General features: G+C 47.6%; 107 protein-coding genes, 1 tRNA gene and 1 pseudogene (2 of these 109 only partly in view). 59 read left to right on the top strand and 50 right to left on the bottom strand.

What is annotated here, in order from left to right; genetic code table 11:
- On the bottom strand, positions 1-2,231 hold the 5' portion of the coding sequence (locus tag H5715_RS16945) for a hybrid non-ribosomal peptide synthetase/type I polyketide synthase (RefSeq protein ID WP_075186283.1). It extends 4,891 nt beyond the left edge of the window; the window shows 2,231 of its 7,122 coding nt (coding positions 1-2,231); the start codon lies at positions 2,229-2,231; its stop codon lies beyond the left edge, outside the window.
- A gap of 237 nt (positions 2,232-2,468) precedes the next feature.
- Between H5715_RS16945 and H5715_RS16950 the strand changes: the two genes are divergently transcribed.
- Entirely contained in the window at positions 2,469-3,470 is a 1,002-nt protein-coding gene (locus H5715_RS16950; RefSeq protein WP_075186282.1) for an SMP-30/gluconolactonase/LRE family protein, read from the top strand.
- Positions 3,471-3,477: 7 nt separating this feature from the next.
- Here the strand turns inward: H5715_RS16950 and H5715_RS16955 are convergent, their stop codons facing one another.
- From H5715_RS16955 to H5715_RS16965, 3 genes are all read right to left on the bottom strand, one after another.
- Positions 3,478-4,416, bottom strand: a complete 939-nt coding sequence (locus tag H5715_RS16955; protein ID WP_075186281.1) for a type 2 periplasmic-binding domain-containing protein — start codon at positions 4,414-4,416, stop codon at positions 3,478-3,480.
- A 128-nt stretch (positions 4,417-4,544) separates the two neighbouring features.
- Positions 4,545-6,044 (bottom strand): YifB family Mg chelatase-like AAA ATPase, encoded by a 1,500-nt coding sequence (locus H5715_RS16960; RefSeq protein ID WP_075186280.1) that lies wholly within the window; start codon positions 6,042-6,044, stop codon positions 4,545-4,547.
- 78 nt (positions 6,045-6,122) lie between these two features.
- Positions 6,123-6,371, bottom strand: a complete 249-nt coding sequence (locus H5715_RS16965) for an accessory factor UbiK family protein (protein ID WP_075186279.1) — start codon at positions 6,369-6,371, stop codon at positions 6,123-6,125.
- A gap of 334 nt (positions 6,372-6,705) precedes the next feature.
- On the opposite strand from H5715_RS16965, the gene H5715_RS16970 reads away from it, so the two are divergent.
- From H5715_RS16970 to urtE, 13 genes are all read left to right on the top strand, one after another.
- Positions 6,706-7,587 (top strand): urease accessory protein UreD, encoded by an 882-nt coding sequence (locus tag H5715_RS16970; protein WP_075186278.1) that lies wholly within the window; start codon positions 6,706-6,708, stop codon positions 7,585-7,587.
- A 54-nt stretch (positions 7,588-7,641) separates the two neighbouring features.
- Positions 7,642-7,944 (top strand): urease subunit gamma, encoded by a 303-nt coding sequence (ureA, locus tag H5715_RS16975; RefSeq protein ID WP_075186277.1) that lies wholly within the window; start codon positions 7,642-7,644, stop codon positions 7,942-7,944.
- An 11-nt stretch (positions 7,945-7,955) separates the two neighbouring features.
- A complete protein-coding gene (locus tag H5715_RS16980) occupies positions 7,956-8,261 on the top strand; it encodes an urease subunit beta (RefSeq protein WP_075186276.1) in 306 nt (101 codons plus the stop codon).
- Positions 8,262-8,281: 20 nt separating this feature from the next.
- Positions 8,282-9,985: an urease subunit alpha gene (gene ureC / locus H5715_RS16985; RefSeq protein ID WP_075186275.1), complete on the top strand. Its 1,704-nt coding sequence runs from the start codon at positions 8,282-8,284 to the stop codon at positions 9,983-9,985.
- A gap of 54 nt (positions 9,986-10,039) precedes the next feature.
- Entirely contained in the window at positions 10,040-10,486 is a 447-nt protein-coding gene (ureE, locus tag H5715_RS16990) for an urease accessory protein UreE (protein ID WP_075186274.1), read from the top strand.
- Between the two features lie 2 nt (positions 10,487-10,488).
- Positions 10,489-11,154, top strand: a complete 666-nt coding sequence (locus H5715_RS16995; RefSeq protein WP_075186273.1) for an urease accessory protein UreF — start codon at positions 10,489-10,491, stop codon at positions 11,152-11,154.
- Between the two features lie 115 nt (positions 11,155-11,269).
- A complete protein-coding gene (ureG, locus tag H5715_RS17000) occupies positions 11,270-11,884 on the top strand; it encodes an urease accessory protein UreG (RefSeq protein WP_075186272.1) in 615 nt (204 codons plus the stop codon).
- Positions 11,885-11,889: 5 nt separating this feature from the next.
- Complete coding sequence (locus H5715_RS17005) at positions 11,890-12,519, top strand: urease accessory protein UreH (RefSeq protein ID WP_075186271.1); 630 nt, start codon at positions 11,890-11,892, stop codon at positions 12,517-12,519.
- A 249-nt stretch (positions 12,520-12,768) separates the two neighbouring features.
- A complete protein-coding gene (urtA, locus tag H5715_RS17010; protein WP_075186270.1) occupies positions 12,769-14,067 on the top strand; it encodes an urea ABC transporter substrate-binding protein in 1,299 nt (432 codons plus the stop codon).
- Between the two features lie 158 nt (positions 14,068-14,225).
- Entirely contained in the window at positions 14,226-15,884 is a 1,659-nt protein-coding gene (urtB, locus tag H5715_RS17015; protein WP_075186269.1) for an urea ABC transporter permease subunit UrtB, read from the top strand.
- Between the two features lie 2 nt (positions 15,885-15,886).
- Positions 15,887-17,056, top strand: coding sequence for an urea ABC transporter permease subunit UrtC (gene urtC / locus H5715_RS17020; RefSeq protein WP_075186268.1), 1,170 nt, complete (start codon positions 15,887-15,889; stop codon positions 17,054-17,056).
- The gene (urtD, locus tag H5715_RS17025) at positions 17,053-17,829 is read left to right on the top strand and encodes an urea ABC transporter ATP-binding protein UrtD (RefSeq protein ID WP_075186267.1); all 777 of its coding nucleotides are present in this window, start codon (positions 17,053-17,055) and stop codon (positions 17,827-17,829) included. Before urtC ends, urtD begins: the two co-directional genes overlap by 4 nt.
- Before the next feature lie 64 nt (positions 17,830-17,893).
- Positions 17,894-18,589, top strand: coding sequence for an urea ABC transporter ATP-binding subunit UrtE (gene urtE, locus H5715_RS17030; RefSeq protein WP_075186266.1), 696 nt, complete (start codon positions 17,894-17,896; stop codon positions 18,587-18,589).
- Between the two features lie 20 nt (positions 18,590-18,609).
- On the opposite strand, the gene rdgB is transcribed toward urtE, so the two are convergent.
- The 8 genes from rdgB to H5715_RS17070 all read right to left on the bottom strand — a co-directional run bounded on the left by rdgB (position 18,610) and on the right by H5715_RS17070 (position 24,317).
- On the bottom strand, positions 18,610-19,260 hold the full coding sequence (rdgB, locus tag H5715_RS17035) for an RdgB/HAM1 family non-canonical purine NTP pyrophosphatase (protein WP_075186265.1): 651 nt from the start codon (positions 19,258-19,260) through the stop codon (positions 18,610-18,612).
- Complete coding sequence (locus tag H5715_RS17040; RefSeq protein ID WP_075186264.1) at positions 19,257-19,694, bottom strand: DUF4426 domain-containing protein; 438 nt, start codon at positions 19,692-19,694, stop codon at positions 19,257-19,259. Before H5715_RS17040 ends, rdgB begins: the two co-directional genes overlap by 4 nt.
- Before the next feature lie 4 nt (positions 19,695-19,698).
- Entirely contained in the window at positions 19,699-20,289 is a 591-nt protein-coding gene (gene metW, locus H5715_RS17045; RefSeq protein WP_075186263.1) for a methionine biosynthesis protein MetW, read from the bottom strand.
- On the bottom strand, positions 20,289-21,440 hold the full coding sequence (metX, locus tag H5715_RS17050) for a homoserine O-succinyltransferase MetX (RefSeq protein ID WP_075186262.1): 1,152 nt from the start codon (positions 21,438-21,440) through the stop codon (positions 20,289-20,291). Before metX ends, metW begins: the two co-directional genes overlap by 1 nt.
- Positions 21,441-21,586: 146 nt before the next feature.
- On the bottom strand, positions 21,587-22,174 hold the full coding sequence (locus H5715_RS17055) for a YggT family protein (protein ID WP_075186261.1): 588 nt from the start codon (positions 22,172-22,174) through the stop codon (positions 21,587-21,589).
- Positions 22,175-22,182: 8 nt separating this feature from the next.
- On the bottom strand, positions 22,183-23,007 hold the full coding sequence (gene proC / locus H5715_RS17060; RefSeq protein ID WP_221892405.1) for a pyrroline-5-carboxylate reductase: 825 nt from the start codon (positions 23,005-23,007) through the stop codon (positions 22,183-22,185).
- 25 nt (positions 23,008-23,032) lie between these two features.
- Positions 23,033-23,602, bottom strand: coding sequence for a lipid-binding SYLF domain-containing protein (locus H5715_RS17065; protein ID WP_075186259.1), 570 nt, complete (start codon positions 23,600-23,602; stop codon positions 23,033-23,035).
- Between the two features lie 22 nt (positions 23,603-23,624).
- Positions 23,625-24,317 (bottom strand): YggS family pyridoxal phosphate-dependent enzyme, encoded by a 693-nt coding sequence (locus tag H5715_RS17070; RefSeq protein WP_075186258.1) that lies wholly within the window; start codon positions 24,315-24,317, stop codon positions 23,625-23,627.
- Positions 24,318-24,439: 122 nt separating this feature from the next.
- Here H5715_RS17070 and H5715_RS17075 point away from each other — a divergent pair, with 122 nt between their 5' ends.
- Complete coding sequence (locus H5715_RS17075; protein ID WP_075186257.1) at positions 24,440-25,474, top strand: type IV pilus twitching motility protein PilT; 1,035 nt, start codon at positions 24,440-24,442, stop codon at positions 25,472-25,474.
- Between the two features lie 161 nt (positions 25,475-25,635).
- Positions 25,636-26,778, top strand: coding sequence for a PilT/PilU family type 4a pilus ATPase (locus H5715_RS17080; RefSeq protein WP_075186256.1), 1,143 nt, complete (start codon positions 25,636-25,638; stop codon positions 26,776-26,778).
- 112 nt (positions 26,779-26,890) lie between these two features.
- On the opposite strand, the gene ruvX is transcribed toward H5715_RS17080, so the two are convergent.
- The 4 genes from ruvX to gshB form a co-directional block, all read right to left on the bottom strand.
- Positions 26,891-27,316, bottom strand: coding sequence for a Holliday junction resolvase RuvX (gene ruvX / locus H5715_RS17085; protein WP_075186255.1), 426 nt, complete (start codon positions 27,314-27,316; stop codon positions 26,891-26,893).
- The gene (locus H5715_RS17090) at positions 27,309-27,893 is read right to left on the bottom strand and encodes a YqgE/AlgH family protein (protein ID WP_075186254.1); all 585 of its coding nucleotides are present in this window, start codon (positions 27,891-27,893) and stop codon (positions 27,309-27,311) included. Before H5715_RS17090 ends, ruvX begins: the two co-directional genes overlap by 8 nt.
- Before the next feature lie 65 nt (positions 27,894-27,958).
- A complete protein-coding gene (locus tag H5715_RS17095; protein ID WP_075186253.1) occupies positions 27,959-28,837 on the bottom strand; it encodes a TonB family protein in 879 nt (292 codons plus the stop codon).
- 8 nt (positions 28,838-28,845) lie between these two features.
- Positions 28,846-29,802 carry a glutathione synthase gene (gene gshB, locus H5715_RS17100; protein ID WP_075186252.1) on the bottom strand — a complete coding sequence of 319 codons (957 nt, stop codon included), beginning with the start codon at positions 29,800-29,802 and terminating at the stop codon, positions 28,846-28,848.
- 236 nt (positions 29,803-30,038) lie between these two features.
- On the opposite strand from gshB, the gene pilG reads away from it, so the two are divergent.
- From pilG to H5715_RS17145, 9 genes are all read left to right on the top strand, one after another.
- On the top strand, positions 30,039-30,434 hold the full coding sequence (gene pilG / locus H5715_RS17105) for a twitching motility response regulator PilG (RefSeq protein ID WP_075186251.1): 396 nt from the start codon (positions 30,039-30,041) through the stop codon (positions 30,432-30,434).
- A 54-nt stretch (positions 30,435-30,488) separates the two neighbouring features.
- Positions 30,489-30,851, top strand: coding sequence for a twitching motility response regulator PilH (gene pilH / locus H5715_RS17110; protein ID WP_075186250.1), 363 nt, complete (start codon positions 30,489-30,491; stop codon positions 30,849-30,851).
- Positions 30,852-30,925: 74 nt separating this feature from the next.
- Positions 30,926-31,465, top strand: a complete 540-nt coding sequence (locus H5715_RS17115) for a chemotaxis protein CheW (RefSeq protein WP_075186249.1) — start codon at positions 30,926-30,928, stop codon at positions 31,463-31,465.
- A 167-nt stretch (positions 31,466-31,632) separates the two neighbouring features.
- Entirely contained in the window at positions 31,633-33,891 is a 2,259-nt protein-coding gene (locus tag H5715_RS17120) for a methyl-accepting chemotaxis protein (RefSeq protein ID WP_075186248.1), read from the top strand.
- Between the two features lie 21 nt (positions 33,892-33,912).
- The gene (locus tag H5715_RS17125) at positions 33,913-34,773 is read left to right on the top strand and encodes a CheR family methyltransferase (protein ID WP_075186247.1); all 861 of its coding nucleotides are present in this window, start codon (positions 33,913-33,915) and stop codon (positions 34,771-34,773) included.
- Between the two features lie 42 nt (positions 34,774-34,815).
- Positions 34,816-41,502, top strand: a complete 6,687-nt coding sequence (locus tag H5715_RS17130; RefSeq protein ID WP_075186246.1) for a hybrid sensor histidine kinase/response regulator — start codon at positions 34,816-34,818, stop codon at positions 41,500-41,502.
- A gap of 11 nt (positions 41,503-41,513) precedes the next feature.
- Entirely contained in the window at positions 41,514-42,434 is a 921-nt protein-coding gene (locus H5715_RS17135; RefSeq protein ID WP_246434802.1) for a chemotaxis protein CheB, read from the top strand.
- A gap of 50 nt (positions 42,435-42,484) precedes the next feature.
- Positions 42,485-42,976, top strand: a complete 492-nt coding sequence (locus tag H5715_RS17140; protein WP_075186244.1) for a chemotaxis protein CheW — start codon at positions 42,485-42,487, stop codon at positions 42,974-42,976.
- A 33-nt stretch (positions 42,977-43,009) separates the two neighbouring features.
- Complete coding sequence (locus H5715_RS17145; RefSeq protein ID WP_075186243.1) at positions 43,010-44,068, top strand: LacI family DNA-binding transcriptional regulator; 1,059 nt, start codon at positions 43,010-43,012, stop codon at positions 44,066-44,068.
- Between the two features lie 156 nt (positions 44,069-44,224).
- Here H5715_RS17145 and H5715_RS17150 read toward each other — a convergent pair whose 3' ends face one another.
- The 3 genes from H5715_RS17150 to H5715_RS17160 all read right to left on the bottom strand — a co-directional run bounded on the left by H5715_RS17150 (position 44,225) and on the right by H5715_RS17160 (position 50,978).
- Positions 44,225-46,621 (bottom strand): glucan 1,4-alpha-glucosidase, encoded by a 2,397-nt coding sequence (locus H5715_RS17150; RefSeq protein ID WP_075186242.1) that lies wholly within the window; start codon positions 46,619-46,621, stop codon positions 44,225-44,227.
- A 12-nt stretch (positions 46,622-46,633) separates the two neighbouring features.
- A complete protein-coding gene (locus H5715_RS17155; protein ID WP_075186241.1) occupies positions 46,634-48,106 on the bottom strand; it encodes an MFS transporter in 1,473 nt (490 codons plus the stop codon).
- A gap of 115 nt (positions 48,107-48,221) precedes the next feature.
- Complete coding sequence (locus tag H5715_RS17160; RefSeq protein ID WP_075186240.1) at positions 48,222-50,978, bottom strand: TonB-dependent receptor; 2,757 nt, start codon at positions 50,976-50,978, stop codon at positions 48,222-48,224.
- Between the two features lie 456 nt (positions 50,979-51,434).
- On the opposite strand from H5715_RS17160, the gene malQ reads away from it, so the two are divergent.
- Entirely contained in the window at positions 51,435-52,991 is a 1,557-nt protein-coding gene (gene malQ / locus H5715_RS17165) for a 4-alpha-glucanotransferase (RefSeq protein ID WP_083608073.1), read from the top strand.
- Positions 52,992-53,094: 103 nt separating this feature from the next.
- On the opposite strand, the gene hslO is transcribed toward malQ, so the two are convergent.
- The 3 genes from hslO to yrfG are packed head-to-tail and all read right to left on the bottom strand — an operon-like array spanning position 53,095 to position 55,078.
- A complete protein-coding gene (hslO, locus tag H5715_RS17170) occupies positions 53,095-54,009 on the bottom strand; it encodes an Hsp33 family molecular chaperone HslO (protein ID WP_075186239.1) in 915 nt (304 codons plus the stop codon).
- The gene (locus H5715_RS17175) at positions 54,010-54,396 is read right to left on the bottom strand and encodes an RNA-binding S4 domain-containing protein (RefSeq protein ID WP_075186238.1); all 387 of its coding nucleotides are present in this window, start codon (positions 54,394-54,396) and stop codon (positions 54,010-54,012) included.
- A gap of 13 nt (positions 54,397-54,409) precedes the next feature.
- The gene (gene yrfG / locus H5715_RS17180; protein ID WP_075186237.1) at positions 54,410-55,078 is read right to left on the bottom strand and encodes a GMP/IMP nucleotidase; all 669 of its coding nucleotides are present in this window, start codon (positions 55,076-55,078) and stop codon (positions 54,410-54,412) included.
- Between the two features lie 38 nt (positions 55,079-55,116).
- Here yrfG and nudE point away from each other — a divergent pair, with 38 nt between their 5' ends.
- From nudE to H5715_RS17200, 4 genes are all read left to right on the top strand, one after another.
- Positions 55,117-55,671 (top strand): ADP compounds hydrolase NudE, encoded by a 555-nt coding sequence (gene nudE / locus H5715_RS17185; RefSeq protein ID WP_075186236.1) that lies wholly within the window; start codon positions 55,117-55,119, stop codon positions 55,669-55,671.
- Between the two features lie 9 nt (positions 55,672-55,680).
- Positions 55,681-56,511, top strand: coding sequence for a 3'(2'),5'-bisphosphate nucleotidase CysQ (gene cysQ, locus H5715_RS17190; protein ID WP_075186235.1), 831 nt, complete (start codon positions 55,681-55,683; stop codon positions 56,509-56,511).
- A gap of 253 nt (positions 56,512-56,764) precedes the next feature.
- Positions 56,765-56,980, top strand: a complete 216-nt coding sequence (locus H5715_RS17195; protein WP_075186234.1) for a hypothetical protein — start codon at positions 56,765-56,767, stop codon at positions 56,978-56,980.
- 139 nt (positions 56,981-57,119) lie between these two features.
- Entirely contained in the window at positions 57,120-58,412 is a 1,293-nt protein-coding gene (locus H5715_RS17200) for a diguanylate cyclase (RefSeq protein WP_075186233.1), read from the top strand.
- On the opposite strand, the gene H5715_RS17205 is transcribed toward H5715_RS17200, so the two are convergent.
- From H5715_RS17205 to H5715_RS17240, 8 genes are all read right to left on the bottom strand, one after another.
- On the bottom strand, positions 58,407-58,760 hold the full coding sequence (locus H5715_RS17205; protein ID WP_075186232.1) for an MGMT family protein: 354 nt from the start codon (positions 58,758-58,760) through the stop codon (positions 58,407-58,409). The genes H5715_RS17200 and H5715_RS17205 overlap by 6 nt on opposite strands.
- Positions 58,761-58,765: 5 nt before the next feature.
- Positions 58,766-59,446 (bottom strand): Fe2+-dependent dioxygenase, encoded by a 681-nt coding sequence (locus tag H5715_RS17210; protein WP_075186231.1) that lies wholly within the window; start codon positions 59,444-59,446, stop codon positions 58,766-58,768.
- On the bottom strand, positions 59,440-60,558 hold the full coding sequence (locus H5715_RS17215) for an alpha-hydroxy acid oxidase (protein WP_075186230.1): 1,119 nt from the start codon (positions 60,556-60,558) through the stop codon (positions 59,440-59,442). Before H5715_RS17215 ends, H5715_RS17210 begins: the two co-directional genes overlap by 7 nt.
- Positions 60,559-60,634: 76 nt before the next feature.
- The gene (locus H5715_RS17220; protein ID WP_075186229.1) at positions 60,635-62,998 is read right to left on the bottom strand and encodes a TonB-dependent receptor; all 2,364 of its coding nucleotides are present in this window, start codon (positions 62,996-62,998) and stop codon (positions 60,635-60,637) included.
- 3 nt (positions 62,999-63,001) lie between these two features.
- A complete protein-coding gene (locus H5715_RS17225; RefSeq protein WP_075186228.1) occupies positions 63,002-63,826 on the bottom strand; it encodes an energy transducer TonB in 825 nt (274 codons plus the stop codon).
- Positions 63,826-64,233, bottom strand: coding sequence for an ExbD/TolR family protein (locus H5715_RS17230; RefSeq protein ID WP_075186227.1), 408 nt, complete (start codon positions 64,231-64,233; stop codon positions 63,826-63,828). Before H5715_RS17230 ends, H5715_RS17225 begins: the two co-directional genes overlap by 1 nt.
- 5 nt (positions 64,234-64,238) lie before the next feature.
- A complete protein-coding gene (locus tag H5715_RS17235) occupies positions 64,239-64,667 on the bottom strand; it encodes an ExbD/TolR family protein (RefSeq protein ID WP_075186226.1) in 429 nt (142 codons plus the stop codon).
- Complete coding sequence (locus tag H5715_RS17240; protein ID WP_075186225.1) at positions 64,664-65,323, bottom strand: MotA/TolQ/ExbB proton channel family protein; 660 nt, start codon at positions 65,321-65,323, stop codon at positions 64,664-64,666. Before H5715_RS17240 ends, H5715_RS17235 begins: the two co-directional genes overlap by 4 nt.
- Before the next feature lie 233 nt (positions 65,324-65,556).
- Here H5715_RS17240 and H5715_RS17245 point away from each other — a divergent pair, with 233 nt between their 5' ends.
- From H5715_RS17245 to H5715_RS17255, 3 genes are all read left to right on the top strand, one after another.
- Positions 65,557-66,468 (top strand): hypothetical protein, encoded by a 912-nt coding sequence (locus H5715_RS17245; protein ID WP_139309811.1) that lies wholly within the window; start codon positions 65,557-65,559, stop codon positions 66,466-66,468.
- A 199-nt stretch (positions 66,469-66,667) separates the two neighbouring features.
- The gene (gene traF, locus H5715_RS17250; protein WP_075186223.1) at positions 66,668-67,981 is read left to right on the top strand and encodes a conjugal transfer protein TraF; all 1,314 of its coding nucleotides are present in this window, start codon (positions 66,668-66,670) and stop codon (positions 67,979-67,981) included.
- A gap of 25 nt (positions 67,982-68,006) precedes the next feature.
- Positions 68,007-69,704: a hypothetical protein gene (locus H5715_RS17255; protein WP_246434601.1), complete on the top strand. Its 1,698-nt coding sequence runs from the start codon at positions 68,007-68,009 to the stop codon at positions 69,702-69,704.
- Between the two features lie 70 nt (positions 69,705-69,774).
- On the opposite strand, the gene H5715_RS17260 is transcribed toward H5715_RS17255, so the two are convergent.
- Entirely contained in the window at positions 69,775-71,487 is a 1,713-nt protein-coding gene (locus H5715_RS17260) for an NHL repeat-containing protein (RefSeq protein ID WP_075186222.1), read from the bottom strand.
- 48 nt (positions 71,488-71,535) lie between these two features.
- On the bottom strand, positions 71,536-72,807 hold the full coding sequence (locus tag H5715_RS17265; protein ID WP_075186221.1) for an O-acetylhomoserine aminocarboxypropyltransferase/cysteine synthase family protein: 1,272 nt from the start codon (positions 72,805-72,807) through the stop codon (positions 71,536-71,538).
- A 264-nt stretch (positions 72,808-73,071) separates the two neighbouring features.
- Between H5715_RS17265 and H5715_RS17270 the strand changes: the two genes are divergently transcribed.
- From H5715_RS17270 to dbpA, 3 genes are all read left to right on the top strand, one after another.
- Entirely contained in the window at positions 73,072-73,887 is an 816-nt protein-coding gene (locus tag H5715_RS17270) for a hypothetical protein (RefSeq protein ID WP_075186220.1), read from the top strand.
- 787 nt (positions 73,888-74,674) lie between these two features.
- Positions 74,675-75,217 (top strand): PEP-CTERM sorting domain-containing protein, encoded by a 543-nt coding sequence (locus tag H5715_RS17275; RefSeq protein WP_075186219.1) that lies wholly within the window; start codon positions 74,675-74,677, stop codon positions 75,215-75,217.
- 438 nt (positions 75,218-75,655) lie between these two features.
- Positions 75,656-77,053, top strand: a complete 1,398-nt coding sequence (gene dbpA / locus H5715_RS17280) for an ATP-dependent RNA helicase DbpA (protein ID WP_075186407.1) — start codon at positions 75,656-75,658, stop codon at positions 77,051-77,053.
- Positions 77,054-77,194: 141 nt separating this feature from the next.
- Here dbpA and H5715_RS17285 read toward each other — a convergent pair whose 3' ends face one another.
- A complete protein-coding gene (locus H5715_RS17285) occupies positions 77,195-77,683 on the bottom strand; it encodes a VOC family protein (RefSeq protein WP_221892312.1) in 489 nt (162 codons plus the stop codon).
- Positions 77,684-78,243: 560 nt separating this feature from the next.
- Between H5715_RS17285 and H5715_RS17290 the strand changes: the two genes are divergently transcribed.
- The 4 genes from H5715_RS17290 (at position 78,244) to cynS (ending at position 82,522) form a co-directional block, all read left to right on the top strand.
- Positions 78,244-79,113 carry an SGNH/GDSL hydrolase family protein gene (locus H5715_RS17290; protein WP_083608071.1) on the top strand — a complete coding sequence of 290 codons (870 nt, stop codon included), beginning with the start codon at positions 78,244-78,246 and terminating at the stop codon, positions 79,111-79,113.
- Positions 79,114-79,440: 327 nt separating this feature from the next.
- Complete coding sequence (locus H5715_RS17295; protein ID WP_075186217.1) at positions 79,441-80,253, top strand: formate/nitrite transporter family protein; 813 nt, start codon at positions 79,441-79,443, stop codon at positions 80,251-80,253.
- 36 nt (positions 80,254-80,289) lie between these two features.
- Positions 80,290-82,014: a bifunctional protein-serine/threonine kinase/phosphatase gene (locus H5715_RS17300; RefSeq protein WP_246434603.1), complete on the top strand. Its 1,725-nt coding sequence runs from the start codon at positions 80,290-80,292 to the stop codon at positions 82,012-82,014.
- 67 nt (positions 82,015-82,081) lie between these two features.
- Positions 82,082-82,522, top strand: a complete 441-nt coding sequence (cynS, locus tag H5715_RS17305; protein ID WP_075186216.1) for a cyanase — start codon at positions 82,082-82,084, stop codon at positions 82,520-82,522.
- Positions 82,523-82,632: 110 nt separating this feature from the next.
- Here the strand turns inward: cynS and H5715_RS17310 are convergent, their stop codons facing one another.
- Positions 82,633-83,433, bottom strand: a complete 801-nt coding sequence (locus tag H5715_RS17310; RefSeq protein WP_075186215.1) for a hypothetical protein — start codon at positions 83,431-83,433, stop codon at positions 82,633-82,635.
- Positions 83,434-84,104: 671 nt separating this feature from the next.
- Between H5715_RS17310 and H5715_RS17315 the strand changes: the two genes are divergently transcribed.
- From H5715_RS17315 to H5715_RS17325, 3 genes are read left to right on the top strand one after another with little or no spacing between them, the layout of a single operon-like run.
- Positions 84,105-85,193: a beta-ketoacyl synthase N-terminal-like domain-containing protein gene (locus tag H5715_RS17315; RefSeq protein ID WP_185906562.1), complete on the top strand. Its 1,089-nt coding sequence runs from the start codon at positions 84,105-84,107 to the stop codon at positions 85,191-85,193.
- 47 nt (positions 85,194-85,240) lie between these two features.
- Entirely contained in the window at positions 85,241-86,101 is an 861-nt protein-coding gene (locus tag H5715_RS17320; protein ID WP_075186213.1) for an AHH domain-containing protein, read from the top strand.
- A gap of 14 nt (positions 86,102-86,115) precedes the next feature.
- The gene (locus H5715_RS17325; RefSeq protein ID WP_075186212.1) at positions 86,116-86,691 is read left to right on the top strand and encodes a hypothetical protein; all 576 of its coding nucleotides are present in this window, start codon (positions 86,116-86,118) and stop codon (positions 86,689-86,691) included.
- Positions 86,692-87,017: 326 nt separating this feature from the next.
- Here the strand turns inward: H5715_RS17325 and H5715_RS17330 are convergent, their stop codons facing one another.
- The 5 genes from H5715_RS17330 to H5715_RS17350 form a co-directional block, all read right to left on the bottom strand.
- The gene (locus tag H5715_RS17330) at positions 87,018-87,305 is read right to left on the bottom strand and encodes a hypothetical protein (RefSeq protein ID WP_075186211.1); all 288 of its coding nucleotides are present in this window, start codon (positions 87,303-87,305) and stop codon (positions 87,018-87,020) included.
- 348 nt (positions 87,306-87,653) lie between these two features.
- Entirely contained in the window at positions 87,654-88,202 is a 549-nt protein-coding gene (locus H5715_RS17335; protein WP_075186210.1) for a hypothetical protein, read from the bottom strand.
- A gap of 370 nt (positions 88,203-88,572) precedes the next feature.
- On the bottom strand, positions 88,573-90,921 hold the full coding sequence (locus H5715_RS17340) for a S8 family serine peptidase (RefSeq protein ID WP_075186209.1): 2,349 nt from the start codon (positions 90,919-90,921) through the stop codon (positions 88,573-88,575).
- Between the two features lie 384 nt (positions 90,922-91,305).
- The gene (locus tag H5715_RS17345) at positions 91,306-91,713 is read right to left on the bottom strand and encodes a response regulator (protein WP_075186208.1); all 408 of its coding nucleotides are present in this window, start codon (positions 91,711-91,713) and stop codon (positions 91,306-91,308) included.
- A 520-nt stretch (positions 91,714-92,233) separates the two neighbouring features.
- Positions 92,234-93,112 (bottom strand): metallophosphoesterase, encoded by an 879-nt coding sequence (locus H5715_RS17350; RefSeq protein WP_083608070.1) that lies wholly within the window; start codon positions 93,110-93,112, stop codon positions 92,234-92,236.
- A gap of 69 nt (positions 93,113-93,181) precedes the next feature.
- Here H5715_RS17350 and H5715_RS17355 point away from each other — a divergent pair, with 69 nt between their 5' ends.
- The 6 genes from H5715_RS17355 (at position 93,182) to H5715_RS17380 (ending at position 98,298) form a co-directional block, all read left to right on the top strand.
- A complete protein-coding gene (locus H5715_RS17355; RefSeq protein ID WP_075186207.1) occupies positions 93,182-93,880 on the top strand; it encodes a 4'-phosphopantetheinyl transferase family protein in 699 nt (232 codons plus the stop codon).
- Positions 93,881-94,020: 140 nt separating this feature from the next.
- Positions 94,021-94,197, top strand: coding sequence for a hypothetical protein (locus H5715_RS17360; protein ID WP_175574279.1), 177 nt, complete (start codon positions 94,021-94,023; stop codon positions 94,195-94,197).
- A 444-nt stretch (positions 94,198-94,641) separates the two neighbouring features.
- A complete protein-coding gene (locus H5715_RS17365; protein ID WP_221892313.1) occupies positions 94,642-95,133 on the top strand; it encodes a LysE family translocator in 492 nt (163 codons plus the stop codon).
- A 116-nt stretch (positions 95,134-95,249) separates the two neighbouring features.
- On the top strand, positions 95,250-95,675 hold the full coding sequence (locus H5715_RS17370; RefSeq protein ID WP_075186206.1) for a GFA family protein: 426 nt from the start codon (positions 95,250-95,252) through the stop codon (positions 95,673-95,675).
- 672 nt (positions 95,676-96,347) lie between these two features.
- Positions 96,348-96,731, top strand: a complete 384-nt coding sequence (locus H5715_RS17375) for a hypothetical protein (protein ID WP_075186205.1) — start codon at positions 96,348-96,350, stop codon at positions 96,729-96,731.
- A 613-nt stretch (positions 96,732-97,344) separates the two neighbouring features.
- Positions 97,345-98,298, top strand: a complete 954-nt coding sequence (locus H5715_RS17380; protein ID WP_075186204.1) for an endonuclease/exonuclease/phosphatase family protein — start codon at positions 97,345-97,347, stop codon at positions 98,296-98,298.
- A 238-nt stretch (positions 98,299-98,536) separates the two neighbouring features.
- On the opposite strand, the gene H5715_RS17385 is transcribed toward H5715_RS17380, so the two are convergent.
- Complete coding sequence (locus tag H5715_RS17385; RefSeq protein WP_075186203.1) at positions 98,537-98,938, bottom strand: YkgJ family cysteine cluster protein; 402 nt, start codon at positions 98,936-98,938, stop codon at positions 98,537-98,539.
- A 251-nt stretch (positions 98,939-99,189) separates the two neighbouring features.
- Here H5715_RS17385 and H5715_RS20650 point away from each other — a divergent pair, with 251 nt between their 5' ends.
- From H5715_RS20650 to H5715_RS17415, 6 genes and pseudogenes are all read left to right on the top strand, one after another.
- Positions 99,190-99,342 carry a transposase gene (locus H5715_RS20650; protein WP_175574278.1) on the top strand — a complete coding sequence of 51 codons (153 nt, stop codon included), beginning with the start codon at positions 99,190-99,192 and terminating at the stop codon, positions 99,340-99,342.
- Between the two features lie 320 nt (positions 99,343-99,662).
- Positions 99,663-100,172: a DDE-type integrase/transposase/recombinase gene (locus H5715_RS17395; protein ID WP_139309810.1), complete on the top strand. Its 510-nt coding sequence runs from the start codon at positions 99,663-99,665 to the stop codon at positions 100,170-100,172.
- Positions 100,173-100,187: 15 nt separating this feature from the next.
- A pseudogene (locus H5715_RS20655) lies at positions 100,188-100,373 on the top strand (IS3 family transposase); the annotation flags it as partial.
- Positions 100,374-100,497: 124 nt separating this feature from the next.
- Positions 100,498-101,100 carry a class I SAM-dependent DNA methyltransferase gene (locus H5715_RS17405; protein WP_075186202.1) on the top strand — a complete coding sequence of 201 codons (603 nt, stop codon included), beginning with the start codon at positions 100,498-100,500 and terminating at the stop codon, positions 101,098-101,100.
- Positions 101,101-102,294: 1,194 nt separating this feature from the next.
- Positions 102,295-102,897 (top strand): CC0125/CC1285 family lipoprotein, encoded by a 603-nt coding sequence (locus H5715_RS17410; RefSeq protein ID WP_075186199.1) that lies wholly within the window; start codon positions 102,295-102,297, stop codon positions 102,895-102,897.
- A gap of 121 nt (positions 102,898-103,018) precedes the next feature.
- Entirely contained in the window at positions 103,019-103,564 is a 546-nt protein-coding gene (locus H5715_RS17415; protein ID WP_139309809.1) for a hypothetical protein, read from the top strand.
- Between the two features lie 285 nt (positions 103,565-103,849).
- Here H5715_RS17415 and H5715_RS17420 read toward each other — a convergent pair whose 3' ends face one another.
- Genes H5715_RS17420 through H5715_RS17430 form a run of 3 tightly spaced genes read right to left on the bottom strand, consistent with a single transcriptional unit; the run spans position 103,850 to position 104,864 of the window.
- Positions 103,850-104,482, bottom strand: coding sequence for an IS630 family transposase (locus H5715_RS17420; RefSeq protein WP_185906563.1), 633 nt, complete (start codon positions 104,480-104,482; stop codon positions 103,850-103,852).
- Positions 104,479-104,577 (bottom strand): helix-turn-helix domain-containing protein, encoded by a 99-nt coding sequence (locus H5715_RS20660; protein ID WP_185906564.1) that lies wholly within the window; start codon positions 104,575-104,577, stop codon positions 104,479-104,481. Before H5715_RS20660 ends, H5715_RS17420 begins: the two co-directional genes overlap by 4 nt.
- A 38-nt stretch (positions 104,578-104,615) precedes the next feature.
- On the bottom strand, positions 104,616-104,864 hold the full coding sequence (locus H5715_RS17430) for a helix-turn-helix domain-containing protein (RefSeq protein WP_185906565.1): 249 nt from the start codon (positions 104,862-104,864) through the stop codon (positions 104,616-104,618).
- Positions 104,865-105,294: 430 nt separating this feature from the next.
- Here H5715_RS17430 and H5715_RS17435 point away from each other — a divergent pair, with 430 nt between their 5' ends.
- From H5715_RS17435 to H5715_RS17440, 3 genes are all read left to right on the top strand, one after another.
- Positions 105,295-105,582 (top strand): M23 family metallopeptidase, encoded by a 288-nt coding sequence (locus H5715_RS17435; RefSeq protein WP_083607947.1) that lies wholly within the window; start codon positions 105,295-105,297, stop codon positions 105,580-105,582.
- Positions 105,583-106,323: 741 nt separating this feature from the next.
- The gene (locus H5715_RS20665; RefSeq protein ID WP_425507048.1) at positions 106,324-106,482 is read left to right on the top strand and encodes a hypothetical protein; all 159 of its coding nucleotides are present in this window, start codon (positions 106,324-106,326) and stop codon (positions 106,480-106,482) included.
- Between the two features lie 80 nt (positions 106,483-106,562).
- A complete protein-coding gene (locus H5715_RS17440) occupies positions 106,563-107,033 on the top strand; it encodes an OsmC family protein (protein WP_075184809.1) in 471 nt (156 codons plus the stop codon).
- A 363-nt stretch (positions 107,034-107,396) separates the two neighbouring features.
- Here H5715_RS17440 and H5715_RS17445 read toward each other — a convergent pair.
- The 7 genes from H5715_RS17445 to H5715_RS17475 form a co-directional block, all read right to left on the bottom strand.
- A tRNA-Phe gene (locus H5715_RS17445) sits at positions 107,397-107,472 on the bottom strand.
- 97 nt (positions 107,473-107,569) lie between these two features.
- Positions 107,570-107,863: an oxidative damage protection protein gene (locus H5715_RS17450; protein ID WP_075184810.1), complete on the bottom strand. Its 294-nt coding sequence runs from the start codon at positions 107,861-107,863 to the stop codon at positions 107,570-107,572.
- Between the two features lie 13 nt (positions 107,864-107,876).
- The gene (mutY, locus tag H5715_RS17455; RefSeq protein WP_075184811.1) at positions 107,877-108,923 is read right to left on the bottom strand and encodes an A/G-specific adenine glycosylase; all 1,047 of its coding nucleotides are present in this window, start codon (positions 108,921-108,923) and stop codon (positions 107,877-107,879) included.
- A 105-nt stretch (positions 108,924-109,028) separates the two neighbouring features.
- On the bottom strand, positions 109,029-110,522 hold the full coding sequence (locus H5715_RS17460; RefSeq protein ID WP_075184812.1) for a DUF4013 domain-containing protein: 1,494 nt from the start codon (positions 110,520-110,522) through the stop codon (positions 109,029-109,031).
- Positions 110,509-111,954, bottom strand: a complete 1,446-nt coding sequence (locus H5715_RS17465; protein WP_075184813.1) for a rhomboid family intramembrane serine protease — start codon at positions 111,952-111,954, stop codon at positions 110,509-110,511. The genes H5715_RS17460 and H5715_RS17465 overlap by 14 nt, the downstream gene beginning before the upstream one ends.
- Before the next feature lie 558 nt (positions 111,955-112,512).
- On the bottom strand, positions 112,513-112,938 hold the full coding sequence (locus H5715_RS17470; protein WP_075184814.1) for a type 2 periplasmic-binding domain-containing protein: 426 nt from the start codon (positions 112,936-112,938) through the stop codon (positions 112,513-112,515).
- 17 nt (positions 112,939-112,955) lie between these two features.
- Positions 112,956-114,131, bottom strand: a complete 1,176-nt coding sequence (locus H5715_RS17475) for a porin (RefSeq protein WP_075184815.1) — start codon at positions 114,129-114,131, stop codon at positions 112,956-112,958.
- 1,168 nt (positions 114,132-115,299) lie between these two features.
- Between H5715_RS17475 and gcvT the strand changes: the two genes are divergently transcribed.
- A protein-coding gene (gene gcvT, locus H5715_RS17480; protein ID WP_075184816.1) for a glycine cleavage system aminomethyltransferase GcvT crosses the window boundary here: on the top strand, positions 115,300-115,343 show its beginning. Its footprint extends 1,048 nt past the window's final position; only the first 44 of its 1,092 coding nucleotides appear in the window; its start codon is at positions 115,300-115,302; its stop codon lies off the right edge, out of view.

Below are 115,343 nucleotides of genomic sequence, written 5' to 3' on the forward strand. Positions count from 1 at the left end.
TCGGAGGTATAACCGCTGTTTTCCAGAGCGGCCCACGCGAGTTCGAGAAACACTCTTTGTTGCGGGTCAATGGTTTTTGCTTCGGTGGGATTAATACCGAAGAAAGCGGCGTCGAATTTGTCCCCATCGGGAATAATACCGCGAGCAAAAACGTAGTTTTTGTCGTCAGTTAGGCTGGGATCGAGTCCTGGACCAAGTTGCTCTTTTGTGAAAAAAGTGACGGTCTCTTTTCCTGCGCAAAGGTTTTCCCAGAGCTCATCGGTATTGTAAGCGCCGGGAAAGCGCCCGCTCATACCGATAATGGCTATCTCGTTCTCGCCTCTTTTTTTGGCAGAAAGAGTCTGCTTCAGGCTAGCCGATCGTTCGAAAATTTTATCGATTTCAATATTGTTATCTGCGCTGCCTTCAAGGCGCAATGCTAATGACCGAACCGTTGGATGTTGAAAAAGTTTTACTAAGGGGAGCGTGATATTTTCCTGATCGTTTAACTCGGTCACCACCATCATAGAAAGCAGAGAGTTTCCGCCGATATCAAAAAAATTATCGTCGACGCCTACTTTGTCCATATTCAGCAGGTTTTTCCATATGGAACACAATATTTTCTCAAGTTTGGTGCCCGGCGCTATGTACGGCTGGTTGAGATCGGGGCGGGAAATGGTTCCCTGTGGCAGAGCCTTTCGGTCGGTTTTTCCATTCGGCATTAGCGGCATGTTCTCGATCAAGATGAAGGCCGCGGGTATCATATAGTCCGGTAATCTAGAGGCCAAAAATTGTCTCAGTTCGGGGATAGAAAACTTTTTTTGTTTGTCGACTACGAGATAGGAAAGAAGGCGTTTTTCACCCAAGGAGTCATTACTGGGAATGACGGTCGCGGTTCGTATGGCCTCATGCTTTAACAGTTCTGCTTCAATCTCACCCAGCTCAATGCGTAGGCCGCGAATTTTAACCTGGAAATCGATTCGACCCAGGTACTCTATATTGCCATCCGGCAAAAAGCGGCCGAGATCACCAGTTTTGTAAAGCTTGGCGTTTGCTTCGGTTGAAAATGGGTTGTCGATAAATTTTTCTTCCGTGAGTGTTGGTCGTTTCCAATAACCATCGGATAAACCAATACCGCCAATGTGTAGCTCTCCTTCCTCTCCTCCGGCAACGGGGTTGAGGTTTTCATCCAAGCAGTACATTTGAATATTGCTGATAGGCTTACCAATTGGCACAAGTGTCGAAATATCGCCCGGCTTACACTCCCAGTAGGTTACATCTACAGCCGCTTCGGTAGGTCCATATAAGTTATGTAAGCGTGCATGCATGGCGTTAAAAAAACGCTTTGTTAATTCGTGCGGAAGCGCTTCGCCACTGCAGAAGACTTCTTTCAATGAAGTTATACGATTGAGTCCTGGCGTACTGAGAAATAGGCTCAGCATTGAGGGTACGAAATGCAGGACAGTAATATTTTGTTTTTCAATAATATCGATAAGGTACTGCGGGTCTTTATGCCCGCCAGCATTGGCCATTACCAATTTGGCACCGACGATAAGCGGCCAAAAAAACTCCCAGACAGAAACATCAAAACTCATGGGTGTTTTTTGCAGGATCCTGTCGCTTTCGGAAATATTGTATTCAACCTGCATCCATATCAAACGATTAATAATTGCGCGATGAGAAATCATGGCCCCTTTGGGTTTTCCGGTGGAACCGGAGGTGTAAATCATATAGGCGAGATCGGTGGGCCGGCTGTTTATTGTTGGATTTGTGCCTGGTTGTCGTGAGAATGTTTCAGTTGAGTTACCCAAAAGGAGGGCATGAATTGTTAAATCTGGAATTAAGCTCTCGTACTTGCTTTCGGTAACCATGATTGAAATGCAAGAATCGGTTGCCATAAAGACTAGGCGGCTAATTGGGTAGTCTGGATCGAAGGGAACGTAGGCCCCGCCAGATTTTAAAATTCCGAGTAAACCAACCACCATTTCGATCGATCGATCGATACAAATACCGACCAGTGAGTTTTTTGTTACACCGAGTTGTATGAGTTCGTGTGCTAATTTATTAGCTTTGGTGTTTAGTTCACCATAGGTTAATGTTGCATTGTTGTGAATAACGGCAGTGGCGTTTGGCGCCCGCGCGGCTTGGCGTTCAATCAGATGGTGTAAGGAAAAGTCATACCGGGCCTGAGCCAAAGTGGTATGCCATTGGTTTGAAGTTTCGGCGGACAGTGTTTCTCTTAGCGTTTTCACGATCAGCAATTCCTTCCTAGAGATGCTTCCCTACGTTAAATATAGAATATTTTTGGTGTGGGAGCGTGAGGGTATCGAAGGATATTGTTTGAACACCCATCTGATTATTTTTTTGTTTCTCCATAGTTTCGCGCCGATTATGAATAAATGCGTTATACAAGCAGTATTACCCAATGCGTTGGTGCTGGCGTGTGTTTAATCAAATAGTTTCCAGTAATCTGAATAACATAGATCTATATGAAACCATTACAATATTTTTTAAATAAATATAAATACAAAAGTATGCATGTTGCTTTGATGCTTTTGTTTGTGTTTGGCGGATTACTGTTGTGGGCGTCGATGCGTTCATTTTGCTATCGTGTTGCATTTTGTGAATTTCACAGTCTTAAAAATGAATGGCTGGAGCCCGGTTCAAAACTTACTCGCTTGGATACCGGTGAGATATTTGAAGCGGATGGACCGGTTTGGAATAACGATAACAGTGTTTATTTTCGTGCGGGTTCAGATGCATCTTTGTATCAATACCGTATTCGGGAAAATCTTGTCGAGCGAATGGATGGTGGTGGAAGCGGATTAAGGGGCCTTTTGATGCGGGGAGAAGATATCTTGGCCTGTAATTCAAAAGTGGGGCAGATTGTGCGGATAGATCAGTTGGGTAAAAGTGTGGGCGAGGTCAGCACGGGTTTTCTATCGCAGCGATTTAATCAGCCCAATGATATGGTCGCAGACCAGCATGGAGGCATATATTTTACCGACCCCTCCTGGAGTGCAGTTGATGTGCGCGCACAGCGTGCTAAAGGGGTTTACTACATCAATGGGGCTGGCCAAACAAGCTTGCTTATTCACGATATGGACAAGCCAAATGGTATTGCTCTTTCACCGGAGGGTAAAACGCTTTACGTGGGGGATATGGGGAGTGACGAACTTAGACAATACGCTGTGTTGGCGCCGGGAAAGCTAGGTGAGTTTCGTCGCTTTGCCGAGTTTTCCGGCTTAGATCGCTCGAGTGTGCAGCCCGATGGTATGCGCACGGACAGCGCGGGAAACCTATACGTCGCAACCCGGCGTGCTGTCGAGGTTTTTAATTCTGCGGGGGATTTTCTGGGCATGATCGATATTCCAGCCAGACCCTACCATATAGCTTTTTATGGATCGGAGAATAATACCCTGTTTATTGCCGCTGATCGCGGTATCTACTCCATCCCGCTGAAGGTGAACGGCGCCATTGCTCATGATTAATCGGGCCTTATTCGCTATCAGGTCGGAGGGAGGGTTTTATCAGCTTGGGCGTTTTACTGGAGCCTTCCGCAGAGACTTTGGTATTTTCCAATGTGATAAGTTGCAAGCCCGGCTGATTAATCTGCTCCAGGATATGGGAAAAGTGCAGCTGAAAGAGCGATTCATAGCTGCCATCGGACTTGGCTTTTCTCAGCCCGCTTTCCAGGCGCTCTGCCAGCTGGGGATTATTCCCGGTTACAAAAATGAAGATCGATAAAGGGTAATAGAGAATGATGTTGGGAGCTATGGTGAGATCTGGAATAACGTGGGTTACGGTATCCAGAGTCCCCGCCGCTTCATTCGCGCCCATGGGGATATAGTCGAATCGCTTTTTATTCAGCATGGCGAAAAGGCTGTTAATCTCGAGTGATTCAATCACCTTTAATTGATTATTTCGCATTATCTCAACATCTGGCCAGCGTATACCCTGGCCAGCGGTTAGTGCTGCAAGTTGTTCTTTGCTTTGAATTTGTGCGAATTTATCTAAGTCCTGTTTGCGAATGACCAGCTGGCGATAACCTAAAAAGCCCTCAATAATCGGTTCTTTGACTCGAATAAAGGTATTAGTATTTTCCAGCGTTACGGAGTAGTAGGGTGCGATATGTATATTGTAGGTATCAGCCCTTGCTGATTCGATTCTTTCCCGCTCAAAATTTAGGGCTTTTTGGTAGGTGCGTAATTGGAAGGGGCCATAGCCTTCGCGGCTCTTCTCCAGCGCCAGCCAGACGACGGCTTGGTCGAAAGCATGTCGTCCTTTGGTGCCCCCCATCCACATAGTATAGAGGGGCACAGCTTCTGGGGGACTGGTCTTGTCTGCACCGTAGGTATTGAAGGTAACGGTAAAAGGTAGCAGAAAAAATAAAAGCCGTTTCAATATATCCACACGAATAGATGATTGTTGCGCCAAACTGCTATGGTTCTAGCCTGCCTGCATTTTGGAGCGCGATACTATCAAAGATAGCACCCTATTTTAGAAATGTTAGGCATTTGGTTCGTTCTGGCAACGACTCAATAATGCACGCTCGAACTCTGCGACTAGGTTTTGGCCCTGTCCAGATTCCGATATCCCAAAGCTTCGGAGATGCTGGCTACGCCCAGGGCTTCCGCCCCGGCCATATCTGCCAGAGTTCGAGCTACTCGCAGGATGCGATCGTAGGCGCGGGCCGAGAGGTGGAGCTGAGAAAGGGCGGTTGCGAGCAGTTGCTGCTCCTGCTTGCCCAAAGCACAGTATTTTGCCAGCTCCTTACCCTTCAAATTTGCGTTCAACTTGTCTTGTCTTTGCATTTGCCGCTGTCTGGTTTGCTTTACGCGCGCGCGGATAGACTCGCTGTTTTCGCCCTCTGGCTTTTGTTGCAGCTGATCGATAGGGATAGCGCCGACCGGGATATGGAGGTCGATTCGATCGAGCAAGGGGCCGGAAATCTTATCGGAGTAGCGGGAAATCTGCTGGGGAGTGCAGCGGCATCGGTCGGTGCCGTCGTTGTGGAATCCGCAGGGGCAGGGGTTCATGGCCGCAATCAACTGAAAGCTGGCTGGGTATTCCACTTGAGCGCTGGCACGGGAAATACAGATATGGCCACTTTCGAGGGGTTCTCTGAGCACTTCCAGCACCTGCCGGGGAAATTCCGGCAATTCATCCAGAAATAGTACGCCCTTATGGGCGAGCGAGATCTCACCGGGCCGGGGATTACTGCCACCGCCAACCAAGGCAACGGCAGAGGACGTATGGTGGGGCGAACGGAACGGGCGTATGCGCCAATCGCCGTTAAGTTTTTGATTGGCTACCGATTTTACCGCCGCGATTTCCAGCGCTTCCCGTTCCTCTAGCGCCGGCATGATACTGGGTAGGCGTGACGCCAGCATGGATTTTCCGGTCCCCGGAGGGCCGTAAAACAATAAATTGTGGCCACCGCTGGCGGCGACCTCTAGTGCTCTACGAGCCTGAGGTTGCCCCTTAACTTCGGACATATCCATCGGGTAATGTATGTCCAGTTGCTCTGGCGCGATCGGAGGCGCGAGCTTTTCACGCCCATGTAAATGCGCGCATACCCGAAGCAGGTTGGTTGCGGTGAGAATGGGCGTATCTTGACAGATAGCGAGTTCGGCAGCGTTCGCTTCAGGGCCTATCAGGGTGCGGTTGGCATGGCCACACGCTATGGCCGTGGGTAAGCTGCCGCGCACGCGGCGCAGGTTGCCTGAAAGCGCCAGCTCGCCAATAAATTCGTACTGGTTTAGTTGGTCTTGCGGTATTTGCTCGGATGCGGCAAGAATACCCAGGGCGATGGCTAAATCGTAGCGGCCGCCCTCTTTCGGCAGATCGGCAGGGGCCAAATTGACGGTAATCCGCCGCTGGGGGAATTCAAAGTGGCTGTTCATCAGGGCGCTACGAACCCGGTCTTTACTTTCTTTAACCGCGGCTTCGGGCAAGCCGACAATGGTGAAGCCAGGTAAGCCGTTGGAAAGGTGGGTTTCTACGGTTACCAGTGGGGAATCGATACCCAGTTGGGCACGGGTGTAGATGACAGCGAGAGACATAGACGTCCTTGTTATAGTTGTGGCGCAAAATCCTTCTCGCCATTTTATGTGTTGTTAGGTGATCACGTCGGTAGATGGTCAGAGCTGAGGCTTTTGTTCGTTTTCCAACTCAGCCAATTTGAGTTCCAAAGCGTCCAGCTTTTCTCTGGTGCGCAGTAAAACAGCCTGCTGAGCGTCGAACTCGTCGCGGGTCACTAGGTTTAATTTACGTAAAGCTGATTCAATGATGGCGCGCAATTGAGAGGATGCTTCCATCGAGCCGGAGGAAAAACCACTCACTTTTTCATTGAACTCGGAGAAAAGCTGTTTAGCGAGTTGATCAATCATAACTCTGTTGTACCTTGAACGTGGAGGTACACATAATAAACCAAATCCGGAAGTAAAGCAGTTGTACAGGTTTTGTCCTACGTTGGTGCTTAAGCTTGCTCCATCTTGGTTAGTCTTATCGTGGGGAGGCATAAAAATCACTTTTGGACTGCTAGGGGAAAATCGTAATGGCTTGCCAGGCAAGGATATTGCACTTAGATCACTCTATTGGCGTAAAGCCAGTTAAGCGACCAATTAAGTTGAGATTATCGCACTATAGTGGGGCGATAATTTTTTTCGTGTACTCTATTGGGGCTTGTCCGTATAAAACCATAACTCGAAATCGAATAATTTTATGCCTCAGACTTTGCCCTTCCATCAAAATGTACCGTCTACAGTATCGCGGGAATGGCGGGCGAAGATAGAGCTTGGTTTGTCTCCCCGGGCTGGCCGAACCCGGTTGGTCCGTTCCGTTCATAAAGGGCCTCTTCGGGTTCAGCGGCCGTTTTATCCCGAGCCAACGGATTGTTGTCACGTTTATCTATTACACCCACCCGGTGGCCTGGTGATTGGTGATCAGCTGAATATTGCTATCGACCTGGAAGAAAACGCTAACGCGTTAATTACCACACCATCGGCGGGGAAAATTTATGGTGCTAAGGGCTCAGCAGTTGAGCAGTGCCAGAGTGTGGTACTGCGCATTGCCAGTGGCGCTACACTAGAATGGTTGCCGCAGGAAACTATCGTATTCGATTCGTCCAATGGTCGATTGAGTACGCGGGTGGAGTTGGAAGGCAGTGCACAATACGCGGGCTGGGATATTGTTCGCCTTGGGCGCGCGGCCAGTGGGGAAACATTTAAAACTGGTGAGTGTCGGCAAAATCTGGAAATTTGGCAAGACGAAAAGCCGCTGTTTATAGAGCGCAATCGGATTGTCGCAGGCGGCGATATACAGCAATCTATTTTTGGCCTGCAAAACAAAAATACCTTCGGTACTTTTCTGGTAACGGCTTCGCTTACACGAGACACTATTGACGGCTTAATCGAACAGCTGCTGGTGCTCGATAGCAAGGCTGCGGAATCCTGGGGCCTAACACAAAAGCAGCAGGTGTTTATTGCACGTTATCTTGGCGATGATGTCGCTCTGTGTAGAAAAGGTTTTGAGTTGATATGGAAGAGCATCAGGCCAATCTTTAATGGTCGGGAGGCGACGGCCCCCAGAATTTGGAATACATAGCGCTATGCGCCCCGACATGAAATAGTGAAAACAATAACGTGAGAGGAATCCACAATGGAACTCAGTCCACGCGAAAAAGATAAATTACTCATATTCACCGCATCACTTTTAGCCGAAAGGAGGAAAGCGAAAGGCATAAAATTAAATTATCCTGAATCCATCGCTTTAATCTCTGCCGAAATTATGGAAGGCGCTCGTGAAGGGAGGACAGTTGCAGAGCTGATGAGTTACGGACGAACAATTTTAACGCGCGATGACGTAATGGATGGTATTCCGGAAATGATTCACGATGTTCAAGTGGAAGCCACTTTTCCTGATGGAACCAAACTCGTTACTGTGCACGAGCCCATCGTATAAGGAGTAGCAATATGATACCCGGCGAATACGATATTAAAGCAGGTGAAATTGAACTGAATGCAGGGCGTAATACCGTCATCCTAAAAGTGGCGAATAGCGGCGACCGTCCTATACAGGTGGGTTCGCACTACCATTTTTATGAAACGAATCCCGCACTTGATTTCGATAGGGGTAAAGCGAAGGGTTTTCGTTTAAATATTGCTGCGGGCACAGCGGTGCGTTTTGAACCGGGCCAGGATCGCGAAGTGGAACTGGTGGAAATTGCCGGGGACAAAAAGGTGTACGGTTTTCGTGGCGATATTATGGGTAGCCTGTAAAACAATTTGGGGATATAGCAATGAGCAAAATAGATCGCAAGGCCTATGCCGATATGTTCGGTCCCACCGTGGGTGACCGCGTTCGCCTGGGGGATACTGAACTTTGGATTGAGGTAGAAAAAGATTTCACCACCCATGGGGAAGAAGTGAAATTCGGCGGGGGCAAGGTTATTCGCGATGGCATGGGGCAGAGTCAGGCTTCCTGCGTGGATACACCCGACACGGTGATTACCAACGCCCTGATTCTCGATCACTGGGGCATTGTTAAGGCTGACGTAGCGATAAAAAGTGGTCGTATTGCGACTATTGGTAAAGCGGGCAACCCAGATATTCAGCCTGATGTCACAATCGAAATTGGGCCGGGCACGGAGATTATAGCGGGCGAAGGCCAGATCCTTACCGCCGGTGCGATTGATGCACACATTCATTTTATCTGTCCCCAGCAAATTGAAGAGGCGCTAATGAGTGGTACCACCACCATGATAGGTGGTGGTACAGGCCCTGCGACCGGTACCAATGCGACTACCTGTACACCCGGCCCCTGGCATATTCAAAAAATGCTGGAGGCCGCTGAAAGTTTTGCCATGAACCTGGGGTTCCTGGGGAAAGGTAACGCCAGTTTGCCAACGGCTTTAAACGAACAGTTGGAAGCGGGCGCACTGGGTCTAAAGCTGCATGAAGACTGGGGGACGACACCAGCCTCGATCGATAATTGTTTGTCTGTAGCGGAAAATTATGATGTGCAGGTTGCCATTCATACCGATACCCTGAACGAATCCGGCTTTGTTGAGGATACGCTCGCCGCGTTTAAAGGGCGCACCATTCACACCTACCATACCGAAGGTGCTGGGGGTGGGCACGCGCCGGACATTATTAAAGCGTGTGGTTCCGATAATGTTTTGCCTTCATCGACCAACCCAACTCGTCCATACACGGTCAATACCGTGGATGAGCATTTGGATATGCTCATGGTTTGCCACCACCTCGACCCGAATATTCCCGAGGATGTGGCCTTCGCCGATTCACGTATTCGCAAGGAAACTATTGCTGCAGAAGATATTCTTCATGATCTGGGCGCGTTTTCCATGATCGCTTCCGATTCACAAGCTATGGGCCGTGTAGGCGAAGTGATTTGTCGCACCTGGCAGACTGCCCATAAAATGAAAGTGCAGCGCGGAGCTTTACCCGAGGACAACGGTACCAGCGATAACTTTCGCGCAAAACGTTATATCGCCAAGTACACGATTAACCCCGCACTCGCGCACGGCATCTCGCACGAAGTCGGTTCTATTGAGGTAGGTAAACTGGCTGACCTTGTTCTGTGGAAGCCCGCTTTCTTTGGTGTAAAACCCTCGATGATTATAAAGGGGGGTGCGATTGCGGCAGCACCAATGGGAGACCCGAATGCTTCTATTCCAACACCACAGCCGGTTCACTACCGCAAAATGTTTGGCGCCTACGGCAAGGCTGCAACGGGCACGTCTGTCAGTTTTGTTTCCCAGGGAGCTATCGATGCCGGTATTGCTGCCAGCTATAAACTGGAACGTCGACTGGTCGCGGTAAAAGCCTGCCGCAGCGTACAGAAAAAAGATATGGTGCATAATGCTTATCAACCCGTTATGGAGGTTGATCCTGAAACCTACGAAGTTCGCGCCGATGGTCAGTTGTTAACCTGTGAACCAGCCGAAGTGTTACCGCTGGCGCAACGATATTTTTTGTTTTAGATCCGGGCCAGCCTCCCGTAGAAATGGCGATTGAAGAAGAGTTGTATAAAACCAATGTTAGAAGCATTCGAAATTAAAAAAAACATCGCAAATAGCCAATACGAAGTTGTTGCGACCTATGAAGAGCGGAAAAAAAGTCGCCACAAGATTAAAACCACCTGTGGTGAAAATTTGGGCTGGTTTCTTGAGCGGGGTCATGTACTGGAGTATGGAGAATTTCTACAGTGCTCCAATGGTCAATATGTTCGCGTTGTGGCGGCGGAAGAATCTGTTAGCGAAGTCGTTAGCGACAACGCCTTGTTGTTAACGCGTGCGGCTTACCATTTAGGCAATCGTCATGTGCCTTTGCAAGTGGGGGCGGGCTTTTTACGCTATCAGCACGATCATGTTCTGGATAATATGGTCAACGGCTTGGGGTTGTTGGTGGAGCATGCCAGCAAGCCATTTCATCCGGAAAATGGTGCTTACCACAGTAGTGGTGGCCATCATCACGATCATTAGCTATGAATAAAAAATTGCTCCACTTGCTGCACCTAGCCAGCCCGGCGCTACCTATAGGTGCCTATGCTTATTCTCAAGGGCAGGAATACGCAGTGGAAAGTGGTTGGCTAAAAGAAGAGGGCGGGCTCTCAGAGTGGATTGCCGGGGTTTTGCAGTACAGTGTAGGCTGTTTGGATTTGCCAATATTACAGCGTCTTTACTGCGCGTGGCAGAGCGGCAATATTGAGCAGGTTAATGCGTGGAATAGCTTTATACGCGCAAACCGTGAGACAAGTGAGCTTTTACTGGAAGATGAACAGTTGGGGCAAGCGCTACAACGCTTGCTGATCTCGTTAGAAATGGAATCTGCCGATATCACATTAGAGTCTCCCGTTAGTTTCGTAAGTTTATTTTCACTTGCTGGCGTACGCTGGCAAATTGACATTGAAGATCTAATGCAGGGCTTCGTTTGGAGCTGGCTAGAAAATCAGGTTGCTGCCGCCACAAAAATTGTACCGTTAGGCCAGACGCACGCACAGAAATTGTTAATGGAGTTAATGGGCTTAATACCAGATGTTTGTGAAACGGCAAAAGGGCTGGCGGATCGAGATATCGGCGTTGGCTTGCCTGCGTTGGCAATTGCTTCATCGAGACATGAACGACAGTATTCGCGATTGTTTCGTTCATAGAGTATTAGATTGTGCTCGACCTGGCATTGGATAATCTGCCCTTAACGAATACTCAACATCTGGCCCCACAAGGGCGGAATAAAACTTTGACGTAAATGAGATACGAATACGATTTATGACGAATAAAAAACCAGCACTAAGATTAGGTATCGGCGGCCCAGTAGGCTCCGGAAAAACCGCATTGGTAAAAACCCTCTGTGCCGTATTAAAAGATAAATACAATCTTGCTGTTATTACCAACGATATTTACACAAGAGAAGATGCGGAATTTCTATTGAGCCACAACGTGTTGGATGCAGACCGAATTATGGGCGTTGAAACTGGTGGCTGCCCTCACACAGCTATCCGCGAAGACGCATCCATGAACTTGTCTGCGGTCGCAGAATTACAAACCCGTTTCCCGGACCTAGATGCCATTTTAATTGAAAGTGGTGGCGATAATCTGGCCGCAACGTTTAGCCCGGAGCTGTCCGATTTAACCCTCTATGTTATAGATGTATCGGCTGGCGATAAAATCCCCCGTAAAGGTGGGCCGGGAATTACCAAATCGGATCTGCTGGTTATTAATAAAATTGATCTCGCACCTTTGGTGGGTGCCAGCCTGGATATTATGGATCGCGACGCCAAAAAAATGCGAGGAGATAAACCCTTCGTGTTTTCGAATTTAAAAGATAATACCGGTGTCGATGCAATCGTCAACTTTATCGAAAAACAAGGCATGCTGGAGTAAACATTATGGAAACTGCCGCGCTTACCAGTTTTTTATTTATGGGATTGGCTTTGGGCTTGGTGCACGCTTTCGACCCGGATCATATAGCTGCGGTGGGTGGTCTAAGTGCGGGGAAGGGGGCGGGCAGTTCTCCGGTAAGTAGTTTCCGGTTTGGTTTGCAATGGTCCATGGGGCACGGTTCGGCATTGTTAATGGTTTCTATTGTGGTATTTGTCGCCGGTAGCGCCATACCTGTTCATCTCAGTGAATACGCAGAGCGCAGTGTCGCTTTTGTCCTAATTGTTATTGGTCTTATGGCCTTCTGGCGTTTACTTAAAAGCAACAGCAGTAAAGAAGAAAAAGGTCATTCGCATATGGGCGCTCCGTTGGTTGGGCTGCTCCACGGCACGGCGGGCTCTGCACCTTTGCTGGCCCTAATTCCCATTTCACAAATTTCCCAGCCTATTGTTGGTGTTGTTTATGTGCTCTTTTTTAGTGTGGGCGTTATTTTAGCTATGACGATGCTTGGTGGCATTTTTGCTCATTCATTGCGCATGCTAGACCGCTTTGAGCTGCCCTTTTGTGCACTAATTCAGGGTGTTATGGCAGCATTTTCGTTGTTTTTGGGCATCTATCTCGCAGTTTCCGCTTTTTAGTCTTAGCCGCGCACCAAATTATCAATTCATTGGTCTTTATGGCACCACATAGGTGCGTTCGATTTGTAAAGCTGCACGCTTTAATGTCCAGTCTTCTTCCTATTGTATAAAAAATCTTTATTTATCAAGCGATTACTCAAACAAATCAGTTTTCATCCGGCCGCAGACTTAGTTGGCACTAATTCTGCGTTGTGTCTTTTGTATTACCTGTTCTAAATAAACAACAAAAACTCTACGGAGGAGACACGCATGAATAATATTTTTAAGAAAACAGGCATGGTGTTAGGGCTTGCGGCGCTTACCTTGAGCGCATACGCTGCGCAGGCAGCGGACACCATTAAGGTTGGTGTATTGCACTCTTTGTCTGGCACTATGGCGATTAGTGAAACAACTTTGAAAGATACCGTGTTAATGATGGTTGAAGAGCAAAACGCCAAGGGTGGTTTGCTGGGTAAAAAATTAGAAGCTGTTGTGGTTGATCCTGCGTCTAATTGGCCATTGTTTGCAGAAAAAACCAAAGAGCTTTTGGAAAAAGAGAAAGTTGATGTAATTTTCGGTTGTTGGACCTCCGTATCCCGTAAATCGGTACTGCCCGTTATTGAAGAGCTGAATGGTCTATTGTTCTACCCCGTTCAGTACGAAGGTGAGGAGTCCTCCAAAAACGTTTTCTACACTGGTGCGGCGCCCAATCAACAGGCGATTCCAGCAGTTGATTATCTTATGAGTGAAGACGGCGGTGCTGTTAAACGTTGGATTCTGGAAGGTACAGACTATGTTTATCCACGTACCACCAACAAAATTCTCGAGCAGTACCTGCTAAGTAAAGGTGTAGCCCCCGCCGATATTTCTATCAACTACACGCCCTTCGGTCACTCCGATTGGCAAACGCGTGTTGCAGAAATTAAGAACTTCGGTTCCTCCGGTAAAAAAACAGCGGTTGTATCGACCATTAACGGCGATGCTAATGTTCCTTTCTACAAAGAGCTGGGTAATGCCGGTATTTCCGCAGAAGATATTCCCGTTGTAGCTTTCTCCGTTGGTGAAGAAGAGTTGAGTGGTTTCGATACTAAACCGCTCGTCGGCCACCTAGCTGCCTGGAACTACTTTATGAGCGTTGACGACGAGGCCAATGACAAATTTATTGCGAAATGGCAGAAATATATCAAGAGCGAAAAACGCGTAACCAATGATCCAATGGAAGCGACCTATATTGGTTTTAAAGCGTGGGCCAAAGCTGTGGCAAAGGCCAAGACTACAGACGTTGATAAAGTTCGCTCTGCGATGTACGGGATTAAGGTTTCTAATTTGACTGGTGGCATTGCAGAAGTTTTGCCGAACCACCACTTTACCAAGCCCGTATTGATTGGTGAGATTCAGGACGATGGCCAGTTTGAAATCGTATGGTCTACTGAAGGTGAAGTACCGGGTGATGCCTGGACTGACTTCCTTCCTGAAAGTGCCAAGATCGAGTCTGACTGGCAAGACCCAAAAATTAATTGCGGTAACTACAATACCGAAACTAAGAAGTGTTCCGGTCAGAATTATTAACCGTTTCGCGTCAATATAAGTTTTTCGCTGCGCTACCTAACCTACTCTATCTGATAGGGAGGGTAGCGTAAGGAGAACAGCTAAAAAATCGTTACGGCGACCAAAATTTACAGGTGCATTTTTCGGTCATAAAGCCAAAAAGCAATTGCGGAATAACAATGAACGATAAAATCAAAACCGCTTTTTTCTTGCTTGCTACAGTTTTTCTATTACCTTTTGGCGTTTTTGCCCAGACGGAATCGCCGGAAGATAATGTAGCGGCAACAGAGCAGAAATTTGAAATACTGGTTAATCAATTAAGTACCAAATCCTTTGCCGACAAGGCCTCCGTGGCCCAGCAGCTAGCTACTGTAAAAGACCCTCGTGTGCTTTCCACGCTTAAAAAGATGCTGGAGGGTGCGCTCTATTACCAAAAAAGCGATAAGGCTATTGTTACCGTTGCAACGGTGGAAGACGGTTTGGAGTTGACGAGCGTTATAAACGGAAAAATACTGGGTGTTGTGGGGAAACGACAGGCTAAAAAGGTAACGATTAACAATAAATTGCGAAATACTATACGCAGTGCTATCGCCGTACTGGAGCTTACCGCAGACGACAAAAATATTCGACTGGATTCCGCACGCAATTTGATTAAATCACCAGACGACAATCTACGCGAGTTACTCAGGGTCAGTGCGAGAACCGAGACGAATAAGAGCGTAAAGCACCTGCTCGAAGTTGCCATTGCCAGAATTGATATAAAATCCGACGATAAATATTTACGCCTGTCGGCGGTGGAAAAGTTGGGCTCAGCTGTTGAGCCAGAGGCCGTTGCCGTTTTAAATCAATTGGTCAAAAAAAATGAAAATGGCGAATACCTTGAAGCGGATAGTGATGTCATAAAGCTTGCCGAACGGAAATTGAAAGCGGTGAATACCAAATTGGGGTTCTTCAAATTTTCAGAGAATTTGCTCTTTGGCTTGAGCCTGGGTTCGGTTTTATTACTGGCGGCTATCGGCCTAGCCATTACGTTTGGTGTGATGGGTGTGATCAATATGGCCCACGGCGAAATGATTATGCTGGGGGCGTATACGACCTTTGCGGTTCAACAGCTCTTCCCCGAATTGATTCACCTCTCCTTGTTAATCGCCATTCCCGCAGCCTTTTTTGTTTCGGGTACGGCAGGCATATTGATTGAACGCTTGGTAATTCGGCATCTCTACGGTCGTCCCCTCGATACATTACTGGCAACTTTTGGTATCAGCTTGATCTTGCAGCAAGCGGTGCGAAGCTACCGCGCCAACAATGTACCGGTAATTACGCCAGAGTGGATGAGTGGGTCCTGGGTGATAAATGGTGCTATGTCAGTAACCTTCAATCGCATTTATATTATGTTGTTTGCGCTATTTGTGCTCTTTATGCTGGCACTATTGTTAAAGAAAACCCTTGTCGGACTGCAGATGCGAGCAGTAACGCAAAACCGCGCTATGGCAAACTCCATGGGAATTCGTTCCAACTGGGTCGATGCGCTTACCTTTGGTTTGGGTTCTGGTATTGCAGGTATTGCCGGAGTTGCTCTTAGTCAGATCACCAATGTCGGCCCGAATCTTGGCCAGAGCTATATTATTGATTCGTTCATGGTGGTTGTGTTCGGCGGTGTCGGTAACTTACTCGGCACTTTTGTCGGCGCGATGAGCTTGGGAGTGGTAAATAAATTCCTTGAACCGGTAACGGGTGCGGTTATCGGGAAAATTATTGTACTGGTCTTTATCATTCTATTTATTCAATGGCGACCTCGCGGATTGTTCGCGCTGAAAGGTCGGTTTGTGGAGGACTGATTATGCTAAAAAACTCTATCCTCTACTCCCTGGTTATGCACGACAAGGTCGGCCGCTATTTACTTGCGGCGCTGTTGGCAACGGCGTTCCTTGTTCCCCTTTTAAACCTGCTAATGCCGGAGGGCTCGTTCCTGCATGTGCCGACCTATACGGTAACTCTTCTGGGAAAATACCTGTGCTACGCGCTGCTGGCTTTGGCCCTGGATTTAGTATGGGGTTATTGCGGCATCCTCAGTCTCGGTCACGGTGCATTTTTTGCGCTGGGCGGCTATGCCATGGGCATGTATTTAATGCGTCAAGTTGGTGACCGTGGTGTTTATGGCAACCCCCTGTTGCCTGATTTCATGGTGTTTTTGAACTGGGATAAGCTGCCCTGGTATTGGCTGGGATTCGACATGTTCTGGTTCTCTATGCTAATGGTAGTACTGGTTCCCGGGCTGCTGGCTTATGTGTTCGGCTGGTTGGCTTTTCGGTCCCGCGTAACCGGTGTTTACCTTTCCATTATTACCCAGGCGCTCACATTTGCGTTAATGCAGGCATTTTTCTTAAACGATTTCGGTTTTGGCGGCAACAATGGTTTAACCGACTTTAAGGAAATTGTTGGGCTGGATGTTCAGGCGGATAGTACGCGACTGATTTTATTCTTTTTATCGGCAGTAACGCTAATTTTGGCCTATATTGCCTGCCGCTTTATTACGCAGAGTAAATTTGGTCGCGTATTGGTATCTATTCGTGATGCGGAAAGCCGCAGCCGCTTTCTTGGTTACCGGGTTGAACATTACAAATTATTGGTTTTCGTTTTTTCAGCCGCCTTAGCCGGTATTGCGGGTGCACTCTTTGTTCCCCAAGTTGGCATTATTAACCCGGGCGAATTTTCACCCATCAATTCCATTGAGATCGTTATCTGGGTCGCACTGGGTGGTCGCGGTACGCTTTACGGAGCCGTGATTGGTGCAGTCGTGGTGAATTACGCAAAAACGTACTTTACCGGTGCTTTTCCTGAAATATGGCTGTTTATGCTGGGCGGTCTGTTTGTCGTCGCCACGACTTACTTGCCGCGCGGAATCGTTGGTATGGCTGATGACCTACTGGAACGACGTAGACGAAAAACGTCTATTAAAAATGGTAAAGCGGATGGTGACGATGTTGATGTTGAAGGAGCGCCGCTATGAGCCATATTGATCTACCCACAAATGCGTCGCCAGAGATTCGTAGCATCCTATATCTAAATGGTGTGACTAAGTCGTTTGATGGTTTTAAGGCGATCAACAATTTATCGCTGGATATTTCTCCAGGCGAATTGCGGGCGATTATCGGTCCCAACGGCGCCGGTAAAAGTACCATGATGGATATTATTACCGGTAAAACCCGTCCTGATGAAGGCGAAGTGCGCTTCAAAGATAATATTGACCTTACCCGCTACGATGAAGCAGATATTGCCAATATGGGCATCGGTAGAAAATTTCAAAAGCCAACGGTTATAGAAAGTTTAACCGTTTGGGACAACCTAGAGCTGGCGCTCGCAGGGAATCGCGGAATATGGCAAACCCTGTTGCACGTATTGAGCGCTGAAAAAGCAACGCGGATTGAAGAGGTTATGGAGTTGATTGGCCTTAAGGAAAAGAAGCAAAGCTCTGCCGCCGACCTGTCTCACGGCCAAAAGCAGTGGTTGGAAATTGGCATGCTGTTTATTCAGGAGCCGGAAGTACTGCTGGTGGATGAGCCTGCGGGAGGTATGACCGATTACGAAACCATGGAAACGGCACGCCTGCTAAAAGATATTGCAAAAAATCATTCGGTTATTGTGGTTGAGCACGATATGGAGTTTGTGCGGGCGTTAGAAACAAAGGTAACTGTATTGCATGAGGGGAGTGTGTTGGCCGAGGGTAGCCTTGAAAAGGTGTCCGCGGATCAGCGTGTAATTGAGGTGTATTTGGGGCGTTAAGGTGTTTCAAGGGTGAATATTAGGCAGCGAATCTCAGGCTATAGATAAAAAAACAGAGAACGATATGTTAAGTGCAAGCAATATAGATTTATTCTACGGCGCCAGCCAGGCTCTAACCGATGTTAGCCTGGAAGCCAAAAAAGGAGAAATAACCTGCATACTGGGACGTAACGGCGTAGGGAAAAGCAGCTTGATGCAAGCTGTTACAGGCAGGCACCCGACAAAAGCGGGCCATATTAGCTGGAATGAGCGAGATATCACCAAAATGTCTGCTGCTGATCGCGCGCGTTTGGGTATTGCCTATGTTCCTCAGGGGCGACAAATTTTTTCGCAGCTAACGGTGATGGAAAATTTAAAAACCGGTTTTGCGGCTCTGCCCAGAGGACACCGTAAAGTCAGCGATGAGATCTTCGATTTATTTCCGGTGCTGCGAAAAATGACGCGTCGCAGAGGTGGGGATTTGTCTGGTGGCCAACAGCAGCAGTTGTCTATAGCCCGCGCCTTGGTTATGCGGCCGACACTATTAATTCTAGATGAGCCAACAGAGGGTATTCAACCGTCCATTATTAAAGATATTCACAATGTGATTACCATTCTTCGGCAGCAGGGAGAAATGGCCGTCATTTTGGTGGAACAATACTTTGAGTTTGCCCGTGATCTTGGCGACAAGTACGCGGTAATGGATCGAGGTGTGGTCACGCTTTCGGGAGAGGTCGAATCCATGGACGAAAGCGAAGTGAGGAAATATCTAACAGTGTAATGTTTTAGCGCACGCCTTGCTTAAGGTGTGGTTCTTTGGGGTGTTTCTCCGTGCAAGGCCAGCTCTTCTTTGAGTGCTGCAAGTAAGTCTTGCAGGGCCTTTCCGCGATGGCTAATTTTATTCTTCAGATCTTTATCCAGCTCTGCTGAGCTACAGTCAAATTCTTGGACATAAAATAGGGGGTCGTAGCCGAAGCCATTACTTCCTATATGTTCGTTTAATATATTCCCTTCCCAGCTTTCCTGGCAGACGATCGGCGTTGGGTCGGCCGCGTGGCGCATATAAACAAGTACGCACTGGTAGCGGGCAGCTCGATCTTTTCTTTCGGGGAATGGCTTTAACTGTTCAAGTAAATATTCGTTATTGCGTTTGTCGTTGGCTGGCAGACCTTGCCAACCTTCAGAGAAGCGCGCGGAATAAATGCCGGGCTTCCCCATTAGTGCATCGACTTCAATGCCAGAATCATCGGCAATGGCGGGCAGGCCGGTGTGTTCACAGGCATTGCGGGCTTTTATCAGCGCATTTTCGACAAACGTAAGGCCAGTTTCATCGGCTTCGGGAACATTAAATTCAGACTGGGGTAATACCGTAAAATCACATTGAGTGAGAAGGGTTTTAAATTCGCGCAATTTACCCGTATTTCCGCTGGCCATAACAACTTTTTTGCTCATTGCGCTACCAATTTTGTGCTGAATGTTGTGATAAAAGGGCTGTCTTTTTCTGGGATCTGTACGTTTATTTTGAAACGTACCAACTCTTCGCCGGAAATTCGTACGGGGGCGATGTAGTAAGTCGTATTACCCTCACGAATTTCGAGAAAAGATAATTTTTTTTGCTGTTGCATAAGGTTCGTTACCGTGCCGGTAATTTTTGCCGTTAGACCACCGTATTGCCCCGTGGGTGATACCGAAATATTTACCAGAGATTCGTATTTGCTGCGCTTTATTTTATAGGCGGCGGCAACTTCCGGTAATAGAAAGGTACTGGGAAAAACACTGTAATGAACCTCGTGCTGATCAAATGCCTGGCTGCCTTGGGAGCTAGGTTGAGCCCAGGTGAAGGCACTTGTGAACAACAGGAAAAGCAAACAGTTGAATATTTTCATAGTGTTATTTGGTTAAACGATACAGGGCTGTTACGCCAAAAAGGTTGGGGTGCATTTTCTGTAAAAACGAACCCATATTGCTGCCGCCGACAACTTCAAGGTTTAGCTTTTTGAACTGGTGCGCTTCACACAAAACGTCAAAATCTTTAAAGGTGCAGAAATGGATGTTGGGAGTGTTATACCATTCGTAAGGTAATAAATCAGAAACTGGCATCCGGCCATTGATGGCTAAATGAAAGCGTGCTTTCCAATGGCCAAAGTTTGGGAACGTGACAATGCATTGGCGGCCGACACGCAGCATTTCCTGCAGCACCAGATCAGGGTACTGCATTGTTTGAATGGTTTGCGACATAATGACCGTGTCGAAACTCTGATCGTCGTAATCGCTTAGGCCTTCATCGAGGTTTTGTTCGATTACGTTCACGCCGTTCTCTATGCAGCGCAATATGTTTTCGGAATTAATTTCGATTCCGTAGCCGTGAATATTTTTACGTTTGCGCAGGTTTTTCAGCAGCGATCCATCGCCGCAGCCTAGATCGAGCACGCGGGAGTTGGGTTCTACCCAGTTTTCAATAATATTGTGATCGATGCGCATTAGTGGTTCACCTCGATCCCGTTCATATAGCGGCTAAACAAGTCCCAGTACCTGGGCTGGTTCGGAATTAGGAATGCATCGTGACCGAGCGAGGATTCAATTTCGCCATATACCACATCGCGGTCTGCGCGAATGAGGGCGTTAACCATTTCTTTAGAGCGTTCCGGGGAGAAACGCCAGTCAGAGGTAAAGGAAACAATAAAGAATTTGCACAGCGCATTTTTAAAGGCTTTTACCGGGTCGTTGTCGTACTCGCGTGCCAGATCGAAATAATCCAGTGCACGGGTCATTAGCACGTAGGTGTTGGCGTCGAAAGTTTTGGAAAAGGTTTTAGCCTGGTAGCGCAAGTAACTTTCGATTTGAAACTCCACCGGATCTTCCACTCCTTGTTCGAAGGTGCCGGAACGTAGATCGCGACCGAATTTTTTCCCCATACCATCGTCAGACAGATACGTCAGATGGGCGATGACTCGTGCCGTAGACAGCCCGCGCGTTGGTATGGTGTCCTGCGTTATGTAGTCGCCGCCGTGAAACTCCGGGTCGCTAAGGATGGCTTCACGCGCTGCGTGATTAAAGGCAATATTTTGCGCGGTGAGCTTCATGGCCGCCGCGATCACAACGCAGTGACCAATTCTGTCTGGGTATTCCAGTGCCCAGCGCATCGCTTGCATACCGCCCATGCTACCACCTACAACGGCGGCCCACTTTTGAATCCCCATCTTGTCGGCAAGACGCGCTTGAGAGTGCACCCAGTCACGGATGCGCAGGTTGGGAAAGTCGGCGCCCCAGGGCTTACCTGTAGCTGGATTTATGGATGTTGGCCCGGTTGAGCCGTTACAACCGCCAATATTATTAAGGGAGACAATAAAAAACTTGTTGGTATCCATCGGCTTGTTGGGGCCGATATAGGCGTCCCACCAGCCGGGTTTACGATCTTCCATACTGTGATAGCCGGCGGCGTGATGATGGCCAGAAAGAGCGTGACAGATGAGTACGGCATTGGATTTGTTCGCGTTGAGCTGGCCATAGGTTTCAACGACCAACTCGTAATTGTCGAGCGTGCGGCCACAGGCCAGTTCCAGCGGTTGCTCGAAGCTGAAGGTTTGCGGTGCAACAATACCGACTGAATTTTCCGGAAGTGTTTCGGGCATGGGTGTAGCTTAGGTTTGGTTTTGTAGTGGATAAAAAACCCGGGGAAAGTGTTGCTATCTCCGGGGGTGTAAGCTTACTCTATCTAACAATTGTTAGTCATGATCCTGCCCAAATTTGGGCTCGAGGTAATAAGTCTAGCAGGCTGTTAGTAACCCACGACTAAAATGGGAATCAGGCCGACATTCGAAGCAAAAATATCGAGAACTTGTTGCAGTACATTGACGCCGAGGAAGACAAACAGCACTGAAAAATCCAAACCGCCCATGGGTGGAATAATTTTTTGCACAGGGCGCAGTATCGGTTCCATTATTTGTCGTACCAGCATTAACGCCGGGTGGCTGCTGTAGGGCGCTACAAAACTGGTGATGACTAGCACTATCAGACCCACCCAGGCGATATAGCTGGTCATTTTCAGTAAGCCCAATGTTCCCCAAATCAGCATGGAAATTGGGTTTGTAAATGATTGAATCACTACCAGCGAAAGCACCTCGCCCATCACCAGTTGAAACAGTAATGCCAGTACCACTGAGGCGAGATCAATTCCCCACATGCCGGGCACTATTTTGCGCAGTGGCAGCAGTAGTGGGTTGGTGACTTTAACCACGGCCTGTGAGAAAGGGTTGTAAAAATCAGCTCTCGTTAGCTGTAAAATAAAGCGCATTACCACAAACAACAGATAGACGGTTGCCAGGGTATCGATAATAAGAACAAGTATTTCGGCCCAAGGGTTCATAACGATATCTATCCCAATTCTTTTGCCAGTTCGCGGGAGCGATCGGCACAGGCCAGCATCGCGTTTTCAACCACCGTACGGAAGTTATCGTGCTCAAAAGAGGCGATCGCCTCGGCCGTTGTACCGTTGGGCGACGTGACCCTACGGCGCAGCTCGGCCACATCCACTTCACTGCTTAGGGCTAGTTTGGCCGCGCCAAAGGCGGTTTGACTGGCTAGCGTGGTGGCGGTCTCGCGGCTTAGGCCCTGCTTAACGCCCGCGTCGATCATGGCTTCGATCATTAGGAAGAAATAGGCGGGCCCGCTGCCGGAGACGGCGGTAACCGCATCTAAGTCATCTTCTTTCTCTACCCAGTTAACGGTGCCCACAGCGCTCAGAATGGTTTCTGCCTGTTTGCGTTGCTCGTCGCTGGTTTTCTTGTTGGCGAACAGTGCGCTAGCGCCCGCTTGAACTAATGCTGGAGTGTTGGGCATGCAACGTACAATGGGTTGCTTTTTGTTTAGCCATTGTTTCAGACTGTTGCAGTTGATGCCTGCGGCGATGGAGATTGTGAGTGTGTTGGCAGATAAGTAATCCACCAGTGACTCGCATACCAGTTGCATGATTTGGGGCTTAACCGAAAGTACGACTATATTGGCCTCTTTTACTGCGGTAGCGTTGTCGCTACTGGTTTGAATGCCGGACTGCGCTGCCAGTTTGTGCAGCGCATCTGTGTTGGGATCGCTGGCGATAATGCTGCCGGGCGGATGTCCGGTGGCGACCAGTCCGCCGATAATACTGCTGGCCATATTGCCTGCGCCGATAAACGCAATAGTAGGTGCTGCTGACATAATACTTGTATCTGCCTTGCTGAAATGATTAGTTGAGTTCGCTGGACTTCCAGAATTTGGTACCTTTCACCGTGGCTTGAAGAGCCAGCCCGGTTTCCGTTATTTGGTATACGGTGATACCGTTCACGACGGCTTCTCCACCCACGGCGGCGCCTTTGTCGGAAGCCTTGGCGGCGGCGTCGGCTTGACCACCGAAGACCCAGCCCTGGTTAATAAACTGATCCATAACATCTATGCTGTCAAATACCATGACAATACGGAAATCCTTCGCGCCTAAACCAATTCCCAGGCCGACTTCGCCCATATTCATATAGGTGTGATGACCTGTATTGCGGTTTTTGACGACACCGTAGCCGCCGCCGAAGCTGGCAAGTATCAGGTTAACATTGGCATTACTGAATACGGCATAGCCTGTCGCACTATTCAACTGGGCGCGGGTATGTGGCTTGAGTTTAAATAGCTGGGTCAGAGTGTCGTCCTTCATTTTTAGGATGGCCTGCTGCTTCTCGGCCTTGGTATTACCCTGATTGGTTGCGCAACCAGTGAAGGCGATGGCCAAAAACAGGGCTAAGCTGAGCTTGAACAGGTAGGTTTTCATGGTGGTAGTCCTTTTTAATAAGTTAGCTATTTCTCGGCCCAAACAGCGCTGTGCCCACACGTACAACGGTAGCCCCTTCGCCGATGGCGGCCTCCATATCGGTCGACATACCCATCGATAGAGTATCCATAGTGGAGAGGGTACTGTGCTTTTTCAAGGTTTGGTATAGGCTTCTCATACGTTGGAAAGCATCTGCGGACTGTTGCGGGTGGGAGGCAATTTGCGGAATTGCCATCAATCCTCGCAATTGAAGGTTGGGCATTGACGCGATTTGCAGGGCGGTTTCTTCCGCCTGCTCGGCGCTCGAGCCGGATTTACTCGGTTCGTTATCGATATTAATTTGCAGGCAGATATTGAGCGGGGCGGAGATAGGGTTGCGTTGATCGCTCAGGCGCTGAGCAATTTTTATGCGATCCACCGAGTGTACCCAGTGAAAATGGTCGGCAATTACTTTAGTTTTATTGCTTTGAATGGGGCCGATAAAATGCCACACAGCGTTGGGCAGGCGCAGGCGTTCAATTTTTGCCACCGCTTCCTGCACATAATTTTCGCCAAAATGGCGCAGCCCGGCCCGGTAGGCTTCGAGTAGCAGATCATCGGGTTGGCGCTTGCTAACGGCAAGTAATGTGATTTCCTGCGTATTTCTATTGGCGGCCGATGCCGCTTTTTCGATTCGTGTGTTAACTTCGGTTATCTTGTCCGAGATGTTATGCATATACTTATACTTAGTCTGAACTTGCACTGTTGCAAGTGCCTGACGCTAACGTCTTTCAATCGCATGTCGCCGTAAAAAACATTGGTCCGGCGCCATGGCAAAACGCTAACTAAGGGTCGTTTATGGATATTACTGAACTACTTGCTTTCTCCGCCAAGCAGGGTGCTTCTGATTTGCACTTGTCTGCTGGCCTACCGCCGATGATTCGTGTTGATGGCGATGTGCGTCGTATTAATTTGCCGCCGATGGAGCACAAGCAGGTTCACGGTCTGATCTACGAGATTATGAACGACAAGCAGCGTAAGGACTATGAAGAATTTCTGGAAACTGACTTTTCTTTCGAAGTTCCGGGTGTTGCCCGCTTTCGTGTGAACGCATTTAATCAGAATCGTGGTTCTGGTGCAGTATTTCGTACAATTCCATCCAAGGTGCTTACAATGGAGGAGTTGGGAATGGGGCAGGTATTCCGTGATGTCTCGTCTGTTCCGCGCGGGCTGGTCTTGGTTACTGGTCCAACGGGTTCTGGCAAGTCCACAACTCTTGCAGCGATGATCGATTTTATCAACGAGAATAAATACCACCATGTTCTCACCATCGAAGACCCCATCGAATTTGTGCATGAGAGCAAAAAATGCCTGGTAAACCAGCGTGAAGTTCATCGCGACACCCTCGGTTTTGCCGAAGCGCTGCGCTCTGCTTTGCGTGAAGACCCGGATATTATTCTGGTGGGTGAAATGCGAGATTTGGAAACGATTCGTTTGGCGCTGACCGCAGCCGAAACAGGCCACCTAGTATTTGGCACCTTACACACCACTTCGGCGGCAAAAACCGTGGACCGCATTGTGGACGTATTTCCGGCGAACGAAAAATCCATGGTGCGTTCCATGCTATCGGAATCGCTGGAAGCGGTTGTTTCGCAAACGTTGATGAAACGCACTGGCGGTGGTCGCGTAGCCGCGCACGAAATTATGCGTGGTACACCGGCTATTCGTAACCTTATTCGCGAGGATAAAGTTGCGCAGATGTATTCTGCTATTCAAACCGGTGGAGCCATCGGTATGCAGACCATGGATCAGTGTTTGGCCGATATGGTCGAACGCCGAATCATTGCTCGGGATGTGGCAAAAGAGAAAGCCAAGATGCCCGATAATTTTTAACCTGTGTGTATTAGCCGAGGGGGCAATGGTGGGTATCCTTGCCCTACCCTGTCGGTGAGTTTGCATCATCTGATGTCAATCCCGCTTTCGTAGAAAGAGTAAGAATCAGATAGTATTTGTCCGCAACTTGTTAACTAAAAAAGCTGTTTTAAGGAATCCCTATGGATTTTGATCGTTTGTTGTCATTGATGGTAGAAAAAGGCGCTTCGGATTTATTTATTACCGCTGGCGTGCCACCTTCTATGAAGCTTCACGGTAAGATTGTTCCGGTGACTTCCACACCGATGTCTCCGGAAAAATCCCGCGAAACGGTGTTGAGCGTAATGAACGAAAAACAGCGCAAGGAGTTTATGGAAACCAAGGAGCTTAACTTCGCGATCAGTGCGCGAGGAGTTGGGCGCTTTCGTGCCAGTGCTTTCTATCAGCGCAATTTGGCCGGTATGGTCTTGCGACGAATTGAAACGACGATCCCAAAAATTGATGACCTCGGCTTACCCGAAGTGATTAAAGAGCTAGCTATGGTTAAACGAGGGCTGGTGTTGTTTGTGGGTGCGACCGGCACGGGTAAATCGACTTCGTTGGCGGCGATGGTGGGCCACCGCAACCGTAATTCCAGGGGGCACATTATCTCCATCGAAGACCCGATCGAATTTATTCACCAGCATGAGGGTTGTGTGATTACCCAGCGCGAAGTGGGAATTGACACGGAATCATTTGAGGTGGCGCTGAAAAACACTTTGCGGCAGGCCCCAGACGTGATTCTGATAGGCGAGGTTCGCGCCCGGGAAACGATGGATCACGCTATTGCCTTTGCAGAAACTGGTCATCTTTGCTTGTGTACCCTTCATGCCAACAACGCCAACCAGGCGTTGGATCGCATTATTCACTTCTTCCCCGCTGACAGGCACTCGCAATTGTGGATGGATTTGTCGCTGAATCTGCGAGCTATTGTTGCTCAACAGCTAATTCCTACGCCGGACGGTATGGGCCGTCGTGCCTGTCTGGAGGTTTTCCTGAATACCCCCCTGGCACAGGATTTAATTCGCAAAGGCAATGTGCATGAGCTGAAAGAGCTGATGAAAAAGTCCACAGAGCTGGGTATGCAGACCTTTGATCAGGCGCTATACGATTTGTACGATTCCGGTGAGATTACCTACGAAGATGCGCTCTCCCATGCAGATTCGCCCAACGATCTACGCTTGATGATAAAGTTAGGCTCTGAAAGCGATGCCGAATATTTATCCAACGCGGCAGATGAATTGAGTATTCAGGAGGATGAATCCAATCGTTCTAGGCGCTTCTAGCAATAGGTTAGCGCAGCAAGCACCCCAGCACATCTGTGCTGGTATCGCGCTAGATGGGAGATGACGAGCACCGGTCGCTTTCTTGGTCTTGGGGTTAGCCTCTCGCAACAAACTACGTGTTCATCCAGTTTTCCAAAATAATCCGTGCAGCGAGCGAGTCGATAGGTTTTTGCCGGTAGTTGCCTTTGTGGCCGGAGGCGTGAGCTTCCGCTTTCGCTTCGCGCGTCGTCAGACGTTCATCGGCAAATTCAACCTTATAGCCAAAACGGCCGGTTATGCGGTTGCCAAATTTGCGTGCCCGGCGGGTCATTTCCATTTCGCTGCCGTCCATATTGACGGGCAAGCCAACAACGACAAGCTGTGGATTCCACTCGTTCAGCAGGGCCTCTAACTGCTTCCAGTCGGGAATGCCCTCTTTGGCGGGAAGGGGAGAGAGCTCGCTCGCCGATTGTGTAAGGGTTTGCCCTGTAGCAACACCAATATTGCGGGTGCCGAAGTCAAAAGCGAGCAGTGTTTGAGGAGGGATTGTTTCAGGCATGTCCGGCCGTGGATGAAATCAGGTTGAGGTCGATACCCAGTTGTTTTGCCGTTGCTGACCAGCGTTCATCAACGGGGGTGTCGAAAATGATGCCGGTGTCAGCAGGCACGATAAGCCAGGAGTTTGCGTTAATTTCGTCTTCCAGCTGACCGGCACTCCAGCCAGCATAGCCTAGCGCAAACTGAGCGTGTTTGGGGCCTTCTTCTTTAGCGATGGCCGCGACAATATCACGAGACGCCGTCAGGCTGATTTCCGAGGTGATGCGCAGAGTAGACTCCCAGGTACCTTCATCCCGGTGTAGGACAAAGCCTCGCTGCATATTTACCGGCCCACCGGCCAATACGGGGTAGTTGCCAAGCTGGGCGTGGTAGTCAATTTGCAGTTGGTCGAACACATCGCCCAGTCGCAGGTTCAAGGGTTGGTTAATAACAATGCCCATGGCGCCCTGCTCACTGTGGTCACAAACATAGGTAACCGAATGGGAAAAAATAGGGTCGGTGAGGTTAGGCATGGCGATCAGAAAATGATCGCGCAGGCTATCGGGAATATCGACATTGTTCCAAGGGCTATCGCTCATAATTTCAGTATGATGTTAGGGCGAAATAATTCAAGGCCCGAAATGTAAAAAACCGATTAACGGGCCTAATTCGACGTGCTGAGTCCCGTGATCTGAAAGCGCCAGGTGCGGATAATTTCTAGTTGATCGGCGCCTTTGCTAATTTCCGGTGGAAAGCGCTCGAAGGGGGCTGCGAGGCGAACAATTTGCAGGGCGGCATCATCCAGCACTTTGTGGCCGGAAGACTGAGAGATATCGATATTTTCTATGCCACCATTACTGTTAATCCTTACTGCTAGACGCAATTGGCCGAATATGTTGTTATTGAGTGCTTCTTGGGGAAAGTTCTCGTTGCCTATAAATTCTATTTTCTGTTGCCAGCTGTTCAGGTAAGCCGCGTCATGGGCTGATTTGGTTGATACCGAAATCAGTCGCCGAATACGTGGCTTATTGGCTTCTTCCCATTTTTCTCGCGCCAGCTTCGCTTGCAGGCTCGCATATTCCGGATTAAAGAGCGGTGCGTCCATATCAAGACCCTTCTTCTCTTCCTGGGTTACCGATTTTTCGGGGTCCGGGTTCTTGTTTGTGCGCCTGTCCTTGAGCTGTTTGGTTGAGAGAATCTGTGTCTTGTGGCGGCTTTCGGTGGTGGCTCTCTGCTGCGCCTCGGGTTTTATGTCGCGAATAGTGGTATCGGCGATTTTCGCCAGATCGCGGGTGGTAATCTCTTTCACCTGGTCGCCGGTGCCGCTGGCCTGCTGGTTGTGTTGCGCCAGAAAATCTGCTGTGTCCGGCGCAATATTATCCTTGTGTGTAGCTAGGGTAATATTGAGGGTGGGCGCAATCTTCTGGCCGCTATTCACCGCAAAGCTGAATCCGAAAATAATCATGGCGTGAATAGCGGCGGCCATAAACAGGGTAAAGCTCAGGCGGTCACCGCTGGTGGCCTCGGGGTAAGTGGTGGACATAATGCTCTTTAGTTTGATCGCTTTGCTTCGATGGCTGTTATCAATTTCTCGCCAATTTTAGTATCAAAGGCCTTGTCTATTTCACGTACACAGGTTGGACTGGTTACGTTAATTTCAGTGAGATAATCGCCAATAATATCGAGGCCGACGAACATTAACCCTTTTTCGACCAGTGTTGGTGCGACCTGGTCGACAATCCAACGGTCGCGATCACTTAAAGGTTGGGCAAGCCCGCTGCCGCCTGCGGCGAGATTACCCCGAGTTTCACCGGCCGCTGGTATGCGCGCGAGGCAGTAGGGAATCGGTTCGCCATTAACGACGAGTACCCGCTTATCTCCGTTACTGATATCGGGAATAAACTGCTGGGCCATAATAAAACTGGTACCCATTTCAGTGAGTGTTTCGAGAATAACACTGACATTGGGGTCGTCTTGTCTGCAGCGGAATATACCGGTACCGCCCATGCCATCCAATGGTTTAAAAATGACATCACCGTGCTTTTGGTGAAACTCGCGAAGCTGTTGCGCATCCCGGCTGACAATAACCGGTGAGCAGCACTGGGGAAATTGCGTGGCAAAGACCTTTTCGTTGCAGTCGCGTAAGCTTTGGGGTCGATTGACTATCAGGGTTCCTTGCTGCTCGGCCCGCTCAAGTATATAGGTGGCGTAGATATACTGATTATCGAAGGGCGGATCTTTGCGCATCAAGACTACATCAAGGTCTGCGAGGGGCGTTTGTTGAGGCTCGCCCAGCTCATACCAGCGGTTTTTGTCTTCAAATACGGAGAGTGTGCAGATATTGGCGTGTGCTTCACCCTTATCGAGGCTTAAATCGCTCAGTTCCATATAATAAAGGGCGTGGCCGCGTGACTGGGCGGCCAGTAGCAGCGCCAGTGTTGTATCCTTTAAATAATGAATGGTGGATATAGGGTCCATGACCACACCGATGGAAAGCTGCTTGTTCACTGACTGACTCCGGGGAATATGAAAACGAGATTGGCGAAAGCTGAAATATTAGACGATTATAAGAGGTACTCGTTAAAAATTGATAGTTTTGATTCTCCGTATGATTTTCGTAGAATTCTATTTTTTTCAAGCGGTTATAGATTACACTGCAAAACTATGTTAAAAGTTGCCTCATACTATAGTAAGTGTGTGGCGCTATACTTCTCATCCTTAAGACGAATAAGCAAGGTCACTTTATGGACGTCAATTTAGAGCACTTGAAGGTGATGGTTATCGATGACAGTAAAACCATCCGTCGAACTGCTGAAACGCTATTGAAAAAGGTGGGTTGCACGGTTGTGACTGCCACAGATGGCTTTGATGCCCTGGCAAAAATCGCCGATACCCGTCCTAATATTATTTTTGTTGATATTATGATGCCCCGCTTGGACGGCTACCAAACTTGCGCATTAATAAAAAATAACAGTGAATTCAAATCTACCCCCGTCATTATGCTCTCCAGTAAAGATGGCCTTTTTGATAAGGCGAAAGGGCGTATCGTGGGTTCAGACCAGTATCTAACCAAGCCATTCAGCAAGGGCGAGCTGATTGGTGCTATTGAAGCGCACGTAAAAGTCGCGCGAGCTAGTTAAGTTAACGGATCGAACCATTAAACCTTTGTGTGCCGAATAACCTGCGGGGGAAGTATGGCAAAAGTACTGATTGTTGATGACTCACCAACAGAGACATACAAATTAACGGGTATGTTGGAAAAGAACGGACACGCTGTTATTACTGCGATAAATGGTGAGGACGGTGTAGCCACCGCCAAAGCCGAGCTGCCCGATTTAATTTTGATGGATATCGTAATGCCGGGACTGAACGGCTTTCAGGCAACTCGTCAGCTGAGTAAAGCCCCTGAAACAACGCATATTCCCGTTATTATCGTAACGACCAAAGATCAGGAAACTGACCGCGTTTGGGGTATGCGTCAGGGTGCGAAAGCCTACCTAACCAAGCCAATCGACGAAAAAGAGCTACTGGCTACCATCGCCAAAGTGGGCGGTTAAACAGACTTATCGGAAACAGATGATCGCATGCAGTATTGCATTAAGTGGGAAATAGAACGGCGGGGATCTTCCGAATGAGTCGAACAGCCTTCCAGGCTTTGGTCGAGCTGGCGAAGAAGAGTCGTCAGTCCGCGCGAGGGTTGCCATCCAGGCAGAATACAGCTCCCCGTTGGAGCGGCATTGGCTTTTCTATTCTAGGTCAGCGTTTTGTTGCGCCCATGAATCACGTGGCAGAATTGATGGAAGTGCCTAGTTCGACGCGTTTGCCCGGTGTGCATTCGTGGGTTTTGGGTTTGTCCAATGTTCGTGGGCGGCTGTTACCCATTTTTGATTTGCCCCACTTCTTTGGTGGTGCCATCAGCGGTAGCCGCAAGCACCACCGAGTGCTGGTGTTGGAAACCGATATCCTCTACAGCGGCATTGTGGTTGATAGGGCCTTTGGTATGCAGCACTTTAATTCGGACAGTTTTGGAGATTACACCGAAGCCCTGCCTGAAACGATGGAGGACTTTATTGATGGCTCATACAGAGACGCCGATGGTAAGGCCTGGCCCGTATTCAGTATGGCTAAACTGGCCGAAGATTCGAGATTTAACAACGCAGCGCTGGTGTAAGCCAGCGTTGTTTAGTAAAGACATTGGGCTAACCTTTTGCTTTTTTTAGAGCAGAGGTCAGCGCATCGTTAACGTTCCTCTGGTCTTTGACTCAGAAGGATTTTTTGCATTTCGGGACGCGCATCTGCGCGTTGGGTTAGAACCATACAATCGCTTGGGAGCGTCGTATGAAGAGTGATTCCGAGGGCCTTATCGCCCGGACAAAAGCCAATCCAGTACTAGCCAGCTTGGTAGTCGGGTTGATTATTCTGACAGCATTTGTTGGTGTGGTGATTTATCAGTTATTCACCAATGCAGAGCGTGATCAGGCCTACCTCCAGCACGCCAGTAACTTGCGTGCATCGTCTTTCCGTCTGGCATCGTTATCGCGGGACGCGACCTCTGGTAACGAAGAGGCTTTTGGACAGTTACAGGATGTAATGGCATCCATGGAGCGATCCTGGGCACAGCTTAAATCTGCCGACCCGCAAACGCGTAAAGTGCTTACCCGTCAACTGGCATCTTTCGAGGGTGTATGGGCGCGAGTAAAGCAAAATTCCCAGGTAATTACGGACAATAAAGACACCATTATCTTCCTTCATGATGTGGCGACCACCCTGAATGAATCGCTCCCGGAACTTCAGGCTGAACACAACAATATCGTAGAGATTCTTCTTGAAAACCGAGCACCAGCGGATCAGGTGTCGGTTGCTCAGATGCAGTCCTGGCGTGCGGAACGTATCGGTCGAAACGTGGACAAAATGCTTCGGGGTGGTGATGACGCCGACCGTGCAGCAGATCAGTTCAACCTCGATGCGAGCCTGTTTGGTAAAGTACTGGATGGTATGAAAGCAGGCGATATCGCCATGAGTATTTCGCGCGTAACGGACTCCGAAGCCATTTCCTCACTGGAAGAAATTTCCGAACTGTTTGAATTTGTAAGTGGTTCGGTACGGGAAATCTTCGAGGCGTCCCCAGCCCTGTTTAAAGGGCGCCAGGCAACGAACGAAATTCTTGATGACGGCCCGGAAATTCTGAATAACCTGAGTGCGCTGTCTGACCAGATAGTAGAGCTGCCCAATAACCGCAACTGGAACAACAATCTGCTAATGATTGTGGGTGCGGTCTGGTTGGTGTGTTTGATTTTAATTGGTTGGTCCTGGGTTCGGGGTACTAACCGACGCGCCAAGGCAACTGCAGAAACCAATGAGCGAAATCAGAACGCGATCTTGCGATTGCTGGATGAGCTGGCCGACCTCGCTGATGGTGACCTGACAACCACCGCAACGGTAACCGAAGATTTTACGGGTGCGATTGCCGACTCCGTTAACTACACCATCGACCAACTGCGTGTACTGGTATCGCGTATTAACGAAACCTCTCAACGGGTTGTGGACGGTTCGAAAGAAACGCAGCAAACCGCGTTGCACCTAGCTGAGGCTTCCGAGCACCAGGCTCAGGAAATTGCCGGGGCTTCCGCTGCGGTTAACGAGATGGCGGTTACCATCGACCAAGTATCGGCTAACGCGGCTGAGTCAGCCGGCGTTGCGGAGCGATCGGTATCGATCGCAAACAACGGTGCGAAGGTGGTGCAGAACACCATCCACGGCATGGATACCATTCGTGAACAGATTCAGGATACCTCGAAACGTATTAAACGACTGGGTGAGTCCTCCCAGGAAATTGGTGACATCGTATCGTTGATTAACGACATTGCCGACCAGACCAACATTCTTGCACTTAACGCAGCAATCCAGGCCTCTATGGCGGGTGACGCAGGACGAGGCTTTGCGGTGGTAGCGGATGAGGTTCAGCGACTTGCGGAACGTTCAGCGACAGCGACTAAGCAGATTGAGTCGTTAGTTAAGACGATTCAGAACGATACCAACGAAGCCGTAATTTCGATGGAGCAAACAACTTCGGAAGTGGTACGCGGAGCGCGCCTAGCACAGGATGCGGGTGTAGCTTTGGAAGAAATCGAGGCGGTATCGGCCAGCTTGGCGGAGTTGATTCAAAACATCTCCAACGCTGCACGTCAGCAGGCCTCATCAGCAGGTCATATTTCTAACACGATGAACGTGATTCAGGAAATCACTTCACAAACATCTGCCGGTACTAACGCTACTGCGGCCTCGATTGGTAATCTCTCCGAGATGGCAATTGAATTGCGAGGCTCGGTAACGGGCTTCAAGCTGCCTGACGATATGGCCGCACGAGCGAATGATGACAACTACGATATGGATGTTGAGGCGGATTCCGATATTGCAGCTGAGCTGGGTGTCGACATTGATGAAGATCTCGATGTTGCCACGCTGGATGAGGAGGATGTTGTAGATCTCTCCCTTGATGATGCGCTGGACGACGATGATGCCGACCCTACGCTACTTCACGATTTTGCCAGTGAAGTGGATGAGGATGATAAAAAAAGCGTTGGCATTAACGTCTAACGCGACTACTGGTTGAGCTTCATGATTTGGTCTTTACAGGCGGCTCCCGATCTTTCAGACAAGCAATTTGATCTATGGAGCAAATTGCTCGAGGATCGGGCGGGTATTTGTCTCAGCGATCAGCAGCGCGTGTTCCTGCAAACACAGGTCACCATGCGCATGCGCGAGCTGGGACACTCTGATTATTCGCAGTATTACAACCGTGTTGTTGACGGTGTCTCCGGGATGATGGAATGGTCGGTTTTGATCGACCGCCTGGTGGTAAAAGAAACCAGTTTTTTTCGCCATCGCCCCTCTATTAATTGTGTTCGCACCTACATGGAAGAGCAGATTGCCAGCCAGAAAATGGCTGACTCTTTCGAGGTGTGGAGCGTTGGTTGTTCCTCCGGTGAGGAACCCTATTCCCTCTCGATGGTGATCAACGACACCTACGATAGCGCGAAACTTGATCCCTACTACGGCGTTACCGCCACAGATATTAGTCGAGCGGCCTTAACCATTGCTCGTAACGGTATCTATCCGCAGAGAAAAGTGGAAATGATGGAGCCGGATATCCGACAGCGCTATTTCACCCAGCAGGATAACGGGCGTTATCAAGTTTCTCCGGAGCTGCAGGATCGGGTGTGTTTTAACCACGCCAATGTGCTCAATATCAATGAAATGCCAAACATTATGCAGGATGTGATTTTCTGTCAAAACCTGCTGATCTATTTCCGTCGCTGGTTACGTCACGAAATTATGAATGCGTTTGTGGAACGTTTGAAACCGGGAGGTTTATTAGTGGTTGGTTTGGGAGAAGTGGTCGATTGGACCCATCCAGAAATGGTGAGAGCGCCCGTCGATGAAGTACAGGCATACATAAAAAAAGTGGCGGCAGCGTAATGCGGTTGTCTGATACAAACCTAGCGGTGCAGGGCTCCATCTATGGGTGATAAACGTAATTTTGCAGCGTTGGATTGGGTTGTTGGGGAGATCAGTGAAACTCTCAAAGATGCCCACCAAGCGTTAGAAGCTTTTGTGGAAGACCCAAGGGATTCCACACGCATACGTTTCTGCCTGACTCATATCCACCAAGTGCATGGCAGTCTGCAAATGGTTGAGTTCCACGGGGCATCATTGCTGGCTGAAGAAATGGAGCAGCTGGCACAGGCACTGATGGACAATCAGGTTACCAGTGTGCCCGAAGCGCAGGAAGTACTGATGCGCTCGCTGCTGCAGTTGCCTATTTATCTCGATCGTATCCGAGGGCAAAAAGAAGATAATCCCGGGTTGGTTCTGCCTTTACTTAACGACTTGCGTGCAGTGCGCAATCAAAGCTACCTCAGTGAAACCAATCTGTTTGCTCCCAACCTGCAGATTGTTAAAGAGCTCTATGGTAGCCGGCACCCCATTACCCAAGACAAGGCCAAACTCGCACAGGTTTTGAAAAAACTCAGGGAGATGTACCAGTTTGCCGCCGCAAGCGTACTACGGGAAATTAAAGTTGAGGAGAACCTCAACTATCTAGACAAAGTATTCAGCCGAATGGAAGCCCTTACTCAGGGAACGGCGTGTTTTCCCATGTGGGAAGTGTCAGCGGCCCTGATTGAAGGCCTGTTGCGCGGTGATATTGAATTGAGCGTTGCCGTTCGTGGGTTGCTTCGCCACCTGGCTCGGGAGCTGCGCGTTTTGGGGGAGAAAGCCCCGGGTGCATTGGATTTTATGCCCCGCGAAAACCTGCTGAAAAATTTGTTGTACTACGTTGCCAGAGCAGAGAGCGGCGGCAAAAAAGTTAATCGTGTAAAACAGCGATACAGTTTGTCTGAAGCTTTGCTAGACGGTGTCAGTATCGGCGATGAGGGCTCCAGTGATTCCCTCTCTGCGCCAGATCCCGAAGCGATTCGTTCAGTGGTTGTGGCCCTCAATGATGAGATCAACTCCATCAAGAATGTGCTCGACCTTTCTCTATCGGGCCACGGTTCACCGGAAGATTTAAAAGAAGTCTTGCCTATCGTTAAGCGTGTAGCCGACACGCTTGCGGTGCTGGGTATTGGTGATCTGCGCAAACAGGTCAATATTCAAGCCGCCATGCTGGAAGAACTCAGTCAGCAGAATAGTTTTGATGAAGCTCGGCTATTGGATGTGGCCGGTAAAATAATAGAAATCGAACACCGTCTCGAAGCGATCGCCAAGGTTGTGGGCACCAACCGAGATCTGGCCAGTGTCAACGAGCGTGAAGTAGAGATCGACCAGGCTAAAGTCACAGTACTTAAAGAATGTCAGCATGGCCTGGAGCAGGCGAAAGATGCCATTGTCGAATATATTTCTTCCAAATGGGATAAAAGCCACCTGCTAAATGTGGGTAGCCTGTTACACAATATTCGCGGTGGTTTGGATATGATTCCACTGCCGCGCCCGGCTGCGATACTGGGATCTTGTAGTTTGTATATTCAGGAACAGTTATTGAATCGCGAAGGACAGCCGGGTTGGGAAGCATTGGATACCCTGGCCGATGCGATTGCCAGCCTGGAGTATTACCTTGAGCGCTTGTTGGGTGATATGGAGGAAGATACCGAATCGCTTCTGGATGTGGCTGAAAGCAGCGTTGCAACTCTGGGTTACCCTATCGATGGAAGTGGTGTTACCGCCAATGCACCGGTAGATACGGTTGAACCGCCTCAGGTTGATGAGATACAAGAAATTATCGCGGCTCCGCCCGCTCCGACGGAAGAGTCGGTTTTTACTGCAGAACCCGTTACAGAGGAGCCCACTGCAGAAGAGCCCATGGCCGAAGAGTTGCCGGTATCAGGTGCTGCACCTGAGCTGGAAGTGCTCGACGGTCAAACTGCGCCAGTGGCCTCAGTTGAAGAATTTACGGCTCCTGCAGAGGTATCTCTTGCCCAAATCAGTATCGATGACGACGCTGAAGAAAGTGATATCGACGATGAAATTATCGAAATTTTTATCGAAGAAGCGGGTGAAGTAAAAGAAACGCTAGACGAGTACGTTCCTCAGTGGAAAGCTAACCAGCAAGACCAGGACGCCCTGGTGGTTATCCGCCGAGCTTTCCATACCCTAAAAGGTAGCGGCCGTATGGTCGAAGCTTTTGATATTGGTGAGTTGGCCTGGACTATCGAAAATATGCTTAACCGCATTCTCGATAATAGTATTCGCGCCGAGGCGGCCCACAGTCACGTTATCGATTTGGCTATTAATCTACTGCCTTCGATGATTGACGATTTTGCTGCCAAGCGTCGTTGCTCACAAAAGGCCTTGGCCGAGCAGTATATGGCTTGGGCGAAATCCCTTTCTGAGGGAAAAACTCCCCCAGAGCTGGCAGCCGTGCCAGCGGGAGAGTCTATTCCGCTTCCCGATCTTAATGCTCAAGCGCCTGCCGCTGAGCCTGTTAGCGAAAGCAATCCCGTGGTTGCGGAGACAGAAGAGCCTCAAGCCGAGCTTGAAGATGATGAAGATTTCGTACTTCTGGAAATCTTTTCTTCTGAAGCGGCGGGACACTTGGCTACCATGGAAGCCTTTATTGCCCAAATGGAAGAGGAATCCCCTCTCTACGGGCCGCCCAGTGATGACTTCCAGCGTGCGCTGCATACCTTGAAGGGCAGTGCCAAAATGGCGCAGGTACTTCCAATTGCAGGTATTGCCGAGCCACTGGAAGCTTTTGCTAAAGAGCTTATTACATACCAGGTTGATATCAACGCAGACATCTTGCAGTTATATCGCGATGCGGTGAGCTACACGCGCGAGGCTTTGGGTCGTATCGACGCTCGCCGGACACTTGAAATTCCCAAGCAGGAACAGTTTGTCGCGCGCACCGCAGAGTTACGTGAACTGGCGGTCGGGCACCTCATTCGTCTTAAAGAGATGGAAAAAGACGGTCAGCAGAAGGTTGATCCTCGCTTACTCTCCATCTTTATGGCAGAGGAAATGAATCTGCTGCTGGATGCGGAACAGATAATTGGCGACTGGCAGGCCAGTGGAGATAGTCGTGGTCATATTGAGCCTGTGGTGCGGGAGCTTTCCACCCTGGGAACGGGCGCTCAGCAGGCCAACCTACCGGATATGGCTGGCCTGAGCGCACAGCTGTGTAAACTATATGAGCAGTACCAAGCCGGTCAATTGGAAGCCAATGACGACTTTTTTACTCTCCTTGGCGCCGGACACAATGCGTTGTTGGATATGGTCGATGCCGTAGCTGCAGGCCAAAATGTTGTACCGCCATCGGAAGAGACTACTTCTGCATTGGCCTCGCTGATTTACAGTGGCTCCAGAGTGACGGAACGTACTGACGATGTATCGGGAGCAGAAACCGAGATCATAACAACGGATGAGCCTTTTTCGGTCAGCGAAGAGGCTGAAAACGAAATATCCAGTCTGGGTGAAGAGGCGGTTGAGGAAGCGATTCTTAATTCAATCGTTGAAGAGATTGTCGAGCCGGAGCAGCTGTGGGGTGAATCCGCAGTAGAAGCTGAAGAAGAGTCTCCCCTCGAGCTAGAGTTTGGTGACGACGAACCGTTGCAGCCTGGGGAAGATGCTGATGAACTTCTAGACGAAGAGCAAAGTTTCTCCAGCGATGAACATACCTCAGAGCAGCAAATGGTTGACGGGTTTGTCGAAGGCGCCGATGGTATTGTTACAGAAGAATTAGAAGATGTCCTAGTCGTAGCAGAAGAGCTTGCGCCAACCGAGGAGCTTCCAGATGAAGAGCACGGTCTCTCCAGTGAAGATCATTCGTCAGGGCTGAAAGTTGCGAACGGTTTTGTCGAAGACGCCGGTAGCATTGTTACAGACGGATCAGAAGACTTATTTGTAGTGGAAAACCTCGTGTCAGGTGAGGAGCAGGGCAGCCTCGATACGATAGAAGCGCTTCCAGATGAAGAGCATGGTCTCTCCAGCGATGATAATTCGTCAGAGCTGCAAATGGCGAACGGTTTTGTCGAAGGCACCGATGGATCAGAAGACCTCCTTGTAACAGAGGCGCTTGTGGTAGACCCTGCGCCAACTGAGGAGCAGGACCTTCTCGGCACGACAGAAGAGCAGGGGGCGTCGGAGTCTGACGCCGTCGTTGAATTTGAACCGGAAGAGCCTGCGTTCGTGTCGCCAAACACTCCGGAGAGTCAGCCAGCTGCTGAAGTTGAGCCGGAAGTGACCCCGAGCTGGAAGACCATCCCGGGCCTACTGGACAATATTGACACAAGCCATGAAGACTACGACGAGGATATTGTCGACATCTTTTTGGAGGAAGCGAACGAGCTGATCGAAGAACTGGATGAGTCGGTTCATAGCTGGGAATCTGACTGGTCCGATGATTCCAGGCCAGAGCAGATCAAACGCGTATTGCATACTCTCAAAGGTGGCGCTCGTTTGGCGGGAATGGCCAATCTCGGTGAGCTTACCCACGAATATGAAAGCTTCCTGATCGCCACTGACCTCAGTGATTTGAACGATGGCTTCTTCCACAAGATGCACAGTTACCAGGATAGAGTGCTCAGTGGTGTTCGTGGCATTGAGAACTTTGTAGCGCAGGGTGGCGCCAGTGCGACAGCCGCGCCGGCAGAAATTTCCGGTGATGCTGAGCTGGACGCCCCGATTGCTCAAACCGAGGGAATCGCTGATCAACAACCAGAAAATAGTGCGGCAGAAGCAGGTCAGGAATCCAATGTTCTGCCCTTTATGCCTCGACCTAAATCCGCCGCTGAGGCAAGCCCTGGTGAATTTAACATGCCGGCGGTTAAAACAGGTGGTGGTGAGCAGGCACTCGTAAGCAAGCAAACCGGGCCACAAGAGGTCGTTAAAGTCTCGTCCGACCTGTTGGAAGAATTGGTAAACCTTGCGGGTGAAACCTCCATTAACCGTTCGCGTATCGAGCAACAGGTCAGCGACTTCTCTCATTCACTGGAAGATATCGATTCCACCATTGCCCGTTTACAGGAGCAGTTGCGCAGGCTAGATATTGAAACCGAAGCCCAGGTGCTCTTTCGCCAGGAGCAGATGGCGGAACACGAAGATTTCGACCCTTTGGAGATGGATCGCTACTCGCAATTACAGCAGCTCTCCCGCTCACTAATTGAGTCTGCGTCCGACTTGGTGGATCTGCGCCAAACCCTGACCGACAACATCCGCGATACCGAAACTCTGTTACTGCAACAGTCACGTATTAACACCACTCTACAGGAGGGTTTGATGCGTTCACGCATGGTACCTTTCTCTCGTTTGGTACCGCGCCTGCGCCGGATTGTTCGCCAGGTTGCGGGTGAGCTGGGCAAGAATGTCAGCTTCGAGCTGGACAATATTGAAGGTGAACTAGACCGTTCCGTGCTGGAGCGTCTGGTACCGCCATTGGAACACATGCTGCGCAATGCTGTGGATCACGGTATTGAACTGCCGGAAAAACGCATAGACGCCGCTAAACCCGAAACCGGTCGAATTGTCTTAACGCTGGGTCGCGAAGGTGGCGATGTTCTTCTGCGTTTGGCTGATGATGGTCGTGGTGTGGATTTGCGTCGTGTACGTGAAAAGGCGATCGAGCGTGGTTTGATGGCCGCGGATGCAGAGCTGAGCGATTTCGATATCATGCAGTTTGTACTGCACGCTGGTTTCAGTACTGCGGAAACGGTCACCCAGATCTCAGGCCGCGGTGTAGGTATGGACGTTGTAACGTCCGAGATCAAAGCCATGGGCGGTTCAGTGCTGATCAACTCCGAATGGGGGCGTGGCACTGAAGTTATTATTCGACTACCGTTTACCGTATCGGTTAATCGCGCGCTGATGGTTGAAATAGGTCTGGATAACTACGCGATTCCGCTGAACACCATTGAAGGTATTGTGCGTGTTAGTCCATTTGAGCTGGAACACTATTATTCTAGTGAAGATGCCCGCTTTGAATATGCCGGGGAAAACTACCAAGTGCGCTATCTGGGGACAATGCTCAACGCGGATATTCAGGCCAAACTGGAAGGTCAGGCATTGCCTCTTCCCGTGTTATTGGTGCGCTCCGCAGAAAGTACCATGGCCATTCAAGTGGATAACCTCTTAGGTAGCCGTGAAGTGGTTGTAAAGAGCCTGGGCTCGCAATTCAGTTCTGTGCAGGGGCTTTCGGGTGCTACTCTTATGGGTGACGGGAGTGTGGTTGTTATTCTCGACCCCCATGCATTGGTGCGTAAAGAAATTGCCAATGCCAATATTATTGAGTTGGACGGAGTAGCCGCTCTGAAGGCCGATGAAGTGCCGGAAGAGGTTGTTAAGACTATTATGGTCGTCGATGACTCGGTAACGGTACGCAAGGTGACATCACGCTTTTTAGAACGTGAAGGCTTTAATGTGATGACCGCCAAAGATGGTGTGGACGCACTGCGAACACTTCAGGATGAACTGCCAGATCTTATGCTGCTGGATATTGAAATGCCGCGTATGGATGGTTTTGAAGTCGCGAAAAATATTCGCACGACTAGTCGATGGAAGCACTTACCTATCATTATGATTACCTCTCGAACCGGTGATAAACATCGGGAGCATGCGATGGAACTGGGGGTGAATAAATATATGGGTAAACCCTATCAGGAGGATATGTTGCTCGAAGGAATAAACGATCTTTTGGCTAAAGCCGAAAAGGGCTAGCTGCATTGACTGTGCAGGCCCTGACATTTGGGCTGCTGGCCGAAACATCCGCCCAACTTGAAGACTTGACCGATTTGGTAAAGCGTTCCGGTCACGATATTGCTTTGTCCATTAAAGCCAGCAGTGGTTGCCTGGACAAGGTTCGGAATGTCGACGCTTGGGTTGTGCGTTTGGATTTACAGCATGACAAGTCAGAACATCTGATGGAAATTTTGGAATCTTTCGACGTGCCAGTCATTTATGACGATATCGAGAGTTACAACGAGCTGGGTGTTATTGAGCGAGTCACGCGGTTTTCAAGCAAAATACAATTGTGTGCCGGTACCTCAGCGCCACAAGGCTTGAGCAAACCGCGTGAAATTTGGGTGTTAGCAGCATCGACGGGTGGCCCGGAGGCTGTCGGCCGTTTCCTGAAGCATATTCCTGAGCATATGGATGGCGTTGCTTTTTTGTATGTACAGCATATCAATCCAGAAATTACACGTACATTGCAGAAAGCCTTACTACGCAATACTTGCTGGGCTGTTCTCGAATGCGAGCGTTCCCAGACAATGGTGGAAAAATGCATATACCTGGTGTCACCAGCGCATCAAATTGATCTCTACGAAACTAGAGTGATAGCCCCCATACCCGATCGCTGGGCAGGAAAATATCAGCCCTCTGCCGACCAAGTGATGGCCAAGGTTGCCAGAAGGTTTGGTAAAAATAGCGGCGCGATTATATTTTCCGGCATGGGCAACGATGGCTCTAGCAGCTGCCATTATATGAAAGGTTGTGGCGGTTTGATTTGGGCGCAGTCTCCATCAAGCTGCGCAGTAGATTCCATGCCTGTTTCAGCCTTGGGAACCGGAGCGGTGAGCTATCTTGGGTCGCCAGAGCAGCTGGCACGACAATTCGCAGAACGTCGACATCCGAAAGCAGCCTGCATGTAAACCGTATTACTGCAGCAACGAATAACTGACTATTTTAATGGGTAAAAAGCATGAGTGAAGGTGAAAGTAAGGTCGCTGTTATTTCGAGCAATACAGAAATTGCCTGTCTGCTAGTTCCTCTGCTGGACAATACATTAATTTTACCAACGGTGTCGGTGGCGGAAATGGCGTCCATGCAACCTATTGGCTCGCTTGAAAATTCACCCCCCTGGCTCCTGGGTTTTTACGAATGGCGCAACACCAAGGTACCGGTTATTTCTTATGAGGGTATCAGTGGTGGCCCGGTGACACCTCTGAATCCTCAGGGGCGAATGGCGGTGTTAAACAACACCGGCGTTAATTCCGAGTTGCCCTTTATTGCTATACCGACTCAAGGCATTCCGCGTATGGTTCGTGTGGCGGAGGCTGATATTTCTGAAAATACAGATCGTAATGCGCGGCCCTATGATGATATGCAGGTAAAGGTTGGCCTGGAAGAATTTACCCTGCCCGATGTGACGGCGTTAGAACAGGCATGCATTGATTCGGGCGTGGTAATTTAATCGGTTTCATCCTCCGTCTCGCGGACCAAGCCGTTGAAAGAAAATAGACCCACGTCATTTGATATTGCCTTTCTCGCCGGTGTATCGCAGCCAACCGTTTCTCGTGCGCTTCGAAACAGCTCGCTGGTGAGTAAACAAACGCGAGACAAAATTCAGGAAATTGCTCGACAGCTAAATTACAAAGTTGATATCAACGCACGCAACCTGCGATCAAAAACCACAAAAACCCTCGCGCTACTGTTTTGTGAAGACCCGGGTACCGGAACGTCTTTAATTAACCCTTTCTTCTTATCCATGCTGGGAAGCATTACTAAGGCCTCGGCGACTCGCGGCTATGATTTGCTTATTTCTTTTCAGCAGGACAGTGATGATTGGCAAGCTGATTTTGAAGATACTCATAAGGCCGACGGGATTATTTTCCTTGGTTATGGTGACTACACCACCTACATCGAAAAAATATCGGGCCTTCATAAAATGAACGCCCATTTTATTACTTGGGGCCCTGTGGTTGAGGGGCAGGCTGGCTACTTTATCGGTTGTGATAACGAAAATGGCTGCTACACAGCGGTAACACATTTGCTGGAATCTGGGCGCTCTAAAATCGCTTTTCTGGGCGGTATAACGGAAGATTCCCCCGAATTTCAGGCACGCTATCACGGCTATTGTCGCGCTATAAAAGAGCGTGGTTTAGCGGTTAACAAGCGCTTACAGATTTATGCGCAAACAACAGAAACGTCGGGTTTTGCAGCCGCGCAGCAATTGCTCAGTAGTGGTGAAAAATTTGATGCGATTGCAGGTGCGAGCGATCTGATTGCCATCGGGGCGATGAAAGCGTTGCAGGAAGCCCAGTTATTAATTCCGCAACAGATAGCTGTTGTCGGTTTTGATGATATACCGATAGCGGATTTTGCCAGCCCACCGCTGACAACTATCCAGCAGGATACGCAATTGGCCGGACAGTTACTGGTGGATAATCTTATTAAAGTGATAGAAGGTGAATCGATCAGCCAGCAAAAAATTGCCGGAAAATTAATTGTGCGGGAATCGTGTGGTGCCAAATGTGGTGGTAGGAGCTGCGTCGCAAAAGCCTAACGAGCCGCCAGGTTACGGTTAGCCCAACAGTGGTATGCAGGAATTTTTGTTGGTGCTGCCGCTTGTCGTTGGGCAATCAGACAGCCTATATCGCATGCTGTGTAAACCACAGATTACTTGAAAGCCCTGACGTACCCTGTTCAGGGTTTCGTCGCCCTATTTATTTTGATAGCGGGACACTACCGGAGGGTAGCTGTCCCATACGGCTTCGTCAGCAACAGACCGTAATAGCTTTACATATTCCGCGTGGGTCCAGGCGAGCGGTGTGGCCGAGTTGGTGCCCTCACCCATGGCGAAGTTATGAGCGGTATCGACGCCAACGCCATCCCAAACTTGCTCCGGCAACATCAAACCTTCGTTGGCAAAAAATTCCATCGCAGCGACAAACGTATTTTTTAAGTGCTCGGATGTGGCGCCTTTTGCAAGCTCATAGTGACCCCGTTCACCGGTAAAAAATGGCCATACCCTGCCGCGCTGCCCTGGGGTATGTTTACCGGTTTCGCTGTAAGCCTTCCCGGTGTCTTCGTCCTCCCCATAGCCGTCCATACCATAGCGACGCCAGCCCGGAAAAATGTAGCCATTAGTTTCGAAGCTGTATTTCACGCGATAATCATCTGCAATAGTTTCATCGTCCAGGTTTTCGATTGTGGATAATATATGAGGATCGTTTGCTGCACGAACGCCGTAGCGTACCAGTTCGAGAAAACCACCATCCAAAATGGCGTTTTCGCTGAGAACGCCTCGACCATTTCTATCGGCCAGCTTACCTTCGTCGTTGGGATTACTATTTTGCGTTATACGTAAGTAGTATTCGCTATTGCCGTCATCGCCCTGGTAACGGCCTTGTTTGGTATAGGTAAGGGCTTCAATGCTCTGTTCGTATTGATCGGCGGTCTGCAAAAATAAAGTTGCGGAATCACTGTCGCCCAAGTGTGATGCAATTTCGGCAGCCGATACCAGTCCGGTAACGGTAGCGGCTATGGATGATGGTGAATAGCCGCCCTGTTCTTCCCAGCGCTCCTGTTGAGTAAAAGGTGGCTTTACGGTTGCGGTATTCCAGTCCAAATTAACCGTGCCGCCTTCAATGAGAAAAGTAGCGGCATTTTTTAGCATGGTGTCGTACCAGTATTTTAGCGATTTATCAGAAAGTACATCTTGCTGCCAGAGCTTCCAACCCAGCATGATAGGCATGGCTGTCTGATCGAGTTGTACGGCGATCCATTCTAGCGTTCCATCGACATGTGTTTTTTGCAAAAACCAACCCGTTACCCCTTTGCTGCCTTTTGTATTTTTCGTTACCTGCACATTTTTTAGATACTGAAATGCAACGAGTGGTGTTTCGGTGTCGCCGAGTGCGAGAAAAGCCATGGCACATTGATAAAAATCTCGCGGCCAAACAGCTTTATAACCCGTGGAAAACTGAGCGGCGGAAACGGTATCGCCCCATGGGTTCGATAGCGATGCGATTAAAGCACCTGAGAACGTCTTATCTTCCTGTGCTTTTAACACCAATGCGCTGACGTTGAGCAATTTGCCGTTATCCGTGCTGCTAGGGCGGATTTCCTTCAGGCCGCTAAGTGATTCTAGGTAATCCTGCCAGCCTACCGCGCTACCTTCTCCATTATATTTCTGTAGAGATCGTTCGTATCCGTCATCAAGAGCCATAATTGCTGCTGCGACACTGTCGCTTTGCTGCTCACCGAAACCGATAACCACGTCGAAGGTTGTTGGCTGGTTCGCGCTGGTGGTAAGTTCGGCTCCCAGGGCAATATTTCCGCTCGCGTCGCCCGTGGAAGGATAAACCCAGTCCTGCTTGCCATCGACTAAATCACTTCGTAAATCAGATACGCCGACAAATCCTACGGTGGGATTGTGCCAACCTTTGTGTGAAACAATACTCATCGTAGTATTGCCTTCCTGCGCATGCAGACCCTCGCCATCTGTCCATGCGATATCACCTTCTCCTGTGTTGCCGATATGTGGATTGGCTTGCAGATAGAGTTTTAGGCCGGGAACATTGGGTGTAAAAACGATTCTATGAAAAACGGCTTGTGTATCGGGATGGGTAAAAATACTTTTTTCAATTATGTATAGACCATCCTTGTCGATATTAGTGATCTTATAGGCCAGTGATAGCGGTCGACCGGTACTATCCTTGTATAAATAATCGATGGACGAAATCGTATCGGTACTTTCGATATCGACAAAATTTTCGCCCACCACAACAAGTTGCATATCCTTTAACTGAGCTTCGTGTATTAACCCGTACATGGTTTCAGTGAGCACGCCATTGGCAATAGAAAACCATACTTTAGATACGTTACCTGTATCTGGGTTGCCACGGTGTTGCCCATTGACATAGCGCTCGTAAGACGTGCCGATACCGGATTTTCCTGAGAATGACCAGGTTGACGCGGTTCCGGGCGCGCCGGGCGCACTTGTTGAGTGTTGCACGAGTTTTTCCGCGCTATGTTCGCTGTTTTCTGAGCAGCTTAAAATTCCGGAGACAATCGTGGCGATCAAAAGGCTGGTGGGCAATCGGTTCTTGGTCATTGAATGTCCCTCTTAGGGTTCCGAGATTTTGAGTGTAAAAATGGCGGCGAGAATCCAAAATATGGCAGCGATAATATAGGCGTAGATAGCCTCGCCAGAAAAAAAAGATTTAATTAATAAGCCGAGAATACTGGCAGCTAGAAGCTGGGGGATAACAATAAAAAAATTAAATATGCCCATATACAGGCCCATTTTTCGCTGAGGAATACAATTAGCGAGCATCGCGTAGGGAAGCGATAGAATAGAGGCCCAGGCGAAGCCGATACCAATCATGGATACTACCAAATAATCCGGGTTACGAATAAACAGAAAAGAAATAAAGCCCACTGAGCCCAATAGCAGACAGATAAAATGCGTGATCTTTGAACCGAAACGGGTGGCCATTGACGATATCGCAAAAGCGGCTAGAGCCGCAAACCCATTATAGGCAGCAAATAAAACACCGACCCAATCGGCGCCATCGTTAAAGGCTTTTGAATTTGAATCAGAGGTGCCGAAGTGATAAGCCGTAATAGCGGGTGTGCTATAGATCCACATGGCAAATAGCGCGAACCAGGAAAAAAATTGCACCACAGCTAATTGCTGCATAACGCGAGGCATATTATTCAGATCATACAAAATATGAAAAAACGCGTTTTTGGTGACCTTGGCATCTTGCAAATATTTGGCAGCAGCGAGAAGTAGCCCATATATTAGTAGACCCAAACTGATAATGTAAAGTTCTGCCTTAAGTGACATAAGGTAGATAATACCGGTAGCGACGATACCAGTAATTATCCAGTAATATCGTTTAGCGCCTATTGCCTGGGCCTGTTGATATTCCGATTCGTCTGGCTTGCCGTAAAATAAATTCAGTTGCTCAGCCGAATATTCTTTACTACTGAACACTGTCCACATTACCGCGAGCAACAGAATAATAGCGCCAGTATAAAACGCATAGTGCACCGATGGAGGAAGCCCACCCGAGGAGGACGTATTGGATATGCCGAGCCAATTACTGAAAATCCAGGGTAGCGCGGAGGCAACAACAGCGCCGCAGCCAATAAAAAAGCTTTGCATCAGGTACCCGAGAGGGCGTTGATTTTCCGGGAGGTTGTCGCCAACAAACGCTCGGAAGGGCTCCATGGTGATATTGATAGAGGCATCCATAACCCATAGCATGCCGGCAGCGATCCATAAGGTTGGCGAGTGTGGCATTAGTAATAGTGCAACGGTTGTCAGGATTGCGCCGACAAAGAAGAAGGGGCGTCGGCGACCAAATCGCGATTGGGTATTGTCGCTGAAGTAGCCGACAATTGGTTGTACAAGCAAGCCAGTGAGAGGGGCTGCAATCCATAAAATAGGTATCTGATCGACTTCGGCGCCCAGTGTCTGAAAGATACGGCTAACGTTGGCATTTTGCAGGGCGAAACCAAACTGAATACCTAGAAAACCAAAACACATATTCCAAATTTGCCAAAAGCTCAGTGCTGGTTTTTGTTGCATGTTGTTTTCCTGTTTGACTAAAACCCAAAAAATCTAGCGCGCATAATTTATGCGCCTGGATAAAAGCGAAAAAACCGGCGAAAGGAGTATTCGCCGGTGAAGGGCGTACAGATTTCTAAAATCTGTAACTTGCGCCAAGGAGATAGGTCGTACCAAATACTTGATAGTCGCGAATAAATCCGGTGTCTGGGTTAACGGTTACGTAGGGTTCATTCGTAAGGTTCATGGCTTGAAGTGAAACCGTTAAACCATCGATCGAATCTATACCGGATTCAGAAAAATCGTAACTAATTTGGGCGTCCCACAGCTCGCTACCCAATACTTCGGCTTCTTCACGTACGAAACTATTCGCAAAGCGCTCGCCGTTAAATTCATCGCGTTTACGCATGCTGGTGCGCAACTGAAAGCCGCGATTTTCGTAGTATAGAGTCATGTTATAAATTTCTTCCGAAAGCCCCGGTACTTTTTGATCTTCTCCATCAGCTGTCTCCAGGCTGCTGTCAATAAAGGTAGCGCTCATAATTGCGCCTAAGCCATCCAATGCTTCCGAAAGCAGGTTTGCTGGGAGTACGGCAGTAAATTCATAACCGCTAATTCGCCCGCCGTCTGCGTTTACCCAGACGTTAATATTACCGAGCGTCGACTCAACCTGGTCACTAACATCGGGAGGAAGAATTTCTGCAAAATCGTAGGGCACAATTTCTTTGTATTGCCAACTGTCCAGTTCTTTGTAGAAAGCCGCAACGGAAATGTAGCCGTCATCACTGAAGTAGTACTCATAACTTAAGTCATACTGGTTGGCCATATTGGGCTTTAGTTCAGGGTTGCCGCCGTCGGCACCGAAGGGTTCGCCACCGGGAATATTCAAGGTTTGATCAAAGCTGAAGCTATAGCTCGTGTTCATACGATCCATGCGTGATCGGGACATGGTTTTTGCTGCAGCGAAGCGCACCGTCTGTTGCTCGGTAATGGGCGCAATAATATTCAAGCTGGGCAGAATGTCACTGTAAGTGGCGCCGCCGTGACTGTCTTGAATATCCACACGGCCTTCGTCATTAATGGCGGCAGCTTTACCGTCGGAACTTTGATCAGTCTGTACGTACTGCAGACCAATGTTTCCACGTATTGGAAAAAGACCGGTTTCAAATAAAAAGTCAGCTTTAAGGTAGGATACGGTAATTTCTTCCGAAACATTCCAGTCGTTTGTTGCTCGTGAGATAACCGTTAGATCTTCGGGTGTTTCGGTATAGTAGCCATCCTTCCACAACTGATAGGAATCGTAGGAAACCATTTTCCCCATGCCGATAAAGTTGAGGGAAGTATCGGATAGACGGTATCGCTCTGGAATAGGTAGTGTGTCGGGATAATTGTCGAGCGTTAGGTATACGCCTGAATCAGCTTTGGTTTTAGTTCGCTCACTGTAATTGATTCCGCCTTGAAGAGCGCTAATAAATCCATCGTCAAAGGTTTTGGTAATCGATATGCGAACTGCATCCAGTTCGTCTTCAACGGTCGGCATATTGATAAAACCGTCCTGTGCATCGGCAGGTACGGTTTCGCCATTACCCCAGTTGAGTGCCCCCCCCAGCTCAATTAGAGAATCGTCGCTGTAGTCGAGTATGGGGGAAAACATCACACCGCGATCACCCAGCATTTCAAAATGGATTTCATCTTCCTCACCAACGTTAATGCCTCGACCTGTGCCGGCGTAGCTTTCCAGGCTGAAGATGTCGCGTTGAATGTCGGAATGAGAAATATCGCCCTCAATATCGAGGTCGTCGGTAAAACTGTACGCAACGTTTAAACCGAATGCGCTCATTTCGGCTTCTCTCTTTTCAAAATCGTTGCGAACTTGAACCTGTGTTCCGTGGAGTATGCCTTCTGTGACAAAGTTGTTTTCTAGACTAAGCGTTTCGATAACTTCGTTGTCTCCGCCCTGACTCCAATAACCGGGGATTTCGATGCCGCGCAGAATTTTTTCATCTGCGAAGTCAATATAAAGCGCGTCACCGGTTACTTTCAATTTCTCACTGGGTTTGTATTCAATGACGCCCATAATGGTCGAACGGTCGAGAACGGATGAGCGAACAAAGGGTTTGGCGCCCCCCAGCACATAGTTATCGTCGTCGTTTTGGGGGTAACCCCAGGCGTTCCAACGCTCTTCCTGGTTGGGCGATTCCATTTTCGCTATCGCCAGTGCTATCCCTACGGTGTCATCCATCATTTGGTCGATATAGGAAAAAGTACCACGATAACCCTGTTCTTGTCCGTCGGGATTGAGCTCTCCCAAATTGTTTTGCTCGAGTGCGCCATTGAGTTGAATAATACGTTCGCTGCGGTCGAGGGGTTTAACCGTTTCCAGATCGATGGTACCGGCGATGCCCTGCGTCAGCAGCCCCGCGTGGGGGGATTTGTAAACAGTAACGCCAGACATTATTTCTGATGGGTAAAGATCGAATTCAATACCTCGGTTATCGCCGATAGAAACTTGTTCGCGGCCATTTAGGGTGGTGGCACTGAAGTTTTCACCGAGTCCACGTACAGAAACGGAGCTGGCACGGCCATCCAAGCGCTGTGCCGCCAAGCCAGGCAGACGAGCGATAGATTCTGCAATACTTGAATCGGGAAGTTTGCCAATATCTTCTGCGGATATTGCCTCTACCACCGTGGTGGCACTACGTTTTGTTTCGATCGAATCCATAATACTTTTGCGGAAACCGGTTACGATAAGCTCTTCTTCAAGATGCTGGTCGTTGAGGCCGTCTTCTTGGGCTAGTGTATTTACGCTACTGATATTTACGATGCCTCCAAGAACAATGGAAGAAATCGTAAGTGCCAATTTGTTTCGTTGGAAAGCGGGTAGGATTTTCATCTAAGTTCCTCACTTTTATTATGTTACGAATACTGTGAAGTAAAACTGTTGATCTATCTGGGTTCACTTCGTTAACTTTTTCGATCTTTATGGCTTTGAAATTCGGGTCAAAAAAATCGAGTTACGAGGAATTGCCGTCGATGCACAAGCTTAAACTGGTCGATTTTGCTGTAACAAGTTTTTGCATACGTATTCATACGACAAAAAGGCGACAAATATTTATGAATAGGTATGCATTGAATTGCGAAAACTGTGTAAATGAATAGATTAAATAGCAGGATTTGGATAAAGGGGTTTGATCCAATCGCTTATATTTTTTTGCTCTAGTGGTTAATTTCACTATAGAGGGCTATAACTCTTAGGTGTTGAGCAGTGTGTCAATATTTTTGTGACTAGAGGGGATTTTTTCGGATCGATTGCTATTGGGTCTATCGCTTATGGAGGTGTTAAGTATTTATGTCTACGGATAAACGAGGTTCAGATAAAGCACGTGGTAGTAAACATTCAGGACTGATGGGCGAGAGGTCTTGCGGTGTGCTATTGCATATTTCCAGTTTGCCTTCTGAGTACGGGATTGGCGATATGGGAGCTGCGGCTTATTTTTTTGCCCGGCAGCTGCGGTCAGCAGGCCAAAAATATTGGCAAATGCTGCCCTTAAATCCGTCCAACGCCGCCTCTGGAGAATCGCCTTATTTTAGCAGTTCTGCTTTTGCGGGAAATCCGTTGCTTATTGATCTTCAGGCGCTAATCGACGAAGGTTTAATCGATCCGGCGGAGTTTACCGTGCCGGATTCTCTGCCCGATAATGAAGTGGATTTTACCCGGGTGCGCGAATTTAAGTTGGCAGTCTTGTATAAAGCGGCAAAAAAAATTTTACAAAAAAGCAATCTTTCTGGTTTTAGAGAATTTTGTACGCTGCAAAGAAAATGGCTAGATGATTTTGTTCTTTTTACCGTCTTGCTAAAGCGAGAAGGGAAAAGATCCTGGAGTGAGTGGCCTGAGGCATTACGTGATCGTCACCCCAAGGCTCTGGACGAGGCGAGGCAGGAGCTGAGCGGGAAGCTGGAACAGGAAAAAGTCCTGCAATATATTTTCTTTACACAGTGGCAGAGTCTTAAAAACTACTGCAACAGTATTGGCCTAGATATCTTTGGTGATATGCCGATTTATGTGAGCTACGAAAGTGCCGATGTTTGGGCGAACAGCCAATACTTTAAACTGGATGCTGAGCGAAAGCCGACTTTTGTTTCGGGTGTTCCGCCGGATTACTTTAGCGCCACAGGTCAGCTGTGGAATAACCCGGTTTATAATTGGGAGTGTCTGCGGGCAGACCACTATCAGTGGTGGGTGCAGAGGATGGCGGCGTTGTTCGAGCGCTTTGATATCGTTCGTATTGATCATTTTCGAGGTTTAGTGCAGTACTGGGAAGTGCCTGCGGGGCAGGCGACGGCAATCAATGGCCGTTGGCGGGATGTTCCAAGCTACGACTTTTTTAATGCGCTCCTATCTGCATTTACACACTTCCCCGTTGTTGTAGAAGATCTTGGTATTATTACGCCGGATGTTGTGGCTGTAAAAGAGCACTATGATTTTCCCGGTATGCTGGTTCTACAGTTCGCTTTTTTTGCTGAACAGGATGAAGATGAAAACCCCTATCTCCCACCTAACCACGTTAGAAACGCGTTGGCTTATTTAGGTTCTCACGATAATACGACCGCACGGGCCTGGTACGAAGAGGCCGATGTCGACGTACGCCAACGTTTGGAAGCCTTCCTGGAAAACGATACTCAAAAGCTGACGGTTGTGGAACAGCTCTTGGATCTATTGATGTCTTCAAAGGCTGATATTGCTATTGTCACAGTACAGGATGTACTGAATTTACCCGCTAGCGCTAGAATGAACGACCCCGCTGTTAACGAAGGTAACTGGAAGTGGCGGTTAAGCCAGAACCAGTTCGATGCCTTACCAATAGCGTATCTTGCGGAACTTACGCAGAAATACCAGCGCAGCTAGTAGAGATTGCGTTTATTACTGTGCGGGGTGCTGTGGATACGGTAGGAAAAAATCATCCTCCGGTGGTTGAGGTCGGTGGGTGGAAACGTTTTTCAACGGCCGGCTAGTGTAATAATGTTTTCGGGTTGCCAAAAAGTTTTTCTATATCGGCATCTTTGAAAGAATAGTGTTTGCCGCAAAACTGGCAATCTATGGTGATCTTCCCTTTTTGTTTTAGTAAGTCGACGGCTTCTTCACGCCCCAGAGACACAATAGCATTTTCGCTGCGCTGGCGAGTGCAGCTACATTTGAAACGAATATCTCTCGCCGGGAACAGTCGACATTCCATTTCGTTAAACAAACGAAAAAGCAATTGCTCGTGGGGAAGGCTAAATAATTCGTCTTCGGTCAAGGTGTTGGCTAATTGTAGGGATGTCTCCCAAATTTCTCGACGTTGTTCAGTGTCAGTAATTTGTTGCGGAGGAAGGCTCTGCAGCATTAAACCGCCACAGTTTTTTTCGTCGGCAAATAGCCAGATGTGGGTGGGTAGCTGTTCAGACTGCTCGAAGTAATGCGCTAAACAATCACCCAGATTATCGCCTTCGAGAGGGACGATGCCTTGGTAGCGTTCACCCTTCACCGGGTCTATTGTCAGCGTTAGCACGCCGTTGCCAACCAGCGAGCGAAGGTTGGAGGTGTCGAACAGGTTGGCATCGGGCAGCGCATCGCCACTGTGGAGTTGCTGGTTGATTCTCAAAATCGCGCGAACGTGACCTTGATCGGTAGCTTCGGCCATAATCAGTGGCACTTTACCGTCGCCGCGGACCTGTAAGGTCAGCGTACCTTCAAACTTTAAGGTTTCACTCAGGAGTGCGACGGCGGCAACAAATTCCCCCAGTGTGGGCAGTAATACCGGAGGCAAGGTTTGCTGCAGCAGAACTTCGCGATAGCTTTTCTCGAGTGAGACGATTTCGCCGCGAATATCAGTTTTATCAAAAAGAAACCTGTGGGTTTTATCGTGAGTCAGTTTGGCAGTCATTTATGGCTCTTGAGTATTAATACGTTTAAATCGGTGGATCTGGCGACGTTGCTTGGTGGTGGGTTTTGTATCGCCATGCAAACTTCCCATCGCTTTTCGCTGCTCCGCTTTTATTGTACGAGCGGTTGTGCTCTGTTCGGTTTCCAGATATAGCAATGCCGCCTCTGGCGCGCCGCGACGCTGATCGGAGAGGGCAATAATATCCACCACTTTTTCATCCCAGCTCTGACGAATCGTCAGCTGCATACCGACTTCGACATCTTTGCTAGGTTTCACTCGCGCGCCGTCTAAATGCACCTTGCCACCATCGATGGCCTGTTTGGCGAGGTTGCGGGTTTTAAAAAAGCGAGCGGCCCAAAGCCACTTGTCGATACGAACTTTATCCATGGGTTTCTGGGTATTAGTTGGCGTGAATAGAAGGCGGCATTATTTCATCAAAATGACAAATGTCGAGGAATTTTTCCGAGCGCCTGGGTGGTTTTTGGCTATCGGGTTGGTTGATACAAACCAGGTTGGCAATGCCGAACTGGGCAGCGCTTTCGAGTACGCGGTGAGTGTCGTCGATAAAGACGGTACGTTTCGGGTCAAAGTGTTCACGTGCCTGAAGTTCGTGCCAGAAGCGAATATCTTCTTTGGGAAGATTGTATTCGTGGGAAGAAATCACGATATCTAGCCAGCGGTCGATCTTGGTAATATTCAGCTTTAATTCAAGGCCCTTGGGGTGGGCGTTGGTAATCAGAACCAGCTTTTTCTTCAACTGGCGCAGGGTGCTGAGAAAGTCCTTAGCATAGGGGCGAAGCTGAATTTTGTGCTGAATCTCCCGCTTAAGTGCGGGGATATCCATTTTGACCAGATCGGACCAGTGGTCGAGGCAATACCACTTCAAACTGCCTTCATAAAGGCGAATATGCTCCATTAAAAACCGATTGGCTTCTTCTTCGCTTACCTTGTGAGCCTCGGCGTAACGCAGGGGCAGGTGGGTGAGCCAAAAATAATTATCGAAATGGAGATCGAGTAAGGTTCCGTCCATATCGAGTAACACCGTATCAATCGTTTGCCAATCAATCATTGCTATAATGCCGGTTCCCTGCCCATTGGAAAGTTGTCATGCCGGTAAAACCTCAGATATTAAAATGTCAAAAAGTTGCGCGCAGCCGCCTGTTTTGCGTAGAGCAAGTCGAACTGCGTTTCAGCAACGGCGCAGAGAGAACCTATGAACGGTTGGCCTCCGGCGATCATGCGGCGGTGATTATAGTACCAATGCTCGATGACGACAGGGTACTGTTAATTCGCGAATATGGCGTAGGGGTGGAAGATTACGCCTTGGGCCTGCCCAAAGGCCGAGTGGAGCAGGGGGAGGATTCGCTGCTGGCGGCCAACCGTGAGCTGATGGAGGAAGTGGGCTACGGCGCTAAAATCCTAAGGCCACTAAAGCTGGTGAGCCAGTCTCCAAGCTATATGCAGCACCATACCCAGATTGTTCTTGCCCAGGATCTCTACCCTCAAACAGCCGAAGGGGATGAGCCGGAACCATTGGAGGTGGAGGTGTATCGTTTATCCGAGCTGGACAAGCTGATTATGCGGGAAGATTTTTCCGAAGCGCGTTCCATTGCGGCACTCTATATGGCCCGGGATATTCTGGCCAACGATCACCAATCTTAAGGAAACGGTATGCTTGACCAGAATTTACTAAGCCAAGTGATCGAGATCTGCCAGGCAGCAGGGGAAGCCATCCTCGAGGTCTATCACTCGGACGAATGTATGGGCGTGGAGTCCAAAGCCGATGATTCCCCGGTAACGCGAGCAGATATAGCCGCTCACGAAATTTTGCTTCCCGCCCTGGCTGCGCTATTGCCGAATGTACCGGTGCTATCGGAAGAGTCGGAATTGCCAGACTATGCGCAGCGACAGGTATGGAACCGCTATTGGTTGATTGACCCTTTGGATGGAACCAAAGAGTTTATCCATAAAAACGACGAGTTCACGGTTAATGTCGCTCTGATCGAAAACCACCAGGCAGTTTTGGGTGTGGTCTATGTACCCGTCTCGAATGTGGTCTACAGCGGTATTACTGGTGTCGGAGCCTGGAAAACAGAAGCCGGCGCTACCCAAGCGATTGAAAGCCGCAGTATGGCGAATCGTATTGCACCGCAACAAGCTATTGAAGTGGTGGCGAGCAGACATCACGGAGCTAGTGAAATCGACCCGTTGATGCATCGTATTCGGGCCGCTGTGGGAGAGGTGCAAACGAAAAGTATGGGCAGTTCGCTCAAGCTTTGTTTGGTGGCAGAGGGCAAGGCCGATTTATATCCGCGTTTAGCGCTTACCAGCGAATGGGATACGGCGGCTGCTCAGGCTATCGTTGAAGCTGCTGGGGGATGTGTACTGGACGACAAACTGCAACCGCTGCGCTACAACACTAAGGACGATATTCTCAACCCGTACTTCTATGTCATAGGTGACACACAGTTCAACTGGAAGGCATTACTTCTAACGGCTTAGCACGCAAGGCATTTGGGTGTCATTTTGTTCGTTATTTTTGCGTTGCGGCAAGGAAGTGAGGGTATTACAGGCTATTTTTTAAGAAGAAAAAAGTGGCGCATTTAGTTTTCTTAGAGTGAATTAGTGTAATTCCGTCACTGTTCGGGCTTCCCCTTTTGTCTATGCTTTACTGACCGGCTTAATAAAAAGCACGGCATAGTCACCTCTCACGCAAACGAAAAATACAATATTACAATCGACGGAAGAAAGGGATATGAACCGCGCACATCAAATACAACAGTTAAGTGTGGCGTACAACAATACGTCAATGATGAAGCAGCAACTGGTCAGAGAAATTACCTGTCTTGAAAGGCAGCTTGAGCGCCTACGCATACGCGATGAATTGCTCGATCTCAGCACGCTTCAAACCTATGAAGAAATGATTAATAGCAGAAAGGAGATGCTTGATAACTTGCCCTGGGACGACTAACCTCATTCATAGTGTTCGCTATTTTAATGTGTAAAAGCGACTAATAATACTTGATCGCTCAGGTACACAGCGCAGCGAGAGGTAGGCAGTACGGAATGCGATAGCTGAACGCACTACCAGGATAAGTAGGGAAACGAGTTTGACCATTTCCAGCGCTCTTATTGTTGAAAATTCAAAAACCTTTCAGGCTATTCTGGCCGATATTTTTTCGAGTGCAGCGATAGAAACTGATTTCGCTACGGATGCCAATATGGCACTGAATCAGTTATCCGCCCCAGCGGCGGCTTACTCTATTGTTATTGTCTCCTCGGCCTCATTGGGTGATGATATTGAGCGTTTTGCCAAAGCTATTCGTACTATTAAGACATATACGCACATTCCACTGCTTCTTTTGACGACAGATAAAGACTATTCCGATCGAAGATTGTATGCGGCGGGTTACACCCAAATATTTTCTCGTACCAACGTAGTTGAAATTAAAAGCTATATTGATCATTTTTTACTGCGTGACATTTCTCCTGAGCAAGGCAATAACAAAGTTGCTATTATCGAAGACGATCTCCCTCAGCAACTCGTTCTAAAAGCGATCCTGGAAGAAGGGTATTGTGAGTGTCGGTGTTTTAAATCAGCGGAAGACATCCTCACAAGCTGTGAGAGTTATTCACCTGATGTTATTGTGGTAGATTTTTTTCTTGAAGGGAAAATGACGGGTATGGAATTTATCGGCATCGTTCGAAATGCCGCACACCCCTGGCATAGATTACCTATCATCGCGGTCACGGCTTTAGATGATGCCGCGAGAAAATACGAATTACTGCGCGCTGGAGCAAACGACTATCTGGTTAAACCTATGGAGCCTGTTGATGTAACGGTGCGGGTGGAAAATTTAGCCAAATATAAACGCTTGATGGATATGGTGGAGTTGCAGCGCGAAGAAATGCAATACCTTGCCATGCATGATCAGCTGACGGGTTTGTACAACAGACACTATCTTGCAGAGCAGGTGGGAGTGCGTCTTCGGGAGGCTGTACGGCACGATATACCCTATTCCATTATCGTGCTGGATATAGATTACTTCAAAAAAATTAACGATAACCTTGGACACGATAAAGGTGACGAGGTTTTAGTTGCTCTTGGCCGCATGCTAAACGAAAATTTCCGTAGTGAAGATACCGTTGCGCGCTTGGGCGGCGAAGAATTTATTGTATTTATGGGCCACTGTGATCTTGATTATGCCATGCAAAAAGCAGAGCAACTCCGCCGTTGTTTAGCTGAGTCAAAAGTGGCTGGCCTGGATATTACTGCGAGCTTTGGTGTTGCACAGCTGTCGAAAACAAATGATAATTTTGACAGACTGTTTAAGGCCGCAGACGAAGCGGTTTACCGCGCTAAAAATGGTGGTAGAAACCGTGTTGAACCCGCGTCTTTATAGGGCGCTTATACCCAGAGCGAAAAATTCATCCAGTGTAGGTTGCCACTGAAACTTTTTCATATTCACCCGGTTATTTTTTACCTCGACACCTTCCTGCTCTAAAAACTGCCTTTGCTTACGAGCAGATTCTGATGTTTCTTCAAACGCAATTTGCCCATTCGAACGCAGTACTCGCTGCCAGGGTAAGGCCTGCGTCGACGGCCCTCGTCCCAGACTCTTGCCTACCAAACGCGCGCGACCCGGCAGGCCGGATAGTTCGGCAATCTGTCCGTAGCTGGCCACTTTTCCTATGGGTATTCGTTGTACGGTCTGCTGAATTTTTTCGATCCTTGCGGTTTGTTCGTTCATTTGAGTCAGGTCTCCCCCCGGCTGCGCAATAAATTATGGTAAATGCCGGTGAGGCGCGCGACGTTATGATCCTGTGCCCCTCGCTCGAGGGTGAGTGATTGGATACTCTGATCCAGCTCGTACAGCTGCTCCCTGTGGGAGGATTCGCGCACTAGGCTTTGTATCCAAAAAAATGCGCAGACGCGATTTCCTCTGGTAACCGGGCGCACCTCATGAAGGCTAGAGGAGGGGTATAAGACCATACTGCCTGCCTCAAGTTTTACTGCTTGAGCCCCGTACTGAGTTTCAATCATTAATTCGCCGCCGTCGTACGTGTCCGGGCTGCTAAAAAATAGTGTTGCGGAAATATCTGTGCGCATATAGCCACCGTCGGGAAGCGTCATCATGGCGTTATCGACATGTAAACCGTAGTGCCCACCGCTGCGGTAGCAATTGAATTTTGGCGGAAAAATTTTATTAGGTAATGCAGCAGAAATAAAAGTGGGGTGTTGTTTTAAATAATGAAAAATATTGGATCGAACCTCCGTTGCGGTGGCGCTAGTGTCATCTAGCTGCAAGTTTTGCTTTACCTGTGCGGCAACACCACCAGCGGTTAATTTTCCCTCTTGCCAGTTTTCACTTAATAATTTCTGAAGGATATTTTCAGATTCTTCTTTGGAAAAAAGGTTGTCAATAGTAATTAGCATAGGGCATCTTTCTTAATGGAGGCGATAGTCTGGTGGCCCGAAAGAGCCATAGTGATCTCTAGCTCTTCTTTTAACAATTTAAGAACATGTGCAACACCTAGCGAACCGGCGACAGCGAGGCCATATAAAAAGGGACGGCCAATCAGTACCGCATCGGCACCTAGTGCGAGGGCCTTAAAACTGTCACTTCCCCGCCGTATACCGCTGTCGAGTAACAGCAGATAGTCGGGGCCAACGGCAGAGCGTATCGCGGACACACAATCAATCGAGGCGGGTACGCCATCCAGAGTTCGTCCCCCGTGATTGGAAACGATCACGCCCGACAAGCCGATTTTTTTGGCCATTACAGCATCGTGTGGAGACAAAATACCTTTTAGCAAAATAGGCAGGTCTGTGTGTTGTTGTAGCCAGATTAAGTCTTCCCATGTGGGTGCTTCTGCCATAAATCCATGCAGAATAATACTCTGGCTTTCAGTCAGTGTCCTTGCTGGTGGCACGGGGTAAGCCGCCAGGTTTGCCGAGGTGACGAAGTCGGGCATTCGAAATCCAGAGCGCTGTACCCGGTTTCGAAGCCCGGTAATCGGAGCGTCAACGGTAACAACAATTGCCTCATAACCACTGGCTTCTGCGCGTTGTACCAAATCCAGTGTAATTTTTTTCTCGGTTTGAAAATATAACTGAAACCATGGATCACTTGAACTGTTTTTGGCAACGTCTTCCAACGTAATTGAGGATAGGGTAGACACTATTGAGCCTATGCCGAGTGCGTCAGCACCGGACACTGCAGCCAGTTCGCCATCGGGATGGAGGAGCTTTTGGTGGGCAATGGGCGCCAGTAAAAAAGGTACCGGGTGTGCTCTCCCGAGCAGGGAAACAGAGGTGTCAGCCTGGTTGAAATTGCTTAGTACGCGCGGAAGGATTTCCAGGTTGTCAAAACGTTTGCAGTTTTTAGCGAGCGTACGCTCTTCTCCTGCGCCGCCACTTATTTGTGCCCAGACAGTTTCGGGCATAAAGCGTTGGGCTTCATTTTTGTAGTCGGCAACGGAAATAAGGTGTGCCGGTATCTGCTTCAGTTTTGGCTGAATATAAAAATCATGCGTTTGATTAGACATAACAATAGTGGCCAGAAAGCTTAATAACGTTATCCCAGACGTTCCTGGGATAACGTGTTTACGGCGTGCTTAAGTTTTAAAAATCGTAACTAAGGGTTGCCTGAATATTGCGGGCGTCACCGATATAGGTGAACGAGCCACTGCGGTAGGCGGCCAGGTAATAGTCCTCGTCGGTCAGATTCCCAATATTCAACTGTGCTTTAAAATCATTGCTGAATTGATAACTGGCGAAGAAATCGATTACGGTATATGCCGGTACCTTATAGGATTCACCGGCTGCGGTATCGGGCTGGCCCGAAAAGAGCTCGCTGGAGTAGGTGGCGACACCACCGAAGGCGAAATTTTTCGTAGCCTGGTAACGCAGCTGTGCAAAAGCGCTATCGTCTGCGAAGTTGCTCAGGCGCTTGCCCAGGCTGTCTTCGTTGGTCGATTCAAGCACTTCCGATTCCATCATAGTAACACCCAGCTGTGTGCTGAGTTTTTCGTTGATGTTACCGACCAGCGATACTTCAAATCCCTGTACCCGGTTTTTACCCGTGTTTACGGTACCGACATCACTGTAACTGGAACCGCGTGGCAAGCTTTCCATAACATCGCTTTTAGTGATCTGAAAAATAGCACCTGTTAATAACAACTTGTTGTTGTTCAAGTTCCACTTGGTACCCAGTTCAAAGTTACCGGTTGTTTCCGGGTCGGCTTCGCCTACGTTTTCTGCGTCGGTACAAATGCCACCGTAACCGCAGTTGGCGCCAACGTCGGACTCACCACCGTTGATATTGGTCGCGCTACCGTAGGTAATGTAAGCATTACCGGATTCGTTGATAGTGTAAACTAGGCCCAGGTGACCGTTCCACAACTTGGAGTCGTAGCTGTAGTCTGTTGCTTCTGTTGCGCCCCAGCCTACCACCTTATTGCTGTAGTCGAAGGAATCGATACGAAAGCCGCCATGCAAAGTAAAGGTGTCATTTAAAGCAATGGTATCCATTACCGACAGCGAAACGGTTTTAATGGTGTAGTCGGAATCAACATCGCCTTTGGTAATGCTCCGGCCCATTAATTGGCCGTTGTCGGTGATGTAGTTACCGGCAGCATCGATAATGCAGTAGCTGGGTACGACGCCGCCCCGGCCGGAGGTAACACAGTTAGCTGCACCGGTATTCTCGTTGGAATAAACACCGTTGGTTACGCTTAGGTCGGAATATTCTGCACTGAAAACGAATTGATGTTTTTGTCCTGCCAGTTCGGTATCCAGCAATACATTGGTCTGGTTAACCAAGTAGTCCACTTCCTGCCAGCCCTCGTGGGTACTGAGCGAAACGGTTGCCAGGCCTGGAGCATCGGGATCGCCCGGGGTAACATCGCCGGTATCCGGATCTGTCACATCTACCGCGCGCGAGGTCCCGCGGGCACCGGTTACCACGTAGCCGTTGCTGGTCGTACCGTAGCGAGTGGCATTGTGTAAACGCAGGTTTTCACTGAAATCGTAACCGGCGCGGAAGGTAAACGCCTGTACTTCGGAATCGAGGAAATCCTGATCCTGCAGATAGGCGGGCAGCTCGTCTACTGGGTCGCCGTTAGTTACGATATAAGTGCCGAGGTCGGGATTATCTTTGGCGTTGAGATAATAAAAGTCGCCTACGAGACTCAATTTGTCGGTGGTTTGATGGCTTACCGAAGCGGCGATACCATTGCGCTCACGATCGGCCGGTGCGCGGTCGGGAACCTCTTCAAAGCTATGCAAAATATTTACGCGCGCTGCCAATTCTTCAGAGATTTTAATGTTGCTGTCCAGGCTTAGGCGACGGTACGCATCGGTGCCGATAGCCGCTTCGACTTTGTTAAAGTTGTAGTCGGTACTGGCCTGTTTGGTAATGCTGTTTACCGCACCACCGGTGGCGCCGCGACCTGCGAAAGTAGCGCTGGGACCTTTGGTGATTTCGATTTGCTCAACCGCAAAACTTTCGCGTGTAGTCATGCCAGGGTCGCGAAGCCCATCGACAAAGACATCGCTGCGCGCTTCGTGGCCGCGAATAATATAGCGGTCACCAAAGGCATTGCCGTTTTCGCCTGTACCCAGTGTTACACCCGGTTGTGCGGCCAGCACATCACGTAAATCGGTCTTTCCGGATTCTTTAATCGCGGTTTGGGTTAATACACTAATGGTTTGTGGCGTTTTGGCAAGATCGCTTACGCGGCGTTGATCGCCCGAGACTTTGGCTTTATACGGGGCGCCATCTTCCGCGTAGGGATTGGTATCGCTGGTACGATCTTCAATCTGCATTGTATCCAATACAAATTCGTCGTCGGCAGCCAAGCTAGGTGCTGCCATCAGCATGGCGGGAATACTTAAGGCAATCGCCGTCTTGTTAAATGATGGATTGTCTCGGCGAAGTGTCAACGGCTTATTCGGTGGAGCATCGTTAGCGGATGGTTTGTTCATGGTTCAGTCCTTAAATAATTGATTTGTAATAAGTGAGTATTCAACAGGGATAACCAGTTTTAGCTGTGCTTTGTTGAACGACTCTGGAATGGCGGGCAACGGTGAAGCCCGCGTCAGCATCGATAGGGCCGCCTGATCCAGCAGAGGATGGCCCGACGTTTTTTTTATTGAATAAGCCGTTACCTGGCCGTTCTTATCGATAGTGAATGCGAGAGTGACTACCCCTTGGGTTTTTTGTTTTTTTAATGCGTTTGGGTAGTCTTTGTAGAGAGCGAGTCGGGCCATCACGGCGGCAAAGTAACTGTGCGCGTTACCCTTTTGTCCGCCGGATCTTTGTGAATTTCCCCTGCCGCCGGATTTAACCATGGCGTCTTGAGTCGTGTTATCTGTGGCCTTATTACTCCCGGCAGGAGATGGCTGAATGTCTGCTTTTGGCGTCGATGTTTCGGCCGGCTGGGCATCTGCTTTGGGAGTTGGCGTTTCGATGGGTTCAATAGGCCTCGGTTTGACCGTAACCAGTGGTTCAGTGACCGTTCGGGTTTCGGCTTGCAGGGGCGAAACAGTCGTCTGCGAGACCGGTGCTTTGTTTTCTGCCACAGGTTTTTCTACGGATTCAGCTTGCTCTTCTGGCGCGGGCAATTTTTTTGCTGTTTTTTTTAGCTGCTCTTCATAGCCACCCAGCATTCCAAGCCCAACTTCCACGCCGCCCACACCTGCATCCAGCGCAGAGCCGGTAGACGTGTTTCGCAATTGAATGAAGCCCGTTGCCGCCGCCAAATGAACGGCCACTGCAATACCGAAGGCTATTAGCCAGTGATGCTTGCGCACTAGTTGCCCCCTTTTTTCTGTGTGTAGAGTCGAATAGTGACAGCGCCCTGTTCACGCAAGACCTTTAGAATTTCATCGAGCTCTCTAGCGGTTAGATGTTTATCCGCACGCAGGGACAAGCGGGTATTGGCGTTGATGGAAAGCGTCTGCCGCAAGGTGTCCAGTGTCATCGTCTGGCCCTTTAAGCTGATGCTTCCATCTCGATGGATGTCCAGTGTTATCTCCGCAGCCTGTGGAGCTTGTGAGCCTTCGGCATGGGGCGGATCTATCTCGTTGTTGCTCAGGTGGCTTATCTGGCCTGCGATCATAAAAAAGATAAGCAGTAAAAAGACGATATTAATCAGTGGCGTAAGGCCTTCATCGACCGATGCTTTTCTTCCGGATGACGTGTTTGGGTTTGTTAGCATGTTAATTACTGTGTGCCGGTTTCGGCGGGATCGGAATAACTGTGGCCAAGGCTCACCGAATGGAGTCCCGCGGCCTGCAGGGTTTCCAGTGCAGAAACCAGTGTTTGAATATCCACTTCAGGGTGGGGCAGTAACACGCTTGCTGTGTGAGGGTCCAAACGTGATGCGTGCGAGCTGTTAAAGTCGGAATAGTGTGGGATCACCATTTCAGTACCGTTCAACTGCAGCGAGTGTTCGCGGGTAAGCAGGAAAAGCTGTGGATCGTTTAACGGCGATTGTTCACTGGCAACCGGCGAGTGCAAATCCAAGGCCTGCCAGCGAACAAAGCTGGAGGTAAGCATAAAAAACATCAGCAGGATAAAAACCACATCAATTAATGGCGTGAGGCTGATCGCTTTAGTACGCGCACGGCGGCTTAGCAACGGGGTGTTCACGCCAGTTTCTTCCTGTCACTGCGACTTTGTTGCTGCTCATTGGCGTAAAGTGTAAAAAGGTTTTCCAGGTCGTCTTGCATGGCGATCGACTGGCGTTCAGCGCTGCGCTCGAATGCGCTGTGGGCCAGTGATGTGGGAATGGCAACGGCGAGTCCTGCAGCGGTTGTCAGCAGGGCTTGCCAGATCCCGCCTGACAACACGGAGGGATTAATATTGGCCCCTGCGGCCTCCATCGCCTGGAAGGCTTCGATCATACCCAGTACGGTGCCTAGCAAGCCCATTAATGGCGCAAGCGTTGAAATAACCTCCAGTGGACGCAGATAGTTATACAGTTGGTGAATCGCGGCGCGTGCGAGGCGCAGGCATTCGAGTTTAATATCCTCAATGCCCAGGGGCGAGGTCTCACACAAACGTAGTGATTGATAAAAAACCTGAGCGCGTGGATTACGCTGCATTTTTAGCAGTAGCTCAGCCTGATGCCATTCACCTTTTCGTAGGCGGTATAGGGCCGACGGTGCCGTCGCATTGGCACGGGGGCGCAACGTGAACAGCTGCCAGGATTTGATCAGACACAAGGTCAGAGATACCAAAGAGAAGAGAATAAGAACCCAAAGAACAACACCCATCTGGGCAATAATTGCGGCTAAATCTTGCATAGATCACTCGGTCAAATAGATACGATAATACTAATGATAAAGATTAGCATTTAAATAGACAAGAGCTTAGGCCCTATGTTTTGCCGCCAGCCTTAATCGCTTGATGTTTTCCGTTACCTTCGAAAGCCTCCAGTGGGGCGGGATATTTGAAAATGTTTCGTCTCATCAAAAGTTTCGCCCCCCATCTCACTGTCTATACTTTGCACATATTTGAGGCAAAGGCTGTTGTTAATATGGTAAAGATACGTTGCGCTCTGCTACCGGTATGGTTAGTGATCGGATTGACGATGGCGCCTGTGGCGCTTGCTGAGCCAATGGAGGTGAAGTATTACAGCAAGGGTAACTCGCCGGGCCTTTGGCCCTATCAGGAAGCGTTGCTTGTGCTCGCGTTGGAAAAAACCCGTAAAGATTTTGGTGATTACAAAATCACTTATTTTGAAGAAAGTATATCTTCGGCGAGAGCCAAAAAAGAGACCGAACGAGGCAGACTAATTGACGTCCACTACTCCACAGCCTGGACTGGGTTATTCGTCAATGCCGACAATATTATTCAGCTGGAATATCCTATTTTTAAAGGCCTATTGGGCTTGCGTAGCGTTATTGTGCGCGAACGTGGCTCAGGAAAGCTTCAGAAAAACCTGCCGTTCGATGAGTTCCGCCAGCTGAGTGCCGGGCAAGGTGCTGGCTGGGTGGATATCAACATTCTCGAGAACAGCGGTATTCGGGTTGTGAAATCGGGGATATTTAATAATCTTGTGCCCATGTTATTTGCTGGCCGTTACGATTATTTGCCGCTCAGTATATTGGAAACAAAAGCCGTTGTGGATGGCGCTAAAATACGTGGCATGCCCATCGTACAGTCAACGGATGCGATGCTTTTTTATCCACTACCTATAGCTGTGTGCATCAGTAAATCCAATCCCGAGCTGGCTAAACGCCTGAGCCAGGGCTTCGAACGTGCCCTGGCTGATGGGTCGTTGGAGTCCGTTTTTGCCGAACATTTTGGATTTGTTGAGCCGTGGCTGAAGAAAAATGCCCCCACAACCTATGTTATTCAGAATCCGCTGTTGGATGAGCCCAGCAATCAACGATTAACGGGTGCGTTTCATCGCCAGTATGGTTCCTGGCTCAAAATGGTTAAGTAGTATTGTGTAGCCATTTGTGTTTTGAGAGCACAAATAGATTAATTTCACGACAATGCTGCGACGCCTTTATTACCTTATAAATGAATTATTAATCATTTTGCGTACGTAGATTGATTTTGCATATCACGCCCTCCTTTGTAGCGATAGCCGCCGGTTTGACTAGACTTTTTGAGTCGGACAACAAAACTGAGGACAATACGTGAAAAAAATAGTGGTAGTTGCGGCTTTAGGCGCACTGGCAGTACCGGCCTATGCGGGCTCCAATGGTATTTATATCGGCCCCAATCACACTACGGGTGATATTCCCTCTGAGTATTCCGTCTTTGCCGCGAACACGAATCCGGCTGCAGCCGCGCTGGTGGTGGCCGAGGAAGACAGCTTTCGCATCAACTACCTGCCATCTATTTGGAATGCAAACGAGCTGGGTAAGGTCGATAACTTTATCGACGATCTGGATGAGCTTATTGATATCCTCGATGACCCCTCCCTAGCCGAAGGCTCCGTTAGCGAAACCTTAGAGCGCTTTAACACCGTCCTGGTGGAGATGGGTGAGAGTGGCTATAGCAAAACCTCTATTGGTTTAACGGCGCCCATACTGCCGCTTTACCACTACAATCATCTTCTCGAAGCCACCTTCTTTGCCGACTTTAGCTACGGCGCCACCATCGGCATGAGTGTGCTCGATGACGAGTTAACTTTCGACCCGCAAAATCTGCTGTTTTCTACCAATACTTCCGCGTATATAAAAAGCGGGATAGAAGCGCGTTTATCTGGAGGGATGAGTAAAAAGCTCTATACCTTTGGCGACGATGATGGTCTGGAGCTGTATGGTGGTTTCAAGTTGAACGTGATTCATTTGAGACTCAGCAAGCAATTGATCGCTCTGCAGCAGCTGAACGGCGAGAGCATTGAAGATGTTGTGGAAGATAGCTATGACGAAAATTTGGAATCCACTAGCAATATGTCCCTGGATATTGGCGTGCTCCTGGTCGCAGAGCGATATCGAGCGGGTTTGACCATCACGGATATTAACTCGCCAAGCTACAACTACGGTGCCGTAGGTACTAATTGCGATCGCTTTAGCGATGCCAGTATCGAACGCAGTAATTGTGATACCGCTGCCTATTTTGTGCAGGCTAAGGGCGAAATTATTGCTCAGGAGCAGCACACACAAGAGGCATTGGCGACGGTAAGTGGTGTTTTTAATCTCAGCAGAAAATGGATGGTAAGTGGCGAGCTGGAGCTGGCGGAGTACGACGATATTGTTGGCCATCAAAACCAGTGGTTAAACCTGGGCACCGCCTACAACACCAACAGCAATGTGTGGCCGTCTTTTCGCATCGGTTACCGCAAAAACATGGCCGGATCGGAACTTAGTTCCGTCAATCTTGGTTTTACCCTTTTCGGCAGGTTAACACTCGATGGTTCTTGGGGTATGGAAAGTACGGAGGTGGACGGTACGACTGTTCCGCGAATGTTCGGGTTTTCGGTCGGGTTTCAGCAAAAATTTTAATCACGAGATATTGATGGTGTAACTTATGCGTTTAAACAGCTTACTAAAAATTGGCTCCGTATTTGGCCTTGGCGTGGGTCTAATTGCGTGTGGAGGTTCTGGGCAGGATGTAGGATCGCCGAGTCATGTTGATACGGTATTGTCCGGCCGTGTTATCGATGGCTACCTAGCCCGTGCGACAGTATTTATGGACACCAACAACAACGGGACGCGCGATGCCTGGGAGCCGTTTGCGTTTACGGACGACGAGGGCTACTACAGCTACAACCCCAATACCGATACCGATTATTGCGCGGCTGATGCCAGCGCGGCGCTGCAACAATACTGCTTGCGATTAAATACCGTACTGGCAACGGCAGTTATTCGTGTGGATGGCGGCTACGATGTACAAACGGGGGAACCCTTTATCGGACAGTTGAGTCGGCGTGTTGATATTAATACAGAGGTGGAGAATGATTTCATTGTTACGCCCATTACTACATTGTTGACGTCGATTGACGGCGAGGAAAATCAGCATGCAGTTCTGAATAGGCTGGGCCTGAATGCACCGGATCTGGATGTCGATTACCTGCACAACGATTCTATAAGCCCTCAACTTATTAATACTGCACTCACCATACATAAATCGGTCACGATTCTATCTGATGCGCTTACCGATACCTACTTTGAAATTGGTGAAAACTTGGGTACACCGAACGACGCGAGTCAGTTGGTATATAAAAACCTTGCGGAGTTTGTTTTGGCTGGTGAGGACGATGTGGAAACGTTGTTGGCTAGCGAGGGCACCCTGCTGTCGGTACTGGAAAATACTGAGGATGAGCTGCGATCAATCTATACGCTTCGTGAATTGGATCTGCCCGCCGATATGGGCTCACCTTTCTCTCCGGGAGCGTTTGAGCGAACCGTAGAACACGTGGTTCAAGTGCCCAATGTGGTCGATCACATTATCAATATTCAGCAAACTGTTCATAGTGCTGACGAGCTAGAGGGCGCGGTGCGATTATTGGAAACTATTGTTGTTAAAAATCTAAATGAAAATGGCGGGATAGATACGACGATCGAGAATGCAATTAACTTTGTAACCAATAGTGATAATGCGGCATTGTTGGTGGGTTTAACGGAAAGCTTGGGCGAAAATAACGCGTTCGTATCGGAGCTCGTGAATAACGATTTTTTCGGAGATGATTTTGATACGGTGGAAGACTTCCAGCAGGCCGTAAGTTTGCCCGAGGGCGCAGAAGCGTTTAGTGCTCTAGCCGGGAAAAAAGTCCACCTTTCCGATCCGGATCTTGGGCAAGCGCCGAATGACCTAAAAGATATTGAAGTTGCCTTCTTTTTTTCCGGTGAGCAAGGCGCTGTGTCCGGATCGATCAAAGCGTGTGCGAAATATATTGATGGTGCCAGCAGTGAAGGATCACTGGGCGAGGGCAATACCCGAGGTGAATTGGTCGAGGGTTTCTGGACCCTACTGGGAGCTACTGCCGACAACAACGAATCCTACAGTGTGCTGCTAACGATGACGTTCCTGGGTGCGACCTACCAATCCATTATCAAGCCGGCCGGCACCCTTGTTGTCGATGGACAGGAGCGTTATGCGCTGCGTTTTGATTTCGATGGCGATATTCGCGACTGGCATACGGAAAATGGCTTTGAGGAAAATGGTGTAATACCGCAAACTGCGGAAGATTGTGAAGAATTACTACCTTCTCGTGTGGGTATTTAAAAGACAAACATATCGACAAGAACAGCGTAAGCCGGTGAAAACTGACTTACGCTTTTTATTGGGCGCTAAACTATAGCGGCGACAGTACTACAAATAGAATCATAACGGCTATGAGTACTGAAAAAATGAGTAATTGATCCTTTGATGCCCGCCACGAAATGGTAAGAGCTTCGATCTGTCCGCACCTCCGAGCTTCTTTTAATCTAGGGAAAACGTAATCTAGCAAATCGCCATTATCAAAAAATCGATATTGCGGGCTGCCGATTAAAATTAGCACATTGTCAGCCATCAAAAAACGATCATTAAAAATAATATTGTTGCCACGTGCAATCGTCTTTTGTCTATCTGATTTATGCAAAATAAGTGAATCACCGATAACACCAATTTTTTGCTGGGATAAGTGGCGCTTCAGTGAATAGAGAAGAATACCTGTAAGGGCGCACATTAGAGTTAAAAAGGTTAGCGTGTTCACACTAAAGGTATCGATAGGAACGATTCCGAAAAATGTGAGGAAGCTAAAAAGCAGGAGTGAGGTGACCGATATTACACCGGTAATTTTAATGTATCGCAGCGGCTTAGCGAGTGTGTTATCGAGCCAAAAAATCTTTCCTTCCTCTACAGGCTTGGCTGGCTTGTGAGTATGTGTTGTCGATGTGCCCGAGGTAAGCCGCTGAAAATGATTGAGGGTTTGCTTTCGCTCTAAAATCCAGGCGCTGTAAAATCCGCCAATTAACACTAATATTAGAGAGGCTAAGCCAAAGGTTTTAATCTGGGAGCCATTGCGTGCTTGGGTTTCACTTGTTTGAGTTAGTCGGGATAGCGTGGGCGATTTGGGCTCTGGTAGAGATTTGTTGTTTTGGTCGAAACGATATATAAGCGGTTTTGCGAAGTTATTTACCCAAAGGGCATCCTGCCAAAAGGTCATGGCGAGTGGGTCGCGCATCTCAGCATTTTTTGTGGGCAGTTCTGCAAGCTGATCCCCTGTATTGGAGTATTGAATAATGCGGCCGTTGGCCATGGTGGAATCGCCGATGTTAACCCACCATGTACTGGAAGACTTGGCCATTTGGTTTGGCCAGCGATATTCCATATTTAATTCAGTCGGTAGTGTATCTTCGATATGGGAAAAATTATCGCTGCTAAGCGAAATTTTAGCCAGGCGGTGGTGGTTGGTATCGGCCACCCACAAAGCATTTTCAACGTAGAGTAATTGGTTGGGAAAGCGAAAAGTTTTATTGTTGCTGTAGGCGAGCGTTTCACCTCTGTCGTTAAGTTTGTAAAGTTTAAAGGCCGGGGTATCGGCGACAATAACGTTATCGCTATCGTGCATTACCCATAAACGAAAACTGCTTTTTAGTGCGGGTAGTTGTGGGGCGAAGCGCGAACAGTTTAGGGTATACAGATTACAGCGGAAAAATCCGCTTCTATTCGATGGGGGTGCGTCGTTGTTTTTCTTTAGGCGAAGAAAGCGTAGGAGGTTGTAACGAATTCCCGGAGCCTGCTCCAGATGATAGACCAGTAGCTCGCCATTGCTAAAAAAAGCGTAGTCTCCGTGAGGCTGAATCCCAAGCGATTCCATATCAAAATTCTGGGACTCCAGAGCGTTATTATCGAACCAAACTAGGTGAGAGCCAAACTGGGTGACTAACTGATTGTTGTGCTCGCGAAAGAACCCATAGCGATCAACAGCATTTATTTGGCTGTTGCCGAACAGGTAGATACCCAGGCTGGCAAACGATAGAAAAACAATAATAATCGCAGCAACTAACGACTTCCCTTTCATAGCTTACTCCCCAAATAATAGTTGTCAGTTGCTGCAATCGCTTTCGCCTTAAACGTGATCCAGGGCCTGTGAAACATCGGCGATAATATCGTCGATATTCTCAATGCCCACAGAAATACGAATAAGATCAGCCGATACGCCTGCAGCGGCCATTTCTTCTTCATTTAGCTGTCGATGAGTTGTCGACGCCGGGTGACAGGCGAGGGATTTGGCATCGCCAATATTGACGAGTCGCAAAATCATCTGCAGTGCGTCGATAAATTTCGCGCCAGCTTCCAGTCCGCCCGTAATACCAAAGCTTAAAATACCGGATGCTTTTCCAGATGTGATTTTTTGGCAGTTGCTGCGGTAGGGGCTGTCTGGCAGTGCGGCATAATTAACCCAGAGGACCTTTTCGTGACGTTGCAGCCAGGCGGCCAGTTTCTCGGCATTTTCGCAGTGACGGTCGATCCGCAGGCCCAGGGTCTCCAGGCCCTGTAAAATCTGAAAAGAGTTCATTGGAGAAATAGCAGCGCCAGTGTTTCGAAGTGGCACTACGCGGCAGCGAGCAATATAAGCCGCTTCACCCAGAGCCTCGGTGTACACCACGCCGTGGTAGGAGGGGTCGGGTTGGTTGAAAACAGGGAAGCGCTCTTTATTCGCAACCCAGTCAAATTTTCCAGAGTCGACAATAATGCCGCCGATGGACGTGCCGTGGCCGCCAATATATTTTGTTAATGAATGAACAACAATATCTGCGCCGTGCTCAAACGGGCGACACAAATAAGGCGTTGCAACGGTGTTATCAACTATCAGAGGAACGCCGTATTTATGAGCGATATCAGCCAGCTTCTCTATATCCACCACATTGCCCGCAGGGTTGCCGATAGATTCGCAAAAAACGGCTTTGGTGTTATCGTCTATTGCTTTTGCAAAGCCATCAAAATCATCATGGGAAACCATGCGGGCTTCAATGCCCTGGTTGGGCAGTGTGTGAGCAAATAAATTATATGTACCGCCATAGAGTTGACTGGTGCTGACAATATTATCGCCGACCGAGCACAGGCATTGAACGGCATAGGTAATTGCTGCCATGCCAGAGGCGGTGGCCAATGCGCCAATGCCACCCTCCATCGCAGTAAGTCGCTGCTCTAATACAGCGGTAGTCGGGTTCATAATACGGGTATAGATATTTCCCTGAACTTTTAGATCGAACAGATCTGCCCCGTGCTGTGTATCATCGAAGGTGTAGGAGGTCGTTTGGTAAATGGGAACGGCCGCAGCCTTGGTTGTTGCTTCTGGCTCGTAACCAAAATGCAGTGCTAAAGATTCGAGTTTCATAATATACCCGTATAGTTTGCGAGAAGAAGGATAGCTAGAATAGCAAGGCTATTTAAGCTTATTGTGCTTTTTTCAGCACGAGAGTATACGTTGCTAGCATGCGATGGATCAAAGGTAAGCGTGGAAATTCCGTGTTTGCATATCGATAAGTGAATATTGCGGCGCAGCGCAGGAATCGACGAGTGTTCGAACATAAAATTACAGATTCCTTTTCATGAAATGCTAATGTAACCCAAAGCTACCCTCCAACTGGGAGATATTATTATGAAAATATTCCTGCTTCTTACTGTTGTGCTACTTGTCCTCGGCTGTGACGGGGATGATAACTTTCCCGATACCTTGCGCTCTTCCTCCAATATTAAAACTGAAAACATTAGTTTATATGTTGGCGTCGAGGTGCATGAGCCAACTGAAGATGAAGCCGAAGGGCACACGCATCTGAATGTCGAATTTTATGGCATTGATCGCGATGGTTATTTCTACTCGATCGAGCTGGCAGAAGCCGATGCGCTTTCAATTAGCGTTGATGGCATGACAACATCTATTGTCGGTGTTCCGGTAATTTCGGAAGATGAAAAATTCTTTATGGATTACAGTGAAGAGCTAGGCGTTACCGCGCCGGGAACCGAAGTAGTGGTGACGTTGAATCGGGGTTCTACTGCGGCATTACATACTGCAAATGTTATACTGCCGGAGGAGACGCCGTTCACTCTGATGCCGGAAGATGACGTGTTGCTGCTGACCGATGAGCTAGTCGTAGAGTGGGATGAAGACGAGAATAAAGATTATGGTTTGCGTTTTTACTACTGGTGTGATGTTGTCAATAATCACCCGGTTAATTATTCTATTCGCTATCCCAATCAAAATGTGACGCTGGTATCCAGCCCTTTCTATTTTTTACCCGACGACTATTTCAATGTGCCGGAAGATTTAGAGATTCTGGGCTGTGAATTAACGGCGAGGTTGTTGGTTTATACTAAGCAGGAAGCGCAGCCAACAAGTGATTTTGAGCAGGTAACGGTGCAAACAATGCGAAGCCAGTCCATTATCCGCGAGCTTAACCCCCAGGCGGCTCCGTAAAATTACGCTGGGCATTACACCGTTGTGTGCAATGCCCACGATTAAAACAATTCCGCTCTAGTTAATTAGTTGCACTGGCGTTTCTCTAGCCCGCGCACCAAAAAAATTCTATGTTTATTCCTTTTCTAATCGACCCCTAAACAATTTTGTTGTTTTCGTGATTTTCCCTGGATTTTCTCTCTCTACGTGTTGTTTCTGGCGTTATTTTATGTTCTTGGGTGATGGGAGGAGGGAGACGCAGTTCAGCTAAAAGCGTGTACATTTTGAGTGGCTCGACTTTTTTGAATTTTGAGGAACCCTAGGGTAATTACGACTGGTTATATCATATTTAAAAAATTGATTTGTATGTAAATAGAAATTTTAAACGAGTTAATAAATTTTCTATGTAAAAATAAAGTTGTAGAGTTATGCATATTTACGGTGCCACTGCAGTTCTCGTAACTGGCACTGCAATCGCTGTTAATGTCGAGTTGTTTTACGTGTGTGTGCTAGCGAGAAAAATAGACTATTGAAATTTTTAATAAATGTGGGTTGGTACAAGGTATGCAACACCGAACCCGTATATACGCGGGCCGTTTAGTCGCAGGCTTTCGGATTGTGGGTGACCATTCTGCTTCGCGAGATGGCATTTATAAAAAGGAGCGTGTAGACGTCTGGTAATAAGGCGTAATTTACATACCTTATAAAATCACGGTATAAAAGAAGTTGCAATGAGTCTAGTGATAGATGAAAAACAGATGTATTTGGAGCGAGGGGGTTTTGGGGAAACGTAAAAGGAGTTGTTTAGATGACTATCGTGATAGGACATTTTTTAAGATCGTTAATTGTGTTGGCTGCGTTGCTAACGCTGTCTTCGGGTGTAAACTCGATGGTTGTTAAAAAGGATACGCTGCAAAACGGCTGGGGTTATCCCGTTCATGTTTTTTTGAGCGCAGTCGTTTACCAACCCCTAATGGGTGACCGTACCGATGTGAGGGTAAAAAAAATCAGCGCTGCTGCTAGCACTGTCGATGTGTGTGGTTTGCTTGATTTTTACTGTGATGACCGTGTACCGTCTATTAACTTTCTGAGTAATTTCGAGTTGTGGCCGATAGTCTCGGTTGATATCCGTCACGGTTTTGGATCGATGTTCGCGGTGTCAATCATGATCTCTGGCCGGTATAGTTTCGGGCAAACTGTTGATGTACAAAAAGACACTATCGAAAATGGGGTTCAGGAAAATACGGTGCTTGCGTCAGAGAGCGATTTGGTAGATGTTCCAGAACCCTCAACCCTGCTACTGTTGTTGTCTGGTGTTTTGGTGTTGATTGGGCTAAGAAAAATTAAATAGTGCTATTTAATATCTGACCCAACATAAAAAATTAGAAGTAAATGGAAAGGGTTCTGCGCAACGCTGAACTTTTTCCATGGAATGATTGAAGTTGTCGCCAGCAGAACGATAGTGGAGGCAGGCTCGGTGTTTGCCTTGAGGGTGTGTGTGAGCGCCCGAGCACGACAGGTCCGTTTTGTTTAGTGCGCGTTACCACCAGAATCCAGAATCAGCCTTATTCGCGCCCATCATTTATCGCCAGTAGAGCCGGTTCATATTGATGTGTGTAGCTGGAATGTGCTTTGAATTGGGTATTGCCGCTAAGCTTAAGAGTCTTTGTAGGCCACAAAAATATCGCCCCTAAGGTATGGGAGGGATATAATGCGCGATTCCGGGTTAGTTCTACCTCTACTTTCCCTATACGCCGATAGCCGCGAAAACTCTATACTGGAGCAACTCTTGTCCTCTGACGACTCTGTACTCTCTTTCGATACTCTTCCTTTGGCCCCCGCTCTGCTCAGCAATCTTGTTGATCTGGGTTATACAAAAATGACGGATATACAAGCGCTGGCCTTGCCGCCGGTGCTGGAGGGGCAAGATGTTATCGGTAAGGCCAAAACTGGCTCGGGTAAAACCGCCGCCTTTGGTTTGGGCGTATTGAATAAATTGGAGGTGGGTCGTTTTCGTGTGCAGGCGCTGGTGCTCTGTCCTACACGAGAGCTGGCCGATCAGGTTGCGCGCGAGCTGCGTAAACTAGCCCGCGCGATACACAATATTAAAATTTTAACGCTGTGCGGTGGCATGCCCATGGGACCACAAATTGGTTCCTTGGAACACGGTGCGCATATTGTCGTGGGAACACCCGGTCGAATCGAAGATCATGTGCGCAAACAGCGCCTTAACCTGTCAGACGTGAATATGCTGGTGCTGGACGAAGCTGATCGTATGCTGGATATGGGCTTTCAGGAGACCTTGGATGCGATTGTTAAAGAGATCCCTGAAGATCGTCAAACACTTTTGTTTAGTGCAACCTTTCCTAGCGCCATTGAGTCGCTTGCCGCACGCGTGCAAAAAAATCCGGTGATGGTCGAGGCCGGAGCTGCTCACAGCGAAAGTAGTATCAAACAGCATTTTTATCATGTCGATAATAATGAGGAGCGGCCGCAAGCAGTTGCGCGTTTACTTGCACACTTTTCCCCTGTCTCGACAGTTGTTTTTTGTAACACCAAGCGCGAGACCGATGAAGCCGCAGAGTATCTGCGTGAGGAGGGCTATACGGCGTTAGCCTTGCACGGAGATATGGAACAAAAAGATCGGGACCGCACGCTGGTATGTTTTTCCAATAAAAGTGCCTCTGTGTTGGTCGCAACCGATGTAGCTGCGCGCGGTTTAGATATCGAAGAACTGGATATGGTGATTAATTACCATTTGGCACGGGATTCGGAAATACATGTTCACCGAGTGGGGCGAACGGGAAGAGCTGGGAAAAGTGGTATTGCTGCTAGTCTGGTAAGTGAAAAAGAAAGCACAAAAATTAAAAGGTTGGAACAGAGTCTGGGTCGCAGCCTAGAAATAGTGGAGCTACCCGCAGAAAAAGACAGTGCCCCTCCGAAAAAACCACCGATGGTTACGTTGCAGATAGACGGCGGTAAAAAGCATAAAGTACGTCCTGGCGATATTGTGGGAGCACTAACGGGTGAGGGTGGAATTCCTGGTGATAAAATTGGGAAAATTCAAATTTTTCAATTTAACTCCTATGTCGCGGTTACCCGTGACCAATCGCGACAAGCGCTGGCGAAAATCAGTAAGGGCAAGCTTAAAGGCCGAACTTACAGGGTAAGGGTTGTAGGCGTATAGGGGCGCCCCGGAGTCAGTGGTGCCCCATTTTCTGGGTAGGGAAGGTTGCCTGCTACCCGGGTAGGCACTGATATGTCGCACCCTTGTGGTAAATCCTTTTATGGGAAAATGCCTAAGGTTTCAGCGGCTTCAAGATATTAGCTAATTAAGCTCATCTACGACCAGTTTATGGTCGTTATCCAATACCCAGGTCTCTTCGTAATCCACCTCAAAAAGGTGGCCGTCGGGATCTTTAAAATATCCGGCAATTCCCCACGGTGTACGCGTCGCAGGTTTTACCAGTGTACCACCCGCTTTTACCGCTCTCTGTAAAATGAGTGGAACGTCATCTGGCGTTTTTGCCAAATACACTAGTCCAATACCAGAGAATCCAGTCCCCTCCGGCGAATCAAAGAGAGCGTCCTGCGCAAGGTCTTTTCTTGGTATCAAACACAGAGCGTAGCCTCCGAGGTCGAACTTGGCAAAGCCATCATGACCGGTAGAGGATTTCGCCCAGCCAAGATCCTGATAAAACTGTATGGAGTTCAATACGTTTTTAACACCTAGCAAAATAAGATGTAATCTCTGGCTTGGCGCAACGGTGGTTTCGGTATTAGGGGTAAATGTATAGCCCACTGGTTTATCCATCATCTTAGTCTCTCCGTTATTTTTGGCTATCTACGTTTTAGCGATGCGGCTCTATCCGGGCGCTGCAATTTCCCCTGCGGTGAATCTTAGCTTGAAGCTATGATATTACGTTAGCTAATACACTATCGGCATAATTCCCGGTGGCCTTTGTCGATGGTAGCAAGAGACCTTTTGTTTTTTCAGCCATAGAAAAAATATAGGCTTAGATATATATCGTTATCTGCTCGAAAACGGTATTCGTGGCTGCGGGCAAAGGCCGCCGCAATATTTGAATGGCGAGGGTAATACTTGGCGTTTCAGCTACATTTTTTCGGTTTCACTCCTTAAATCCTACTCGGGCTAGGCGCGAGGAGTCATTGCCACTTTTGCCTCTATCAGGGCTGCCGCATATCAGGCCCAGAGGAATGTATACTCGCATCAAAGGCGGCTCTTGGTGGCTCGCAGATTGTGGTTCTGATGAGGTATAAGCTGCCTCTGGATTGTGTAGTCGTGTATGATGCGGTGTAACCGGTTACAGTTGGTCGGTTCCGGGTCATAATGAGAATTAAAAAAAGGTTTATTGTATGTTCAGTTTCAGACGTTTAGGGCTGGGTGGCATGGCAGCCGCTCTATTGCTCACCCTGTTTTCCAGCCAGGTTTTGGCTACACGTATTATGCCTCTTGGCGACTCGATCACGGGTAGCCCCGGTTGCTGGCGCGCTTACTTGTGGCAGCAGCTGAGCGACGCAGGGTATAGGGACATCGATTTTGTGGGTAGCCTGTCTGCCCCTCACTGTGGCTTTGATCACGATGCGGATAACGAAGGCCATGGCGGGTTTTTGGCCCGCGATATTGCCAATGACAATAGTCTGGTGGGTTGGCTGGAGACAAGCAATCCCGAAGTGGTGCTGATGCACTTGGGAACTAACGATGTATGGAACAGTGTGCCCACAACACAAATACTCTCCTCGTTTACGGCCCTAGTGGAAGATATGCGGGATAACAATTCCAGTATGAAAATTCTGGTTGCGCAAATAATTCCCATGGAGCCGACCGAATACCCGTGCTCAAGTTGTTACGCGGCGGTTGAAGCGCTAAACGGAGCCCTGGTTGAATGGGCACAGGGCCTGAGTACAGCCACTTCACCCATTGGTATTGTCGATGTTTGGACGGGGTTTGATGTTATTACTGATACCTCTGATGGGGTGCACCCGAACACGGCTGGACATCAAAAGCTCGGCTCAGCCTGGTTCGATTCCGTTAAGAGCCTGTTAGATGGTGAATTTGCGGGTGAAAGCTCGGATACCGCTTCGAGCAGTAGTTCGTCATCAAGCCAGGAATCGTCCAGCTCTGAGGCTGCGGAGCCTAGCTCTAACTCTTCAGGCGGTGGCGGTAGCTTTGGTCTTGCTATGTTAGTGATTCTTGCCGGGTTTGCATGGCCGCGCCGGCGCTAGTGATTGAGTCTGTTTTTTCAGCCGGGAGCAACACTCCCGGTTTTTATCCGCATTAAGTCCCTGGCCCATTTCTCAATTGCACCTTTTTAAGTCACCATTTGGCGCCTAGCCGCCAGCTCCACTAAATCCTATATGTTGGCGCCTCGTAATGTGTCAGTTCGGCTTGGTTGCGCCCCATAATGGAGCTCTAACGGTTTAAGCTTTATAGGCAATTCCATCTTTATTCCTTATATATCAAACGATTAGGGTGTTTATTTTTGGGTGGGCATAGCTTTTGCTTTGGTGAGGTTATGTATTTGTAACTCACCATTAATAAGAGACAAAACCATGGCTTATATCGAACCCAGTGAGTTTGTGACCAAAATGGTCGACTCAGGCGAACAGAAAGTTTACATGTCAACTAAAGATACGTTTATTCGCGCGTATATGGCCGGTGCGATTCTTGGTCTGGCGGCGATCTTTGCGATCACAGTTGCGATTAAAACAGGCTCACCTTTGGTGGGTGCTATTCTATTCCCCGTCGGTTTTATCATGCTTTATCTGATGAAGTTCGACTTGCTTACCGGTGTGTTTACCCTGGTTCCCCTTGCGCTATTGGACAAGCGCCCGGGCGTTACCTTTGCTCAGGTCATGCGTAACTGGGGCCTCGTCTTTGTTGGTAATTTCGCCGGTGCCTTAACCACGGCGTTTATGATGTCCTTCATTCTGACTTACGGCTACAGTGTTGATGGTGGCGCAATCGCCGCTAAAGTCGGTAGCATTGGTGAAGCTCGTACACTCGGCTACAAAGAGTACGGCCTAGCTGGTTGGTTCACCATCTTTATTCGCGGCATGCTGTGCAACTGGATGGTCTCCATGGGTGTTGTTGGCGCGATGATTTCAACCTCCGCCACGAGTAAAATGATGGCGATGTGGATGCCGGTTATGCTCTTCTTCTTTATGGGCTTCGAGCACTCCATTGTGAACATGTTCCTGTTTCCGTTTTCCATGATCATGGGTGGCGAGTTTACGGTAACGGATTACCTGATCTGGAATGAAATACCCACGGTACTGGGCAATCTTGCGGGCGGTCTTCTGTTGGTCGGCTTACCCTTATACTTTACACACGTGCGCACCAGCCCAGAGCGTAAACTCGCTTAAGCTGAACTTGGAATATCCACCCGCAAGCGGGTGGATATGAATGTTATGAGACAACAGCTTCAAGTATCGATCGGCCAGCACAGTGACAAAGGCCGAAAAGCAATTAATCAAGATTCTATTGGCGCCTACATACCAAAGGAGCCATTACTCAGTACCAAGGGGATTGCGATAGCCGTCGCCGATGGCATTAGCAGCAGCAATGTCAGCCAGATTGCCAGCGAAACTGCGGTAAACGGCTTCCTTCAAGACTACTTTTGTACCTCCGATGCATGGTCGGTAAAAACGTCGGCCGAACGTGTGTTGCAGGCAACCAATTCCTGGCTATTTTCCCAAACGCGCAGCAGTCCACATCGATTCAACAAAGATAAGGGTTATATCTGCACCTTTAGCGCGCTCATTATAAAATCCAATTCGGCACACCTGTTTCACTCCGGCGACACACGTATTTTTCGTCTGATAGACAACGATTTGGAGCAACTTACCGAAGATCATCGTCATCAGTTGGATGAGGAAACCAGCTACCTCACGCGCGCGCTGGGCATTCATCAGACGCTGGATATGGACTACCAGACGCTTTCAGTCGAAGAGGGCGATGTGTTTGTGCTCGCCAGCGACGGGGTGTATGAGCACGTCAGTGCCAGCGGTATCGTGCAGGCTTTCAACGAAAACAGGAGCGATCTCGACCGTGCCGCACGCAGCATCACGCAACAGGCGTTCGATGCCGCCAGTGGCGACAATCTCAGTGTGCAAATTGTTAAAATTGACCAGCTACCCGATCATCAAATAGACGAGCTGTTCCACCAGGTTTCAACTTTACCGTTGCCACCCAAACTGCAGGCGCGCATGCAGTTTGATGGTTATAACATTGAGCGGGAAATTTATATCAGCAGTCGCAGCCATGTGTATTTGGGCGTAGATGAGCTGAGTAAGCAGAAAGTCGTTATAAAAACACCCTCCACCGAAATGCGCGACAATGCCGCCTATCTCGAGCGCTTTCTGATGGAAGACTGGATTGCCAAGCGAATAGATAACGCGCACGTGTTGAAGGCCACTGCCATCTCGCGAAAGCGTAACTACCTTTATCTGGCAACCGAGTATATCGAGGGGCAAACCCTTACGCAGTGGATGCGCGACAATCCCCGGCCCAGCGTAGAAGTGGTTCGCGATATTGCAGAGCAGGTCGCCAAAGGTTTACAGGCCTTTCATCGGCAGGAAATGATCCACCAGGATCTGCGTCCGGCCAACGTGATGATCGATCACAATGGGACGGTGAAAATTATTGATTTCGGTTCCACTAAAGTTGCCGGTATTGCAGAGATTCAAGCCTCGGAGCAAATACAAGGTACCGCTCAATACACCGCGCCGGAATATTTTATTGGTCAGGGGGGGGCGCCACGCTCAGACGTATTTTCCCTGGGTGTTATGTGCTACCAGATGCTAACTGGAACGCTGCCCTACGGCACTAAGGTTTCCACCGCACGCACTCCGTCTGCTCAAAATAAACTGCAGTACACGCCGATAAATCATAAGCGCAAAGATATACCCGACTGGGTGGACGACGCGATTAAAAAGTCGGTTCATGTCACACCCTTAAAGCGTTACCAGGTAATGTCTGAATTCGTTTACGACTTGCGTCACCCAAATACCAGTTTTTTAAACAAAACGCGTCCACCACTAATTGATCGTAATCCCGTTGCATTTTGGCAGGGTGTTTCTTTTATATTTTTACTGATTATTGTATGCCTCTTAATTTGGCGTTGAGAACGCCTGGCTCGATACCACAATCTGCTAATTTATTATTCAACAATCACTTAATAGGAATGGCCACATGAATAAAGTCGACGTTACAGAAGCCGTAATACTGGCAAAAAAATCCAAAGGCCTCAGTTGGGAAGCCATTGCCAGTGAGCTGGGTATGGGTACCGTGTGGGTGACCTCCGCCTGCCTTGGTATGAACAGCATGCCAGAAACGTTGGCAGACAAGCTTTGTGCGCTACTGGAATTGCCGGAAGAGGCAAAGGCCGCGCTTATGGAATACCCAACCAAAACCTGGGAGCAAAGTGTTCCTCAAGATCCACTCGTCTATCGCCTTTACGAAGTCGTTGGTGTTTACGGTGATACCCTGAAAGAAGTCATTCAGGAAAAATTTGGCGATGGAATTATGAGTGCGATTGACTTCAGTATGGATGTGGAAAAAGAAGAAAACCCCAAAGGCGACCGCGTCGTGATTACCATGAACGGGAAGTTTTTGCCGTATAAGGCCTGGTAAACACGGGGGATAGGTAGCGTAGAGCACCGGCAAACACTACTTGTTTGCCGGTGCTCTTACGTTCGGAATGGACAGATATTTTTCTGCAACTTTCGTCAAATGCTAGTGGCTTATCCCATTGGGCAAACAAAGGCGCTAACGTACCAGGGCGTTTTTTGTGTAGAGCTTCTTATCTGGAAGGTACGATTAACTCCGGCTTTAGCTAATGCCTGTTCAGAAAGCAAGCCGAGCGCCTGTGCTACCTCCTTCTCCTCACTGTTTGCACGAATCGAATACCCTGTAACTTGGTACCCCGAGCGGGCATTTATAGAGTCTGGCAGCTCTCGAATGCGTATTCGTCCTTTCGCCCCTTCCGCCGCTAGTTGCGCACCAATGAGACTTGCTTGATCCATAGCGGCCTGGCCAGAAGACGCGCACCAAAAAATATCAAAATCCCAGTCGGCCCATTTGTAACTGGCGGTGGCCTCTCGGGTTTTCGATGGCAGCATGGCAACATTTGTTTGGAATTTCTCTTCAGCCTCCAGAATCCTTCCAATCTTCTGTTGCATCTCCGGTACGCCACCTTGTTTCAGTACATTTAAAAGTGAAGACCGTAGCGGTTCGTCCACCATAACCACAACAAAAGCTTTGGCCGCATCTTGCTTCTTGGGGTCGCTCTGTTCAAGAGATTGGGTGACAATCTCGTAAATTCTTAAATTAAAATCCTGGTTGCTTTCTCTTTCTTCGCGCTCTTCACTGCTTTGTTTAACTTGTGTGTCGATTTCCGCCAGCCGCTGCTGCAGTAGCTGATCTCGTTGCCGCAAATTTAAATCGTTGTTGGACACCTGATTATTTAAAACAGCGACCATAATGGCCGTAAGAACGGAAACAAGGGGGATACCAATGTTCTTTATGATGTCAAATATCTTCATGTCGCTTAACCTTGATATTGGAATGAATAGTTAACGCTGTTAGAAAGTACTCCACTGCGGCGGAAGTTTAACACTATGCGCTAGTTGTCGGCCTCAAAGGGGCGTTCATATCAGCTGTACTTTACATGCTGTTTAGGTCGCGTGGAGCGACCAACGGCATAGCGAATATAGAACAAAGCTAACAGTTAGAACGAAGGCACATAGAACAAGGATGACCACTAGCTTAAGTTGTTACAGGTGCCATATAGGGATGAAGACGCGAAATGAAATTTACCAGAGTCGTTTAATAGGGAGAATTCCGTGACCTCATTCGGTGGAGCTGGGTCTATTCACGGCTAGCAGTGCTTGGTGGTATTCTGTGCATGGGTTTTGAATCCCAATCGCCTGTTAGTGGTCACCTTGCTCCCCGGTGCTTGGGAAAAGGGAGGCTGTTACCTTCTATCGATGAAAATTGCAGGGATTTAAAGTGAAATATGTGCCAAAGTCATTCGGGTAGCGAAAGCTCTGTTCCTGATTGGGATGGCTCGTATTCATTAGATTGCAAGTGCAATGCGAACAGGGAGTGGGCTGCGTGGACCTAGAGCTGACCTGCAGCAAGAGATGAGCCCCGGGTTCCGGGTGGCAAATAACGACAATAAAGCCATACAGATAAAAACGATGAGGACGATAAAGTGAGCTTAACTAGCTATGAAAGTCGGACGGGGGCAGGGCTTGAAAACTTAGAATCACTTAAAATTTCAAGCGTGGGAATGATCACTGCGGTAGGTTCTGATGTGGAAATGACGGCGGCTTCAGTGAAGTGCGGTACAAGTGCCAGTCGTGATGTTGCTATTCTTAATAAAAAAATAAGCCCCATGAAAATGGCGTTAATCCCGCAGGATGCATTACCAGCTCTAAATGAAGAGCTTACCTATGCGCCAGGCTTATGCTTTAGGCAGCGCCGTATGCTACGCCTCGCGGAGCCAGCTCTAAAGGAAGCCTTGATTGGGCGCGATATCGACGAGCCTATCCCGTTGTTTCTGGCCGTGCCAGAAAAATTGTACAGAAGTGAAATTGCGGTGCAATTTGCCTTTATCAACCATCTAAAAACCCAAACGGGCATAAACATCGACACTGAAAACAGCTGTATCTTTGCGTGTGGCCGTGCTGGCGGCGTGCTCGCTATAGATGCTGCATTTACCTTTATTCAAGAAAGCGGAAGAGACTCTGTGTTGGTCGGCGGGATCGATAGCTACTTGGATACTGGCCTTCTTGCACATTTAGATCAACAGAATCGTATTCTTGCACTAAATATCAGCGATGGATTTATCCCCGGCGAGGGCGCCGCATTTGTGCTGCTGAGTTCGGAAAGTATTAGTGCGAGCACAGGTGACACGGTAGTCTACTCTCCGGGGCTGGCCGAAGAGGCCGGGCATCGCTATAGCGATGAACCCTATCGCGGCGAAGGCCTTTCAGCGGCGATCTCCAGAGCGATATCGAACAGTTCTGTGGGTAAACCTGTTGAGATCGTATATTCCAGTCTAAATGGCGAAAACTTTGGCGCTAAAGAATACGGCGTGGCAATAGTGCGAAACGCTCCAAAATTTAAAGACCAGTACGAAGTAATACATCCCGCAGATTGTTATGGTGATATTGGCGCAGCATCGGCAGTAGCGATGCTGTGTTTAGCAAAAAATGCAAAAGATAAAGGTGATAGTCGATATAAGTTGATTTATTGCTCATCAGATATGTCTGCTAGAGGGGCAGTTTGCGTGGCTTAGAGCGGTAGCTAAGCACTTTAAGATTACGGCCGAGAAAAGGAGAAACAATGACAGAGTTAATAGAGGGTGTGGCAGTCTCCATGATTGATGAAGACAAGCACTCAAAAGACGATTGTCCTTTTTGTAACTCAAAAGAAAACGAACCAAAGCCAGAATTAAATGATTTTACTCACGATTCGGATGAAGATATTACAACGGCAATCGGATTAAAGGTGGGTATTGAGGGGTACAAACACAAAAATTGCGCGGGAACTCTTGGTCGGGCGATTGGTGGATCGGAGTCGGTCCCAACGTTGAAGGGGGTGTCTCGCAGCGATTGGAAATATGAACTCGAGGTGGCCTATGCGGCTCACCATCTAATTCCTGGGCATGGCTCACTGGATAAATCGGCCTTGTATAAGGGCGAAGAATACCTGCGCTACGAGGGCCAGAAGGCTGGCAATATTGGCTATAACGTGAACTGCAAAGCCAATGGGGTTTGGCTTCCCGGAAACTACGCCTACTCGCAGAAAAAGGAAGGTTCAGAGTGGGGGGCGAAGGGTGCGAAATTAAAGGAATATCACGAAGTGAGTGCAGAAGATTACACGGCAGAAGTTATTACAAACGCCCGTCGCCAGTTTCATGATGCCCATAATAAATACAATACCTTTGTTAAAAACCAGCTAAATAAAATTAACGACAAGCTTGGCGAAGCTTCCGATCAAGGTTGGTGTCTGGAAGGAAAGAAAAGGTCCGAAGCTGAAGACGAAAAAAAACAACCGTTATACCAACTGGTCGGGCGGCTCGCACACCTTTCATCGCGTCTCGAGAAAAAACTGACGGGATCGACAAAGGGGTGGAACACCAATGTGTATACTTCGTCGTTTTCACGTCAGTGGATGTTGGATTTCAATAAAAAGATCACTTAAATATAGGATGGAAAATGTACTACCTTCTCGATACGCAAGATGCGGAATATCCTTGTCGTTGGATAGACGATGAGCCACATATTAAGGATGTAAATACCCGGCTGGGCCGAAAGTTAGACGTTACTGTTCCGCAGCCACTTTCGTTTTCTTTGCAACCGTTAGACCCGCTTGCACGAGATCAGGGCGCGGAAATGCCTGCAGTGTTTGTTGAAAATTATTTGCTGTTTAGGGATGATTTTATTGCAGCATTGCTGGAGTGTGGAGTGAATAATTTCGATATGTATACCGTAGAAATTGAGGATCCGGACAACGGTGCGATTCATACAAACTACAAGGCAGTGAATATTCTTGGTTTGGTGCGAGCAGCCGATCTTGAAAAATCTGATGCCACCGTGCACGACAATGTACCGTTGTTCGATGTGGATTTTGAAAAGTTAGTGCTGGATCCGGAAAAAACATTTGGCTTAGAACTGTTCAGGCTTGCAGAAGCGAATACTGCAATACTCATTCATAAGAGAGTGAAAGATTTTTTGCTTATGAAAGGATTTTCTCACGTCTGCTTTGGTGGCTTGGAAACTTCAGCATTATAACGTGATGGCTGTAATCGAAAATAAATTTAAAAATTCTAGATTGAATCTAGTGTGTACGGAAAATAAAGACTGGTTCGGAGTCGTGATAACCGTTTTTTGGGCTAATTCATGAAATGGTCTTCACGCGCATTGGGAGAATTTGAATTGGCTTTTAATCTTATTTTAATACCGTTTGGTAATAGTTGGAAAACACGGCTGCATCGAGTGTTTTCGTAAAGCTACAGCCTAAAAAGTGTTTTCCCAATACTTTGTTGTTCAGGGACGTGGTGAATAGCTATCGACTAGATTGAGAGCTAACTCAGCATTCAGACACAAACCAATACAGTTTAAAACCAATACGCGCTAGACAAGTCGTTTGGGTCATCCGGTAATTCCTGCCAGCCGTTCTGCTTGTCGATATAGCGTTCTTTGAAGTAATGTCGTCTGGCTCCGAGACTCGGTAATTTTTCTAGCACTTGAAACAGGCCTATTGCTTCAGGGGACTGCCGACCCCTCGTTATTGTTACGTACTTTAGGGCAGGCACAACCCTAATATACATCGCATTGGCCTGGTATTTTCCAACGACTAAATTTAATACCTGTTTTCCTAAAAACGTTATTGGGTTAAACGCCATTTACACTCTCCTTTACGGTTCGCTTAGTTGTAGGCGCCAGATAAACGCCTGTCGGGACGAATATTTTGTGTAAGAATCGCGATAATTAATTTGAGGTCGAGCAATAATATACAGGTTATATTGTGTTCCTGTTAACAATAATGAGTTATTCCTGTTGTTTCTAGGTGCCCATTCGGAATTTTTTAGATTTTTAAGTTTAACGCTATAAGAGGCTGTATTGTGAAAAGGACGCTGGGCTGCAGTGTTGTGCGGGGCTAAGTCGGCCTGCTTACACCAAGAAGTTTCGGCAGCTCACCTTACTTTGTAGTGTTCTACATCTAAATTATCCAGGGCCTTTCTTAACATTCCTTACGCGGCTGGAAATTCCATATAAAACTGGTTAGAGCACAATCGTTTATTTTCCGTAGACAGTCGCGTATCGGTCCACACTACTTCCAAGGTCATGCGGTACCAATGATGTTCGTCGCTGCTAAGTTGCAGTGTGAAATTGTGGCTTTGCTGTTTTCGAAGAGAAGGGCTGTTGGTTTTTGGAAGTGTTAGCGCGTGGGTTGGTACATCTGAGCGCAGTTTGACTGGGTTGTTGCTGGCCGGTATGGCTTGCGTGGTGCGTAGGCGGCCGGGTTTTAATACCGGGCCGTGATCAACGATTTTAAGCGTTGCGCTTTGTATTTTGGCTTCTCCGCCGTTGGTATTTTCTAGCGGCAAAATGGCAAACCCTATCCGATTATCGCTATTAGGGTGTTGAACACGAATTTTACTAAAAGCGAGTGCAGGGATTCGACTGTGTTGATAACGCCTTATTAACGAGCGAATCTTTAACAGGAGAACCGCGACGCTGGCGCTAAGGGTACAAAAAACCCCAACGGTTACGGGAGATACGGTAAGTGAATCGTACATAATGCTGCCTGATACGGCTTTTCTGGGTTGTTGCTTGTGGCCTGAGTGTACGCTAGTGCTTAGGGCATGTGTAGGTCGCGCCTTCGGTGGGAAATGTGTTCTGTGATTTGAGTCCTCTATATTTACGCATAATGTTATTTTAGTGCGATTAATATGGGGTAGCTGATCGCGTTGAGTGTCGAATCTTTACGGTAGGAGGTTTGTGGGCCGGTAGTGGTAGGAACCGATGAACTGTTGGCGAAAAGCGTTGTGTCCATTAATGGTGTGGATTTTATTCTGCGGCTAAAAATAAAAAAAGGTTGTGAAACGTTTCAGTTTGAATCAGCGGGTGTCTCCCAGTAAGAACACCCGCTTTGTCAAAAAGAGCGCTCTATTGGAAGCTGATTTCCCAGCGATCAATATAGCCGGTATCTCTACTTGCTCGATCGCGAACGTGTAATGACCACTCACCACTCGCTTGAGTACTGCCGAAATCTATTACGTAGGTTTGCGATATATCGTTAGCGCTACCGCCGGAGCGGTCGTGTATATTTTTAACTGATCCATCTGGCGCAATCACATCGACAATTAAATCGCTAATATAGGTGTGTGTAATATCAACTTCCACCGTAACATTATTGGCGGTACCGCTGTTGTTAACCGTAATAGGGCTGTAAACGCCTGTTTTGTTATTGTCCGGAATACTGTAATTGCTGTTGTTTTCAAAGATGGTTTGACCACCACCGCTGTCGGCGTCGTAGCTTGCGATTAGGCTGACATCGCTAGCGGAGGAGTAGCCAATTATTTGCACATAATAGGTTCCCGCAGAGGGGCTCCCAAAATCACAAGATTCGGTGTTTCCACTAAGGTATGGGCGGCAGTCATAGCTGTCTGTTGTTGGCTCGGAGCCATAACGCACATAGAGGTCTGCATCGCCGCTGCCGCCACTGATCGAGATCGTCAAATTGCTAGCATTTTCAGGCACCGAGATCGTATAGAGTAATTCGCCACCCTGCACGACAGAAAGGCCTGTTTGAGCGGTGCCATTTTCCAGTTCGCTGGCGTTGGGTTGGCCGGCGCCAGCGCAACCACTTTCATCCAGATAGGCGAGCGCAGCGTCAGCCTTTATCAATCCATAGCCGGTTTGATTGTCTCGCCCGCCGCTCCCTATATCCATACTTGTGAGCGATAGTACGCTGCGAATTTCTCCTGCGCTGCACTCTGGGTGGTAGCTCCATACCAATGCGGCAACGCCAGATACATGGGGTGTCGCCATGGAGGTGCCGTTGTAGTACGCGTAGTCTGTGCCGCTGGTTGTCTGTAGCGTGACGCTAGAACCGACTGAGCTCGCCAGCGTTGTACCTAGATCGCGGTTAACCGAAACACTGGGGAATGCGATGTCACTATTGTCGTCTATTAGAAAGGGGTTTTGCAGACCAGGCAAATTACTGTTGGAGTATACGATTGCACCCACGGCCCCAGCATTAGCGCAGGCGAGAACGGGATCGATTTCAGGGTAAACACCGCCGCCTTGATTTCCAAAGCGTTCCGCCAGGCAAATTTTTCCACTCATATTGGCGCAGTTGAAATTGCCGCCCGAGCGGCCACAGATTGCCAATTCGCCGGAAGCGACACCGCTAACGGCCTGATTGATGTATGAACTGCCAGAAAGTATATACCGGTTATGCGGGACCACCTGGTTGTCGCCATAATGGGTTCCCCCGATGGCAATGCTGCTCTGAACGCCATCTCCAACGCCAACAGTTGATAAAATTGCTTCGCCTGGCGCGGCGACCTCCACCTGACTAGTCGCCTGGGAAAAGTCTGCGTGATCCAGGTTCTCATCAACGGCGCCCACCGATACAACGCTGGCATAGGATGCGGGATAAGAGTGCGCGGTGTTGCCATCATTGCCAGCGGCCGCAATTAGCAGGAGCCCCTGGTCGGTGTAGCTTTGCAGTGCGTTGCGTTCAGACGTGGACGAAGTGTCGCCCCCAAGGCTCATATTGACAACATCGGCGCCTGCGTCTGCGCAAACGCCGATCGCATCAATAAGGTCAGACGCATAACCCCAGCCACCGTCGTCAAACACTTTTACGATATGAATATTCACCAAACCATTGGGCATTACGCCGAGCACGCCCTCGCTATTATTAGCCGCTGCAATGGTGCCAGCGACATGGGTGCCGTGCGAACCTCCGGGCACGTACCAGCTACCGGTGCCGCTTACGTTGGTTCCAGCATGATTATTGGTGCTTAGATCCGGGTTGGCAATATCGTACCCCGAATCAATAATACAAACTGTCTTACCGGCGGTGTTGCTGTCGTCAATGAGGGATGCGCCCACGGCTGCAATGCCCCACGGTTGGGTTTGGGATAATAGTCGACGTGGCGGATCCAGCTCCACGTATTCCACGCTAGAGCGCGCGCGTAATTCAGCGATTTTTTGCCTGTCGCCTGTAACTGAGATTGCGTTTAAATGTTGCATGCGGGTTCTAATTTTCGCGCCACTGGACGTTAATATTGACTCCTGAGCAGAACGCTCTCGAGAAGACGACTGCAGAGAAGATAAGCCCGCGCTGTTTTTAAACTTAACGATATAACGTGTTTCCAAAGACGGCGCTTGTACTAAGGATTCTCGAAAGTTCTCGTTAGCATAGGCACCAAAGGAAAATGATAAGGTGGTTACAGCGGCAATTACTATTGCGCGAAAAGGATGACAGCTACCCATAAAATTCATATTAAAACTCCATTTAGAAAGAAATGACTCTTTGAACCATTCGCTAAATATGAAGCCTTTTGAAAATCTTTTACAGAGCCTAGCGCAAGTACTGTGAAATATTTGGCATTGATAAAAATCGACACAAAATCAAATCGATTTTAAAGTAATTTCTGCGCCACCGTTTGTAGGATGTGAAGGGGTTGGGGTTTCTATTTGTTAGACTTCAATTTGTTTTATCAAAAATATGGCGCGCATTATGTCCGGATTTTTATAGACCACGGGTGATGGGGGGAATTCCCTTTATTCTGAATTTTAAACTTGGCGTAGGAAATATTATGTCTATCTCATCTAAGCGGTTGTCCATTCACCTAAGAACGAAAGGCCTAAGCCTGCGATAGCGCGCTAGCCAATCTTAACTTTTCTAAGTAACTTAATAATGCGATATTCCAGTTCTTTAGGTTGAAAAGGCTTAGCCAGATAGTCATTAACGCCAGCTTTGACAGCGCTCGTAACCTTTTCCTTTTCGGTTGAGGCCGTAAGCATAAGAAAGGGAATATGGCTGTGACGTTCCGATCCCCTAATGCGGTTCAGCAACTCCAAGCCGGAAAGCTCTGGCATATCCCAGTCGCAGATAATAAGGTCGATACGCGTAGATTTAAGCGCCTTCCAAGCGGATTCGCCATTACACTCCATTAAAACCCGCTCGGCGCCCAACTCCTTAAGGCAGCTGTTTACCATGCTGCGCATTGTTTCCATATCGTCTACAACCAAAATGTTAATCTTCTTAATGATCTTTTCGGGGTTGTGCATCAATCATCCTTTTAATTGGCCAGCATACTAGGTTCATTCTATTATTCTTGAAGCAATAAAACAGCCGATTTGACGGCGTTCTTCGGTGATAAAACGGCTTGAACCTTTCTGGTTGCAAGCGTGTTAACCGCCTGCCCACTGAATATAGTTCTATTTGATGACAAAGAGCTTGCCTATAGCTCATATAAAGCCTTTTCCAATATAGCCCAAGGGCCGTATACCATTTTTCTTTCTAAAGAAATGCCTATCGTTGAAATTTCACCGGTCCTTGAAGAGCCTTTCTGCGGTCGTCGATAGAATCCATTTTTTTTGCATTGTCGACAGTTCTTTTTCTATTGCCGCTACGTTTTTAATGTTAGTTGCTTTCTGAAGGAACGCTCTGAACCTGTCCGCCGCATTGGCAGCGTTGAAAGTTTGTTCCTCCATATTTTGTGATAAGGAACAGCCGAAAAAGAAGAGTAGAGAACTGAAGATAATTAGTCTGTAATATTCCGCAATTTATTTGGTGGTTTAGCGAAATCTAATTATTCTGATCGAGGCGTATTTCAAACAATTTCTTCCGTGCGATATGAGATTCCGATGGGTAGGCAAAAGCATTGTTGATGTATCGAATTCCGTCCAGAGTTTTGTCAACATTAAGATGGCTGTGCCCGTAGATATGTACTTTTGGGCGTATGGATTGCACCTGCTTAATTAAGTGGGTACTTCCAAACACGGGGAACAAGTAGCCTTGGGATGGCCACGCGAAGTGAGGGATTAAATCGATACGCGGCAAAAAATGAGAAAAAGTAATAATATCCTTTGTTGAGTCTAAACTAGAAAAGTAAGCAATGGTGTCTCTATTGAGCGAGAAAAAATATTCAGCAACGTTAGGTATTGTTAAGTCATCCGGCCACCGACATGCGCGGAAGTCATTCCATACGCGAAGCAGCTTTTCTTGCGGCTCACCAAAGGAAAAATCGTACCAGCTAAAGAGAGGTATAATGGTTGCATTACTCGTTTCGAGTGGGCTCGTGTGTACGCCACAGTCTCCGGCTCGCTGTAATACTAAGTCAAGCTTTGCGAGCGAGTCTAGCTTGTCATTGCTGTCTCGAATCACCCAAAGTTCATGATTGCCTGGGGTGTAACAAACGTGCTTAAATTTATTTGTCAGTTCAGTAAAGCAGCGGGAAAGTGAATGTAAGTTATCGCTAATATCACCAGCAACGATCAGAATGTCGGATTGATGATCGACATGCGAAATATTCTCTACCCAACGCATGTTCTCTGGATAGTCAATATGAATGTCAGATATTGCAAATATTCTCATGCGTGAAGTGATAAGTGCGGGGAGTGAACATACAAACTTAACAAATGTAATGTTGTATTGTCCACGGCTATCGTTGATTATTGACCACACATTTTGTGTTATTTCCTCAAAAAAATATACTATGAAAATAATTAGTAACTACAAATTTGGAAGCTTGTGATGAGTTTTGTATCTTCAGTTTTCGATATGGAGTGGCTCTCATCCGACATTGTCATCTACGGGTGTTACTTTTCAGTAGAGGAGTATGAGGATGAGTTGTTTGATCGATTTGGGGTAGATTTCATCCCAAAGCTAGAGCGAGCCGTAAGCAAAAGAAAGGCTGAATATCTGGCTGGCCGTTACGCCGCCCAACTAGCGCTTAAACCGAAATGCGTTGGCTCTGCTCAGGTTACGACCGGAGCATCACGCGAGCCAATTTGGCCAAAGGGTATCGTGGGTACTATCAGCCACAGTAGAGATCTAGCTGTAAGTGCCGTTGCGCTTGAGAATGCCTATGTGGGTTTAGGTATAGATGTTGAGGACATCGTAACGCAAAAAACACAGAGTACAATCGCGTCGCAGGTCCTCAGCGCAACAGAAAGGAATATAGTGGAAGCTTGGCCCCTTGATGCTTGTCTTGCTTTCACCCTTGTATTTTCATTAAAGGAGTCGTTTTTTAAAGCTAGCTTTCCATTAGTTAAACGCTATTTTGATTTTGACGCTATTTCAATAGTCGATCTAAATCTTGGAGAGAAACCGTCTATCGACTTTCGAATTTGTGCCGATCTACACCCGCAGTTCAAGATAGGTGAGGTAATGAGAGGATACTTTAAAGTGATAGAGTCACGTGTAATGACGTTTGTTGCCATTTCGAAATAAACTCAATTCTTCTCTTTAGCCTCCAATAGTATTTGCGGACTGCCTGAGTAGTCTGTAGATGCTGGCTGACAACTGGAGTTACTAAAGCTAGGTGCAGAGGGTGCAGGAATTTCGGCGATGAACCTGTCGGAACATTTCGTATGAAGCACTTGTTTATGAATGGGCCAGTTCTTCCTCGACTACCCATCGACAATCTGCAGTTACTGAAAAGCTTGAAGAATCATAGAGAAAATATAGATCGAGTTAACCTTTCGCCCAACCCTGAGCTGAACTATTCCTGTGTGGCCGATACGGGTCTTTGGGAGTGGGTTTCGTAAATAATCCCCATTTGAACAATGTGGATATCCGTCTGAAGTCGTTGAGCTCCGAGGCTTAAAAGCGACTGCGATTCGGCGGGCCGGACATACCACCTAGTGTATTAAAACCTTAGCCAACCTTAAAAACTCCAGTGACGATTCACATAATCTATGGCCCGGGCATCTGCTATTCCTTAGGCGCGTGGTTTGAAAGATGTTAGCAAACGTTTCGAGTGTTAGTATCTTCTGTCTTCGCATCGTATTCGGTGGGAAAGTAGGCAGTAAAAACGTATATCGCGGACGTTTAACAATATGGGCCATGGTCGGTCGCAATGATGGAGTATAAATATTCTCTATTGATATTTGGATTACATACACACTGGCCTGTTTGCTCTTAGTTATATCACCTGGGCCGGACAATATATTGGCAATCGGAAGAGGCCTCGGCCAAGGAAAAGTGGCGGCGTGTATATCCGGCGTTTCTTCAGGCTCGGGAATACTATTTCATGTACTGACCACAACTTTCTGGCTAACCTTGCTAATACAAGCATCGCTGTAAAGCTAATCGGCGTCGCTTATCTAATTTTTCTGGGCGTGAAGGTTTTAAGGCCCCGTAGCTTCATTAATCTTAAGCCAACCGCCAAGCAGCCGCTTAAAACTGTTTTTACAACAGGCCTCTTGTACGCGGCTTTAAACCCAAAGCCGGGAATGTTAGTACTAGCCTTTGTTCCGAAATTTGTTAATCCGGAGCCCGGTTCAGTTACAACTAAAATGATAGCTTATGGCATTTGGTTCGCCATATTAAGTACTGCTGGGTTCTCTCTAATGGAAATGCTTTTGTCAATATTGGCTACCAGTCAAAAAAATAGACCTAAAGTTATAAGTGGGCTAAATATCGGTGCAGGGTTAACATCTATTGCGTCGGGTTTTCCTGTTGCAGCATTAAGGCAGCGATAATCGGGCTTGGCCTACACTTCTACTCGTATTGGGCAGTCATTACTTTACTGCATAACTCCATACCTACAATTATAAGCAACTGATAAAAATATTTTATTATAAAGGAGGTTTGATAAATGAATGGAAAGTGTCTATGTGGAAGCATAGAGTTTATTATCAAAAAAGACGATATAAAACTTTATCAATGCCACTGTTCATTATGCAGAAAGCAAAGTGGGACATACTCTAATGCGGCCACAATTGTTCCGAATAAATATTTTCAGTTTTTAAAAGGAACATCATTTATCTCTAGCTGGGAAAAGAATAGTGGATTTCGTTCGGACTTTTGTATGAACTGCGGCTCACCAGTGCCGAATCCCCTGCGCGAAACTGAATACCACTGGATTCCAGCGGGGCTACTGGAAAACGAAGAACGTTTGGTGGTGGTGTCGCACATCTACACCGATTCTAAAGCATCGTGGGATAAACCAAATCCAAATGCAGAGAATCACGCAGGGTTCCCGCAAGGTGGGTTAGAGGCGCATATAAGGGCATTGAAGTAGCAGGCCAAATACACTCAGGCTTGCTACACCGTCGTCTGCAAATTGTTCCTGGTTCTTCCTCTGGGCGCCTAATATTGACGGGTGCATATGTACAGGTGAAACGGGTACCTTCTAACGGCAACTGGAGTGTAAAAGCGCGAAAAATACGTATAGCTATGCATTATAGGCTTCTGTGACAAGTTTTGTGGTGGCTTGGGCGTAGCACTATAATGTACACATTTAAAGGAGGCGTTTTACGCCCTAATAATTTTTTTAGGTTGCCATGACAGAATCTATACATATGAGACAAGAAAATTTAGGGGGCGTTTGGTCCAAGCTTCCGAAATGGATGGTCTATTTATCAAATCTACCGTCAGTACTCTTGTGGTTTGCAATAATGATGAAGCTATCCAGCCCAATTTTTGCATTTATTATGATATTGACGCTAGGGGTTCCTACAAAGTTATTGCATCATATTTACCGGTGTATCAGCATATTACGCCATAGCGGCCCTACCATATTTGGCCACGTAATATTTTTTTCAGGGCAGTGCATAATATATTTTTCGCTAGGTGTTTATGCGTTTCCACGCTTAACCATGCACGGACTACTTCGTGGCGCTGGATCTCCACAAGCTTCGCTTGTTCCGGCCCATGTTACGTGCGTTACGCAGTTCAATACGAAGGGAATTAGATGAAGTCAAAACTGGAAATTTATTCTCTGTCGGTATGCTTCGCAACGGTTTTATGTTTGGTTATTGCTTCAGGGTTTGGAGGGTACGCTCTACTGGGGATTTTTGTGCCTGACCTAACAATGAATCCCTACAATTATGGGCAGTATCAATCTAACAATGCGTATTGGAAAAGAAACTATCTTTCTTATACAACCGGTGAAAAAGAGGTGACTAAACCTAGTGAAGAAGAGATTACGAACCTCAGAGCAGAAGGTTATAAAGTGGCGCTAGAAAACGAAAAACGTGAAGGTCTCCAGACGTTACTCAAGAGCTTAATATTTGCTATTGTAGGTGGTGTTGCGCTAGCTATTCACTGGGTTCTCGCAAAGAAATCGAGGGACTAGCAACATAACAAAATCTGCACTCGTATACATATTACCACTCTCGTTTTTATGCATTTCGTGCTGCTCCACTTTACGTAAAAACACTCTCCGAAATATTCGCTGGTGAGCTTGACGTTGTGTTTCAAAAGTAGCATCAGCCAGATCGGAAGACGAAGTTTAAGCTTTGGCCATATCAACCATAGAATTTAAGATGCGGACTTGATCCCGCCTTGACTCTAAAACTTATAGCAACATCTACAGCGCTAGACCTATACAGCCTACTTGATGGATTGATTCAATATGTAGCTGAAATAGAGAAAAGCCTGGAGCCACTACTTTTTCCGAGCATCGTCAATGCTTGATGAAAGTAAAAGATGTTAGAGAAAAGAACCAAGTTACATAAAATCTGTTGAATTAATGCACTCGTGAGTAAGATAGGGATGAAGAATTCGATGAAAAGCAAGTTGACGCGCTTTCTGAGCTATGCTTGGAGCTTGAGGGGTTAATTAAAAACTATTCAAGACAATATTTTTAAATTGAAATGTAAAACTAAACCCCTGACTTAACAACCAACGCGGAAATTCGTGGCGTCTTTGGGCGTTGTAATACTAGAGACTTTGAACAAGGCGTATTTTTGAAATTTAATCGAGTAATAGGATTTACATTTTTGGGATTATTAAAAATAGGATGCATTTTTCTGTTTGCATTTTCGTTTTTTCCGCTTTTGGAAGGGGTGCCGTGGTATCTGGACCTTTTAGCGCACTTTAGATTTCAGTATTTAGTTCTTTCGGTCATTTTTCTAATTACATTTATTCATTTTAGAAAGAAAATGTTTGTAGCTTTATCGCTATCAATATTCCTCGTTAACGCAATTTTCGTGACCCCAGGTTTCGTGTCAGATAGAGTCCAGAAACCCGAAACTAATGGTCAAAAAATAAGACTATTTCATAGTAACGTACTTACGTCTAATTCGGATTATTCCAGATTGGTCAATCAATTACTCTTAGAAAATCCCGACATTATTGTTTTGCAAGAAGTGGATAAGTCTTGGATTAAATATTTATCTCGCATAAAGGAACAGTATAAGTATTTTGTGGAATTTCCAAGACAAGATAATTTTGGAATAGCTTTATTTAGCAGAATACCTATATCTAGCCAGCGCATACATTATTGGGGTGGGTTTAATCTACCTAGTATTGAGGCTGAGTTTATGCTCGGTGATGTTTCATTTAGTATTGTTGCGACTCACCCACCTCCTCCGGTAAGCGCACAATATCATGAGGCGCGAAATTCACAGATTCTTAGTGTTGCTAACAGGGTCAGAGCCATAAGTAATGCCAAAGTAGTGATAGGAGATCTAAATACCTCTATTTGGTCTGCGCATTATCGTGCGTTAGAGTTGGGAACTGGCCTAGCTAATGCTAACAAAGGATTTGGTTATATACCTACTTGGCCCACAAAATTAGCACCAATGATGATATCAATTGATCACTGTTTAGTTTCAGAACATTTTAATGTCCTTAATCTTAAATCGGGTAAAAATATTGGGTCTGATCACTTACCGCTCATTGTAGATTTAGAATTGTGAGCAAGTACTCTCTTAGAATAAATTACTTAAACGTCATTCTTGCCAAGAAAATGGCCTGCACCGGGCGCAGCAAGTTACGCTGTTTCCCAAGCCCAAGCCCAAGCCCAAGCCCAAGCCCAAGCCCAAGCCCAAGCCCAAGCCCAAGCCGTTGGGCTTTAGGGTTAGAGATTAACCCTATTTTATTTGGAGTTTATCTTAGGCAATTGAATAAGCTGTAATATACCATCGTAAATTTTCCCTATGATAAGTTTGGAGGGCGACTATCTCTCATCAATAAATCCAATTTTATTTGGGATTTTTCTATATTTTCTAAATCTACCAATTCGATCATTTCACATTCATCTCTAATCATCTCATGAATTAGGCTAGGGTAATGACGGCAGTCTTCGGGTCTATCCAAGTAAATACTACATGTGTATATATTTGGTGCGAGGGAGTCTTTTTTGGGTTCAGCTTCGAGAAAGGGGCATCTTCGTAGCCTTGAGTTGGATTCGGGGTCGAACCATATCTCGTTATCGTTAACGAATTTAAATATTTCTGGGTTAAATATCTCCCATAGGTCAATTTCATATTTTGTTGCCGAAAGATCACCATCTCCGTATTTGATGCAACATTTACCACATTGATTACAGTTTTTCATGGTTAGCTAATTAGTATGAGGTACGCAACGATATTATATCATTGATGTTGTTTTTAGATCCTGGTCTATTACTCTAATCTATAGCTAAAAATATCCAACAAAGCGTTCATTATCGTTCGCAAAAACATGCTCGCTGGAGCCAACCTGCTTCCAGTTTTGCGCATGGGATACGTCCGTTATTCCACAAACTCTGTGTGGATCTGCAGCGCTTGAACGGGCGGTAAATTACTAATCCGCTAATGGGGTGTCCAATGGGACTAACCAAGAAAAGACACTACGATAGCTATACTTTGGCTTACAAGATAAAAGCAGTCAAGTTAAGCAAGAAGAAGGGCGTTAAAACAATCGATGTTTCAGCGGCGCTGGGGATACCTCCTGTTATGTTGTATCGTTGGAGACAATAGTTCAACGTAGGTCGTCTTTCTGAAAATAAGCATTTGATAATTAAATCTCCACCTCCGCAATCATCCCGTGGAGACAAGCTCGCTTTGAAGGCTGCAGAGTCTCGAATTAAAGAACTCGAACAACAATTGGCCGTTAAGGATGAAGAGGTTGTTATCCTAAAAAAGGCAAAGCGGTTGTTCTTGCCTCAGAGCAAGAAAAATACGCGTTCATAGAGAGGAGCCGATCTCAATATAAGATTGTAAAGTTATGTGATTATCTCGAAGCTTCTACCAGCGGCTATTCTGACTAAAGAGATAGAGGGGAAAGCCAAAGAGCGTTAGTGTCTCAAATAAAAGAGATGCATGTGGGGCATAAGCGTAATTATGGCACGATACGAATTCGTCCTTACCCTAAAAGAAAAGGCTATAGCTGTAGTCGTAGGCGAATCAATCGGTCAATGACGCAGTATGGAATTAAATCTATCTATTACGCATATAGAGATCGACGCGCTTTGGGTAAGAATTCGTTAGTCACAAATGACATACTGTCCACGCTATCGAGTGCAGCATCAACCGGTGAGCAATGGGCAGGAGAAATGACATATTTCAAAACGAAGGAGGGGCAGGTATACGTGGCCGCTATTTTTGGTCCATTTACACGAAAGGTCATTGGCGGGGGGGGTTCGAAAAACCACGAAACAGATTTAGTGAAGGGTGCATTAAAAATGTCAATTACATTAGAAGATGTAAAGGCGGGATGTATTTTTCATGGCGACCAAGGGTCGGAATACTGTTCCGAGATATATCAAAAGGCTATAGCGGGCGCGGGCTTGCAAGGTAGTATGAGTTGAGCCGGCACACCTACCGACAACGCTTTTGTGGAATCATTTTTTAAGACACTAAAGAATGAGCTGGTTCATCATTGGAAGTTCAATTCAATCGTTGAATGTGTTGCTAGAATTGTCGATTATGTTGAGTTTTATAATGAAGATAGATTACACTCGAGCTTGAACTATCTATCACCAAATGAATATCAAAAATTAAATGCTTAGTGTCCGTCAAAGTGGTGATAGTCTAAACACTGTAGAAAAATACGGAAGTAAGCGTTAATAAATAGAACCAGATGACCGGTAATGGGTAGGCTGGTTTCGGCGTTATACAAAATGGGGAGGCTAAATGGCTAGAGATTTTTTCGAACACAAAGCGGATATGTATGAACAAGATGATAATAGAGTTCTAAATGTCGAAAACATTGCCAATTCCATAATTGAAAGGGTAAGTCTCGATCGAAGTATGCACCTAATGGATTTCGGTTCAGGTACGGGGTTGCTGCTTGAACGTATTTCTCCATTTGTTCGAAAAATTACGGCTATTGATATTTCAAAATCTATGAATCATCAGCTTGCTCAAAAAAGACAGGGCCTTGGTTGTGAACTTGATATTGTTGAAATTGATCTAGTGTCTACAGATTTTTCCGAAAAATACGACGGCATTATATCTTCAATGACAATGCATCACGTGAAAGATATTGGGGCAATGTTCGTTAAGTTCTACAATCTACTCAATGATGACGGAATAATCGCTATAGCTGACCTTGATAGTGAAGATGGAAGCTTTCACGCCGAAGATACAGGTGTCTACCATTATGGTTTTGACCGAGATGTAATAATTGCGGCTGCAAAGCATGCGTGTTTTCGAGATGTAGAAGTCGTCGACGCAAGTGCGGTGCATAAGCCATATGGAAAGTTTCCGGTATTTTTACTCACCGCTAAGAGATAAAGATACACAAGAATGCTATTAAATTGGACTGAATTGCTTCGCAGCCGGGCTGCACCAGTTTACCGCAACACTTCACTTCACAGGCTACACATGCGTTATCCTTACCTTGGAATAAAGTGCTAGAAAAATCGAAATCTGATTTTCGTAGTCGCCGTAATAGCCAGTCCAATTCTGAATGCAAATTCCCGCAAAATCTTAATGGCTGAGGGTAAATCAGATTTGATGGATGCGTTTTCCGGCAAGATTGCGTATAGCTGAATACCATTGGCTTCGTTAATTTTGTGGGCGTACTGCCTATCGTCCAAATATGTTGAAATAGATCAAATACTCTTCAGTGTAACTTATTGTATATCTCTAATTGCGTATATATAGTGGGTTAAACGTTTACCCATACAGGGTTTTGTTTGAGTTTACTTACCCTACTACAAACATAAGGAAATAGTTTGTGATAAGGGTGTTTAGTTTTATCGAGGTGGGGATACTCTTTTAGGCAGTTTTAAAAAAGGGTAACTGAGTGGGAAATACGACATTTTTTATTGCGATTTTTTCACTGGCTTCGATAATCCACAAAAATAAATACGCTCATTACCTTGTCGCTATGCTCTTGAGCTGTGAATAAGCTGCTCTTAACATTCTGCATTGTCTTTCTATATTCGAGATTGGCGCTCACGTGCGATGCGGTACTGCCTTGGCTAATTCCACCAATTGAAATGGATGGAGAGTTTACGGTTGTCTATCCTCCTACAATGTTTGAATCGTTCGTAGAAAGCTTAAATGAGTCAAAAGACATAGCTATTGCATTGTTGTACGTAGATTACCACGATCCAAATACCAAACACGCCCAAACTGAGCTAAGTGTATTAAAGGGTTGGAGAAAACCTCATGGGGAGCTCGTTAAAGTTATTCGATATGCCTCTAGCTGCGGAGATCCCGAGGCTTTAGAGGAGGGTGAATGGTACGTAGTGGTATATAAACCATACAACGATCCCGCTCTAATGAAGTTCAAATTGGTTGAAGGCTATGTAAATAAATTGGGGCCCTCTACATATGCTTATAGCACAATTGGTCTGCTGCCAAAATAGGGTGAATAAAGTGGACTCGCGGTCATTGGCGATATCGGCCCTGCCGGCGCTTAATAACGATGTTGATTGTAAATATAATAATAGAGGAACTTTTGTTCCACAGAGGCTATGTATGAAATATTTAGTATTAATAATGTGCTTCACTTTACTTGGATGTACAACAGCTTACGGTCCAAACAATCTAACGGGCGGCTATAAAGAAAAGAAGTTGGATGAAAACAGCTATATTGTTTCATTTTTTGGCAATGGATATACATCTGAGCAGCAGGTTTGGAATTATTGGATATACAGGTGTGCAGAACTAACTATTGAGAAGGGGTTTGAAGTATTTAGTTTAGATTCATCAGATAAGCACGCATATTATCTGCACCCAGGTTACGACGAGCTGGTCGAATTCAAAATGCTCAACAGCAATAGTGATGGCTCGGAGAATGGGGTAATCCCTGTTCAGTATTATTCGTATTCAGTGTCCACATATTCGTCTAAAGCGATTGTGAATATGTATAACATACCAATCGAGGAGGGTGTTAATGTCGATATCTTACTCGACGCCGAAAGCGTGATTGAACAGCTGCAGCCGTATATGGATGCAAAATCAAAAGTCTCCCCACCAGATAGAAATAATTTGTATATTCGAGCGGCTGTTGAAGCGGCCATAAAAGCAAAAGCGTTGGATGAAGAAGATGCAATAAGGTTGAGAAGCACCGCAATCTAAACGGCGCAAGGTACTAAGTTGATAAGGTGATTCAGTAAAAAATAAAGGCTATACGTATAGAGTGTCACTCGCTGCAGGGTTGGCTGGAGCGTTATACATTAAAACTGAGGTAATAATTAAAATGAAAAAGTTATTTATAATTGTGTCTATCCTAAATTTAATCGGGTGTGCATCACTCAATAATCCCCATGATCCTGCGCTAATAACAAGTGCGAATTTAGCGGGAGGTAAAGGCGTTATACTGTTGTCGGCGGGCGCCGATAAAAAATGTATGTCTCTGGCTACATTTCTTCAGATAAATCCGGGCGAGGGCAATGCCAATGATGTAAATTCTGTGTTGGCTGCTGTCGATGTGTACGCTATGAAGCCCGATTTTGTAAACCATTTTGGCTTCTTGCATGCGCTTGAGCTTCCCGCGGGGAGATATTATTTCTCGCCATGGGTCGCCAACCCCTATGTCAATCAAAACAAATTTATACAAGCTAGGCTAGAAGTTGTTGAGGGAGAAATATCGTATCTCGGCGAGTATTACCTTACTAAATCATGCGGAAGTGATAATCAGTTTGAAATTAGAGATCGTTACGAACGAGATATAGAGTTGTTTTCGGAAAAAAATAAGCTATTTTCAAAGTCGGATGTTGTTAAACGGATCATAGAGCGAGAATAGTAAATGCCTGACAAAGGAAGCCAAACGACGAAGAATACTATGCACGTGTTGTGTACGGATCTAGCTCGTTTTGCACGGGCCACGCTACATATTTTCCGCCTTTGTTACTGGGGTCCTTTGTCTACTAGATCTATATGATAAGTTAGAGCATGAGAATAATATTAATCGCAGAAGAAGTGGGGCTGACGCTTACGATTATTTCGAATGCGAAGTCAGGTAACTCAGGCCCGGTATAGCATGGATTAAACACATAACGGCATTCCTTCACCGCTTCGCGGTACGAGCTCACAATATGTCAGTTGCCTCTTGGAAAAATGATTTAATCAGAGCCTTATCCCGTTTGATACTTTCCAGGTCTAAAATGGCACGATTCTTTAGTGATTCTCCTGTCTTGAGTGGATTTTTTGATGTGCCGATATTTCTCATCTGATTCCACACAAGCTCATCTGGATTTAAGTCAGGTGCATACGGTGGTAGAAATACCATTTCAACTTTTCCTTCAAGTGACTCAATATAGTCCGTGACCTTCTTTGATTTATGTACAGGATGCCCATCAACGATGAGTATGACGGGAGAGTTACGGCCTTTTTGGAAACTTTTTAAGCATTCAATACATTTATCCGCATTAAATTTTCCGTCAAAAACGTGATACCAAAAGCCACTTTTATTCGATAACGCTGAGATCGCATTAATTGCCTGTCTTTGACCGCTTGTTGTGACGACAGGTGTCTTCCCTTTTTCACCCCAGGTACGCTGTAAAGGATCATCTGAACGAATAGTGGTCTCATCCAACCAAAATATCTCAGCCCCTTTCTTTTTAGCGTATTTCTTAACTTTAGGGTAACCATCATCAACCCATTCTTGCACCGCTTTCTCGTCTCGCTCATCCGCTCTACGTAACGGTTTTTGTGGCGTCAAACTAACCGATGCAGAATTTTACCAACACCTGAAGGGCTCAAGGCAACACCAAATCTTTCAAGAATTAAATCAGCAACAATTTGGCGTGTCCGCAAACCAAAATCAAAGCCATGCTGTCGAGGGTCTCCGCCAATTAGCTCCTTTTTATTTCTTGCTCTTCAAGATCGGATAGTGTTCGATTGCGTCCAGTTCGTGCTTTGGGTGCCAGAGCATCAATTCCTTTTTCACTCGCTAAACGCAACCAGGTGAAAATTGTTCGGCTTCCAAGACCGAAGCTGCGTGTCACTTCGGCCGCACTTTCACCATCATGCACTCGCTGCACTGCTATCTTACGAATTAAATGCTGCTCTTCTGTACTAAGTTTTCTTGCGTCATTTTTCATGACTTTTATTATACAGGTTTCAAATGAACCGTATTGATTATTAGTGACCCGCTAGTATGTATTACTATTGCTTTCGGCCATTTTTTTTGCTTATAGGTTTCGTATCGATAAAGGATTGTTCAGCGTTCGGAGTGGGCTGTCAGAATACGTAATTGGGGTTTTTGTTAGTCTACTGTTTTTTGTTTTTCTATTTAAGGTAATTGCTGGACGAAAAACAAAAGAAACTCCTCTTGTTTGTAACTTCCCCCTGAAAAACGGAAACTACTATATCGCACATGGAGGTGCATCAAAAATTATTAATCATCATCATCATCATCATCATCATTATTATTTGGTTGGTGCGCAGAGATATGCTTTAGATATTATGAAATTAAATAAGTTTGGATTTCGATGTAAGGGCGTATATCCCAGTAAATCGGACAGATAATTCATTTTTGGCGAACCCGTATATGCGCCCAAGGACGGTATAATCGTGAAAGTAATTGATGGTTTAGGCGATTCGATTCCGCCCAAAAGAGATGAAGTAAATCTTGCCGGAAATCATATTGTAATGAGCGTAGAAAGTAATATTTATATTCTACTTGCCCATTTACTGAAATGCAGTATTTTGGTGAACGAAGGCGAAAAAGTGAGCCAGGGCCAAATGATCGGCAGGGTTGGGAATTCGGGTAATACAACTGAGCCACATCTACATATGCACTGCGTGAAAACAAATTGAAGCGATTACCTTAGAGAGGGTGATGGAGTGCCAATGTTGTGTGAAGGTAAGTTTCTTATAAGAATGTAGCAACCAAATCGCTACAGGGAGCATTGGGGGAACGGTAAAAAGGCGGCGGGGCATTTATTGGCTTGGGGATATTTTTCGATCACACGTCTTACGGTGCTGAAGTTTGCCGAGCGCCTTGGGGCTTTTGGTTTGGCGCGTTCGTAAAAAAGCCCACGATTGATCGATGGAACTGAGTTACTGCAGGTTCGTATTTAATGGTTTTGAATTCCGAGGCTCTGTCGATTTTATTGCGTGCTTAGAGTCAGACGCTGTGGCCGTTATGAATTACGCGTTTACCTCGCAAACACGCTGTAAACCCTTCCCTGCTGGCGAGATGTTGCGATGCAAGCCCCCAATTCATTATTTTGATAATGGTGGGAAATCGGTTGTGTTGGTAAAACAGCTAATAATATTGTTAGTGCTCAGGAAAGCTATGAAGCACTTAATTACAGGTCTGTTATTGCTTAGTGTTAACACCTTCGAGGTAGAAAGCGAGTGCTACGGTTCCACTTCAAATGGTTACCTTAAAGGTGGGGTAAAATTGCCCGCTCAAGGCGAAAACTTTGAGTGATATGGTTCGCTCGCTTTGCTGTAAGAGCGTATGTTCACTCCACAGTAAGAGACATAGCAGTTGTAATGATTCATGGTGGAGGTTGGGATTCATGAGGCAAGAAAAATCTACAAAACCAAGCAATAGCTCTAGCGGAAAATGGCTACGTGGCCTTGTCCATCAACTACAGACTTGCCGATATAGAAAACGGTATAGGTTATGATGGGATGATAGCCGATGCAAAATGTGCCGTTAGATTTTTCAGAGCGGTTGCGAATGATTACGGTATTGATAGAAGATGAATAGCTCTCTTCAGAATTTCTGCGGGGTGGTCACTTAGGCTTACAAGTGTTTAGCGTAACTTATCTAAAAAGGAGCGAATATGGCAGAGTATTATGCATTGATAAAATGGAAACGAGGAGAGGGTGAGGCCTATATCGATAATAAGTATAGTCGCGGCCATGTTTGGGAGTTTGATGGTGGGGTCAGTGTGCCCGCATCGTCATCCCCGCATGTGGTACCTCTTCCATATTCAGTTGAGGCTAATGTTGATCCGGAAGAGGCTTTTGTAGCGTCTCTATCGAGCTGCCACATGCTTTTCTTTCTATCTTTCGCGGCAAAGAGAAGGTATGTCGTGGAGAGCTATACGGACGATGCAATAGGGGTAATGGAGGAAGATACGTCGGGGAAAATATCTATGACTAATGTTGTTCTCCGGCCCAAAGTCGTGTTTACGGGAGAGCGTATTCCATCAAGAGAGGGTGTTGAAAAGATTCATCACCAGTCTCACGAACATTGTTTTATAGCTAATTCTGTTAAAACAAAAGTAAGGGTAGAAATTCCCGAAAATTAGCGAAAGGTCTAATGGTGTTTTTAAAATTTACACTATCTCTCTACGTTGCATAACGCATGGAGCCGACGTATTAGCGGTATCGCAACGTACCGTGAATAAATTTAGAGTTATCTTTTGAAGCGCCGAACACATAGGTCGAGCTTGAAATAAATCCTCCGTTTTGGTTGTCTTCGTGTTTGGAGGGCGCGCAATACGAAGTGATTGTGGGGTGTGTCTCCATTTTTAGTTGCCCCCCAGTTTTAGTAATGTTTGAGTTCAATGTAACAAGTATCACGCTTTCAGTGGTTCCGGCTGGTTTTCATCGGCCCTTGGATTCCAGGCATAAAAAAACCCCGACCAAGTGGACGAGGTTTTTTTATGGAGTGGTGCCCAGACCCGGAATCGAACCAGGGACACGGGGATTTTCAATCCCCTGCTCTACCGACTGAGCTATCTGGGCAAATCTTCATCAGCGAGGCGTTAAAGCTAAGCTGCGAAGGCCGCGTATTAAACCTTCTAGTGTGGCTTTAGTCAAGGGGTTGGAAGCAATTTCTTGATCAGCCTTCGCTTGTGGGTTTTGTGTTTTCTGGCGTCACGTAGCCATCGGCCTGGTCGTAGTTTTCACCGCTGAAAAATTTGTTCATTTGTTCGCCGAGGTAGGTGCGGGCGGTCATGTCCATAAGGTTGAGCTGTTTTTCGTTAATGAGCATGGTTTGGTGGCTTAACCATTCCTTCCAGGCTTTTTGCGATACGTGTTCGAACAGGTCTATGCCTTTGGGGCCGGGTAGTGGTGGCACGGCCAGGCCTTCCAGTTCCTGTTGATATTTGCGACAGAATACAGTGCGTGACATAGGGTTTCCTTGGTTACAGCCGGGTGCCCAGCTGCTCCAGTAATTTTTTGACTGGGGCGGCAAGGCCGAGGTTCTGAGGTTGTTGGAGGTTATACCAGAGCTGGCGGTTGTTCTCCATTATTTGTGGGTAAACCTTGGCGAGTTTCACCGCTATAGGGCTTATGTCCAGGTGGTAATGGCTAAAGGTATGGCGCAGTTGCGGCCATTCTATGTGAGTGCTCACTTTGCCTATATGCTCCGAGATATGGGCTTTCGAATCCTCGGTCTGTTGTAGCTCCGGCAGGCTCCAGAGGCCGCCCCAAATGCCGGTTGGCGGCCGTTGCTCCAGTAAAACCTCACCGGATTTGTTGTGGATTAGCAGCATTTGTATTTGTTTGATGGGCAGGGTCTTTTTGGGCTTTTTGCCGGGGTAGTCCTGCGGGTTGCTCTGGGCGTGGGCCTGGCAAGTGGACACGACGGGGCACTGGTTGCACTGGGGCTTGGAGCGCGTACAGACGGTGGCGCCCAAATCCATAATCGCCTGGGTGTAGTCGCGGCAGCGTTTCTTCGGCATATGCTGCTCGGCGTGCTGCCACAGTTGGTTGAGCACGGCGGGTTTACCCGGCCAGCCATCGACGGCATGGTGGCGGGCGAGCACGCGTTTAACATTACCGTCCAGGATGGCCGTGGATTGTTCGTAGGCGATGCTGGCAATGGCGGCGGCGGTGGAGCGACCGATTCCGGGTAGCGCCTCCAGCGATTCGACGTCGCTGGGCATCTGCCCCTGGTGTTCGGCTTGTACGGTTTGCGCGCACTTGTGTAGGTTGCGAGCGCGGGCGTAGTAGCCGAGACCGGTCCACAGGTGGAGAACGTCGTCCAGGGGGGCATTGGCCAGGCTTTCGAGTGTGGGGAAGCGTTCCAGAAAGCGGTTGAAGTAGGGGATAACGGTTTCCACCTGCGTCTGCTGCAGCATAATTTCAGACACCCATACGCGATAGGGATGGATGGGCTGCTGCCAGGGCAGGTTCTTGCGGCCGTACTGGTCGAACCACTTGAGGAGTTTTTGGGCAAATGTCGGCATGGATTAATTAGCTGGGCTGGGCGTGAATGCGGGATTAGCCGGTGCTTTGTATCACACCGGTTTGTCGAGGTGAAGCCGAATTGTTGTCAGCGATTGTTTGCGGGCTTATTTAAATTCAATTGGCGGCAATTCCTTGGGTTCGTTGTGGGTTTCCGCTGGAGTTTCGTTGGGGTTCTCTTCTGTGCGTGCCGCATGGGGGGAAACGTCCTTTACTGCAAAGGGGTTGGCCATTGGCTTTTGTGCTGCGGTTTTGGGGGTTCGCTTTTTTAGCTGCTCGGCCATCAGGCGACATTTGGCAGCCTGGGGTTGTTTGTTTAGATCGTCTAGCGCATTTGCCAGCAGGGTATAAGCCTCGGCCAAATTGGAATATTTCGGAAAAGCTTTGTGCATGCCGTTAATCAGTTTTACGGCCGTTGCGGGAATCCCTTTGGCTCTGCAGGTTTTTGCCAGTTGCAGGCGAACGCCGGGATTGTCGGGCATAAAGTCGGGGCAGGTGCGGGTAGCGGTGGAGAAGGCGATGTTTAAGGCATCGTATTCTCGGTTTTTTTGCAGCCACCGCAGGTAGTGGTTGGCGCTTTCGCCAATTAAGGTTTTGTTTTTGGTATTGCAGCAGAAATCGAAAAAGTTCTGTGTGAAATGTTTGCTGCTAGGGAATTCCTTTAGCGCTTCTGTAAATAATGCTACGACCTCGTTGTAGTTGCCCTCTTTCAAATTCACATCTATTTTCGCGCTGAGAATGTCTTCTTTTTCTCGCGGCGCATTGAGGTTGTCTGCTCTTGCGGAGTAGCCGAGTTTGTCCTGATACTGGAATAGCATATACCCCATTATATGGAAGACGACGACCATATAGTAATTGGAAACCGTTGATTGCAGCGCGCGGGTAATGATGGAAGAGTAGGAGCCAAGGAGTTCGTTAATGATGCCTACGGAGCCCATCATTATCATAATAAAAGCGATAAGCACACCGTAGGGTAGCCCGATTGTTAAAATCAGTTTAATGGCATTGAGCGGGTTGATTGAATCAATCACTTCTTCCGATTGCGCAAACTGAATCAGAATGGCAGGAAAGCTAATAAGCAAGACGGTACCCAGAAAACCTGCCAGCGCTCCGCTGATATAGGCCGCCACCAGCGTGATAACGCCGCTGGGAATAATGATCATTAAAAATAATTTACCTAGCAGTGTTAAGCCGCCTTCGTAGGCGTCGCCTATATCCGGCGCGCTCATTTCACCGGAGGCGGTGCGCTCCAGGCAGCGGAAGGAATATTTGAGCATGGCGCCGGTAAGTGCCAGATAAATAATAAAGGTAATAAAGCCAAGCAAAGGTATGGCAGATAGCAGTGTGGTGACCACAGAGATGCCGATAATAAGTGGCAGCGCGTGGCCGTTAAGGGGGTAGCGAAAGGCTTCCTGCAGGCGTCGCCAAAACGGTTCTGCCGAGCTACCAGTACCTAAGCTGTCTAGCGGCTTTTCGCAAAAATGGCAGAGGGTGTTGCCGTGCCGGTTGGTTTCACCAGCGCATTGATCGCAGTGGTTGATGGCGCAACCTGGGCAAGCATAGGTGGCGGGTACTAGCGGGTGGTATTTACAGTGCGCCATGTTGCCCTCCCTGCGCTAGTTGGTTTGCCAGCGCTTCGTATTGGGTTTGCTTTTGTTTTTGCCCGAGGCTGGCAAAAGCTCCCGACAGTTTTTGTGCGAAGATGATAAACGAAGGGTTTTTACAGGCGCGTTTTGCCAGCATATCAATAATCTGTTCTGCGGCGATGGGGTGTTCAAGGGAGGAAAACTGCATTCCCAGGCGGATAGCGCTTTCGTCATCCAGCTGGTCGTGCAGTTTGGGATGATCGAACCATATTTTCTCCAGGCGCTCTATTTCATGGGGTAGTAAACGCTTCATTTGCCACAGTCGAAGTACGCTTTGTGGATAATTTTTACCCTTGGATATCTTCAGTAAATTAAAACGGATCACCGCCAGATCGAAGGTTTCGCCAAACTCTTTTATGGCTTCGTTAGCCAGCTTGTACGCGTGCGCGAAACTGTATTTTTCCAGTGCGCGATAAATTTCGGCCATGCGCTGCTGCTGCTCGTCTATCGGGCTTTGATCGTTCTCAATATATTCTTTGTTAATCGTTTTTCGATCGACTAATAGGGACACAGCGATAAGAAAACAACCGCCGACAAAGCCGCCTGCGTGAGCTAGGAAGGCAACGTTGGATTCGGGATCGGTATAGTAGCTATACAGTTCTTTGCCAATATAAAACGGTAAGATTAGCAGCGCCGGTGCGCGGAAGTAACCGACAAAGAAAAATATCCAGTAAAAGAACTCGATATTGCGAAAACGGAACACGGCGAGGTACATGGCCATTACCGCAGAAATGGCTCCCGAGGCACCGACAAGCGGAACGCTGCTGTCCCAGTTAGATACGACCTGGGCCATTCCCGCTGCGAAGCCGCCAACAAGATAGAAGACTAAAAATCGCCAGTGACCAATAGCGGCTTCCACGGCAAAACCGCATATAACAAGGAAGAACATATTGCCCAGCAGGTGCATAACGTCACCGTGTAAAAACTGGTGGCTAAGTAATGAGCTGAGTTTGAATGTGCTGGCGGTAAGTCCGTGGGCGATAGGGCTGAGGGAGTTAAATTTCTCCTGAATCGCTTTGCGTTCGTGCTGCCAGCGGGTGTAGAGCTCGTGATCGAAAGAGTCGCGTGCGATCTGTGTGAGGTGCTGGTAAAAATCCTGCCGCAAGAGAACTTTCGAAAGATGATCGTGGTTATTTCCGCTTTCGTAATCTTTGGTAAGCTCAATAAGGGTGTCGGTTTCGCCTTTGCTTTTCAGGTAGGTTTTCAGTAGCGGCCATTCCTGTTCGATAAAGCCAGAGCGGTCGTAGGCGTGCACAGCTTCGAGGTATTTTTCGGCGTCGCCGGACTGATAGATGAAGAAGATAAGGACGTTGAGCAATACGATTAAAAAAAGAACCACCGGCGCATGCCGCCAGTCGAACTGTTTTTCTGTTGGGACAACAATCATTGTTTAGGCCGCTCTTTTATTGTTTTCCTTTTAGGGCAGGGTAATAGTAGAGGGTTAGCTTGGGTAAGAACAAGTAAAAATTATGTGTAAGGCGGCAATGAATGCGGATGTATAATAGAGGGATGGTATTAACGGCGGCTATTTTTTTCATTTTTATAGGTATACACGCCGAGAGCTAACGTTATTAAAGCGAACACTGCGCAAGTGCTGAGATCGCTAAGATTAATTTCTAGGATGTACCCGTGCCGAGTTTATTCATTCGCTATTGGTCGTTTAGCTTTATTATTGATGCGAATACGCCGGGTTAAAATAAGCTCCGGTGGTGGCGGGGTACGGTTATATGGGTGGTACTTTGGTGGTGGGAATATATCGATGTTGTAGGCTCGGTGAAATCGGCCTCCAATGTTTGTTCGTCAGTATATGGGGGCTCAGCGAGGCGCTGAAATATGGGCTGAAACTGCCAGCGCCCCTCTCGACGCTGACGGTTGGTTTTGTCTCATGAAGGCGACTAGCTTGGAATAGCTGGAAAATGCTCATCGCCAGATGAAGATAACGACTCTAGAAGGTCAATATCACTTTTATCGTTGAGTCGACGTTAGCGGCGTCGATGTAGCCGATAGTACTGGGATTGGATGCAATCAATTGCTTCATTTCGGCATCGCTAGCCACCTCTTTTGGCGGGTTGGCCTTACCCGTAAATATCAGCTGAGACCAATAGGCTTTAACTTGGCTGGAGGTTTTGCCCAGTACCGAATCTTCAAACCCCGTGCGTATTTCCGAGCCTGCAGATTGATTAATGGGAAGAGCGGAACCTCCGCTGGGAAACGATTTTATTTTCCCCAAAAAGAGCTTGTTCACTGTTTGTTGATCCAGAGTGTCGTTGTTAGACGGATGTACGATAACGGCCGTTTCTGCCCACGCTGTGGCTGTGCATAATAGTGACAAAATAATAAATATCGGTAGTACAAAATGAGTGATTTTCATGTCGGCTTCTCTCCAGCTTAAAATACAGTGACAAGTGCAAAACGCAGTAGATTTTGGTCTTCGTCTAACAGATTGTCGTTATACATTGTATATTCGGCTTTAAAGGCCGCAGAGTCGTGAAAATCCCAGCGTAAACCTAGCGTTAGGTAGTCTGAGTCGTGGGCCGTTGATTGAAAAAGGCCCTGAGTGGCGGCCACGAGGTTGTCTATATCTACGGAGGCACCTGCGGGCGGTAATCCAGTCTCCAAAAAGTCGGTGCTGGTTGGCGTATCTTCATTCGCGCCGTAGGTAATATGCGGCGTGAAGGCGCCCATACGCTTTCCAAGACTGAGGTAATAGCCTTCTTGCGACTCCTGCAAAAAGCTGCCTTCAGTACTGGATTCTGTGTATTCCGCGATAACAATAAAATCCTCATAGCTAATGTTAAATCCGGCGCCGAAAAAATTCGAGGTGTCATTGCCATCGTCAGTACGGATCTCGGTGGCAAAATTGGGAATGGTTGCATTTGCGTCGTGCAGAGCGCTCCAGCCGTCGGTTAGCCGGTCAATTTCATCGATGGTAATTGCCAAATCCGCCTGTGAATAGGCCACTCGAAAGGTGATCCAGTCATAGGTTAGTGACCAATTCAGGTTTACCATATTGGACAAATCGGATTCTTGGTAAGTGTCGTTGACGAGTATGCTTTCTCTATTGCGGCCGATAACGACTTGGACAGTGGAATCCATGGGTCCGAGCTGATTATTTACGGCCATGCCGATGCCGTTGACGCTGTCAAAGGGTATGCTGTAGACACCTGCCGGTGGCGTAATCCAATGGTAGGCATAGCTAACATCGAGAAAATCGGAGTAGGCGTAGAAAGGTGCGCGCTGCCGACCAAACAGGAATTTAATGTTTTCAGTCGCCTCCCAGCCAATATAGGCCCATGTGAGTTTTGCGTCCCAGTCTTCACTGCCTTTCGCCATAATTTGCGCAACGGCGGTCAGCCCCTCACCCAGGTTGCCCTGAGCCTGAATGGCGAGTTTTGAATCTTGATCAAAACTTAAATCGTTGTCATAGCCTTGTAGCGTTTCGTCGTCGGACGATGTTAAACCTCCTGCGAAGGTGGCGAATCCATTGAAAGCGATTTCGGCGGAAACGCCAGAAGACAACCCGAGTGTACAGAACGCTAGGGTTAATAGTCGTTTATTAAGCATTGTTAAATACCCTCTTTGTGGTCGGACGAATCCGGGGTAGTTGATGATTGCGTGCAGGTTAGAATATCTAACGCATTAAATGATTTTTTTTATAACTTATCCGCAATAAATATTAAGGATGAACTCATATCGTTGCCATGCGGCATTGACGATGAAATGCGTGACACGTATTCAGTTGTATAGTATTGACCCGATTATTTTATTGGTAACGCTCCGTTGTTTTTGGATACGCATAGCGGTAAATATATTTTGTTTTATGCGCCAGTCGATGGGTTAATAGAACGTCTAATAAAATGAATGGAAGCCAATAAAAAATCCTTTTGTTCTAATAGTAGTGACAGGTTTTTTTTGTTAAAAAATTCGAAAAATACGTTCAATCCATAAACCTTAATGTGTGCGTACAGGCCAAAATAATAAGCTCTGGCGAGATCACTTACATTCTAGTCTAGGATATCCGTATCGTTTTGCAATTTTTTGCGTTAGGTTTTATTTGTGACACGGTAGTGTCGGTTAGTCGAAAAAAATTCTTAAAAAGTAGAGGGTTTTAAAGGGCTGAATGTTTTCGATGCCATGCTACGGCGATGCAGGTTTTCAGTTTAGTGAATTCGTATTTGTTAACTCTTGTATGCCCACACGGTATTGGCAATTAGAGCCCATTGTCGAGGGATTGCTTGTTTGCGGATAAATGCGTAATTCCGTCTGGCACACTCGGCCGATATATAGGTATAGGACGTTCGCAAGGACTCAGCGGAATTTGTGGGCCTGTGATTGTCGTTTGTAGCGTAATCAATATAACTTCATGGTCACCTAGCTGTTCAGTGCGTCACACTGAGCCCGCTGGGGTTTCAGGCTAATGATTGCCGAGAAAAAAGATTGGGCGTTGCTGTCCCATAACTCGCTAATGGGGTTCTTTGTGAACGAGAGTCGCGTGTTGACATAAGTTCGGCGTTCTTTCCCTCCTACACGCAGTGAATTCTTTCCTAAATTCCTGTGGTCAGACTGCCTACGGCCACATTTAAATATCAGGCCCTTCTTGGGTAAACTTGTGGGACAGTAGCGGGGCTCTTCCGCATGCTCAATGCGATTAATACTACTTTTCTACATTAGTCTTCGGACGTTTAGCCTTTTACAGGGTAAAATGCGGCCTTATTATTGAGGTGAATACGCTATGTTAAAAGAAACTCCCTTGGTGGCAGTGCACCGCGAGATGGG

This window comes from Teredinibacter haidensis (genome assembly GCF_014211975.1).
GTDB lineage: Bacteria > Pseudomonadota > Gammaproteobacteria > Pseudomonadales > Cellvibrionaceae > Teredinibacter > Teredinibacter haidensis.

What these genes read in the sequence shown, in the direction of transcription:
- H5715_RS17040 (WP_075186264.1), bottom strand. Translation starts at nt 19,694, where the DNA reads ATGAAAATATTCAACTGTTTGCTTTTCCTGTTGTTCACAAGTGCCTTC.
- H5715_RS17210 (WP_075186231.1), bottom strand. Translation starts at nt 59,446, where the DNA reads ATGCTAATTACTATTGACAACCTTTTTTCCAAAGAAGAATCTGAAAAT.
- H5715_RS17155 (WP_075186241.1), bottom strand. Translation starts at nt 48,106, where the DNA reads ATGCAACAAAAACCAGCACTGAGCTTTTGGCAAATTTGGAATATGTGT.
- H5715_RS17405 (WP_075186202.1), top strand. Translation starts at nt 100,498, where the DNA reads ATGGCTAGAGATTTTTTCGAACACAAAGCGGATATGTATGAACAAGAT.
- H5715_RS17215 (WP_075186230.1), bottom strand. Translation starts at nt 60,558, where the DNA reads ATGTCTAATCAAACGCATGATTTTTATATTCAGCCAAAACTGAAGCAG.
- H5715_RS17090 (WP_075186254.1), bottom strand. Translation starts at nt 27,893, where the DNA reads ATGAGCGATAGCCCTTGGAACAATGTCGATATTCCCGATAGCCTGCGC.
- H5715_RS16965 (WP_075186279.1), bottom strand. Translation starts at nt 6,371, where the DNA reads ATGATTGATCAACTCGCTAAACAGCTTTTCTCCGAGTTCAATGAAAAA.
- H5715_RS17330 (WP_075186211.1), bottom strand. Translation starts at nt 87,305, where the DNA reads ATGGCGTTTAACCCAATAACGTTTTTAGGAAAACAGGTATTAAATTTA.
- H5715_RS17160 (WP_075186240.1), bottom strand. Translation starts at nt 50,978, where the DNA reads ATGAAAATCCTACCCGCTTTCCAACGAAACAAATTGGCACTTACGATT.
- pilH (WP_075186250.1), top strand. Translation starts at nt 30,489, where the DNA reads ATGGCAAAAGTACTGATTGTTGATGACTCACCAACAGAGACATACAAA.
- H5715_RS17285 (WP_221892312.1), bottom strand. Translation starts at nt 77,683, where the DNA reads ATGATGGATAAACCAGTGGGCTATACATTTACCCCTAATACCGAAACC.
- H5715_RS20650 (WP_175574278.1), top strand. Translation starts at nt 99,190, where the DNA reads ATGGGACTAACCAAGAAAAGACACTACGATAGCTATACTTTGGCTTAC.
- hslO (WP_075186239.1), bottom strand. Translation starts at nt 54,009, where the DNA reads ATGACTGCCAAACTGACTCACGATAAAACCCACAGGTTTCTTTTTGAT.
- H5715_RS17295 (WP_075186217.1), top strand. Translation starts at nt 79,441, where the DNA reads ATGGCTTATATCGAACCCAGTGAGTTTGTGACCAAAATGGTCGACTCA.
- ureC (WP_075186275.1), top strand. Translation starts at nt 8,282, where the DNA reads ATGAGCAAAATAGATCGCAAGGCCTATGCCGATATGTTCGGTCCCACC.
- urtA (WP_075186270.1), top strand. Translation starts at nt 12,769, where the DNA reads ATGAATAATATTTTTAAGAAAACAGGCATGGTGTTAGGGCTTGCGGCG.
- H5715_RS17335 (WP_075186210.1), bottom strand. Translation starts at nt 88,202, where the DNA reads ATGTACGATTCACTTACCGTATCTCCCGTAACCGTTGGGGTTTTTTGT.
- H5715_RS17075 (WP_075186257.1), top strand. Translation starts at nt 24,440, where the DNA reads ATGGATATTACTGAACTACTTGCTTTCTCCGCCAAGCAGGGTGCTTCT.
- metX (WP_075186262.1), bottom strand. Translation starts at nt 21,440, where the DNA reads ATGCCCGAAACACTTCCGGAAAATTCAGTCGGTATTGTTGCACCGCAA.
- H5715_RS17245 (WP_139309811.1), top strand. Translation starts at nt 65,557, where the DNA reads ATGGTAAAGATACGTTGCGCTCTGCTACCGGTATGGTTAGTGATCGGA.
- H5715_RS17230 (WP_075186227.1), bottom strand. Translation starts at nt 64,233, where the DNA reads ATGCTAACAAACCCAAACACGTCATCCGGAAGAAAAGCATCGGTCGAT.
- H5715_RS17345 (WP_075186208.1), bottom strand. Translation starts at nt 91,713, where the DNA reads ATGCACAACCCCGAAAAGATCATTAAGAAGATTAACATTTTGGTTGTA.
- mutY (WP_075184811.1), bottom strand. Translation starts at nt 108,923, where the DNA reads ATGCCGACATTTGCCCAAAAACTCCTCAAGTGGTTCGACCAGTACGGC.
- H5715_RS17055 (WP_075186261.1), bottom strand. Translation starts at nt 22,174, where the DNA reads ATGAACCCTTGGGCCGAAATACTTGTTCTTATTATCGATACCCTGGCA.
- H5715_RS17475 (WP_075184815.1), bottom strand. Translation starts at nt 114,131, where the DNA reads ATGCTTAATAAACGACTATTAACCCTAGCGTTCTGTACACTCGGGTTG.
- pilG (WP_075186251.1), top strand. Translation starts at nt 30,039, where the DNA reads ATGGACGTCAATTTAGAGCACTTGAAGGTGATGGTTATCGATGACAGT.
- ruvX (WP_075186255.1), bottom strand. Translation starts at nt 27,316, where the DNA reads ATGCCTGAAACAATCCCTCCTCAAACACTGCTCGCTTTTGACTTCGGC.
- cysQ (WP_075186235.1), top strand. Translation starts at nt 55,681, where the DNA reads ATGCTTGACCAGAATTTACTAAGCCAAGTGATCGAGATCTGCCAGGCA.
- H5715_RS17070 (WP_075186258.1), bottom strand. Translation starts at nt 24,317, where the DNA reads ATGCATAACATCTCGGACAAGATAACCGAAGTTAACACACGAATCGAA.
- urtB (WP_075186269.1), top strand. Translation starts at nt 14,226, where the DNA reads ATGAACGATAAAATCAAAACCGCTTTTTTCTTGCTTGCTACAGTTTTT.
- H5715_RS17140 (WP_075186244.1), top strand. Translation starts at nt 42,485, where the DNA reads ATGAGTGAAGGTGAAAGTAAGGTCGCTGTTATTTCGAGCAATACAGAA.
- H5715_RS17220 (WP_075186229.1), bottom strand. Translation starts at nt 62,998, where the DNA reads ATGAACAAACCATCCGCTAACGATGCTCCACCGAATAAGCCGTTGACA.
- nudE (WP_075186236.1), top strand. Translation starts at nt 55,117, where the DNA reads ATGCCGGTAAAACCTCAGATATTAAAATGTCAAAAAGTTGCGCGCAGC.
- urtC (WP_075186268.1), top strand. Translation starts at nt 15,887, where the DNA reads ATGCTAAAAAACTCTATCCTCTACTCCCTGGTTATGCACGACAAGGTC.
- H5715_RS17375 (WP_075186205.1), top strand. Translation starts at nt 96,348, where the DNA reads ATGAAGTCAAAACTGGAAATTTATTCTCTGTCGGTATGCTTCGCAACG.
- H5715_RS17120 (WP_075186248.1), top strand. Translation starts at nt 31,633, where the DNA reads ATGAAGAGTGATTCCGAGGGCCTTATCGCCCGGACAAAAGCCAATCCA.
- H5715_RS16960 (WP_075186280.1), bottom strand. Translation starts at nt 6,044, where the DNA reads ATGTCTCTCGCTGTCATCTACACCCGTGCCCAACTGGGTATCGATTCC.
- H5715_RS17205 (WP_075186232.1), bottom strand. Translation starts at nt 58,760, where the DNA reads ATGAACGAACAAACCGCAAGGATCGAAAAAATTCAGCAGACCGTACAA.
- H5715_RS17150 (WP_075186242.1), bottom strand. Translation starts at nt 46,621, where the DNA reads ATGACCAAGAACCGATTGCCCACCAGCCTTTTGATCGCCACGATTGTC.
- ureG (WP_075186272.1), top strand. Translation starts at nt 11,270, where the DNA reads ATGACGAATAAAAAACCAGCACTAAGATTAGGTATCGGCGGCCCAGTA.
- urtD (WP_075186267.1), top strand. Translation starts at nt 17,053, where the DNA reads ATGAGCCATATTGATCTACCCACAAATGCGTCGCCAGAGATTCGTAGC.
- malQ (WP_083608073.1), top strand. Translation starts at nt 51,435, where the DNA reads ATGTCTACGGATAAACGAGGTTCAGATAAAGCACGTGGTAGTAAACAT.
- ureE (WP_075186274.1), top strand. Translation starts at nt 10,040, where the DNA reads ATGTTAGAAGCATTCGAAATTAAAAAAAACATCGCAAATAGCCAATAC.
- H5715_RS16995 (WP_075186273.1), top strand. Translation starts at nt 10,489, where the DNA reads ATGAATAAAAAATTGCTCCACTTGCTGCACCTAGCCAGCCCGGCGCTA.
- H5715_RS17410 (WP_075186199.1), top strand. Translation starts at nt 102,295, where the DNA reads ATGAAATATTTAGTATTAATAATGTGCTTCACTTTACTTGGATGTACA.
- H5715_RS17360 (WP_175574279.1), top strand. Translation starts at nt 94,021, where the DNA reads ATGAAGCACTTGTTTATGAATGGGCCAGTTCTTCCTCGACTACCCATC.
- H5715_RS17130 (WP_075186246.1), top strand. Translation starts at nt 34,816, where the DNA reads ATGGGTGATAAACGTAATTTTGCAGCGTTGGATTGGGTTGTTGGGGAG.
- metW (WP_075186263.1), bottom strand. Translation starts at nt 20,289, where the DNA reads ATGCGCATCGATCACAATATTATTGAAAACTGGGTAGAACCCAACTCC.
- ureA (WP_075186277.1), top strand. Translation starts at nt 7,642, where the DNA reads ATGGAACTCAGTCCACGCGAAAAAGATAAATTACTCATATTCACCGCA.
- H5715_RS16970 (WP_075186278.1), top strand. Translation starts at nt 6,706, where the DNA reads ATGCCTCAGACTTTGCCCTTCCATCAAAATGTACCGTCTACAGTATCG.
- H5715_RS17125 (WP_075186247.1), top strand. Translation starts at nt 33,913, where the DNA reads ATGATTTGGTCTTTACAGGCGGCTCCCGATCTTTCAGACAAGCAATTT.
- H5715_RS17175 (WP_075186238.1), bottom strand. Translation starts at nt 54,396, where the DNA reads ATGGATAAAGTTCGTATCGACAAGTGGCTTTGGGCCGCTCGCTTTTTT.
- H5715_RS17385 (WP_075186203.1), bottom strand. Translation starts at nt 98,938, where the DNA reads ATGAAAAACTGTAATCAATGTGGTAAATGTTGCATCAAATACGGAGAT.
- H5715_RS17355 (WP_075186207.1), top strand. Translation starts at nt 93,182, where the DNA reads ATGAGTTTTGTATCTTCAGTTTTCGATATGGAGTGGCTCTCATCCGAC.
- H5715_RS17275 (WP_075186219.1), top strand. Translation starts at nt 74,675, where the DNA reads ATGACTATCGTGATAGGACATTTTTTAAGATCGTTAATTGTGTTGGCT.
- H5715_RS17325 (WP_075186212.1), top strand. Translation starts at nt 86,116, where the DNA reads ATGTACTACCTTCTCGATACGCAAGATGCGGAATATCCTTGTCGTTGG.
- cynS (WP_075186216.1), top strand. Translation starts at nt 82,082, where the DNA reads ATGAATAAAGTCGACGTTACAGAAGCCGTAATACTGGCAAAAAAATCC.
- H5715_RS17450 (WP_075184810.1), bottom strand. Translation starts at nt 107,863, where the DNA reads ATGTCACGCACTGTATTCTGTCGCAAATATCAACAGGAACTGGAAGGC.
- H5715_RS17065 (WP_075186259.1), bottom strand. Translation starts at nt 23,602, where the DNA reads ATGAAAACCTACCTGTTCAAGCTCAGCTTAGCCCTGTTTTTGGCCATC.
- H5715_RS17005 (WP_075186271.1), top strand. Translation starts at nt 11,890, where the DNA reads ATGGAAACTGCCGCGCTTACCAGTTTTTTATTTATGGGATTGGCTTTG.
- H5715_RS17300 (WP_246434603.1), top strand. Translation starts at nt 80,290, where the DNA reads ATGAATGTTATGAGACAACAGCTTCAAGTATCGATCGGCCAGCACAGT.
- H5715_RS16980 (WP_075186276.1), top strand. Translation starts at nt 7,956, where the DNA reads ATGATACCCGGCGAATACGATATTAAAGCAGGTGAAATTGAACTGAAT.
- H5715_RS17465 (WP_075184813.1), bottom strand. Translation starts at nt 111,954, where the DNA reads ATGATTGTTGTCCCAACAGAAAAACAGTTCGACTGGCGGCATGCGCCG.
- H5715_RS17430 (WP_185906565.1), bottom strand. Translation starts at nt 104,864, where the DNA reads ATGAAAAATGACGCAAGAAAACTTAGTACAGAAGAGCAGCATTTAATT.
- rdgB (WP_075186265.1), bottom strand. Translation starts at nt 19,260, where the DNA reads ATGAGCAAAAAAGTTGTTATGGCCAGCGGAAATACGGGTAAATTGCGC.
- H5715_RS17370 (WP_075186206.1), top strand. Translation starts at nt 95,250, where the DNA reads ATGAATGGAAAGTGTCTATGTGGAAGCATAGAGTTTATTATCAAAAAA.
- H5715_RS17115 (WP_075186249.1), top strand. Translation starts at nt 30,926, where the DNA reads ATGAGTCGAACAGCCTTCCAGGCTTTGGTCGAGCTGGCGAAGAAGAGT.
- H5715_RS17440 (WP_075184809.1), top strand. Translation starts at nt 106,563, where the DNA reads ATGGCAGAGTATTATGCATTGATAAAATGGAAACGAGGAGAGGGTGAG.
- H5715_RS17255 (WP_246434601.1), top strand. Translation starts at nt 68,007, where the DNA reads ATGCGTTTAAACAGCTTACTAAAAATTGGCTCCGTATTTGGCCTTGGC.
- H5715_RS16950 (WP_075186282.1), top strand. Translation starts at nt 2,469, where the DNA reads ATGAAACCATTACAATATTTTTTAAATAAATATAAATACAAAAGTATG.
- H5715_RS17470 (WP_075184814.1), bottom strand. Translation starts at nt 112,938, where the DNA reads ATGAAAATCACTCATTTTGTACTACCGATATTTATTATTTTGTCACTA.
- H5715_RS17310 (WP_075186215.1), bottom strand. Translation starts at nt 83,433, where the DNA reads ATGAAGATATTTGACATCATAAAGAACATTGGTATCCCCCTTGTTTCC.
- H5715_RS17265 (WP_075186221.1), bottom strand. Translation starts at nt 72,807, where the DNA reads ATGAAACTCGAATCTTTAGCACTGCATTTTGGTTACGAGCCAGAAGCA.
- H5715_RS17260 (WP_075186222.1), bottom strand. Translation starts at nt 71,487, where the DNA reads ATGAAAGGGAAGTCGTTAGTTGCTGCGATTATTATTGTTTTTCTATCG.
- H5715_RS17080 (WP_075186256.1), top strand. Translation starts at nt 25,636, where the DNA reads ATGGATTTTGATCGTTTGTTGTCATTGATGGTAGAAAAAGGCGCTTCG.
- H5715_RS17195 (WP_075186234.1), top strand. Translation starts at nt 56,765, where the DNA reads ATGAACCGCGCACATCAAATACAACAGTTAAGTGTGGCGTACAACAAT.
- urtE (WP_075186266.1), top strand. Translation starts at nt 17,894, where the DNA reads ATGTTAAGTGCAAGCAATATAGATTTATTCTACGGCGCCAGCCAGGCT.
- H5715_RS17240 (WP_075186225.1), bottom strand. Translation starts at nt 65,323, where the DNA reads ATGCAAGATTTAGCCGCAATTATTGCCCAGATGGGTGTTGTTCTTTGG.
- H5715_RS17340 (WP_075186209.1), bottom strand. Translation starts at nt 90,921, where the DNA reads ATGAATTTTATGGGTAGCTGTCATCCTTTTCGCGCAATAGTAATTGCC.
- H5715_RS17460 (WP_075184812.1), bottom strand. Translation starts at nt 110,522, where the DNA reads ATGGCGCACTGTAAATACCACCCGCTAGTACCCGCCACCTATGCTTGC.
- H5715_RS17290 (WP_083608071.1), top strand. Translation starts at nt 78,244, where the DNA reads ATGTTCAGTTTCAGACGTTTAGGGCTGGGTGGCATGGCAGCCGCTCTA.
- H5715_RS17415 (WP_139309809.1), top strand. Translation starts at nt 103,019, where the DNA reads ATGAAAAAGTTATTTATAATTGTGTCTATCCTAAATTTAATCGGGTGT.
- H5715_RS17270 (WP_075186220.1), top strand. Translation starts at nt 73,072, where the DNA reads ATGAAAATATTCCTGCTTCTTACTGTTGTGCTACTTGTCCTCGGCTGT.
- yrfG (WP_075186237.1), bottom strand. Translation starts at nt 55,078, where the DNA reads ATGATTGATTGGCAAACGATTGATACGGTGTTACTCGATATGGACGGA.
- H5715_RS17320 (WP_075186213.1), top strand. Translation starts at nt 85,241, where the DNA reads ATGACAGAGTTAATAGAGGGTGTGGCAGTCTCCATGATTGATGAAGAC.
- H5715_RS17095 (WP_075186253.1), bottom strand. Translation starts at nt 28,837, where the DNA reads ATGTCCACCACTTACCCCGAGGCCACCAGCGGTGACCGCCTGAGCTTT.